This window comes from Streptomyces brevispora (assembly GCF_007829885.1).
In the GTDB taxonomy this organism is placed as follows: domain Bacteria; phylum Actinomycetota; class Actinomycetes; order Streptomycetales; family Streptomycetaceae; genus Streptomyces; species Streptomyces brevispora.
Map to the genome: position 1 here is coordinate 2853634 of NZ_VIWW01000001.1, position 112782 is coordinate 2966415.

The 112782-nt window shown below is 71.2% G+C and carries 108 protein-coding genes and 8 pseudogenes (1 of these 116 only partly in view); 65 read left to right on the plus strand and 51 right to left on the minus strand.

The genetic code is table 11. The features are described from left to right. Window positions 1-527: 527 nt before the first annotated feature. Window positions 528-1085 carry a flavoprotein gene (locus tag FHX80_RS13140; RefSeq protein WP_145764363.1) on the minus strand — a complete coding sequence of 186 codons (558 nt, stop codon included), beginning with the start codon at window positions 1083-1085 and terminating at the stop codon, window positions 528-530. Beyond that, window positions 1082-1381, minus strand: coding sequence for a hypothetical protein (locus FHX80_RS13145; RefSeq protein ID WP_208764646.1), 300 nt, complete (start codon window positions 1379-1381; stop codon window positions 1082-1084). Before FHX80_RS13145 ends, FHX80_RS13140 begins: the two co-directional genes overlap by 4 nt. A 274-nt stretch (window positions 1382-1655) precedes the next feature. Between FHX80_RS13145 and FHX80_RS13150 the strand changes: the two genes are divergently transcribed. Next, complete coding sequence (locus FHX80_RS13150; RefSeq protein WP_145764364.1) at window positions 1656-1880, plus strand: cold-shock protein; 225 nt, start codon at window positions 1656-1658, stop codon at window positions 1878-1880. A 146-nt stretch (window positions 1881-2026) separates the two neighbouring features. Here FHX80_RS13150 and FHX80_RS13155 read toward each other — a convergent pair whose 3' ends face one another. Further along, window positions 2027-2794 (minus strand): carbonic anhydrase, encoded by a 768-nt coding sequence (locus FHX80_RS13155; protein ID WP_244318245.1) that lies wholly within the window; start codon window positions 2792-2794, stop codon window positions 2027-2029. Window positions 2795-3272: 478 nt separating this feature from the next. Between FHX80_RS13155 and FHX80_RS13160 the strand changes: the two genes are divergently transcribed. Beyond that, window positions 3273-3590 carry a hypothetical protein gene (locus FHX80_RS13160; protein WP_145764365.1) on the plus strand — a complete coding sequence of 106 codons (318 nt, stop codon included), beginning with the start codon at window positions 3273-3275 and terminating at the stop codon, window positions 3588-3590. Between the two features lie 481 nt (window positions 3591-4071). Here the strand turns inward: FHX80_RS13160 and FHX80_RS13170 are convergent, their stop codons facing one another. The 3 genes from FHX80_RS13170 to FHX80_RS13180 form a co-directional block, all read right to left on the minus strand. Continuing rightward, window positions 4072-4671 (minus strand): hypothetical protein, encoded by a 600-nt coding sequence (locus tag FHX80_RS13170; RefSeq protein WP_145764366.1) that lies wholly within the window; start codon window positions 4669-4671, stop codon window positions 4072-4074. Window positions 4672-5203: 532 nt separating this feature from the next. Next, window positions 5204-5869, minus strand: a complete 666-nt coding sequence (locus FHX80_RS13175; RefSeq protein WP_244318246.1) for an ATP-binding protein — start codon at window positions 5867-5869, stop codon at window positions 5204-5206. Next, window positions 5866-6369, minus strand: a complete 504-nt coding sequence (locus FHX80_RS13180) for a hypothetical protein (protein ID WP_145764367.1) — start codon at window positions 6367-6369, stop codon at window positions 5866-5868. The genes FHX80_RS13175 and FHX80_RS13180 overlap by 4 nt, the downstream gene beginning before the upstream one ends. Window positions 6370-7138: 769 nt before the next feature. Between FHX80_RS13180 and FHX80_RS13185 the strand changes: the two genes are divergently transcribed. From FHX80_RS13185 to FHX80_RS13195, 3 genes are all read left to right on the plus strand, one after another. Continuing rightward, window positions 7139-8476: a metallophosphoesterase gene (locus FHX80_RS13185; protein ID WP_425281684.1), complete on the plus strand. Its 1338-nt coding sequence runs from the start codon at window positions 7139-7141 to the stop codon at window positions 8474-8476. Between the two features lie 8 nt (window positions 8477-8484). After that, on the plus strand, window positions 8485-8817 hold the full coding sequence (locus FHX80_RS13190; RefSeq protein ID WP_145764369.1) for a DUF234 domain-containing protein: 333 nt from the start codon (window positions 8485-8487) through the stop codon (window positions 8815-8817). 163 nt (window positions 8818-8980) lie between these two features. Next, on the plus strand, window positions 8981-9352 hold the full coding sequence (locus FHX80_RS13195) for a DUF4259 domain-containing protein (protein ID WP_145767269.1): 372 nt from the start codon (window positions 8981-8983) through the stop codon (window positions 9350-9352). A 243-nt stretch (window positions 9353-9595) separates the two neighbouring features. Here the strand turns inward: FHX80_RS13195 and FHX80_RS13200 are convergent, their stop codons facing one another. Next, the gene (locus tag FHX80_RS13200; RefSeq protein ID WP_208764647.1) at window positions 9596-10141 is read right to left on the minus strand and encodes a hypothetical protein; all 546 of its coding nucleotides are present in this window, start codon (window positions 10139-10141) and stop codon (window positions 9596-9598) included. Window positions 10142-10486: 345 nt separating this feature from the next. Between FHX80_RS13200 and FHX80_RS13205 the strand changes: the two genes are divergently transcribed. Beyond that, the gene (locus tag FHX80_RS13205) at window positions 10487-10993 is read left to right on the plus strand and encodes an SMI1/KNR4 family protein (protein ID WP_145764370.1); all 507 of its coding nucleotides are present in this window, start codon (window positions 10487-10489) and stop codon (window positions 10991-10993) included. Window positions 10994-11157: 164 nt separating this feature from the next. Here the strand turns inward: FHX80_RS13205 and FHX80_RS13210 are convergent, their stop codons facing one another. Continuing rightward, entirely contained in the window at window positions 11158-13569 is a 2412-nt protein-coding gene (locus FHX80_RS13210) for a PA14 domain-containing protein (protein ID WP_145764371.1), read from the minus strand. A gap of 391 nt (window positions 13570-13960) precedes the next feature. Here FHX80_RS13210 and FHX80_RS13215 point away from each other — a divergent pair, with 391 nt between their 5' ends. Beyond that, window positions 13961-15862, plus strand: coding sequence for an alkyl/aryl-sulfatase (locus FHX80_RS13215; protein ID WP_145764372.1), 1902 nt, complete (start codon window positions 13961-13963; stop codon window positions 15860-15862). 444 nt (window positions 15863-16306) lie between these two features. Here FHX80_RS13215 and FHX80_RS13220 read toward each other — a convergent pair whose 3' ends face one another. Further along, window positions 16307-16735, minus strand: a complete 429-nt coding sequence (locus FHX80_RS13220) for an arsenate reductase/protein-tyrosine-phosphatase family protein (protein WP_145767271.1) — start codon at window positions 16733-16735, stop codon at window positions 16307-16309. Window positions 16736-16942: 207 nt separating this feature from the next. Continuing rightward, a pseudogene (locus tag FHX80_RS13225) lies at window positions 16943-17365 on the minus strand (ArsR/SmtB family transcription factor); the annotation flags it as partial. Between the two features lie 80 nt (window positions 17366-17445). Between FHX80_RS13225 and FHX80_RS13230 the strand changes: the two are divergent. Next, window positions 17446-17928 (plus strand): ArsI/CadI family heavy metal resistance metalloenzyme, encoded by a 483-nt coding sequence (locus FHX80_RS13230; RefSeq protein WP_145764373.1) that lies wholly within the window; start codon window positions 17446-17448, stop codon window positions 17926-17928. 101 nt (window positions 17929-18029) lie between these two features. On the opposite strand, the gene FHX80_RS13235 is transcribed toward FHX80_RS13230, so the two are convergent. Both FHX80_RS13235 and FHX80_RS13240 read right to left on the minus strand, forming a co-directional pair. Continuing rightward, window positions 18030-18242 carry a DUF4287 domain-containing protein gene (locus FHX80_RS13235; protein ID WP_145764374.1) on the minus strand — a complete coding sequence of 71 codons (213 nt, stop codon included), beginning with the start codon at window positions 18240-18242 and terminating at the stop codon, window positions 18030-18032. Window positions 18243-18310: 68 nt separating this feature from the next. Further along, entirely contained in the window at window positions 18311-18949 is a 639-nt protein-coding gene (locus tag FHX80_RS13240) for a DUF998 domain-containing protein (RefSeq protein ID WP_425281703.1), read from the minus strand. A 300-nt stretch (window positions 18950-19249) separates the two neighbouring features. Here FHX80_RS13240 and FHX80_RS13245 point away from each other — a divergent pair. From FHX80_RS13245 to FHX80_RS13270, 6 genes and pseudogenes are all read left to right on the plus strand, one after another. Continuing rightward, window positions 19250-19519, plus strand: a pseudogene (locus tag FHX80_RS13245) (site-specific integrase); the annotation flags it as partial. Window positions 19520-19760: 241 nt separating this feature from the next. After that, window positions 19761-20888: an ABC transporter permease gene (locus FHX80_RS13250; RefSeq protein WP_145764376.1), complete on the plus strand. Its 1128-nt coding sequence runs from the start codon at window positions 19761-19763 to the stop codon at window positions 20886-20888. Beyond that, window positions 20885-21601, plus strand: a complete 717-nt coding sequence (locus tag FHX80_RS13255) for an ABC transporter ATP-binding protein (protein ID WP_145764377.1) — start codon at window positions 20885-20887, stop codon at window positions 21599-21601. Before FHX80_RS13250 ends, FHX80_RS13255 begins: the two co-directional genes overlap by 4 nt. A 52-nt stretch (window positions 21602-21653) precedes the next feature. Further along, on the plus strand, window positions 21654-22265 hold the full coding sequence (locus FHX80_RS13260; protein ID WP_145764378.1) for a TetR/AcrR family transcriptional regulator: 612 nt from the start codon (window positions 21654-21656) through the stop codon (window positions 22263-22265). 223 nt (window positions 22266-22488) lie between these two features. Beyond that, window positions 22489-23625: an NADH:flavin oxidoreductase gene (locus FHX80_RS13265; protein ID WP_244318247.1), complete on the plus strand. Its 1137-nt coding sequence runs from the start codon at window positions 22489-22491 to the stop codon at window positions 23623-23625. A gap of 144 nt (window positions 23626-23769) precedes the next feature. Next, complete coding sequence (locus FHX80_RS13270; protein WP_145764379.1) at window positions 23770-25323, plus strand: hypothetical protein; 1554 nt, start codon at window positions 23770-23772, stop codon at window positions 25321-25323. A gap of 15 nt (window positions 25324-25338) precedes the next feature. Here FHX80_RS13270 and FHX80_RS13275 read toward each other — a convergent pair whose 3' ends face one another. From FHX80_RS13275 to FHX80_RS13285, 3 genes are all read right to left on the minus strand, one after another. After that, window positions 25339-25452 carry a helix-turn-helix domain-containing protein gene (locus FHX80_RS13275; protein WP_145767273.1) on the minus strand — a complete coding sequence of 38 codons (114 nt, stop codon included), beginning with the start codon at window positions 25450-25452 and terminating at the stop codon, window positions 25339-25341. A gap of 108 nt (window positions 25453-25560) precedes the next feature. After that, the gene (locus FHX80_RS13280) at window positions 25561-26304 is read right to left on the minus strand and encodes a peptidoglycan recognition protein family protein (RefSeq protein ID WP_145764380.1); all 744 of its coding nucleotides are present in this window, start codon (window positions 26302-26304) and stop codon (window positions 25561-25563) included. Between the two features lie 67 nt (window positions 26305-26371). Next, window positions 26372-27109 (minus strand): polyprenol monophosphomannose synthase, encoded by a 738-nt coding sequence (locus tag FHX80_RS13285; RefSeq protein WP_244318248.1) that lies wholly within the window; start codon window positions 27107-27109, stop codon window positions 26372-26374. A gap of 313 nt (window positions 27110-27422) precedes the next feature. On the opposite strand from FHX80_RS13285, the gene crcB (FHX80_RS13290) reads away from it, so the two are divergent. From crcB (FHX80_RS13290) to crcB (FHX80_RS13300), 3 genes are read left to right on the plus strand one after another with little or no spacing between them, the layout of a single operon-like run. After that, a complete protein-coding gene (crcB, locus tag FHX80_RS13290) occupies window positions 27423-27839 on the plus strand; it encodes a fluoride efflux transporter CrcB (protein WP_145764382.1) in 417 nt (138 codons plus the stop codon). Then, complete coding sequence (locus tag FHX80_RS13295) at window positions 27836-28186, plus strand: DUF190 domain-containing protein (protein ID WP_145764383.1); 351 nt, start codon at window positions 27836-27838, stop codon at window positions 28184-28186. The genes crcB (FHX80_RS13290) and FHX80_RS13295 overlap by 4 nt, the downstream gene beginning before the upstream one ends. After that, the gene (gene crcB / locus FHX80_RS13300) at window positions 28183-28557 is read left to right on the plus strand and encodes a fluoride efflux transporter CrcB (RefSeq protein ID WP_145764384.1); all 375 of its coding nucleotides are present in this window, start codon (window positions 28183-28185) and stop codon (window positions 28555-28557) included. Before FHX80_RS13295 ends, crcB (FHX80_RS13300) begins: the two co-directional genes overlap by 4 nt. 78 nt (window positions 28558-28635) lie before the next feature. Here crcB (FHX80_RS13300) and FHX80_RS13305 read toward each other — a convergent pair whose 3' ends face one another. The 5 genes from FHX80_RS13305 to FHX80_RS13325 form a co-directional block, all read right to left on the minus strand. Further along, on the minus strand, window positions 28636-28947 hold the full coding sequence (locus FHX80_RS13305; RefSeq protein WP_145764385.1) for an SCO5918 family protein: 312 nt from the start codon (window positions 28945-28947) through the stop codon (window positions 28636-28638). 53 nt (window positions 28948-29000) lie between these two features. Beyond that, window positions 29001-30608 (minus strand): DEAD/DEAH box helicase, encoded by a 1608-nt coding sequence (locus tag FHX80_RS13310; protein WP_145764386.1) that lies wholly within the window; start codon window positions 30606-30608, stop codon window positions 29001-29003. 431 nt (window positions 30609-31039) lie between these two features. Then, window positions 31040-31243: a cold-shock protein gene (locus FHX80_RS13315; protein WP_015609674.1), complete on the minus strand. Its 204-nt coding sequence runs from the start codon at window positions 31241-31243 to the stop codon at window positions 31040-31042. Window positions 31244-31683: 440 nt separating this feature from the next. After that, window positions 31684-32937: a glycoside hydrolase 5 family protein gene (locus FHX80_RS13320; RefSeq protein WP_145764387.1), complete on the minus strand. Its 1254-nt coding sequence runs from the start codon at window positions 32935-32937 to the stop codon at window positions 31684-31686. A gap of 108 nt (window positions 32938-33045) precedes the next feature. Then, window positions 33046-33387 (minus strand): MerR family transcriptional regulator, encoded by a 342-nt coding sequence (locus FHX80_RS13325; protein WP_145764388.1) that lies wholly within the window; start codon window positions 33385-33387, stop codon window positions 33046-33048. A 634-nt stretch (window positions 33388-34021) separates the two neighbouring features. Between FHX80_RS13325 and FHX80_RS13330 the strand changes: the two genes are divergently transcribed. From FHX80_RS13330 to FHX80_RS13350, 5 genes are all read left to right on the plus strand, one after another. Further along, on the plus strand, window positions 34022-34468 hold the full coding sequence (locus tag FHX80_RS13330) for a hypothetical protein (protein WP_145767274.1): 447 nt from the start codon (window positions 34022-34024) through the stop codon (window positions 34466-34468). Between the two features lie 7 nt (window positions 34469-34475). Further along, window positions 34476-35036 (plus strand): intracellular growth attenuator family protein, encoded by a 561-nt coding sequence (locus tag FHX80_RS13335; protein WP_145764389.1) that lies wholly within the window; start codon window positions 34476-34478, stop codon window positions 35034-35036. Window positions 35037-35092: 56 nt separating this feature from the next. Then, window positions 35093-36352: an MAB_1171c family putative transporter gene (locus tag FHX80_RS13340; RefSeq protein WP_145764390.1), complete on the plus strand. Its 1260-nt coding sequence runs from the start codon at window positions 35093-35095 to the stop codon at window positions 36350-36352. Then, a complete protein-coding gene (locus FHX80_RS13345) occupies window positions 36349-36963 on the plus strand; it encodes a phosphatase PAP2 family protein (RefSeq protein ID WP_145764391.1) in 615 nt (204 codons plus the stop codon). The genes FHX80_RS13340 and FHX80_RS13345 overlap by 4 nt, the downstream gene beginning before the upstream one ends. Window positions 36964-37056: 93 nt before the next feature. Beyond that, on the plus strand, window positions 37057-38148 hold the full coding sequence (locus FHX80_RS13350; protein WP_145764392.1) for an NAD-dependent epimerase/dehydratase family protein: 1092 nt from the start codon (window positions 37057-37059) through the stop codon (window positions 38146-38148). 3 nt (window positions 38149-38151) lie between these two features. Here FHX80_RS13350 and FHX80_RS13355 read toward each other — a convergent pair whose 3' ends face one another. Both FHX80_RS13355 and FHX80_RS13360 read right to left on the minus strand, forming a co-directional pair. Next, entirely contained in the window at window positions 38152-39258 is a 1107-nt protein-coding gene (locus tag FHX80_RS13355; RefSeq protein ID WP_145764393.1) for a sensor histidine kinase, read from the minus strand. Window positions 39259-39515: 257 nt separating this feature from the next. Beyond that, window positions 39516-40253 (minus strand): annotated as a pseudogene (locus FHX80_RS13360) (response regulator transcription factor); the annotation flags it as partial. A gap of 267 nt (window positions 40254-40520) precedes the next feature. On the opposite strand from FHX80_RS13360, the gene FHX80_RS13365 reads away from it, so the two are divergent. From FHX80_RS13365 to FHX80_RS13385, 5 genes are all read left to right on the plus strand, one after another. Beyond that, entirely contained in the window at window positions 40521-41255 is a 735-nt protein-coding gene (locus tag FHX80_RS13365) for a glycosyltransferase family 2 protein (RefSeq protein ID WP_145764395.1), read from the plus strand. Between the two features lie 32 nt (window positions 41256-41287). Continuing rightward, window positions 41288-41917, plus strand: a complete 630-nt coding sequence (locus FHX80_RS13370) for a TIGR04282 family arsenosugar biosynthesis glycosyltransferase (RefSeq protein WP_145764396.1) — start codon at window positions 41288-41290, stop codon at window positions 41915-41917. After that, window positions 41914-42723 carry a class I SAM-dependent methyltransferase gene (locus tag FHX80_RS13375; RefSeq protein WP_145764397.1) on the plus strand — a complete coding sequence of 270 codons (810 nt, stop codon included), beginning with the start codon at window positions 41914-41916 and terminating at the stop codon, window positions 42721-42723. Before FHX80_RS13370 ends, FHX80_RS13375 begins: the two co-directional genes overlap by 4 nt. A gap of 217 nt (window positions 42724-42940) precedes the next feature. Beyond that, complete coding sequence (locus tag FHX80_RS13380; protein ID WP_145764398.1) at window positions 42941-44347, plus strand: hypothetical protein; 1407 nt, start codon at window positions 42941-42943, stop codon at window positions 44345-44347. 50 nt (window positions 44348-44397) lie between these two features. Beyond that, a complete protein-coding gene (locus FHX80_RS13385) occupies window positions 44398-45246 on the plus strand; it encodes a GNAT family N-acetyltransferase (protein WP_145764399.1) in 849 nt (282 codons plus the stop codon). Between the two features lie 4 nt (window positions 45247-45250). Here the strand turns inward: FHX80_RS13385 and FHX80_RS13390 are convergent, their stop codons facing one another. The 3 genes and pseudogenes from FHX80_RS13390 to FHX80_RS13400 all read right to left on the minus strand — a co-directional run bounded on the left by FHX80_RS13390 (window position 45251) and on the right by FHX80_RS13400 (window position 47303). Then, complete coding sequence (locus FHX80_RS13390; RefSeq protein ID WP_145764400.1) at window positions 45251-45637, minus strand: YunG family protein; 387 nt, start codon at window positions 45635-45637, stop codon at window positions 45251-45253. 262 nt (window positions 45638-45899) lie between these two features. Then, a pseudogene (locus tag FHX80_RS36570) lies at window positions 45900-46439 on the minus strand (GAF domain-containing protein); the annotation flags it as partial. 114 nt (window positions 46440-46553) lie between these two features. After that, window positions 46554-47303 (minus strand): alpha/beta hydrolase, encoded by a 750-nt coding sequence (locus FHX80_RS13400; protein ID WP_145764401.1) that lies wholly within the window; start codon window positions 47301-47303, stop codon window positions 46554-46556. A gap of 97 nt (window positions 47304-47400) precedes the next feature. Between FHX80_RS13400 and FHX80_RS13405 the strand changes: the two genes are divergently transcribed. The 4 genes and pseudogenes from FHX80_RS13405 to FHX80_RS13420 form a co-directional block, all read left to right on the plus strand. Beyond that, window positions 47401-47886: a peroxiredoxin gene (locus FHX80_RS13405; RefSeq protein ID WP_145764402.1), complete on the plus strand. Its 486-nt coding sequence runs from the start codon at window positions 47401-47403 to the stop codon at window positions 47884-47886. 105 nt (window positions 47887-47991) lie between these two features. Next, window positions 47992-48501, plus strand: a complete 510-nt coding sequence (locus FHX80_RS13410) for a hypothetical protein (RefSeq protein ID WP_145764403.1) — start codon at window positions 47992-47994, stop codon at window positions 48499-48501. Between the two features lie 76 nt (window positions 48502-48577). Further along, the gene (locus FHX80_RS13415) at window positions 48578-50023 is read left to right on the plus strand and encodes a flotillin family protein (protein WP_145764404.1); all 1446 of its coding nucleotides are present in this window, start codon (window positions 48578-48580) and stop codon (window positions 50021-50023) included. A gap of 212 nt (window positions 50024-50235) precedes the next feature. After that, a pseudogene (locus tag FHX80_RS13420) lies at window positions 50236-50361 on the plus strand (SEC-C domain-containing protein); the annotation flags it as partial. Between the two features lie 277 nt (window positions 50362-50638). Here FHX80_RS13420 and FHX80_RS13425 read toward each other — a convergent pair. Beyond that, the gene (locus tag FHX80_RS13425; RefSeq protein ID WP_244318250.1) at window positions 50639-51400 is read right to left on the minus strand and encodes an IclR family transcriptional regulator; all 762 of its coding nucleotides are present in this window, start codon (window positions 51398-51400) and stop codon (window positions 50639-50641) included. A gap of 247 nt (window positions 51401-51647) precedes the next feature. Here FHX80_RS13425 and FHX80_RS13430 point away from each other — a divergent pair, with 247 nt between their 5' ends. The 5 genes from FHX80_RS13430 (at window position 51648) to FHX80_RS13445 (ending at window position 56133) form a co-directional block, all read left to right on the plus strand. Continuing rightward, window positions 51648-52991, plus strand: a complete 1344-nt coding sequence (locus tag FHX80_RS13430) for an MFS transporter (RefSeq protein WP_145764406.1) — start codon at window positions 51648-51650, stop codon at window positions 52989-52991. 76 nt (window positions 52992-53067) lie between these two features. Next, window positions 53068-53646: a nuclear transport factor 2 family protein gene (locus FHX80_RS13435; protein ID WP_145764407.1), complete on the plus strand. Its 579-nt coding sequence runs from the start codon at window positions 53068-53070 to the stop codon at window positions 53644-53646. Window positions 53647-53725: 79 nt separating this feature from the next. Further along, window positions 53726-53881: a hypothetical protein gene (locus tag FHX80_RS34690; RefSeq protein WP_167523527.1), complete on the plus strand. Its 156-nt coding sequence runs from the start codon at window positions 53726-53728 to the stop codon at window positions 53879-53881. 504 nt (window positions 53882-54385) lie between these two features. Continuing rightward, window positions 54386-54856 (plus strand): cation:proton antiporter regulatory subunit, encoded by a 471-nt coding sequence (locus FHX80_RS13440; protein WP_145764408.1) that lies wholly within the window; start codon window positions 54386-54388, stop codon window positions 54854-54856. 2 nt (window positions 54857-54858) lie between these two features. Further along, complete coding sequence (locus FHX80_RS13445) at window positions 54859-56133, plus strand: cation:proton antiporter (RefSeq protein ID WP_145764409.1); 1275 nt, start codon at window positions 54859-54861, stop codon at window positions 56131-56133. A 4-nt stretch (window positions 56134-56137) separates the two neighbouring features. Here FHX80_RS13445 and FHX80_RS13450 read toward each other — a convergent pair whose 3' ends face one another. Then, window positions 56138-56689 (minus strand): MarR family winged helix-turn-helix transcriptional regulator, encoded by a 552-nt coding sequence (locus FHX80_RS13450; RefSeq protein ID WP_145764410.1) that lies wholly within the window; start codon window positions 56687-56689, stop codon window positions 56138-56140. Window positions 56690-56934: 245 nt separating this feature from the next. Between FHX80_RS13450 and FHX80_RS13455 the strand changes: the two genes are divergently transcribed. Further along, the gene (locus tag FHX80_RS13455; RefSeq protein WP_244318251.1) at window positions 56935-57543 is read left to right on the plus strand and encodes a nitroreductase family deazaflavin-dependent oxidoreductase; all 609 of its coding nucleotides are present in this window, start codon (window positions 56935-56937) and stop codon (window positions 57541-57543) included. Between the two features lie 9 nt (window positions 57544-57552). On the opposite strand, the gene FHX80_RS13460 is transcribed toward FHX80_RS13455, so the two are convergent. Then, window positions 57553-59052, minus strand: a complete 1500-nt coding sequence (locus FHX80_RS13460) for an MFS transporter (RefSeq protein ID WP_145764411.1) — start codon at window positions 59050-59052, stop codon at window positions 57553-57555. Between the two features lie 127 nt (window positions 59053-59179). Continuing rightward, window positions 59180-60265, minus strand: coding sequence for a PucR family transcriptional regulator (locus FHX80_RS13465; protein ID WP_244318252.1), 1086 nt, complete (start codon window positions 60263-60265; stop codon window positions 59180-59182). A 306-nt stretch (window positions 60266-60571) separates the two neighbouring features. Between FHX80_RS13465 and FHX80_RS13470 the strand changes: the two genes are divergently transcribed. The 4 genes from FHX80_RS13470 to FHX80_RS13485 all read left to right on the plus strand — a co-directional run bounded on the left by FHX80_RS13470 (window position 60572) and on the right by FHX80_RS13485 (window position 70638). Then, complete coding sequence (locus tag FHX80_RS13470; RefSeq protein ID WP_145764413.1) at window positions 60572-61231, plus strand: YbdD/YjiX family protein; 660 nt, start codon at window positions 60572-60574, stop codon at window positions 61229-61231. 151 nt (window positions 61232-61382) lie between these two features. Continuing rightward, the gene (locus FHX80_RS13475; protein WP_145764414.1) at window positions 61383-63497 is read left to right on the plus strand and encodes a flotillin family protein; all 2115 of its coding nucleotides are present in this window, start codon (window positions 61383-61385) and stop codon (window positions 63495-63497) included. A 167-nt stretch (window positions 63498-63664) separates the two neighbouring features. After that, window positions 63665-68620, plus strand: a complete 4956-nt coding sequence (locus FHX80_RS13480) for a DNA repair ATPase (protein WP_145764415.1) — start codon at window positions 63665-63667, stop codon at window positions 68618-68620. Window positions 68621-68649: 29 nt separating this feature from the next. Next, a complete protein-coding gene (locus FHX80_RS13485) occupies window positions 68650-70638 on the plus strand; it encodes an NAD-binding protein (RefSeq protein WP_145764416.1) in 1989 nt (662 codons plus the stop codon). A 3-nt stretch (window positions 70639-70641) separates the two neighbouring features. Here the strand turns inward: FHX80_RS13485 and trpS are convergent, their stop codons facing one another. Beyond that, window positions 70642-71700, minus strand: a complete 1059-nt coding sequence (trpS, locus tag FHX80_RS13490; RefSeq protein WP_425281685.1) for a tryptophan--tRNA ligase — start codon at window positions 71698-71700, stop codon at window positions 70642-70644. A 295-nt stretch (window positions 71701-71995) separates the two neighbouring features. After that, window positions 71996-72115 (minus strand): annotated as a pseudogene (locus tag FHX80_RS36575) (DUF6126 family protein); the annotation flags it as partial. A 406-nt stretch (window positions 72116-72521) separates the two neighbouring features. Between FHX80_RS36575 and FHX80_RS13500 the strand changes: the two are divergent. The 4 genes from FHX80_RS13500 to FHX80_RS13515 all read left to right on the plus strand — a co-directional run bounded on the left by FHX80_RS13500 (window position 72522) and on the right by FHX80_RS13515 (window position 76106). Further along, window positions 72522-73607 (plus strand): saccharopine dehydrogenase family protein, encoded by a 1086-nt coding sequence (locus FHX80_RS13500; RefSeq protein ID WP_145764418.1) that lies wholly within the window; start codon window positions 72522-72524, stop codon window positions 73605-73607. A 167-nt stretch (window positions 73608-73774) separates the two neighbouring features. Continuing rightward, complete coding sequence (locus FHX80_RS13505) at window positions 73775-74893, plus strand: LLM class flavin-dependent oxidoreductase (protein WP_145764419.1); 1119 nt, start codon at window positions 73775-73777, stop codon at window positions 74891-74893. Between the two features lie 4 nt (window positions 74894-74897). Beyond that, entirely contained in the window at window positions 74898-75551 is a 654-nt protein-coding gene (locus tag FHX80_RS13510; protein WP_145764420.1) for an FMN reductase, read from the plus strand. 132 nt (window positions 75552-75683) lie between these two features. Then, complete coding sequence (locus FHX80_RS13515) at window positions 75684-76106, plus strand: universal stress protein (RefSeq protein WP_145764421.1); 423 nt, start codon at window positions 75684-75686, stop codon at window positions 76104-76106. A 179-nt stretch (window positions 76107-76285) separates the two neighbouring features. Here the strand turns inward: FHX80_RS13515 and FHX80_RS13520 are convergent, their stop codons facing one another. Then, window positions 76286-76684 (minus strand): hypothetical protein, encoded by a 399-nt coding sequence (locus FHX80_RS13520; protein ID WP_145764422.1) that lies wholly within the window; start codon window positions 76682-76684, stop codon window positions 76286-76288. A gap of 120 nt (window positions 76685-76804) precedes the next feature. Here FHX80_RS13520 and FHX80_RS13525 point away from each other — a divergent pair, with 120 nt between their 5' ends. The 3 genes from FHX80_RS13525 (at window position 76805) to FHX80_RS34695 (ending at window position 79084) form a co-directional block, all read left to right on the plus strand. After that, a complete protein-coding gene (locus FHX80_RS13525) occupies window positions 76805-77698 on the plus strand; it encodes a hypothetical protein (RefSeq protein ID WP_145764423.1) in 894 nt (297 codons plus the stop codon). A 144-nt stretch (window positions 77699-77842) separates the two neighbouring features. After that, entirely contained in the window at window positions 77843-78802 is a 960-nt protein-coding gene (locus tag FHX80_RS13530; RefSeq protein ID WP_145764424.1) for an NADP-dependent oxidoreductase, read from the plus strand. Between the two features lie 117 nt (window positions 78803-78919). After that, window positions 78920-79084: a hypothetical protein gene (locus tag FHX80_RS34695; protein ID WP_167523529.1), complete on the plus strand. Its 165-nt coding sequence runs from the start codon at window positions 78920-78922 to the stop codon at window positions 79082-79084. A gap of 54 nt (window positions 79085-79138) precedes the next feature. Here the strand turns inward: FHX80_RS34695 and FHX80_RS13535 are convergent, their stop codons facing one another. Then, window positions 79139-79543: an RNA-binding S4 domain-containing protein gene (locus tag FHX80_RS13535; RefSeq protein WP_145764425.1), complete on the minus strand. Its 405-nt coding sequence runs from the start codon at window positions 79541-79543 to the stop codon at window positions 79139-79141. Between the two features lie 281 nt (window positions 79544-79824). Between FHX80_RS13535 and FHX80_RS13540 the strand changes: the two genes are divergently transcribed. Further along, on the plus strand, window positions 79825-81399 hold the full coding sequence (locus tag FHX80_RS13540; protein WP_208764648.1) for a VWA domain-containing protein: 1575 nt from the start codon (window positions 79825-79827) through the stop codon (window positions 81397-81399). On the opposite strand, the gene FHX80_RS13545 is transcribed toward FHX80_RS13540, so the two are convergent. Continuing rightward, a complete protein-coding gene (locus FHX80_RS13545) occupies window positions 81348-82559 on the minus strand; it encodes a sensor histidine kinase (RefSeq protein ID WP_145764426.1) in 1212 nt (403 codons plus the stop codon). The genes FHX80_RS13540 and FHX80_RS13545 overlap by 52 nt on opposite strands. Then, on the minus strand, window positions 82556-83209 hold the full coding sequence (locus FHX80_RS13550) for a response regulator transcription factor (protein ID WP_167523722.1): 654 nt from the start codon (window positions 83207-83209) through the stop codon (window positions 82556-82558). Before FHX80_RS13550 ends, FHX80_RS13545 begins: the two co-directional genes overlap by 4 nt. A gap of 232 nt (window positions 83210-83441) precedes the next feature. On the opposite strand from FHX80_RS13550, the gene metG reads away from it, so the two are divergent. Further along, window positions 83442-85055: a methionine--tRNA ligase gene (gene metG / locus FHX80_RS13555; RefSeq protein ID WP_145764428.1), complete on the plus strand. Its 1614-nt coding sequence runs from the start codon at window positions 83442-83444 to the stop codon at window positions 85053-85055. A 185-nt stretch (window positions 85056-85240) separates the two neighbouring features. Here metG and FHX80_RS13560 read toward each other — a convergent pair whose 3' ends face one another. From FHX80_RS13560 to FHX80_RS13580, 5 genes are all read right to left on the minus strand, one after another. After that, the gene (locus FHX80_RS13560; RefSeq protein WP_145764429.1) at window positions 85241-86086 is read right to left on the minus strand and encodes a L,D-transpeptidase family protein; all 846 of its coding nucleotides are present in this window, start codon (window positions 86084-86086) and stop codon (window positions 85241-85243) included. 337 nt (window positions 86087-86423) lie between these two features. Then, window positions 86424-88208 carry an aspartate--tRNA ligase gene (aspS, locus tag FHX80_RS13565; protein WP_145764430.1) on the minus strand — a complete coding sequence of 595 codons (1785 nt, stop codon included), beginning with the start codon at window positions 88206-88208 and terminating at the stop codon, window positions 86424-86426. A gap of 198 nt (window positions 88209-88406) precedes the next feature. Next, window positions 88407-89540: an AI-2E family transporter gene (locus tag FHX80_RS13570; protein ID WP_145764431.1), complete on the minus strand. Its 1134-nt coding sequence runs from the start codon at window positions 89538-89540 to the stop codon at window positions 88407-88409. Window positions 89541-89625: 85 nt separating this feature from the next. Next, on the minus strand, window positions 89626-90582 hold the full coding sequence (locus FHX80_RS13575) for a pirin family protein (protein WP_145764432.1): 957 nt from the start codon (window positions 90580-90582) through the stop codon (window positions 89626-89628). Window positions 90583-90745: 163 nt separating this feature from the next. Beyond that, a complete protein-coding gene (locus FHX80_RS13580; RefSeq protein WP_018522179.1) occupies window positions 90746-91186 on the minus strand; it encodes an SseB family protein in 441 nt (146 codons plus the stop codon). Between the two features lie 206 nt (window positions 91187-91392). Here FHX80_RS13580 and FHX80_RS13585 point away from each other — a divergent pair, with 206 nt between their 5' ends. The 3 genes from FHX80_RS13585 (at window position 91393) to FHX80_RS13595 (ending at window position 95156) form a co-directional block, all read left to right on the plus strand. After that, entirely contained in the window at window positions 91393-93219 is a 1827-nt protein-coding gene (locus FHX80_RS13585) for an acyl-CoA dehydrogenase (RefSeq protein WP_145764433.1), read from the plus strand. 323 nt (window positions 93220-93542) lie between these two features. Beyond that, entirely contained in the window at window positions 93543-94841 is a 1299-nt protein-coding gene (locus FHX80_RS13590; protein WP_145764434.1) for a M18 family aminopeptidase, read from the plus strand. 99 nt (window positions 94842-94940) lie between these two features. Beyond that, complete coding sequence (locus FHX80_RS13595; protein WP_145764435.1) at window positions 94941-95156, plus strand: DUF6458 family protein; 216 nt, start codon at window positions 94941-94943, stop codon at window positions 95154-95156. A gap of 350 nt (window positions 95157-95506) precedes the next feature. Here FHX80_RS13595 and FHX80_RS13600 read toward each other — a convergent pair whose 3' ends face one another. Next, complete coding sequence (locus tag FHX80_RS13600) at window positions 95507-97318, minus strand: NHL domain-containing thioredoxin family protein (protein WP_145764436.1); 1812 nt, start codon at window positions 97316-97318, stop codon at window positions 95507-95509. Window positions 97319-97382: 64 nt separating this feature from the next. Between FHX80_RS13600 and FHX80_RS13605 the strand changes: the two genes are divergently transcribed. Beyond that, window positions 97383-97874: an LURP-one-related/scramblase family protein gene (locus tag FHX80_RS13605; RefSeq protein WP_145764437.1), complete on the plus strand. Its 492-nt coding sequence runs from the start codon at window positions 97383-97385 to the stop codon at window positions 97872-97874. Between the two features lie 56 nt (window positions 97875-97930). Here FHX80_RS13605 and FHX80_RS13610 read toward each other — a convergent pair whose 3' ends face one another. Beyond that, the gene (locus FHX80_RS13610; protein WP_145764438.1) at window positions 97931-98731 is read right to left on the minus strand and encodes a carbon-nitrogen family hydrolase; all 801 of its coding nucleotides are present in this window, start codon (window positions 98729-98731) and stop codon (window positions 97931-97933) included. A gap of 178 nt (window positions 98732-98909) precedes the next feature. Here FHX80_RS13610 and FHX80_RS13615 point away from each other — a divergent pair, with 178 nt between their 5' ends. Further along, window positions 98910-99734 carry a maleylpyruvate isomerase family mycothiol-dependent enzyme gene (locus FHX80_RS13615; protein ID WP_145764439.1) on the plus strand — a complete coding sequence of 275 codons (825 nt, stop codon included), beginning with the start codon at window positions 98910-98912 and terminating at the stop codon, window positions 99732-99734. Window positions 99735-99841: 107 nt separating this feature from the next. Here the strand turns inward: FHX80_RS13615 and FHX80_RS13620 are convergent, their stop codons facing one another. Next, window positions 99842-101152 carry an MFS transporter gene (locus FHX80_RS13620; protein WP_145764440.1) on the minus strand — a complete coding sequence of 437 codons (1311 nt, stop codon included), beginning with the start codon at window positions 101150-101152 and terminating at the stop codon, window positions 99842-99844. Next, a complete protein-coding gene (locus FHX80_RS13625) occupies window positions 101149-101823 on the minus strand; it encodes a GntR family transcriptional regulator (RefSeq protein ID WP_145764441.1) in 675 nt (224 codons plus the stop codon). The genes FHX80_RS13620 and FHX80_RS13625 overlap by 4 nt, the downstream gene beginning before the upstream one ends. Before the next feature lie 243 nt (window positions 101824-102066). Here FHX80_RS13625 and FHX80_RS13630 point away from each other — a divergent pair, with 243 nt between their 5' ends. Both FHX80_RS13630 and FHX80_RS13635 read left to right on the plus strand, forming a co-directional pair. Further along, complete coding sequence (locus FHX80_RS13630) at window positions 102067-102966, plus strand: D-alanyl-D-alanine carboxypeptidase family protein (protein ID WP_145764442.1); 900 nt, start codon at window positions 102067-102069, stop codon at window positions 102964-102966. 160 nt (window positions 102967-103126) lie between these two features. Continuing rightward, window positions 103127-103561, plus strand: coding sequence for a VOC family protein (locus FHX80_RS13635; RefSeq protein ID WP_145764443.1), 435 nt, complete (start codon window positions 103127-103129; stop codon window positions 103559-103561). A gap of 74 nt (window positions 103562-103635) precedes the next feature. Here FHX80_RS13635 and FHX80_RS13640 read toward each other — a convergent pair whose 3' ends face one another. Continuing rightward, the gene (locus FHX80_RS13640) at window positions 103636-104502 is read right to left on the minus strand and encodes an AraC family transcriptional regulator (RefSeq protein ID WP_145764444.1); all 867 of its coding nucleotides are present in this window, start codon (window positions 104500-104502) and stop codon (window positions 103636-103638) included. A gap of 346 nt (window positions 104503-104848) precedes the next feature. Here FHX80_RS13640 and FHX80_RS13645 point away from each other — a divergent pair. Next, a pseudogene (locus tag FHX80_RS13645) lies at window positions 104849-105649 on the plus strand (S1 family peptidase); the annotation flags it as partial. Further along, a complete protein-coding gene (locus tag FHX80_RS36380) occupies window positions 105647-105814 on the plus strand; it encodes an LAETG motif-containing sortase-dependent surface protein (protein WP_280118779.1) in 168 nt (55 codons plus the stop codon). The pseudogene FHX80_RS13645 and the gene FHX80_RS36380, both read left to right, overlap by 3 nt. Before the next feature lie 129 nt (window positions 105815-105943). Here the strand turns inward: FHX80_RS36380 and FHX80_RS13650 are convergent, their stop codons facing one another. Beyond that, window positions 105944-106420, minus strand: coding sequence for a nuclear transport factor 2 family protein (locus FHX80_RS13650; protein ID WP_145764446.1), 477 nt, complete (start codon window positions 106418-106420; stop codon window positions 105944-105946). A gap of 325 nt (window positions 106421-106745) precedes the next feature. On the opposite strand from FHX80_RS13650, the gene FHX80_RS13655 reads away from it, so the two are divergent. Next, entirely contained in the window at window positions 106746-107303 is a 558-nt protein-coding gene (locus tag FHX80_RS13655) for a DUF1062 domain-containing protein (RefSeq protein ID WP_145764447.1), read from the plus strand. Between the two features lie 180 nt (window positions 107304-107483). Here FHX80_RS13655 and FHX80_RS13660 read toward each other — a convergent pair whose 3' ends face one another. After that, a complete protein-coding gene (locus tag FHX80_RS13660) occupies window positions 107484-108248 on the minus strand; it encodes an alpha/beta hydrolase (RefSeq protein ID WP_145764448.1) in 765 nt (254 codons plus the stop codon). A 192-nt stretch (window positions 108249-108440) separates the two neighbouring features. Between FHX80_RS13660 and FHX80_RS34700 the strand changes: the two genes are divergently transcribed. Beyond that, window positions 108441-108584 carry a hypothetical protein gene (locus FHX80_RS34700; protein ID WP_167523531.1) on the plus strand — a complete coding sequence of 48 codons (144 nt, stop codon included), beginning with the start codon at window positions 108441-108443 and terminating at the stop codon, window positions 108582-108584. A gap of 158 nt (window positions 108585-108742) precedes the next feature. On the opposite strand, the gene FHX80_RS13665 is transcribed toward FHX80_RS34700, so the two are convergent. The 3 genes from FHX80_RS13665 to FHX80_RS13675 all read right to left on the minus strand — a co-directional run bounded on the left by FHX80_RS13665 (window position 108743) and on the right by FHX80_RS13675 (window position 110047). Further along, window positions 108743-108958 carry a DUF6243 family protein gene (locus FHX80_RS13665; RefSeq protein ID WP_145764449.1) on the minus strand — a complete coding sequence of 72 codons (216 nt, stop codon included), beginning with the start codon at window positions 108956-108958 and terminating at the stop codon, window positions 108743-108745. A gap of 307 nt (window positions 108959-109265) precedes the next feature. Then, on the minus strand, window positions 109266-109448 hold the full coding sequence (locus FHX80_RS13670) for a DUF397 domain-containing protein (RefSeq protein WP_145764450.1): 183 nt from the start codon (window positions 109446-109448) through the stop codon (window positions 109266-109268). Then, window positions 109445-110047 (minus strand): DUF5753 domain-containing protein, encoded by a 603-nt coding sequence (locus FHX80_RS13675; RefSeq protein WP_341874020.1) that lies wholly within the window; start codon window positions 110045-110047, stop codon window positions 109445-109447. Before FHX80_RS13675 ends, FHX80_RS13670 begins: the two co-directional genes overlap by 4 nt. Between FHX80_RS13675 and FHX80_RS13680 the strand changes: the two genes are divergently transcribed. After that, window positions 109937-111117 (plus strand): IS3 family transposase gene (locus tag FHX80_RS13680; RefSeq protein WP_145764452.1). Its coding sequence is split into 2 segments (ribosomal slippage): window positions 109937-110204 and window positions 110204-111117, totalling 1182 coding nucleotides; the frame shifts between segments, so codons are not numbered across the junction. The two genes, FHX80_RS13675 and FHX80_RS13680, sit on opposite strands and share 111 nt — an antisense overlap. A gap of 23 nt (window positions 111118-111140) precedes the next feature. On the opposite strand, the gene FHX80_RS13685 is transcribed toward FHX80_RS13680, so the two are convergent. Beyond that, window positions 111141-111617, minus strand: a complete 477-nt coding sequence (locus FHX80_RS13685; RefSeq protein WP_145764453.1) for a Scr1 family TA system antitoxin-like transcriptional regulator — start codon at window positions 111615-111617, stop codon at window positions 111141-111143. 223 nt (window positions 111618-111840) lie between these two features. Between FHX80_RS13685 and FHX80_RS13690 the strand changes: the two genes are divergently transcribed. The 3 genes and pseudogenes from FHX80_RS13690 to FHX80_RS36580 all read left to right on the plus strand — a co-directional run. Then, window positions 111841-112350: an ATP-binding protein gene (locus tag FHX80_RS13690; RefSeq protein WP_145764454.1), complete on the plus strand. Its 510-nt coding sequence runs from the start codon at window positions 111841-111843 to the stop codon at window positions 112348-112350. A gap of 59 nt (window positions 112351-112409) precedes the next feature. Then, the gene (locus tag FHX80_RS36385; protein WP_280118750.1) at window positions 112410-112589 is read left to right on the plus strand and encodes a histidine phosphatase family protein; all 180 of its coding nucleotides are present in this window, start codon (window positions 112410-112412) and stop codon (window positions 112587-112589) included. Window positions 112590-112668: 79 nt separating this feature from the next. After that, window positions 112669-112782, plus strand: a pseudogene (locus FHX80_RS36580) (transposase) (its annotated part continues 153 nt past the right edge of the window); the annotation flags it as partial.

The window sequence follows — 112782 nt, forward strand, 5'->3', positions numbered from 1 at the left end:
GGGCCTTGCTCGCCGTCTGGACCTCTCGGCGGCTGCGGTGGCCACCTCGTGCCCCACCTCGCACGAAGGCCCCGTCCAGAAGGAGCCGCGGGGCGATGCCCGCCCCGAGCCCGACGAGCACGACCCCGGGGGTGTCTCAGGCCGCACCCGTGACATCAGGCCACGGTGGCCACGGAGCGCATCCCCCACCTCCTCGGCCGGCCGGACGACCGAGCCGACCAAGTCCTCCCCGGCCCCGCTGCCGATGCGCTCACCACTGCCATGACCGACGCGGAAGCGGCCGGCCACGACCCCGGCACCTGTTGCAACTCGCCGTGGACGAACACGCCCTGGACGACGCCCGTTCCCCAGCACGCACCCTGGCCTGGCGCGTAAAGCGGCTCTCGCAGCGGCCCGCACCGAGCCGGCGGGCTCTCACGGCACAGGCACGCAGCACCGTTCCACGCCCTGCGGCTCCCCCACTGCCTGCGGCATCGGCCACGCCCACCGCCACGCCTCGGCCTCGGCCTCGGCCTCGGCGGAGATGATCACGCCTGGGCTGCCACCCTGAGGGTGAGCAGATCGAGCGCTTCCTCCCAGTGGAAGCGTTCCGCGCCACCGTCGGCCTTGGGGTGGTGGGGTTCGTAGGAGCCGATCAGGATGCCCATCGCGTGCAGCTTCCGCAGGCTCTCGGCGTACGCGGGGTGGGCGGCCTGGGCGGAGTTCACGTACGGCAGGGCGGCGGTGGGAGTGCCGAGGCCGTACGACTCGCAGAGGATGCCCAGGGCCAGGGTGTCCGAGATACCGGCCGCCCACTTGTTGATCGTGTTGAACGTGGCCGGGGCGACGGCGATCGCGTCCGGAGCCGGAAGCGGACGAGGGTCGCCAGGAGAACGCCAGGCCGAACGGATCGGGTACCCGGTCTGGGCTTCGACGGCTTCCGCGTCGATGAACCGCAGGCCCTGAGGCGTGGCGACGACGCCCACGTTCCATCCGGTGTCCTGCGCCACCGCGACCAGCCGGCCGACATCTCCGGCGATGCCCGACCCACACACGACGACGTACAGAAACGGCTTCTTGGTCTGCTGGTCGGACTGCTCACTCACGCGGGAACTCCCAGTTGACGTCTGAACAGGTGCAGTTGAGGCAGCGTACGACGACGATCGCGAGCGGCCATGTCCGCGATCAGCCCCTGGATGGCCGGGCGCCGGATGTCCGGTGCCGCGCAGCTCTCGGCGACGCGGAGGTCCCGGTATCCGTCGACGGGCCGGCTCTGCCGGCTGTCCGCACGGGCCGTCTCGACCCAGAGGGCCGCGCGCCGCTCGGGAGCGGGGGTTGTGCCGTCGCACGAGGGGCCGCGCGGCGCGGCCTCCCAGGCGATCCCGCCGTCCCCCAAGAACACTGCCGCGCCGGCCCCCGTGCAGGCCGACGTTCGTGGGGCTGCAGTTAGAGCGCCCACCCGAGTTGTTTCGGGACGAAGAGTTCGTGCCAGAGCCGCACCGGATCGTGCAGGGGCCTCACGGGGAACAGCGGGGGACCGACCATGTGTGCGGCCCCGGCCGTCGACGCCGCTCAGTCGCAGGTCAGTACAACAAAAACCGGGGCCAAAGTAGTCAACCTTCCCAGGCCGAGGCACCAAGTAGGCCGACGCGGATGAAGCCCGTAGGGTGCCGCCCATGGTGACTGCGACGGTCCGTGAGTGGAACGACGAGGAAGGGTGGGGCGTGCTCGACTGCCCCGAGACTCCCGGCGGCTGTTTCGGCCACTACTCCGACATCCAAGCGAGGGGCTTCCACACGCTGTCGCCGGGACAACCAGTGGACCTCACGTGGGAAGCCCCCGGCTACAAACAGGACGGGTACGACTACCGCGCGGTGAACATCGTGCCTCGGTCCGTCTGACATCCACGCCTGACGTCAACGCCTGACGTCAACGCCTGACGTCAACGCCTGACGTCAACGCCTGACGTCAACGGCGGCAGAGGACCACGGGGCGGGTTCCACCGTCCTCAGTGACCGGGATCGCACCGAGGGCCCTCCTGCCCCGGTCATCCGACCGGGGCAGGAGGCCTGCCCGTCAGGACTTCCACCTGTCCGGTGTCGAGCGAGTAGTAGGCGCCGACCACGGCAAGGGCACCCTTCTTCACGAGAGGGGCGAGGTCCTGGTTGGAGCGGAGGTCGGCCGCGGTCAGCTTGACCTGGGCGCGGGCCATGGTCTCGACCGGGTCGGCACCGCCTTCCCTGACTGCCTGCTCGTACGCGGGCCGCAGGGCCTTGGCGATCGCCTCCAGGTTGCCGGGCAGCGGTTCGCCGTCACGGATGGACTCGTACGCCGCTTTGACGGCACCGCAACGCTGATGCCCAAGCACCACGATCAGCGGGGTGCCGCTCGTCATGGGCCCGTACTCCACGGAGCCAACGACCACCGGGCCGACAACCTGCCCGCCCGTGCGCATGACGTAGAGGTCACCCAGCCCGGTATCGAAGAGGAGTTCGGGCGGCACACGGGAGTCGATGCACGAGAGGACCACCCCGAAAGGCTCCTGCTTCTGGGCTACGAGCTGGCGCCGGTTCGGATCCCGGTCGGGATGCCGGAGGTCTCCGCTCACCCAACGCTTGTTGCCGTCCACCAGCCTCCGGAAGGCCGCCCCCGGCGTCGTCGGCGGCACTTCCGTCGTCGTCGGGGCTGCCGTGGTGGGGGCGGCCGTCGGCCCCAGGGAGGCGCTCGCCGACGAGCACGCCGTCAGCGCGCCTGCGGCAACCACGAGACCGCCGGCAAGCAATGTCCTCCGATGCGGCTGTCCTGCACTGTCCATAGGTCGTTCCTCTCGGTGCCGCTGAGCCGCGCCCGTACGCCTTGACCCTGATGACTATTCAGCGTGGTGCGGGTGATCCAGCGGCAGGCACAAGCGGCTGCGGGCTCCCGTACCCACGGACGGCCCACAGAAGTGGCTGCCGTACGCACCCCCGTCGACCCCTGCCCCGGCCGTGCCCTTCGGAGCGGTGAACAGCGGTGACCAGCGGTCAACACCGGTGCGCCAGGGGCCGCGCAGCAGGCTCCCGACCAAGCCATAGCAGCAGGTCAGGAACTGCACGCCCAGGAAGCGGGCGCGGTGTCAGCAAGCGGGGATGCGACTGTGCGTCGCTGATGGTGGTGCCGGGCCCGCACCGAGGTGCCCTCCGGGAGGATCTGAGACCGCGGGATCAAGCCGTTCGGGCATGACTCCGCGCCTTGGGGACGAAGCCGGCTCGTTCGCACCGAGCATCGACTCGAAACCTGACAGGGTGAGGATCATGCAGTACTGCGAACGCCATGAAATGCACCATTGCGCGGACTGCTCTCCGCGCGCACCTCGCGGCAGTGCGTCCACCGGCGAATGGGACGAGTGGCCGGCGACTGCGATCATCATCCACGCCAGCGGCAAGGCTCACCTTCCCGGCTGTACGCACATCGTCCCGGCCGACATCCGGCCGCCCCTTTACGGCTGGGTGCTCACCCCATCGTCGGGAGCATGGCGCCGGCTCACCCCCTCCTACCCGCTCTGTGCCACGCAGGGCAACACCGAGCGGGCGGCCGCGAGCCGCTGCAAGGACTGCGACGCCACGCAGTAGGGGCAACCGAGAGAACTGCTACGTATGACCAGCCGAGGCCGGCCCACCGGCGCGGGTGGGACGAGGGCTACAAGTCGGAACGCGAAAGCAGCGCAAGCTTCTCGGACTCCCGCATCGAATAGCCGCAGCAGCATGTCAGGGCGTTCGAAGGGAAGTTGGACCGTACATGGCGCGTGTACGACATCAACGGCAGAGCGCGAGTTCGATTCTCGTCACCCGCTCCATGAAGAAGCCCCGGGCCAACGGCCGGGGCTTCTTTGCCGCCTGGAGTCCTGCGGTCAGCCACGACCACCTGGACGCTGTCGCTGCGGAATCCAACTCCCGCCCACGCAGAACGCTCGGCTGGAGGCAACCAGCCGAGCGTCTGACCGAACTGCTGACAACAGCCGCTTGACCAACGGGCTGCTACGCCTTTCCCCATCCGTCACCGGGAGCGGGAGCGGGCTTGTGCCTCCGGTGTGGCCTCCAGGCTGCCCTCAGGTCAGATCGTCGGCGTGTCGTCGACGATCTCCTTGTGCAGTTCGGCAACGAACTTCCAGCCCTCGCTGGGCTCCAGGAACCGCACCCGGGTCGGGTAGATGTCCAGGGCGCGGCGGTCGCGGTTCTGCCCGTTCGTGTTCTTCCGCGCCCGGGCCGGCTCCTCGTAGAGGTCGACCTTGACGTCCGGTACCGCGACGACTTCCTCGCTCCAGCGCTGAACGACCCCCGCGCCGAACGCGTCCCGCGCGGCGGCGTAGAGCGAATCCAGGGATTCCTTGTTCCCGCTGGGCACGAAGAGAGCGAGGTTCAGGAGGACACCGGCACTCTGGAGAACCTCGATTTCCTCTCCCGCCTTGTCAGCGATCCAGATCCCACCCTCTTCGGCATTGTCCGGGAGGACGTGAATCTCCTCACCGAAAACTGTCCTCGCAGCGAAGGATCCTCCCTCGAAATTCTTGCCCGGTTCCGTAAGGAAAGCCGGGGCGTAGCAGTCGAGAGGAAGGACGCCCATCCCTGCCGAGACGAAGATAGCGTCCTGGAGGCCCAAGCCTGAAACCTCTTCGGCCGTAAGACGTCGAGCCGTAACCTTCTCGGTATTCACGCCATTCCCCTTTTAATCGCGGCGTCCTGTGAATTCATTAAGACTCTACCACGAAAATGATCAACCACTTCCCATTACGCAACCTCTCGCACCCACGGCGACACCGGCCAACCCTGCGAGTAATTCACCTTGGATGGGCAGCGGCCAACTCCCCCCGTATCACTCAAGAAGCACCGCACCCGTAGAGAAATGTGGCGACGCCCAGGAGGTGCCGTCACATTTCTGAACCGTTTTCAGTGACGACGTCAGTCACCGAGATACAGTCGGTCGAATTTCCCACGCAAGGACCGCGCGAGCCAGGGACAAGGCAAGCAACTTCCGCATTCAAGTGCCCTGCGTTCACACAAAGGACAAAACACCGAACTGGGCCCACAGAGTGATAACTTCTAGCGAAGTGGAAATCGGGTGGCTTTCCGATCTAAGCGACATATCGGCGGCCTCGATTTGCCATGCGGAGTTCTGCGATCACGGAGGCCGACAGCAGTCTCTGCCAGTTTCGAGAGAGAAGCCGGTGGGAGAGATCCCATGCCGCTCACAGTGCTCTGCTCAAGGAGCACTGATGACCGGCCGCATCACCGGCTGTTTCCTGATGAGTTCGATTCTCGTCACCCGCCCCATGAGAATGACCCGACCCAGCGGCAGGGCAGCTCAACGCGGGCAGAACGTGAATCGCCGGGCGGCTTCCGCAGGTGTGCCCCTTGCCCCCGCCCCGGGACGTCGCACACGAGGGCAGCGCCTTCCACGCGCAGCCGGGCACGGTTCGCTCCCGCCTCATGATGGCGGCGTAAGCACTGACGTCCGCAGCGGAGACGTCGTTCCTCTCCCGTTCCTCGTTCTGTCGGAGAAGGTCCGCCTCGTCCTGGGGGAAGCGCAGCACGGTGACCGGTGCACCGAATCGTTCAGCGATGGCCACCAGGCGTGTGCGTGCCTGGGGCGTGACGTTCGTCGATTCGGCGACCGCGATGCGGCCCGCAGCGAGTCTGGCGGTGATCCGACGGTCACGCTCGTCGAAAACTCGCGCATCAACCGTGTCGGAGGCGGCGTCCACCGCCTCGCCCTCGTGGAACTCCGCACGGATTTCGTCACTGGAGACAACGGCTTCCGGGTCGAGACTCCCCTGGGCGACCAGTTCACGGAGGAAGGCGGTCTTGCCCGAGGCCGGCGGTCCGACGAGTACGACGAGCCCTGTGGGGATCACCGTCGGCTCGGAGCTCGTGGCGTCTGACCTGACGGGGCGGACAGGCTTGCGCGGGCTGCGCTCATGAAGGCGGCCTTGTGCTCCTCCAAGTGTTCGTTGACCTCGGTGTCGCCGATCTCGCGCCACACCGCTTGGTTGAGCGCGCGACCATACGCGTGGACAGAGGCGTGCAGGTTCGGACGACAGAGCAGCACGAGGTGCCGTTCAGCGACCCAGAGTGTGGTCATGGCGGCGCCGGCCGATGCCCTCCAGTCGTCGTCATCGCCCCATGAATCAGGGCGGCCGTAAGCCGCTCGTTCGGCCTCCTGGGCGCATGCGATGAATTCCTTGATCGCCTGCAACTGTTCGGCCCGGCGCGCCTCGCCGGTGGCCGCCCTCAGGCGACGTTCCTCGGCCCGCTCCGCGGACCGCTGCGTGACACGCTGGGAGAGGGCCGTCAGCCCGCCACCGAGCGCGACACCCGTAAGCGAGAGGACCGAACTCCACACCTCCAAGGCCACGTTGTCCCCCTAAGACAAGTCCTTGCGCATCAGCGCGCACATGGTCTCGTACCTGCGCGGCGAACCCTCCGGCGCCTCCACGTACCGCGTCGGGCCGGCTGCCGTAGGCCACGTACCCCAGGCGTCGTACAGGACCCGTCGGTCAGCCGTAGTCCCCCCTCGGCCCACGGCCTCGTGCTGTCCCTCGAGGATGTCGTCAGCACCGAGGTCCGCGACGCCCTGGCCCACCGCGGACTCGCCGGAGGCCTGATCGACTTGCGGGACCTGTCCTCCGGAGCGGACAGCAACGGTCACGTACGGTCCCAGAGTTCTCGCCAACCCCGCCCGTTCCAGGCAGACATGCGGGCCAAGACCATGGCGACAGGTAAAGCACCCCCGATTCCCCATCCCGGAGGGCGAGTTCGGTTCTCGTCGCCCGCTCCGCAGCGAAGGCCCCTGTAGGCGACCAGGGCCCTCCTCGCTATCCAGACCTCTCCCCGACCGCGAACCGCTGCTGCTGAGGTACTAACCCTTGGGCACCGGGGCGCCTGGTGCGGCGACCGAGCCCGTGAATCCGCTCTGTGTCGTGAGGTAGAGGACGCCGCCCAGGCAGAGCGGCTCGGCAAGCGTACTGAGGTCCAGCCGACGCACAGCGGTTCCCGGTGGACATGGGTGACCACGGCGACTGTTCCCTGGTCATGGGAATCGTGCGTCATGGGACACCGGGTACCGGATGATGGGGGCCGGCGGTGGGACAGTGAATGCAGCGAGTGTGGTGAGGGGCGGCGCAGTGACAGACAGCGAATCCATCCGGTCGGAGTCGGACCTCCGGTCCCCCGGCAGGGAGTCGGAGAGCGTCGAGGCCGTCGCCCGGCCCGAGGGCGCGAGCACGAGCCCTCGCCGGTCCCTGCGTCGGCGCCTGGGCGGGGCCGTAGTCCTCCTCGTGCTCGTGATGCTGTTCTTCCTGCCCTGGTGGACGCTGTTCGCCTCCGGCGTCGACTGGCCGTTCCCGGCCTTCCTGGCCGGCACGGTCGTCTTCGCCTGCTGGCTGGTCTCGTTCCCCTTCCTGATGGCCGCGGGCCACGGGCACCGGCGGGCCGACCGGGCGGCCCGTGTCGCGGACAGCACCCTCGGGGTGATCTGGGTGCTGTTCACCTGGTCGGCGCTGGGCGGCCTGGTGCACCTCGTCCTGATCGGGCTCGACGTCGGCGGCGCCGACCGGGCCAGGATCATCGCTGTGGCCGTCGCCGTGGTCTCGGCCGGCCTGCTGGCCTGGGGGCACCACGAGGCCATGCGCGTGCCGGGGGTGAAGCGGCTGGACGTCCACGTCCCGCGGCTCGGCGGCGGTCTGGACGGGACCCGTGTCGTCGTGCTGGCCGACACCCACTTCGGGCCGATCGACCGGGCCGACTGGTCGGCCCGGGTCACCGAGGCGGTCAACGCGCTCGACGCGGACATCGTGATCCACGCCGGCGACATCGCCGACGGCACACCCGCCCAGCGCCGGGAGCAGTCCGCGCCGCTCGGGACGATCCGTTCACGGCTGGCGAAGGTCTACGTCACGGGGAACCACGAGTACTTCGGGGAAGCCCAGGGCTGGCTGGACCGCATGGCGGAACTGGGCTGGGAGCCGCTGCACAACCGCAATGTCGTGGTGGAGCGCGGTGGGGACCTCCTCGTCCTCGCGGGCGTGGACGACGTGACCGCGGAGTCCTCCGGACTGGCCGGGCACCGCGCGAACCTGCTCGGCGCGCTGGCGGGAGCGGATCCGGACCGACCGGTCCTGCTCGTCGCCCACCAGCCCAAGTACGTCCGAGAGGCCGCTGCGGCAGGCATCGACCTGCAGGTTTCCGGGCACACCCACGGCGGCCAGATATGGCCCTTCAACTTCCTCGTCCGGCTCGACCAGCCGGTGGTGCACGGCCTGAGCCGACACGGCGAGCGGACGCAGCTCTACACCAGCCGGGGCGCCGGCTTCTGGGGGCCGCCCTTCCGGGTCTTCGCGCCGAGCGAGATCACGCTGCTCACCCTGCGCTCGGTCGGCGGGCCCTCCGCCGCGGACCGCTCCGGAGACACGACCGCGGACGGCACGGACTTCACGGCGAGCACGGGCGACGACGACAGCTGACCGGGCCGGTGCTCCTCGCGGCGAGCCAGGACGGCGAAGGACATCTGCCCGCGGGCACCCACGCGATCGGCGGCTACTGGACCCGCACCAACAACCCGGAGATCGACATCATCGGCGCCGACCGCGCGCCGATCGCCAAGAAGATCACCCTCGTGGGTTCGGTCAAGTGGCTGGAGAAGAAGCCGTTCGACAACCGCGACCTCGCCCGCCTCATCACCCACCGCTCCCAGCTTCCAGGCGCCGACGACACCACCCCCTTGCTCGCCGTCACCCGCAGCGGCTGCACCGCCGACGGCGTCCCCACCCTCACGCCCGAGGACCTCCATGGCGCCTGGTCCTGAAATCCTGAATCCGTGACCGGCTGCGCCCTTACGTGCCGACCGACGCGGTGGACAGCGGTCAGCAGCGGCCCCGCAAGGACCCCGGCCCGCCCGGCCCCCGCTGTCAGTGCCCTCTGCTGTGATGACGGAGGGAAACAACGACGCACAACGCGGAGGCGGAACAGTGGGCACGTGGGGCGCGGGCAACTTCGACAGCGACACGGCGGCGGATCATCTCGCGGCAATGACCGACCGGCTGGTGACCGAAGTGACGGAGGCGATGGCCGGCGATCCGGTGGAGCTCGAACCGGACGAGTACTGGGGTGTGACCGTCCCCTGCAACCTGGAGCTGCTGCTCATGCTGGACCGGCAGGGATGGGTGGGCGTGACCCTGCCGTCGCCCGAGGTGATCCGGACCTGGCATCGGACGTTCCTGGCGGTGTGGGAGCGGACGATCGACGGCCTGGGGCCGAAACCCGCGTACAAGGAAGAACGCCGGGCGGTACTCAACGAGACGTTCGAGCGCCTGGCCGAGGCGTCGGCGGCAGCGCAGTAGGGGCTGCCGTTCCCGGCGGACGGACCTTTATCGCGGAGTACGCGACCGATCGCGGAGTGTGCGACTGGCATCGCGGAGTGTGCGACCGGCAAGGGGCGACAACTCCCCTCGGCGGACCTACGGCCTTCCAGGGCATCCCGGAACAGAATTCCGAGGGCGTGCGCGCGAAGGACGACCGAGCGTGCGGAAACCGCCCGCGAAAACGCGAAAGCCTCAAGCCCTGAACCCGGGAACAGCCCGCACTCAGCCGACCACGTGAATGAACGTCCCCTTTGTGGCGAAATCCCACAAGGCTTTTCCGTCCGCGACACTCTCACGAATGGCGCCGGTCATCACCGTGCTGTCCGGTGCGGGAGAGGCCCCGTCGACCGCGTGGGAGAAGGCCGATTTCGCCCCGAAATAGACCGCGTGCTCAATCCGTACGCCGTCACTTCCCGTGCCCTCCGCGCGGCGGAAGGCCACCGGGTACTTCCCCACCGCCGGGGGCACGTTGCCCGGCCACACCGTGAACGTACGGGCGGTGGACTCACTCTCGGAGATCAGCCAGACCCTTTTCAGGGAGAGCGAGTACACGACCCGCCGACCGGTCCCGGAGTCATCGGGAACCTTGTACACCTTGGGCTTGGTGGTGGAAGGGCGAGGCTTCGGACTCGGCTTGGAATCGGCACTCGCGGCAATCTTCGCGGGCTTGTTCCGGGAAGCCTGTACCGACAGAAAGGAAATCGCGGCGAGGGCGGCAACCAGCAGAACGACAAGCCAGACACCGGAGGATATCCTGCGGGTCGACACCAGACTGCTCCCTCTATGTCACGCTCTGCCCTTTACGGGTCAGCGTTCTCGGTGATCAGCCTATCGGAGCCCCAGGGCTTCGGCGTAGTCGCGTGCCGCCCGGTTCGTGGTGGCCTGCCAGGTCAGCCATGGGGCCCGGAAGGGGTGACAGGCGCGGCTCCCGGGGTCATGGAGTTCTCTGCGCCCCGTCACGAGGATCGCGGCCGATGTCGCCTGCCTGTCGGCAGGGGTTTCAGCCGGGCCTGCATCAGTGCTGATCGCCAAGCCGAGAGCTCGGCCTTCGTCACACGTCGGCCGTCGGCGTCGGCCGTCGACAAACCGTGGACAGCCATCGAGGATCTGCGGGTGACTGATGACGAGCTCATAGCGGCTGCCCGCACCCACGCGAGGGACGAGGAACTTCCCCGCCCGGCCGTGCCGGAGGATGTGGCCGCAGTCGAGCGGACCGTGGGGCACCCGATGCCCCGGCTGCTGAAGAGGGTCTACCTCGAAGCCTCCAACGGCGGCTTCGGTCCGTGGGGGGCCGTGTCCCTGACGGACACGGGTGACTGGTTCAGTGACTGCGAGGACCTCGCGATGGCCTACCGCGATTTCACCGATCCCGAGCGCGGTCTCCCGCCGGGGCTCGTGCCGTTGATGGACCGCGGCTGTGCCATGTGGGCGCTGATCGACTTCAAGACGGCGGACGGGCAGATGTGGGACTGGGATCCCCACCTCTGCTGCACGGAGCACGCCCTGGCGCCCCTTGGGCAGTCACTGCCCGAGTGGCTGGCCGGTTGGTTGAACGGCACCATGCCCGACGGGTCCTATCCGCATCGTGAGCGGGCCTCCCGGGACTGCCCCGCTGGATGAACACCTTCTCTCGTCCGTGCTGTCCCTTGCTGCACAGCGGGGACAGGGACAAGCACATGAGGAGGGGACCGAAGAATCCTCCGGTCCCCTCCTCATGCCTCACGTCTCACGCATCACGTCTCACGCATCACGTCTCATGCATCACGTCTCATGCATCACGTCGGTCAGAGCCAGGAGTCCCAGATGCCGTACGCCGTCGATCGGGTCACGGCCTCGGCGCCCGAGGCGTCCAGGCGTACGACGCGGTAGTAGTGCAGGCCGAGCAGGTCCTCGTACACCGTGGTGTCCATGAAGAACCCGGGGCCACCCGTCGCGCCCTCGGCCAGGGTGACGTACGCGGCCGTGGCCGGGTCCCAACGCTCCACGCGGTAGCTCGCGAACCGGGAGCAGTCCCCGAGGCCGGAGCTCTCGGAGCAGCCGACGTACAGCTCCGGGTACTGGCCCTCGTGGACCTCGGTCCCCGTCCAGCCCGGCGGCCGGGTGTCGGGCAGGGCGACCGAGACCTCGGCGGGGTGGAGGACGTCGAGCGGATCTTCGTCGTGCAGGAGCCGGTCGTCCGTGGCGGCCACCCTGTAGACGTGGGTGGCGCCGTCGGGGACCGTCGGGCAGAGCATCTCGGTCCTGGTCAGGGAACTGCCGAACCAGCAGTTCTCCTTCCACACCGTCTCGCCGCTGTCCGGGTCGGTGACGCCCTGCCACACGTGGTAGCCCCTGACGTCGGCATCGGCGGGCGGCGTCCAGGCCAGCCGGACTCCGAGCGGGACGCGTTCCGCGGTCAGGTTCTGCACCGGGGCGGGCCGTTCGGTGTCCGGGGTGGTGGCCGTGGCGGCCGGGCCGGGCTGCGAGACGTGCCCGTACCGGTCGGTCGTCACGACCCGGTACTCGTACGTCGTCTCCGACTTGCCCTGGACGTCCCAGCAGGTGCCGTTGACCTGTGTGCGAGCGGACAAGGGGGCATTGCTGTCCGCCCAGGTCCAGTACGTGGACGGGTCCGCCAGCGGCTCGTGCCACGGGGTGAACGGCTTGCACTTGTCCACGACGGCGGTCTCACCGGTCACCGTGTCGGTGCGGACGATCTTGTATGTGGGAAGGGGGCTTTCGTCGACGGTCCACGGGTCGACGCTGCTCCAGCTGACCATCACACCCTCGTCGAACCTGCCGGCGGTGGTCTTGAACGCGGAGATCGCTTCCGGCCGTTCGGCCATCTTCAGCGTGAGCTCCAGCGGCGCGGCGGCGTTGCCCTTGGCATCCACCGAGCGGACCGCGTACCGGTAGCTGTCGGCGACGGCGGCCAGTTGGCGCGGCACCACGTCGGTCTGCGTGGTGGTGCTCTTCGCGGGCAGGGCGTTGTCGTAGCGGCCGGTCGCCGGGTCGTACTGGAGGACCTGGTACGAGGCGGCCCCGGTGACGGGCGACCACAGCAGATGCGGAACGCCCGACCGGTACTCGACGCGGAGCCGCGCGACGGGGGCCGGCGGGGTCAGGTCGGGGGTGGTGAACGTGCGGGCGGCCGAGTACGCCGACCAGTTCCCGGCGGCGTCCCGGGCCCGGCCCCGGTAGGTGACCTTGCTGCCGTCGGCGGGATAGCCGGTGTCGCAGACAGCGCCCTTGACGCCGGAGTAGATGGTGCTCCAGCGGTTCGTGCCGGCGTCGAGCCGCTGCATCTCGTACCGGACGATGTCGGCGGCGTTCTTCACCGTGGTGACCAGCTCCGGGGCCGCGTAGGGCTGGCCGGACGGGCACGCGTCCCACTCGAGGAACGGCGCGGCGGGCGGCGTCTTGTCGACGGTGGTGACGAGCCGGTCGGTGCTGCCGCCGGAGACGTTGCCCGCCTTGTCGACGGCCCGCGCCTCGTAGTAGTAGGCCGCGCCGGTCTTCGGCAGGGTGCTGTCGGTGTACGACGTGGCGGTGGTCGTCGCGAGCGGCTTGCTGCCGTACGACGAGCCCTTCAGCCGCCGGTAGACCCGGTAGTTCGCGAGGTCCATCTCTTTGTTCCTGGACCAGGTGAGCTTGGCCGCGCCGGTGGCGGTGCTGTAGGTGAGGGCCGCGCCGGTCGGGGGGAGCGGCTTGACCTTGTCGACGCCGACGGAGGTGCGCGGCGCATAGGTGAACTTGACGTTCGCGGTTCCCGTCCAGTTGACGAAGTCGATGCGGAGCGCGTGCTTGCCGCTGGGGATCGTCAGGTTGACCGTCTTCTTGGCGGTGGTGGAGACGTTCTTCCACAGGTCGATCTTGCGGACGCCGTCGAGGTGGACCCGTATGCCGTCCTGGGCGGACGCCGTGAACGTGAAGGGGCCGCCGGAGCCGAAGTCCCGCGTCACCGACCAGCGCACGCCGAAGTTGTCGGACCGTACGCCGGCGACGGGTGCGCCCTTGCCCCAGTTCTGGTTGATCGCGGAGTCGCAGTCCGTCTTCTTCGGTGTACCGGAGAACGTCGTGTTCGCGAAGAACTGCCGTTTGAAGACGGGGGAGGCGCAACTCACCGCCGCGGAGGCGGGTGCGGCGGTGGCGCAGAGCAGTCCGCCTGCCGTGGCCAGGACCAAGGCGGTGGCGGTGGTGCGTCCGGCTGGTTTCATCAAGTTCTTCAGTCCTGTTCGGCGACGGATGTCGATCAGACGTCGCTGAAGAGGACCGACAAGATCGCCGAAGGGTTGTACGAGCCCCGGTCGCTACCTGCGGCGGCTGACGGTCCGGCCGTCCGGGGCCGTCCGGGGCCCGCAGGGCAGTGTCTCCGCTCCGGCCGCCATCTCGCCGGTCACCCAGTAGCCCGAGGCGGTTTGGTCGCGTCGTTCCGGAAGCCCTCGTCGCCGGGGCACGCGTGATTCAGCCGGTGGGTCCGCTCACCGCGTCACCCGAACGGCCCACACGGGTGGTCCACGCCCGGCCTTGCTCGAAGCATGGCAGTGGCCACCCGCATCCGGACGGCCTGTACGAGGAGCCGCACGAGCCACCGTCAGGGAGATCGTCATGACAGAGACCACCGAACCCAAGCGGGCCGAACCGGGCATCGTCGTCGGCAACGCCGAGGTGCGCAAACGTTTCCCCTTCGACGACATCCAGGACTTCGACGACGCCGGGCGGGGTTTCATCGGCACGGCCGAGGACACGGTGGTGCGCGACAGCGACGGCGCAGTCGTGTGGGAGCTCGACGCGTACGGATTCCTCGACGAGGAGTGCCCCGGGACCGCCAACCCCAGTCTGTGGCGGCAGAGCCGGCTGGCCGCCCAGCACGGTCTGTACGAGGTGGTCGAGGGCGTCTACCAGGTGCGCGGCTTCGACCTGTCGAACATGACCCTGGTGGAGGGCGACCACGGGGTGCTGGTGATCGACACCCTGCTGTCCGCCGAAACCGCCGCGGCCGCGATGGCCCTGTACCGGCGCCATCGCGGCGACCGTCCCGTGACCGGCGTCGTCTACACCCACAGCCACGTCGACCACTTCGGCGGTGTCCGGGGGATCGTGACCGACGAGGACGTCGCGAACGGTGTGCCCGTCTTCGCCCCCGAGGGCCTGCTGGAACACGCGGTGAGCGAGAACGTGTACGCCGGGACGGCGATGAACCGTCGTGCCGCCTACATGTACGGGGCGGCGCTGCCCAAGGGGGAGCACGGGCAGATCGGCGCCGGCCTCGGCCAGACCCTCTCGACCGGGGCCGTCGGGCTGATCGCGCCCACGGTGGACATCACCACCACCGGGCAGACGGAGACCGTCGACGGCATCAGGCTGGTCTTCCAGCTCACCCCGGGCACCGAGGCGCCGTCCGAGCTCAATGTCCACCTACCGGACCACAACGCGCTGTGCGTGGCGGAGAACGCCACCCACAACCTCCACAACCTGCTCACCCTGCGCGGCGCCCAGGTCCGCAACCCGCATGTGTGGGCCCGCTACCTGACCGAGACCATCGCGCTCTTCGGGGACTCGGCCGACGTGGCGTTCGCCTCGCACCACTGGCCGGTCTGGGGCCGCGAACGCGTCCTGACGTTCCTGTCGGAGCAGCGGGACCTCTACGCCTACCTGCACGACCAGACGCTGCGGATGCTCAACCAGGGCATGACCCCGCTGGAGATCGCCGAGGAGATGACGGTGCCGCCGGCGCTGGAGCGCGCCTGGAACACCCACGGCTACTACGGCTCGGTCAGCCACAACGTCAAGGCCGTCTACCAGCACTATCTGGGCTGGTTCGACGGCAACCCCGCCCATCTGTGGGAGCACCCGCCGACCGAGGCCGCGAAGCGGTACGTCGACTTCATGGGCGGTGCCGACGCCGTCCTGCGACGCGCCCGCGAGTCCTTCGCCGGCGGCGACTTCCGCTGGGTCGCCCAGGTCGTCAACCACGTCCTGTTCGCCGACCCCGGCAACCCGGACGCCCGCACCCTGCAGGCCGACGCCCTCGAACAGCTCGGCTACGGCAGCGAGAACGGCACCTGGCGCAACTTCTACCTCACCGGTGCCCTCGAACTACGCGTGGGATCCGTCGGCACCCCCACCTCCACCTTGGCCCCGGATCTGCTGGCGGCCCTGACCCTGGACCAGCTCTTCGACTCCCTCGCGATCCGGGTCGACGGCCCCCGCTGCTGGGACGCCGACCTCACCATCCGTTTCAACCGCCGCGACGCGGACCCGGTCACCGTGCGCCTGCGCAACGGCGTCCTCGTGCACACCACCGGAACAACACCCGCGGCAGCCGCCCCCGGCCTGGACATCAGCCTCGAAGAGGCCGACCTGAGGGCCCTCCTCCTCGGCACCGAACAACTCGGTGCACTCGTCGACCGGGGTCGCGCGGAGATCACCGGCGACATGGCCGAACTGACCGAACTCCTCGGCTATCTCGGTACCCCGGACCCCAACTTCGCCATCGTCACCCCCTGACCCGCACAGCCCCGCCGCGGAGGGAGTGACCGATGCGCGACGACAACGCCTCCTCCGCCGCGAAGCCCCCACCGGGCGGACCGACCCCACCCGGTGAAGACCGGGGGGTGGCAGCAGGACGACGGGCCCGTCCTTCGCACGACACCGGCCAACGAACGCACCCTGCCGGCGGGTCACGAACCGGACTGGCCCCGCCGACCGCCTCGTTCGCCGTCGTCGGGCTCACCGACATCACCGACGGGCCGGGACCGGACCTCACCGATGCGGCATTCGGCCGGAGGCCCAGCCCGGAAACCCAACCCGGAAACCCAACCCGGAAACCCAACCCGGAGATCCAACCCGGAGATCCAACCCGGAGAGGCCGTTCTCGGTCCGATCACGTCTCGTACGGGCGCCGCCCGCTCTGTGCCGCCGTACCGTTCCCCGCTGCCGCCCGGCCGGCTGTCATGCCGTCTCCACGCCGAGTTCGGCGAGCAGGCCGCGGATGCGCCGCTCGATCTCGTCCCGGATCGGGCGGACCGCGTCGATGCCCTGTCCGGCGGGGTCGTCGAGCTTCCAGTCGAGGTAGGTCTTGCCGGGGAAGACGGGGCAGGTGTCGCCGCAGCCCATGGTGATCACCGCGTCCGACGCCTGCACGGCCTCGACGGTCAGAACCTTCGGCGTCTCGGCCGACATGTCGATGCCGGCCTCCGCCATCGCGGCGACCGCGGCCGGGTTCACGGCGGCGGCCGGAACGGACCCGGCGGAGCGGGCCTCGACCCGGCCCCGCGACAGGTGGGTGAGGAAGGCGGCCGCCATCTGGGAGCGGCCGGCGTTGTGGACGCAGACGAACAGCACGGACGGATAGCGGACCTTCGCCAGGACCGGGTACATCATCACGAGCAGGCCCAGCGCGATCGGCAGCGACACCCCGGTGACGGTCACCTTCGCGAGCGCGTCGCCCAGCCCCGGGACCAGGCGTCCCAGACCGAGGCCGGCAGCCATCGCGACGAGGATCCACACGGCGAGGAAGCGGTCCAGGAACGACAGCCGCCCGGCAACCGGCCCCGTGGGCGACGGCGTGCCGGTGCTCACGGGGCCGGCCCCGGCAAATTCGGCCGGGGGCGCCGCGGCGGGACGGGTGAGGACGGCGGCCAGGCGGTCGGTCATCTCGGGCAGCAGCCGGTAGTACACCCACGTCCCGCGCCGCTCGGAGTCGATGAGCCCGGCCTGCTTCAGCAACTTGAGGTGGTGGGAGATCGTCGGCTGGGACAGCTCGAAGGCGGGAGTGAGGTCACAGACACAGACCTCCCCGCCGGCGCGGGAGGCGATCATCGACAACAGCCGCAGCCGGACCGGGTCCCCCAGGGCCTTGAACACCTTCGCCAGGTCGGTGGCCTGATCCTCGTCCAGCGGGGCGGTCAGCAGACCCGGGGAGCATCCACCCCCGAGCTCTCGGCTCCGCTCAGGCGGGGAAGCCCCCGCTGCGCCGTCCTGGCCGAGCACCAGCTCTTGTTTCGACATGCTTCTATGTTGACGTTCTTCGATTCAAGGCGCAAGCTCGCATCGAAGAACGTCAATGCAACTCGATCCGGGAGACCGCCATGTCCCGCGCCCAGCTCGCACTCAACGTCGCCGACCTCGAGGCGTCGGTGGCCTTCTACTCCAAGCTCTTCGGCGTCGAACCTGCCAAGCGGCGGCCCGGCTACGCCAACTTCGCGATCACCGCCCCGCCGCTCAAGCTCGTCCTCATCGAGGGCGAGCCCGGCCAGGAGACCCGTCTGGACCACCTCGGCGTCGAGGTCGACACCACGGACGAGGTCACCGCCGCCACCACCCGCCTCAAGGACGCCGGGCTCGCCACCTTCGAGGAGAACGACACCTCCTGCTGCTACGCCCTCCAGGACAAGGTGTGGGTCCATGGCCCCGGCAAGGAGCCGTGGGAGGTCTACGTCGTCAAGGCCGACGCCGACCGGCTGGGCAAGAGCCCCGTCCTGGACGGCGGAGCCTGCTGCTCCGGGCAGAGCGGGAGCGCCGGGCCCGAGGCATCCGCGCCGGCCACTGACGCCTGCGCCTGCGGCAGCTGAGCGGCGCCGCGACCTCTCGTTCGACTCGCGCTCCTGCGCGGCGCCCGGATGGCGCAGGAGCCGCGGCCACCACAGCCACTGCCGCTCGCCGCATGGTGCGGCTACCGGCCGCTGTCCTCGGCGAGGGTGTGGGCGACCAGGGCGTTCGCGTGACCGTGGCCCAGCCCGTGCTCGGTCTTGAGCCAGGTGACCAGTTCCATGTGCTTGGTCAGCGGGGAGGAGCGGATGAGCTCCTTCCACTCGGAGACCGGGCGGCCGTACTTCCTCTCGATCGAAGGGAAGTAGGCGGCAGGGCCCTTGGCTGCGTCGGTCATGGGATGTCCCGTCTGTTGTGTGAACCGGTGTTGTTGTCTGCGGGTGTTGTCGCTGGATCACCGCCTGGCTAGTGGCGCGGACCCCCGGTGAGCAGTCGGGCCGCGACGGCCGCCAGCCAGCACAGGCCGAGGCCGGCTCCGAGGGTGAACACCAGGACCGAAGCGGCGGAGGCCATGAATCCGGTGAGGACGACGACCGGGGCGACACGGGAGGTCAGGGCCCAGCCGCGGTGGCCCCGGGCCGCGAGCGGACGGGCCAGCACGAGGAACGCGGCGCACAGCGCGAGGTAGCCGATCCCCCCGCCGAACATGTGGCCGGCGCCGTGCGCGCTCATCGTGACCGACGTGGGCGAACCGACGGGGAAGCCGGCCCCGGCATCGGCCTCGAAGGCCGCGGCGACCAGGAACGAGGCGCCGAACACGCCGATCAGGATGGGCCCCCAGCTCCCGCCCGGCTCGTGTCTCAGCACTCGGCGAAGCCCGACCGCCCCGGCGAGCAGCAGGGCGCCGGTGAGGACGAAGTTCACGGTCTGGATCCAGCCCATGTCGCCGAGGGCGAGCTGGCTGATCGCGTTGCGGGTGAAGCCGAAGCCCTCCCGTGCGAGTCCCTGGACGACGCCTGCCCCGAGGAACAGCGGGCCGGCGACAACCGCCGCGGCCAGCAGCGACTTTGACGAGGAGGCGGACGTCGACGCGGACGCGGACATGGCGCCGGTAGTGGAGCGGCGGGCGTTGAGTGTCTGGGTCATGGCGGGCCTTCCTCGTCCGAGTGTTGTCGCAGATATGACCGGCGGCGAACGGTGAAGTCATCGGATCAGCCCGTGTGACCCAGGCCACACGGTCCGAGGAAGGTGGCACCTGCACACGGCGGCAGAGGCGGCGAGTGGGCAGACCATGACCAGGATCGGGATCGGGATACGGACGGACGCCCGGCTCAGGTCGGAGGAGGAGGCCTTCGACGAGGTTCGTGGCCGGTACCACTGCGCGCTGAGGGACGGCAACGGCAAAGCCGTCGTCGTCGTGGACGCCTATCTGGACGGGACTACGTGCTGGAGACCGTGTACTGGGACACCGGCACCGCCCGGCTCCTGCCCCGCCTGCTGAAGGGCCGCACCCGTGGGCCGGCGTTCGTCACCCACCGCCGCCCGGGGCCCGGCAAGGCGCTCAGTGCGCGTGGCGTCTGCCCGGACACCGGGTTCGCCCGGCTGTCGTACGGGCAGGCCCGGGCGCTGCTGGATGAGCACACCGCCGTGCGCGGGCTGGGCACTGGCCGGGACCAGCCCTCGTGAGCGGACCGGCCGGTCGGCGGACCCGGTGCAAACCTCAGGCGAAGCCAGGCCGCACCCGCGGGGCGGCAGTCCGGTCGGGAAGGTCCGGCCGGCGTACGCGGCGCAACGTACCGACGGACGTGTCGGTAACATTTGATAAGTTACCGACACTCGCGTCGTCAAGTTTAAGCAAAGAGGCGGCGTGTGCAGCCTGTCGTGCCCTCATCCCCTTCATCGCTCGGAGAGCTCCGTGTTCCTTGCCCTACGCGATCTGCGCTTCGCCCGCGGTCGCTTCGCCCTGATGGGCGCGGTGGTCGCGCTCATCGCCGTGCTTGGCGTCCTTCTGTCCGGGCTTGCCTCCGGTCTGGCGGATGCCGGTATATCCGGCCTGCGCGCGCTGCCCGTGACTCACATGGCCTTCGACGAGAAGGCGACCAGCGAGCAGTTCTCCCGCTCGACCGTGGAAGAGGAGGACTGGCAGGCGTGGTCCAAGGCCCCGGGCGTGGAGCGCGCGGAGCCGTTCGGGAACACCCTGGTCAACGCCCAGGTGACCCAGGGCACCAAGAAGGACGAGCAGGTCAATCTCGCCGTCTTCGGCATGACATCGGACTCCTCTCTGACCCCGAAGCCCAGTGAGGGCGAGAGCCTCGAAGAGGGCAGCGCGGGCATCGTGATCACCCGAGAGATCGCCGACCTGGGCGTGCAGGTCGGCGACGTCCTGACCGCGGACCGGAGCGGGGTGCGGCTGAAGGTCGTGGGACTGGTCGACGAGACCGTCTCCTACGGCCACATCGGCGTCGTCTACGCAGACCTCGACACGTGGCGACATCTGCACTACGGCCTGCCCGGCGACCTGCCCGAGGCCGCGAGCCAGCAGGCCACCGCCGTCGCCCTGACCCTGAAGCCGGGCGCCGACGTCGCCGCGGTGGAAAAGGCAACCGGGACCCTCGCAGAGACCAAGGAGGCCACGTTCGACGCGTCCCCCGGCTACGAGGCAGAGTCGAGCACCATGGCCCTGATCAAGGGATTCCTGTACGTCATCTCCGCCCTGGTCGTCGGCGCGTTCTTCACCGTCTGGACCGTGCAGCGCAAGCCCGAGATCGCCCTGATGAAGGCACTGGGCGCCCCCACCGGGTATATCCTGCGCGACGCGCTCGCCCAGGTCGTCGCCGTGCTCGTCGGAGCCACGGCCCTCGGCACCGCCGCCGGCCTGGCCCTGGGCAGCGCGATGATCGGTAAGGCCCCCTTCTCCCTCTCCGCCCCGGCCATCGCCACCTCCTCCGGCCTCCTCATCGGCCTCGGGACCGTGGGCGCCGTCGTTGCCGTCCGCCGCATCGCCGCCGTCGACCCCCTGACCGCTCTGGGAGCCACCCGATGACCACACCCGCCACCGACCACCAGGCCACCACGGACACCACGGGCTCCGGCGGGCTGCGTCTGGACGACGTCACCCTCACCCTTGGTGACGGCGATACCGCCGTCACCGCCCTCGACCACGTCGGCCTGACCGTCGCCCCCGGTGAGTTCGTCGCCGTCGTCGGCCCCTCCGGATCCGGCAAGTCCAGCCTCCTCGCCGTCGCCGGCGGCCTCCAGCGGCCCACCTCGGGCACCGTGCACATCGCCGGCACCGAGCTGACCGCTCTGTCGGACAAGGAACGCACCGCCGCCCGTCTTCGCCACATAGGCTTCGTCTTCCAGCAGTCGAACCTGCTGGCCTCCCTCACCGTGAAGGAACAGCTCCTGCTGCCCCTGCACATCGACGGCCGCCTCGACATCTCTGCCCGGGCCCGCGCAGACGAACTCATCGAAGCCGTCGGACTGACCCACCGCGCCGGCTCCCGTCCGCACCAGCTGTCGGGCGGCGAGCGCCAGCGCGCGGGCCTGGCCCGCGCCCTGATGACCTCCCCCGCCGTCCTGCTCGTGGACGAACCCACCTCGGCACTGGACCGGGTACGGTCCGCCGAGGCGGTACAGCTGATCGCCGAACAGACCCACGAGCGCGGAACGGCCACGGTCATGGTCACCCACGACACGGCGATAATGGACGCTGCCGACCGGGTCCACGAGATGGTCGACGGCCGCCTGTCCTGACGGGGGCCGCCAACCGCCCGGCCCTGTTCACCCCTCCAGGAGCCCGCCCCTCATGCCGAAGATCAACGCCTCCACCGTCGCCGAGCACCGTGCCCAGCAACGCGAGGCGCTGATCGGGGCGGCGATCGACATCCTGGTCAACGAGGGCGCCGCCGCCGTCACACCGGCGGCGGTCGGCGCCCGCGCGGGCCTGGCCCGCTCCAGCGTCTACCAGTACTTCGACTCCTCGGCAGCCCTCCTGGCCACCATCACGGAGGAAGCCTTCCGGCGCTCCAACGAGGCACTCACCCGCGCCATAGCCGCCGCGAACGGCCCACTGGAACGCGTCGAGGCGTTCTTCGGGGAAAGCCTCCGCCTGGGCGCCGAAGGCGCACACCGGCCCGCCGTCGCCCTCATGAACGCCGGCCTTCCTCCGGCCTGCCAGCAGCGGCTGATGGAACTCCACCTGGATCAGGTCGAACCGTTCCGCGCCGCCGTCCGGGAGCTCGGCGCTCCCGAGCCCGCGCTCACGGCCGACCTGATCGCCGGAATGCTGCACACCGCCTTGGCCGCCGTCGAGAACGGCACCCCCCTCGATACGGTCACCCAGCGCACCCTCGCACTCGTGCGCCGCTGCCTCACCCCGGCCGGCAGCACCGCCCGCGCACCGGAGGAAGAGGCCTGAAGCCCTCGTACCGCCGAAGCACCTCGTCCGACCGCGGCCCGGCACGCCTTTGCCGGTGCCTACTCGCTGTCGGCCGCGTTCTTGTCGCGTAGGGGCCGCAGGCCACCGTCGCCACACCCGTCGCGGGAGACCTTGACCACATCGGGCCCGGAACGGGGATGCCGCGGCCGTGCCCCGATGTTGGCGACGGGTGGACGCCCCGGACCCAGGAACAGGACACGACGTGACAGACGTGACAGCCAGGCCGAACGCGACCGCCGACCGTACGGCGGACACCCTCTCGCGCCCCTTCACGGTGCGCGGGCTCACCTCGCGCAACCGGATCGCCATGGCACCGATGACCCGGGAGTTCTCCCCGGGCGGCGTCCCCGGCCAGGACGTGGCGGACTACTACGCGCGTCGGACCGCGGGCGGTGTGGGACTGATCATCACCGAGGGCACCTACATCGACCACGACTCCGCGGGCACCAGCGGCCGGGTCCCCCGGTTCCACGGCGAGGACGCGCTCGCGGGCTGGGCGGATGTCGCGGACTCCGTGCACCGGGCGGGCGGCGCGATCATTCCGCAGCTGTGGCACGTGGGCGTCACCCGCGCCGAGGGTGCCCCGCCGGTGGTGGACGCGGAGCCGGTCGGGCCCTCGGGCCTCTCCCTGACGGGTGAGCCCAAGGGACGCGCCATGACGCAGCAGGACCTCGACGACGTCATCGCCGCGTTCGCCGACGCGGCGGCCGCGGCCGAGCGCCTCGGCTTCGACGGGGTCGAACTGCACGGCGCGCACGGCTACTTGATCGACCAGTTCCTGTGGTCCGGCAGTAACCGCCGTACCGATGCCTACGGTGGCGACATCGTCGCGCGGACCCGCTTCGCGGCGGAGATCGTGGCGGCCTGCCGCGCGGCCGTGTCCGACGCCTTCCCCCTCTTCTTCCGCATGTCCCAGTGGAAGTCGAACGCCTACGAGGCGAAGCTCGCGCGGACGCCGGAGGAACTGGGCACCCTGCTCACACCGCTGGCCGAGGCCGGTGTCGACGTCTTCCACGCGTCCACCCGCCGTTACTGGCTGCCCGAGTTCGAGGGCTCCGACCTGAACCTCGCCGGATGGGTGCGGAAGATCAGCGGCAGGCCGACCATGACCGTCGGCTCGGTCGGCCTGGACGGTGACTTCTTCGGCGCCTTCCAGGGCAACAACTCCGACGTCACCGGCATCGATCAGCTGCTGGACCGGATGGAGCGCGACGAGTTCGACATGGTCGCCGTCGGCCGTGCGCTGATCGCCGACCCCGAGTGGGCCGCGAAGACTCTCGCCGGACGCACCGGGGACATCACCCCGTTCGGGGCGGAGATGCTGAAGACCCTGCGCTGACCGGACCGCCCCCGGCCCGTGTCCTAGGGTTGCCGGGTGCGTGTCAGCGGGGAATTGCGAACGGGTGCCGGCGGCGGGGCGGCTCAACGGCAGGGCGGCCGGGACGGGGGTTCGGCCCGGCCGCCCCGGTGGCGGCGCCACCGCGTGCCGCTCGTCGCCGTCGGCGTCGTGGTTCCGCTGTACGCCGTGTGGGCGGCCGTCCTGGCCACCGGCGGCGGTGACCTGGCCGCGCAGCTCGCCTGGTCCGGGTTCACCGCGCGCCACCCGGGTTCGGCGTACAACCTCTCCTGGTACGGCGGGATCCACACCGCCGGTTACAGCGTCATCTCCTCCTACCTGATGGCCTTGTTCGGGGTCCGCACGGTCACCGTGGCTGCCGGGATCGCCGGCTCGTGGCTGATGGCCCTGCTGTTCGTGCGTACCGGGATGCGTCACCCGCTCGTCCCCGCGGTGCTCGCCTCGCTCGCGCTGTGGTGCAACGTCGCGTCGGGGCGTACGACGTTCGCCCTCGGCGTCGCGATCGGGCTCGTCGCCTGCCTGTACGTCCACCGCACCGTGGTCCCGCTCGTGGCCGGGGCGCTGGCGTCGATGGCCAGCCCCGTCGCGGGGCTGTTCCTCGTGGTGGCGGGAGCGGCGTACCTCCTCGACCGGCAGTGGCGGAAGGGCGTCGTACTGATCGTGCCGTTCGTCGTCGTCGTGGCAACGGTCACGTTGCTCTTCCCCGGCAGCGGCGAGCAGCCCATGCACGCCAACAGGCTGTGGATGCCGCTCCTCGTCTGCGCCGCGCTGGCCGTGGCGGCGCCACCGGGGCGCGAATGGCGCGTACCGCGTTACGGCGCGGTGGTGTACGCCGTCGGCGTGCTCCTCACCTTTCTCATCGCCTCACCGATCGGTACGAACGTCGAGCGGCTCCTCGGTCTCGTCGCCGTGCCGGTGCTGTTCGCGGCGCTCCTGGCGCTCGTCCGGGAGAGGGCGTGGGTGCGTACCGTCGTGATCGCCGTGGCGCTCGGGCTGTCCGCCCACTGGCTGGCCGACAAGACCCTGGACGATCTCTCGGTCTCCGACGGCGTGCCGTCCTGGGCCGCCCGCACGGACGGCGTCGTCGGCGAACTGCGCCGCCTGGACGCCGATCTCACCCGGGTGGAGGTCGTTCCGGCCCGCAACCACCGGGAGGCGACCGTCCTGGCCCGCCATGTGAACATGGCGCGTGGCTGGAACCGCCAACTCGACGTGGAGCGGGGGCGGCTGTTCTACGACGGGACGCTGTCCACGGCCACCTACCGTGCCTGGCTGGACCGTTGGGCGGTGGGGTATGTCGTGCTGCACCACGGGAAGCCCGACGGTCCCGCCGAGGCCGAGGCGGCCCTGGTGCGGAGCGGGCTGCCATGGCTGCGGCAGGTATGGCAGGACGACGGCTGGACCATCTACCGGGTGCGGGACGCGGTTCCGCTGGTGGCGGCGCCGGCCGCGGTCGTGAGCGGCGGCGAGGCCGAACTGGTGGTCCGGGTTCCCGAAGCGGGCTCGGTGACCGTACGGCTCGCGTACTCGCCATGGCTGCGGGCGCGCGAGGTCGGCGGTCACGGCACCGGTGGATGCCTGCGGCAGGACGGCGACTGGACGGAGCTCACCGTGCCGAAGGGCGGCACCTACCGGCTGGACTCGGCCTACTCGCTGTCGCGCGACGACAGCGGCTGCTGAGCCGGGGCTCCCGGCTCACTGCCCGGAGTCGCCCGCCGGGGAACCGGGTGCGGCGGGGCCGTGGGTGATCAGGTCCCCGGGCCGGCACCCGAGGATGTCGCAGATCCTCGGCAGGGTCGAGAAGCGGATGGCCTTGCACGCCCTGCCGTGCCGCCGCGAGCAGGGCCGTCAGCTTCTCCGCGGTGGAGCGCCCATCCGTTCACCGCCGGCCCCTCAGTTCACCGAGGGCCCCTCCGTTCACCGCCCCTTGCGCAGAGCCGCCGTCGCCGCCCGGATCGCGGGCAGCTCGGCGTACAGCGCCTCGCCCGGACAGGTGGTCTGATACGTGTCGCGGTGCCCCGATATGACGCGCAGCACGGCGGCCGTGCCCTTCGGGAACCTGCTCGCGTCGTTCGTCGACACCAGCCGCACCCTGCCGCGCGGATCGGAGCCCGGCATCAGCTTCCACGCGGCCAGCTCCGCGAGAGCCCGCACGAGGACCGGCGGCACCGTGGCCCCGCGTCCGTAGTCGCCCACCACCGCGATGCCCACGCTGTCGGCGTTGAAGCCCGTGGTGTGCGCGCCGCGGACCGAACGCCGGACGCCGCCCGCCCGGCCCTCGTAGACCGTCCCGCACCGGTCGACGAGGAAGTTGTAGCCGATGTCGTCCCAGCCCTTGTCCTTGATGTGGGACTCCTCCACCGCCCGCAGCATCCGCGGCACGTCCGCGCAGTCGTAGTCGTCGGCCTCCCCGGTGTGATGGATGAAGACCGCCCGCACCGGGCCCGTGTAGACCGCCGGCTCCCTGACCATGCGCTCGTCCGCACGCCAGGCGGCCCGGCTGACGATCGCCGGCTGCGGCACCCCGTGCGGCACCGGGCGCGGCCGCTCGTGGGCGGCGGCGGTCGGCACGGGCGGCGCGAAGTCCACCGGGGCGTCCCGCGGCACCAGCAGGGTCAGCGGGAGGACCGCGGCGCCCAGCACGACTCGACGGGGCCACATGGGACCACCCTGCGGCCTCACCGCCACGCCCGCAGATGCGGTGGCCGATCGGGTGAACGGCCGGGTGTCAGCCCCGGTTCCGGCCGATGAGCAGCTTCCACGGAGCGAGCGCCGACTCGATCTGCACCCGCAGACCGAGCTTCGACTCACCGCTGACCCGCTCCTCGAACCGGATCGGGACCTCGACGATCCGCAGCCCGCGCCGGACTGCGCGGTAGTTCATCTCCACCTGGAACGAGTACCCGTTGCTGCGCACCGAGGGGACGTCGATCGCGTTCAGCGCCGAGGCCCGCCACACCTTGAAACCGGCGGTGGCGTCCTTCACCCGCAGCCGCAGAATCGCGTTCACGTAGAAGTTCGCCCACGCGGACAGCGCCTTGCGGTGCCAGGGCCACTCCGTCGCGAGCGAACCGCCCGCGACATAGCGTGATCCGATCACCACCGCGGCGTCCTCGGCGAACAGCGCGTCGACCATGACCGGGACCCTGGACACCGGATGGGAGAGGTCCGCGTCCATCTGGACCACCACGTCCGCGCCCTCCGCGAGCGCACGCGAGATGCCCGCCACATAGGCCCGGCCCAGTCCGTCCTTCTCCGTCCGGTGCAGCACCCCCACGACGCCCCCGCTCCGGGCCGCGAGCCCGTCCGCCACCTCGCCCGTGCCGTCGGGCGAATTGTCATCGACCACGAGAACACGCAGGCCGGGCAGGCCCAGATCCATCAGCATGCCGACGAGGACCGGCAGGTTCGTCCGCTCGTCATAGGTGGGTACGACCACCACGATCCTCGGAGGCGTCTTCTCCACGGCCATTCCCTCGTGTCGGTCCCTCGTGAAACCGCGGTCGGCGCGGACGGCCGCGCGAGCCTAGCACCGGAGATCGGCCGCTCCCCGAAGCCACGTATCGCCCGCGTACCGGCCGCCCCGATGAGGGCCGCACCGGTCCGGACGGCCCCTGTACGGCCCAGGCGATAATCTGAAGGAAGCGGGGCCGGAAACGGCCGTCGCGCGGCGGTGGGGCCCGCCGTACCCGAACCGCGGCCGGAACACGCCGCCAACGGTCCCTACTTGCGCATGAGCGCGCCCGCGTCCGGCGGGCGCCCCGGCAGGTAGGAGACGTGTGCGCACGAAGCCCCCGAACCCACAGACCGCGGTCGTCGCGGTGATCGCGCTCGGCGGTGCGGCCGGCGCGTCCGCCCGCTACGGGGCATCGCTGCTGTGGCCCACGGCGACGGACGGGTTCCCGTGGACGACCCTCCTGGTCAACGTCATCGGCTGCGCGGTGATCGGTGTGTTCATGGTGGTGATCAGCGAGGTGTGGGCGGCCCACCGGCTGGTGCGGCCGTTCTTCGGTACGGGGGTGCTGGGCGGGTTCACCACCTTCTCCACCTACGCCGTGGACATCGAGCGCCTCATCGACGGGGGCCGGGCCCGCAGCGGTCTGGCGTATCTGGGACTGACACTGCTCGCGGCCCTCGCGGCGGTGTGGAGCGCGGTGTGGCTGACCCGCCGCGTACTGGCGTGGAGGCAGTCATGACGACATCGTGGACCGAGCGTGCCCTGCGGCTGACCGTCCTGGTCGGCGAGTCCGACAGCTGGCACCACAGGCCGGTCTACACCGAGATCGTGCACCGGGCGCACGCGGCGGGACTGGCGGGCGCCAGCGTGTTCCGCGGGATCGAGGGCTTCGGTGCCTCGTCGATGATCCACACCCAGCGGCTGCTCTCGCTGAGCGAGGACCTGCCGGTGGCGGTGGTGATCGTGGACACCGAGGAGAAGGTGCGCGCGTTCCTGCCGCTGATCATGGAGCTGACCGGCGACAGCCCCGTCGTCCTGGACGCGTGCGAGCTCGTCCGGCTGGGCGGGGCGGAGGAGCCCCGGTGAACTGGCTGCTGGTGATCGCGGGCGCGGCGGTCGGCGCCCCACTGCGGTATCTGACCGACCGCGCGGTGCAGTCCCGGCACGACACCGTCTTCCCCTGGGGAACGTTCGCGGTGAACGTCACGGGCTGCCTGGCGCTGGGGCTGCTGACCGGCGCGGTGACGGCCGGCGCCGCGACCTCGCACGTCCAGCTGCTGCTCGGTACCGGGCTCTGCGGGGCGCTCACCACGTACTCGACGTTCAGCTACGAGACGCTGCGGCTGGCCGAGGACGGCGCACGGCTCTACGCGGCGGCCAACGTGGTCGCGAGCGTGGTGGCGGGGCTGGGCGCGGTGTTCGCCGGTGTCACGCTCGCCGGGGCGCTCTGGAGCTGACCGCCGCGGGACGCCCGAAAACGCCGAGACCCGGCCCCCCTCGAAGGGGAGCCGGGTCTCGGTGTGTGGTGCGGTGGTTCAGGCGTCCTGTCCGGGCGTCCCCAGAGCGGCCGACGCGGCCTCCATGGGGCTGAGCACCACCGGAGCGGAGGGCGCCGGTACGGACCGGCAGGTGAAGCCGAGGCGCCCCAGCGCCCTGGTCACCTCACCGGCCGTGAAGTCGCGGCGGTCCTGCCGGGTGATCACTTCACCCACCTGCTTGACCGGGTAGACACGACGGCTGATGATCACCGAATCCCCGGTGACGGGTTCGGGCTTGATGCCCTTCATCGATTCCTCGACCTCGTGCTTGAACAGGTCGAACGGGAAGCGGGCGATGACGCAGCGCATAGTGCCTCAACGGGGTCGGGGAGAGCGGAACCGGACGGGAACGCGGGTAGTGGTCAAGCGGCACGGTTGCCGGAGGACCGGCGCTGCGCACCGCCGCCCCGCGGCTGGGAGGACGAGGAGGACGACGACGCGGACGACGCGGACGACGACAAGGTGCGTCGTGCCTGGGCCGGGCGGCTGCGCCGGCCGCGGGACGAGGATCCGCTCTTGGGGCGCTCCGACACCGGGGAGGTGATGGTGACGGGCACGCCCGAGGGGGCCTGCGCACCGGTGATCCGGCTCAGCTCGGCCTCGCCGGAGCGGACCTGGGCGATCTGCGGGGTGATCCCGGCGTCGGCCATCAGGCGCGTCATCTCGCGGCGCTGGTTGGGCAGCACCAGCGTGACGACGCTGCCGGACTCCCCGGCGCGGGCGGTGCGGCCGCCGCGGTGCAGGTAGTCCTTGTGGTCGCTCGGCGGGTCGACGTTGACGACCAGGTCGAGGTTGTCGACGTGGATGCCGCGGGCCGCGACGTTGGTGGCGACCAGCACCGTGACGTGCCCGGTCTTGAACCGGGTCAGGGTGCGGGTGCGCTGCGGCTGGGACTTCCCGCCGTGCAGTGCCGCTGCCCGGACACCGCTGTTGAGCAGGTGGTCGGTGAGCTTGTCCACGGCGTGCTTGGTGTCCAGGAACATGATCACGCGGCCGTCGCGGGCGGCGATCTCCGTCGTGGTGGCGTACTTGTCGGCGCCGTGGACGTAGAGCACGTGGTGCTCCATCGTCGTCACCGCACCGGCGGCCGGGTCGACCGAGTGGACGACCGGGTCGTGCAGGTAGCGCCGCACCAGCAGGTCGACGTTGCGGTCCAGGGTGGCCGAGAACAGCATCCGCTGGCCCTCCGGCTGCACCTGGTCGAGCAGCTCGGTGACCTGCGGCATGAAGCCCATGTCAGCCATCTGGTCGGCCTCGTCCAGGACGGTGATGGCGACCCGGTCCAGGGAGCAGTCGCCGCGCTCGATCAGGTCCTTCAGCCGGCCCGGAGTGGCGACGACGACCTCGGAGCCGCCGCGCAGCGCGGCCGACTGGCGGCCGATCGACATGCCGCCGACGACCGTGGCCATCCGCAGCTTGAGCGAGCGGGCGTACGGGGTGAGCGCGTCGGTGACCTGCTGGGCCAGTTCCCGGGTGGGGACGAGCACCAGGGCGAGCGGGCGTCGGGCGTCGGCGCGACGGCCTTCGATACGGGCCAGCAGGGCCAGACCGAAGGCGAGCGTCTTGCCCGATCCGGTACGGCCGCGGCCCAGTACGTCACGGCCGGCCAGCGAGTTCGGCAGCGTGGCCGCCTGGATCGGGAACGGCACGGTGACGCCCTCGTTGGCGAGCGCTGACAGCAGCGGGGACGGCATGTCCAGATCGGCGAAGGCCTCCACGGCGGGCAGCGCCGGGGTGATGGTCTTCGGGAGTGCGAACTCGCCCTGCTTGGCGGCGGGCCGGCGGCCGTAGCCACCGCTGCCACCGGAGCGCTGGGCCGGGGCGCCGAAGCGGCCCTGGCCGCCCTGGCGGCCCGGGGCCTGCGAGCGGAAGCCGCCGCCCGAACGGGAACCACCGGAAGCGGCGGAACCGCCACTGCGGGAGGTGCGGGAATAACGGTCATTCGAGCGAGCTGTACGGTCGCGGTTCATACGGAACCCTTCCTCGATATGGCGCGTATCGAGGAATTCATTGCGCGACGAGCGCCACAAGAATCGCAAGAACGGGCCGTTGGCATACGTGAACGAAGCCCGGCAGCCGGTCTTGAGCCGATACGGGCCCGGAGAACCGGGTCCGGCGCTTCGCAATGACGGAACGAGCAGGCCTGAGGAGCGGGCCCGCAGGTCACGTCACGGGGCCCCGGCGGACCGGTGTTCCGGTCCGGGAGCCATGGCGGATCGTCCGCCGCATGGTGAAGATCGTGGTTCTGGGCGCCTGCCCGGCAGCTCGTGAGCGGTGGTACACCGGCACGGCATCGCTCGGGGGTGGGCCCGGAAAAGCAACGAGCTGGGGCCCGCACCCCAAGGTGCGGGCCCCAGCTGCGCGAAAGCATCTCAGCGCATGAGCGCCGGAGCCATCAGATTCACGCGGGGGTGATGTTCTCCGCCTGCGGGCCCTTCTGGCCCTGCGTGACGTCGAAGTTCACCTTCTGGCCCTCCTGCAGCTCACGGAAGCCGCTGGCGGCGATGTTCGAGTAGTGGGCGAAGACGTCAGCGCCGCCACCATCCTGCTCGATGAAGCCGAAGCCCTTTTCCGCGTTGAACCACTTGACGGTGCCAGTAGCCATGTTTTTCTCCTTCTGGGGCAGAGCCCGGGGGCTGGCACTGTGCCAACCCCACGTCGCCGCGATGATTACCCCATCCGGACAATGAACCGGAAATACAAAAGTGCACCCATCAGCCCATTTAGCTGAGGAGAGCACTTGGAGTCTTTGGGAACCACAACTGCAACTGAGATCTACAGTAGCACAATGAATGCGGACGGGCGCGGCACGTAATTACACTCCGCCCGGCGTGTCATAAACCCTCATCGCGCATTGCGTAAAATTCTGTGCTTGTCGCTGTAGATATTCGCGCCCCACGGGGCAGTGCTTCGGCTTCCTGTCCGCAATCTCCCCCCTGAACAGGGACCAGGGGGAGATTGCGGACAGGCCCGACGGCGTCGCGACGACCGTCACGACGACCGCCGCCCCGGCCGCGCGCGAACGTCAGACGGAGCGGGGTGTGGTCACCGGACCTGGTCCGGGGTCAGGACCTCGGTGATGCCGCGGGCGTCGAGGTGCCGCTGGTCGTCCGCCCTGCTCGCGAGGACGGTCGTGGGGCGGACCCCGTCCGCGGTGAGCCGGGCGAAGGCCTCGAAGACCTCACCCCCGGGGGCGCAGGTGGAGCGGCGGGGTGCGGTCGCCTCGTCACCGGCGTCGACGACGAGGGCCGTGGTCCGGGTCGCGGGCCGGCGGGTCCGGCCGCGCTGCTCCTCGACGATTCCGGCGATGGCCCGCCCGGCCGGCTTGACCTGCCGGTCGTTGGTCAGCAGCCCGAGCCCGTACTCCAGTTCGGGGAAGTCGGCCAGTGAGCGGGACACATCGTGGGAGCACCACCAGGTGACGCCCCAGACGTCCTCGCAGTCCAGCGCGTTCTCGACGGTCGCCGCGGTGAACGCGGCGGCGTGCTCGGCGGGGATCAGCGGGGCGGGGGCGCCGACCTCCTGGAGCCACACCGGCCGGTGCGGATCGAGCGCCCAGGCCTTGGAGAGTTCGATCAGGTAGGCGGCGTGGTGCTCGGTGGCGGTACCGGTACGGCCGTGGCGCTGGGCGGTGCCGTTGAAGACCCAGGAGTGCACGGCGGTGACGGCCCCGATCCGGGCCGCGTGCGCCGGGGTGAAGGCGTGGTCGTCCTGGTACCAGGCGGCGTCGTACTCGGCGTGCAGGTGGAGCTTGCCGGGCGCCCCCTCCTCGCAGGCCGCCAGCATCCGGGTCAGCCAGCTGCCCGCCTGCTGGGGGGTGATGCGGTCCGGGTCGGGGTGCGGGTCCCCGGAGAACTGGTTGATCTCGTTGCCGAGGGTCATCCCGATGAAGTGCGGCCGGTCCGCGAGGGCGGCGGCCAGGGTGCGCAGGTACTCGGCCTGGCCGGAGAGCACGTCCGGGTCGGTGAAGATGTTGCGCCGGTGCCACGTCCCGGTCCAGGCGGGCAGGAAGTCGAAGCTCGACAGATGGCCCTGGAGCCCGTCCACGCTGACGTCGAGCCCGCGTTCCGCGGCGGCGTCGGCCAGCTGGACGAGCTGCTCGACGGCACGCGGACGGATCAGGGTGCGGTTGGGCTGGAAGAGCGGCCAGAGCGGGAAGACCCGGATGTGGTCGAGGCCGAGACCGGCGATCGAGTCCAGGTCGGCCCGTACGGCGTCGAGGTCGAAGTCCAGCCAGTGGTGGAACCAGCCCTGGCTGGGCGTGTAGTTGGCGCCGAAACGCAGCGGGGAGGAGTTCATACGGAACGGGGATCCTGGTTCTGTGATGCGGGTGGCGGCGGCGACCCGTGCGCGGGTCTCGCCCGTGCCGTCTGCGCGGGTCCCGCCCGTGCCGTCCTCCTCGATGCCCTAACCGTCGCCGTCGCGGGCCGGGGTGGGCCCGCGCAGCTCCTCGTTGAGCCGGAGCGCCTCTTCGAGCTGGTCCTCCAGGATCACGATGCGGCAGGCGGCCTCGATCGGTGTGCCCCCGTCGACGAGCTCCCGGGCGCGGGCGGCGATGCGGAGCTGGTAGCGGGAGTAGCGGCGGTGGCCGCCTTCGGACCGCAGGGGGGTGATCAGCCTGGCCTCGCCGATCGTACGGAGGAAGCCGGGCGTGGCGCCGATCATCTCCGCGGCGCGGCCCATCGTGTAGGCGGGGTAGTCGTCGTCATCGAGACGGTCGGTGGCATGCGGAGGGGTTTCGGGGGGCATGTGCACCTGCCGCGTGTCGCCGACTTCGTTGACCGTTGGAGAAACTCTCGTTGTGCGAGCCATCGTCTCTATCATAGCCGCGACAGATTTCCCTGGCCGGACGGGGGAAGTTATCTGACCGGGCCGCCCCCGGGGGCCCTGGATCCGGGCGCATACGCCCTCCCGCGACCGTACCGCCGGGGCCCCATGCCGCGCGCACCAAGAACACGGACCCGCAGGTCAGTTGATGACGGCCTGACCTCGGGCCATAATGCGGGTGTAGCCCTTCACGCATCCCCCGTCGTGAAGGGCTACGCCCATGTGCGCGGCCTGCCGCGTCACGGGCGGCCCGGTTCGCGTACACGTCGCGTCCGGGACTCACGGGCAGCCGTACGGAAATCACGGGCAAGGGACTCCCCTCGTGGTCCCCTGCCCATGTTTTTTCGAGTTAACAGTGACGTAGAGTATTTGCGCAACCCTGTTCCGGTGCACGGGACCAGGATGTTCCACTACGTCCCCCTTCGGTGTCCGCCTGCCGCTCCAGCACCGGGGGCGACGGGCCGGGGTTGGTTACAGTACGAGCCCGTTGACCGAATCGGACCACCGCGCGGAGCCGGACGGACACCGGGCGGAGGACGGATACGTGGGGGGCCGGATGGACAGCGGCGAAGAACGCGCGCCGGAGCTGAGGACGTTGCGGCAGAAGGTCGAGTACATGGTCGAGAAGACCTTCCCCGGCCGGAAGATCTCGGGGCGGGTCTTCGCGGACCTGGTCAAGGAGCGCGGCGGCTCGCTCTCGCACAGTTACTTCTCCAACATCCTGGCCGGCAAGGTCACCCAGCCCTCCGAGGACATCCTCAAGGCACTCGGCCTCGGTTTCGGCGTGGACTGGCGCTTCTTCAAGGAGGAGTCCGAGGTCGTCGACGACGTCGTCGACGGTCTCCAGTTCCTGGCCAAGCGGCGCAGCGGGGACATCAGCGGGCTGGCCGGACGGGGACTGGACGAGGACGGACTGCCGCCGGAGCTGCTGCGGTTCGCGCTCGCCCTGCTGGAGGACGCGAAGGACCGGCAGCGCCCGGCCGACGGCGGACCACGGGGTTAGGGCCTTCATGTCCCTGCGCGAACTGCGGAAAGAGTGCGAGGACAAGCTCGCCGGGCTCCCCCTGCCCGCCCCCTTCTCGGTCGCGGGGCTGGTGGCGAACATGGAGGCGGCCGGCGGCCGCACCATCGTGCTGCACGAGATGCCCGACCGGCTGGCGCGCGTCAACGGTGCCTGCGGGCTGCGGCTGAAGGCCGGCGGGACCAGCTTCGTGCTCTACCGCCGTCGCCCCACCGCCTACCAGACCCAGCACGTCATCCTGCACGAGCTGTGCCACGAGTGGTTCGACCACGGCACCTCGCTCGACGCCGAGCAACTCCAGCGGCTGCTGCCCGTCTTCGACACCTCACTCATCGCCCGCGTCGTCGGCACCGACGCGCTCCGGGCCCCGGACGCCGTACAGGCGCGTGCGCAGTACGACACCCACGACGAACGCATGGCCGAATTCGGTGCCTCGCTCATCCCTCGAATGGCCAGGGACGTGACGAGCGATGACATGGTGGGGCGGCTGGCCAACTCGCTCTCGCGCCCGGTCGCCCACCGCCGCCGCGGTCTGTTCCGCCGCACCTAGCGCCGGACCGTCGTCCGCGCAGCCGAACCCGTCCCCCCACCCCGAGGACTTCTGCCGTGACCCCCCTGGACCTCGCCGGCTACCTGATAGCCGGCCTGATGACAGCCGTCGCCCTGTGGCGCATGCCGGCCGCCCTCCGGGGCGACGAGGAGGACCGACGCCGCCGGGCCCTGTGGGGCTGTTACGCGGGGTTCGCCGCCGCGCTGTGGACCAAGACCCGGTTCGTGCGCGTCGGGCTCAACGACAGCTCCGTCACCGACCTCTCGGTGCTGATCAAGCACTACACGGCGACCGTCGCGATCCTGGCCATACTCAGCTACATCGTCGCCATCTACGGCCAGTACGCCGATGCCGGGGCGGTCCCGCGGCACGTGCGGTTCGCCCGGCTGATCCAGCATGTGGCCGCCAAGGCGTCGGTCGCCACGCTGGTGCTGCTGACCGTGCTGTTCTTCACGGTCGTCGACCGTTCCGTCCCCTCGGACCGCTTCGTCGCCGACCACGCCGGGCAGTGGGGCGCGACGCTCTACATGAGCGTGTTCTACCTCTACCTCGGCACCGCCTCCGCCGTCTGCGCCTACCAGTGGGCACTCGCCACCGCGAGCGCCCGGCTCCGCCGGCTGCGGGTCGGCCTCGGCATGATGACGTTCGCGATGTTCATCGGCGTCGGATACACCGTCAGCCGGACGCTGTTCCTCTGGGTCAGCGTGATCGACCGGCCGAGCGAGGCCTTCGCGCTGGACTTCGACGAGATCACCGAGGCCGCGCAGGTGGTGCTGTTCGCCTTCTTCGCGGTGGGCGCCTCCGTCCCCGCCCTGAGCAACGTCCGCCGCCGGGCGAAGCTCTGGCGGGCCCAGGTGCGACTGCACGCGCTCTGGTACGAGTTGATGGCGGCCTTCCCTGACCAGCCCTTCGACCCCCCGGCGTCGCTGGTCCGCGAACTGACCCGGTTCGGCACACCGGCGGACCTGCGGATCGACCGCTGGGCGGCGGACATCGCCGACGCGGTGGAGAAGCTGCGCCACTACGCCCCCGAGACCCTTCTCGCGGCCGCCGGGGCCGCCGCCCGGGCCGGCACCACCGACCGGGAGCGGACCGGACCGCTCACAGACGCGTACTGGATCAAGGCGGCCCTCGCGGCCCACGGCGACGGTGTGGCCCCGGGGAACGCGGCGGCCGTCGGCACCCAGCACGCGGCCGACCAGGACGACGAGGTCGCCTGGCTGGTCCGGGTCGCCGCCGCGTACCGGACGGTCACGGCGGAACAGGCCCGGCAGGTCCTGGAGTCCTCCGCAGCACTCAAGGAGCAGACAGCATGAGCACCGCCGACACCGCGGACGCCGCCGACACCGCGGGCCACTCCCGCACCTCCACCGCCCGTACCGTGACCGATGTCTTCCAGCCACGTAATCTCCTGCTCGCCGGCATGCTCGCGACCGGATACGCGGCGGCCGGCCAGTGGACGGGGCTGCTCTGGGGGCTGCTCGGCGCCCTGTGCGCGGGGATCGTCCCGGCCGGCTACATCGAGTGGGAGCGCGGACGCGGCACCTGGGGCGACCGCCATGTCGTGGACCGCACCAAACGGGCCCCGATCTTCCTCGTCATCCTCGGCTCCATCGGTACCGGTTCGGCGGTCATGGTGCTGGGCGGCGCCCCCTCCGGCATCCTGACCGCGATGCTCGCGCTCTGGGCGATGACGGTCGTCCTGCTGGCCGTCAACACGGTCTGGAAGATCTCGGTGGACGCCTCGGTCGCCTCGGCCGTCGTCGCCCTGCTCGCCGTGGTCCATTCGCCGTGGTGGCTGTTCGGGTACCTGATGACGGCCGCCGTGTGCTGGTCGCGGGTCGCGCTCGGCTACCACACGGTCGGCCAGGTGATGGCCGGGACCGCACTGGGCGCGGCCACGGCGGGCGCGTTCCTCCTCGGCTGAGCCGTCCCGCCGAACGGGTCCGGTTCTTACGGATACGTGACGTGCCGACCGCACAACCGGGCGCACCGGTCGCGGCGCCCTAGCGTGGCCGTCATGCGCGTACTGGTCACCGGCGGAGCCGGGTTCATCGGGTCGGAGATCGTCCGGACCCTCACATCGGCCGGGCACGAGGCGGTGGTGCTCGACGCCCTGCTCCCCTCGGCACACGGCGAGGGGACGGACCGGCCGGCCGACAGCCGGCTGATCGTGGCGGACATGCGCGACCGTGAGGCCGTGGACCGTGCGCTGCACGGCATCGACGCCGTGTGCCACCAGGCGGCGATGGTCGGCCTGGGCAAGGACTTCGCGGACGCTCCGCAGTACGTCGGGTGCAACGACCTCGGAACAGCCGTGCTGCTCGCCGCCGCGGCCGCCGCCGGGGTGCGGAGCCTGGTGCTCGCCGGGTCGATGGTGGTCTACGGGGAGGGCCGCTACGACTGCCGGCTCCACGGACCGGTCCGGCCGGGCCCGAGGGCGCAGACCGATCTGGCCGCGGGCCGGTTCGAGCCGCTCTGCCCGTCCTGCGGTACGGAGTTGGTCCCGGGGCTCGTCGGGGAGGACGCGCCCGTGGACCCGCGCAATGTGTACGCGACGACCAAGCTCGCCCAGGAACACCTCGCCTCCTCCTGGGCGCGCGCCACGGGCGGCCGGGCGCTGTCGCTGCGCTACCACAACGTGTACGGGCCGGGGATGCCGCGCGACACCCCGTACGCCGGGGTGGCCTCCTTCTTCCGCTCGTCCCTCGCCCGGGGCGAGTCGCCGCAGGTCTTCGAGGACGGCGCCCAGCGGCGGGACTTCGTCCATGTGCGGGACGTGGCCGCCGCGAACGCGGTCGCGCTGGAGGCCGTTGCCGGGCTCCGGCCGGGCAGCTTCGCCGCGTACAACACCGGGAGCGGGGAGCCGCACACCATCGGCGAGATGGCCGCGGCCCTGGCGTCGGCCCACGGCGGCCCGGCTCCGGTGGTCACCGGCGAGTACCGGCTCGGGGACGTACGCCATGTCACGGCGGACTCCCGGCGGCTCCGCGACGAACTGGGCTGGAAGCCCGCGGTGGGCTTCGCCGAGGGGATGGCGGAGTTCGCGGCGGCTCCGCTGCGGGGCATGGCCGCAACGACCTCACCCACGGCCGTGAGCCCGGCGCTCTGACGCTCACGCCACCGGCAGGGTGACCTCGAAGCAGCAGCCGCCGGTGACGTTGCGGACCTCGGCCCGGCCGGCGTGCGCCTCGACGATGCCGCGCACGATGGCGAGCCCGAGTCCCGCGCCGGCCGGGGGCGTACGGGCGTGGCTGCCGCGCCATCCGGTGTCGAAGACCCTGGCCAGGTCCTGCTCCGGGATGCCCCCGCAGCCGTCGGTCACCGACACGACCACACCGCCGCCCGTGCGTTGCGCGGCCACCGCGACGGTGCCGTCGGCGGGGGTGCGGCGGATCGCGTTGATCAGGAGGTTTCCCAGGACCCGGCTCATCTCCTTGCCGTCGACCTCCACCGGCACCGCCTCGATCCGGTCGCCGACCAGCCGTACGCCGTGCTCGCGGGCCAGCGGGTCGGCACCGGCGAGCGCGTCGCCCACCAGGTCGTACACGGAGATCCGGGTGGGGGTGAGGGTGAGCGAACCGGCGTGGATGCGGGAGAGCTCGAAGAGGTCGCCGACCATGTCGTTCATGCGCTCCACCTCGGTGCGGATCTGCCGCAGATAGCGCCCCGGGTCGACGGCCACGCCGTCCTCCAGCGCCTCCGACATGGCCCGCAGCCCGGCGAGCGGGGTGCGCAGATCGTGCGAGATCCAGGCGACGAGCTCACGCCGCGAGGTCTCCAGGGCGCGTTCGCGCTCACGTGAACTGTCGAGCTTGGCACTGGTGGCGGCCAGTTCGCGGGTGAGGGCGGCGAGTTCGGCGGTGGCCGGGGCCGTGGGGGCCGCGAAGGTCCCGCCGTCGCCGAACGAACGGGCGGCGAGGGTCAGCTCGCGGCTCCTCGCCGCCACCCAGCGGCCGAGCAGCATCGCGGTGGCGAGCGAGACGACGGCGGCCATCGCGACGACGGTCGTGACCACGGACAGGTCGTGCGGCGACAGGAACATCGCCCAGGCGACGGCCAGCGTCCCGGCGAGCATCGCGGTCACGGCGACCGCGGCGACCACGGTCAGCGAGACGACGAGCGAGCGGTGCCGGAAGAACCGCAGGACGAGCGCGCCGAGCAGTCCGGCCGCGGCGGCGCCCAGGAACGCGAACAGCGCGATGAGGAGTATGTCGGTCATGACGGTGCTCCGGGGGCGGCGGGGACGTCCGCCGGCGGACCGGAGGCGGTGAGGACATCCGCCGGGCCGGGAGCGGCAGGTGCGTCTGCCGGCGGACCGGAGGTGGTGGGTGCGTCCGCCGGGCCGGAGGCGGCAGAGGCGTCCGTCGCAGGGCCGGAGGCAGCAGAGACGTCCGTCGCAGGGCCGGAGGCGACAGGGGCGTCCGTCGCCCGGCCGGAGGCAGCAAGGGCGTCCGTCGCCCGGCCGGAGGCAGCAAGGGCGTCCGTCGCCGGGCCGGACGGCAGGTCGAGGCGGTAGCCCACGCCCCAGACCGTGCGGATCAGCTCCGGGCGGGCCGGGTCCGCCTCGGCCTTGCCGCGCAGCCGGCGCACATGGACCGTCACCGTCGACAGGTCGCCGAAGTCCCAGCCCCAGACCTCGCGCATCAGCTCCTCCCGGGTGAAGACCTGGCCGGGGTGGCGCAGCAGGAAGGCCAGCAGGTCGAACTCGCGCAGGGTGAGGGCCAGCACCCGGCCGTCCCGGGTCGCGCGCCTGGCCGCCGGGTCGAGGACGAGGCCCCCGCCCTCGATCAGCGCCGAGCGGCCCGCGGGAGCGGCGGCCGCACCCGCGCGGCGCAGCACGGAGCCGACGCGCAGGACCAGCTCGCGGGGGCTGAACGGCTTGGTGACGTAGTCGTCCGCCCCCGTCTCCAGGCCGAGGATGCGGTCGTCCTCGTCCCCGCGCGCGGTCAGCATGATGACGGGCACCCGGCCGTGTGCCCGCATCCGGCGGCAGACCTCGAAGCCGTCCATGCCGGGCAGCATCAGGTCCAGGACGACCAGGTCGGGGCGGCGGCGGGCGAAGCACTCCAGCGCGGCCGGGCCGTCGGCCGCGCGGTCCACGCTGTAGCCGGCGGCGGTCAGGTACCCGGCGACGACCTCGGAGACGGTCGGGTCGTCGTCCACGACGAGAACGTGGCCGGGGACGCGGGCGGGGACGGGAGCGGGGACGGGAGCGGGGACGGTGTCCTCACCCCCGGGTCCAGGGCCCTCGGGCCCCCGGCCCCCGGCTCCGTGACCCTCGGGTCCGCGGCCCCCGGGCCTCCGGCTCTCGGGCCCCCGGCTCTCGGGCTCCGGGCGGGCTGGAATGGCGGGCTGCATGGCCCCACCCTGGCACCCGCTCCCCGCGCACAGGGCGACCGGACACCGCCACACGGTCGATGTCCACGTTTCGTAAGAAACCATGGCCCGAATTGTCGGTTTCTGCTCCGTAGGGTGAGCCGCGTGACCAATCCCTCGGACAACTCCGGCCCCCGCGCCGACATCGTGCTGCCCTGTCTGGACGAAGCCGCCGCCCTGCCCGGGGTGCTCGGCGCGATCCCGCGCGGCTGGCGCGCCATCGTCGTCGACAACGGCTCCACCGACGGCTCGGCCGAACTGGCCCGTTCGCTCGGCGCGACGGTGGTGCACGAGCCGCGGCGCGGCTTCGGCTCCGCCTGCCACGCCGGGCTGCTCGCCGCCGAGGCGGAGTTCGTCTGCTTCTGCGACTGCGACGGGTCCCTGGACCCCGGGCTGCTCCCCGGCTTCGTCCGCCGGATCGCGGACGGCGAGAGCGATCTGCTGCTCGGCCGCCGGCGCCCCGACCGGCTCGGCGCCTGGCCCCTGCACGCCCGTGCGGGCAATCTGGCGCTGTCCCGGCTGCTCCGCAGACGTACCGGGCTGCGGCTGCACGACCTGGGGCCGATGCGCGCCGCGCGCCGGGCGGACCTGCTGGCGCTCGACCTCACCGACCGGCGCAGCGGCTACCCGCTGCAGATGGTGGTGCGGGCGGCGGATGCGGGCCTGCGGGTCGCCGAGACGGACGTCCCGTACCTCTCGCGCACCGGGAAGTCGAAGGTCACCGGCACCTGGCGGGGCACCTGGCACGCGGTGCGTGACATGCGCGCCGTGCTGAGCGAGGCACCGGTGCCGGTGTCGGAGCCGGTGTCGGAGCCGGTGGCTGTCGAGGTGTCCCGGTGAAGCCGGCCCCGGGTACCGGATCCTCCCCGGCCATGACCCTGCTGGTCATCGCCAAGGAGCCCCTGCCCGGCCGGGTCAAGACCCGGCTGACGCCGCCCTTCACCCCGCAGGAGGCCGCGCGGCTCGCCGAGGCCTCGCTCGCCGACACCCTGCGCACCGTCCTCGCGCTGCCCGCCGCACGGCGGGCGGTCGTCCTCGACGGGGCGCCCGGACCCTGGCTGCCGCCGGGCATCGAGGTGGTGCCGCAGGGCGCGGGCGGTCTCGACGAACGGCTCGCCGCCGCGTTCGGCGCCTGCACAGGGCCGACGCTCCTCATCGGCATGGACACCCCGCAGATCACCGCCGCCGACCTGGCGCCCGCGCTCTCCCCCGATGCGTGGGACGGCTGCGACGCCTGGTTCGGCCCGGCCGAGGACGGCGGCTTCTGGGCGCTGGGGCTGGCCGAGCCGGACCCCGGGCTGCTGCGCGGGGTGCCGATGTCCGTGCCGGAGACCGGCGCGGTGCAGCGCCGGAGGCTGGTCGACGCCGGGCTGACGGTGCGTGATCTGCCCCGGCTGCGGGACGTGGACACGGCGGCCGACGCCGTGGACGTCGCCGCCCTGGCGCCGGACGGCCGGTTCGCCGCCGTGCTCGCCGGGCTGACCCGGGCGGCGGTCCGATGAGCCGGACGGTTCCCCGCAGCGAGACGGTCCGCCCGTCGCACCAGGACACCACCTCGTGGAGCGCCGACCCGTACGCCGACGCCCTGCGCAACGGCCACGGCCCGCTCTTCCTGCGCCGCACGGACGGCTGGCTGCTGCCGCTGGACGTGGAGCGCTGGTGCGCGGGCGCGGACGCCGCGGACCTGTCGGCGCTGCACCGCTGCGAGGGGCCCGTCCTGGACATCGGGTGCGGTCCCGGACGGCTGGTCGCGGCGCTGGCGGCCCGCGGCCACCGCGCCCTCGGCATCGACGTCAGCGAGGCGGCGGTGGCCCGCACCCAGCGGCTCGGCGGCTCCGCACTGCACCGCTCGGTCTTCGAACCCCTGCCGGGCGAGGGCCGCTGGGGCACCGTCCTGCTCGTCGACGGCAACATCGGCATCGGCGGCGACCCGCGCCGGCTCCTGCACCGCACGGCGTCCGTACTGGCCCCCGGCGGGCTGCTCATCGCCGAGACCGCACCGCAGGACATCGACGAACGGGTCAGGGTCCAGCTGGACGACGGACGCGCCGCCGGCGCCCGGCCCGCGCCCGCCGCCCCCTTCCCCTGGGCCCGGCTCGGCACCCCGGCACTGCTGCGCCACGCCCGGCCGCTCGGCTGGCTGACGGCCGATCAGTGGGAGTCGGACGGCCGCCCGTTCGTCGCCCTGCGGCGCGGCCGGAGCGTCCTGACGGCCGGCCAGGGCGCCGACGGCACGAACGGCGCGCCCGTGATCAGCAGCCAGTTCCCCAGGAACACATCGGGGGACAGCTCGCTCACCGGCTCGTAGCGCGTCGCCTGCCGACGGGCGGCCAACGGCCGGCACATCAACAGGCACAGGCCGGACAGACAGGGGAGCGCACGACTCCTGGCGAGGCGCCGACGCCACCCGACCGCTGCCCACCGTGGCCCCGGTCGGGTAAGGAATCGGGCAAGGAATCTGACGGTTCGGTGACGCGCCCCGTCAGCACCCGCCGTCACCGCCCCGGCGTGCATAACGTGCCCGGGTGAAGACCAAGGACCGCACGGAGCAGCGCACCGAACCGGACAGGGCCCCCCGCACCGGCCACCGCACCGGCCACCGCCTCGACCTGGCCGCGGCCGGCGCGGGTGGGCTGCTGGTCGTCGTCGCCGCGCTCGTCGGATGGGCCGTCGAGAGCGCCGACCACACCCTGTACGTCCACTGGCCACCGCTGCTGGCGTCCTGGTACCCGCACGTCGGCCCCGGTACCGCGGCCGCGCCCGCCGTCGCCGTGCTCGTCGTCGCGTACGGTCCCGCCCTCGCCGAACGGCTGCGGTGGCGGACCCTGCTGCTGAGCTGCTGGGGCACCTCGCTCGCCTGGGTCTTCTCACTGGCGATGATCGACGGCTGGGGCCGCGGCATCGCCGAACGGCTCACCACCAAGCACGAGTACCTGCGTGTCATCGGCCGCTTCGACGACATCGGCGCCGCCCTGCGCGGCTTCAACGACCACATCCTGATCGGCCCGCCGGGCAACTGGCCCGCCCATGTCGCCGGACACCCGCCGGGCGCCACCCTCACCTTCGTCCTGCTGGACCACATCGGGCTGGGCGGCGGCGCCTGGGCCGGGGTCTGGTGCATCGTCACCGGCAGCACCGCCGCGGTGGCCGCACTGATCACCGTCCGCGTCCTGGCCGACGAACGCACCGCCCGCCGTGCCGCACCGTTCCTCGTCCTCGCACCGGTCGCGGTCTGGGCCGGCACCTCGGCGGACGGCTATTTCACCGCCGTCGCCGCCTGGTCCGTCGCCCTGCTGACCCTGTCCGCGACCGGAAAGGTCCGCAGCCCCGCGGCCGCCGCACTCGGCTCGGGGCTGCTGTACGGCCTGACCTGCTACCTCAGTTACGGCCTGACACTCATCGCGCTGCCGCTCCTGACCGTCCTCGTGCTCACCCGCACCGCCCGGCCGCTCCCGCTCTTCGTCCTGGGCGCCCTGGTCGTGCCGGCCGCCTTCACCCTGGCGGACTTCAACTGGTGGGAGGCGTACCACCTGCTGGTCGAGCGCTACTACCAGGCGGCGGGCGGAATCCGCCCGTACTGGTACTGGGTCTGGGCCAACCTCGCCTGCACCGCGATCGCCGTCGGACCGGCGACGATCGCGGGCCTGCGCCGGACCGCGGGGGCCGCGCCCGGGGCCGTGAGCGCGCTGCGGACGGGAACCACGGCCGCGCCGCAGCGGCTGGTCCTGGTCCTACTCGCGGCGTTCCTCGCGCTGCTGGCCGCCGACCTGTCCGGGATGAGCAAGGCGGAGACCGAACGGATCTGGCAGCCCTTCATGCTCTGGCTGCTGCCCGCCGCCGCGCTGCTGCCCGCACCCGGCCGCCGCGGCTGGCTGGCCGCCCAGGCCGTCGTCGCCCTCCTCGTCAACCACCTGCTCTGGACGGGGTGGTGAACGGGGCGGGTCGTCGCTGAACCGCCCGGCAGGCGGGTATGGGTTGTTCCGTGCCGACATTCGAGATCACCACAGCAAGCGCGGACGACATCAGGATGATGGCGGACTGGGCCCACGCCGAGGGCTGGAACCCGGGCCTGACCGACGGTCAGGCCTTCTTCGCCGCAGACCCCTGCGGCTTCCTGATCGGCAGGCTCGACGGTGCGCCCGTCTCCTGCGTCTCCGTGATCCGCTACGGCTCCGGCTTCGGCTTCCTGGGCTTCTACCTCACCCGCCCGGAACGGCGCGGCCAGGGCTACGGGAGCCGGCTCTGGGCCACCGGGACGGCCCGGCTGTCCGGGCGCAACACCGGCCTCGACGGGATGGTGGAGCAACAGGCCAACTACCGCAGATCCGGCTTCCGCCCGGCCTGGACGAACATGCGGTACGAGGGACTGGTGCCGGTGGACATCGCACCGCCGCCCGGGGTCACCCTGGTCGACGCCCGCACCCTGCCCTTCGGCCAGGTCACCGCGTACGACCGCCGGTTCTTCCCGGCGGAGCGCGACGGCTTCCTCGCGGCCTGGACCACCGCCCCCGGCCGCACCGCGCTGATCGCCCTGCGCGAGGGGGAGGTGCAGGGGCTCGCCGTGCTGCGCGCCTGCCGTACCTCCTCGCGCATCGGCCCGCTGTACGCGGCCACCCCGGAGACGGCCGCCGCCCTGGTGAGCGCGCTCGCGGCAACCGATCCGTCCGCCCCGGTCGCCGTGGACGTGCCCGACGTCAACCCGGCGGCGGTACGCCTCGCCGAACAGCTCGGGCTCACCCCGTCGTTCGAGACGGCCCGCATGTACACCGGCCCGACGCCGGACGTCGACCACACCGGGCTGTTCGGCATCACCAGCCTCGAACTGGGCTGATCCGCTACCCGTGGCCGTGCAGCAGCTCCAGGACCCGGCCCCGGAGCAGCTCGTACTCCTCGCGCAGCCGGACGATCTCCGGGGGCCGGGGTATCACCGTGCCGCCGGTGACGATCTCCTCGGGGGCGAACTGCTCGCGGGTCAGGTCGATCTCCGTCCCCGGGCCCAGCCGGTTCCACCAGTGGTAGTCCGTGCGCACCCCGTCGACCCGGACCTCACCGCGTACGAGGTCACCGCCCAGCAGGTCGTGCAGGACCAGGGCGGTGACCCCGCACTGGTCCCGGGCGGGGTTGCCGGGCGTCCAGCGCGGCCGGTACTCGGGCGTCGTGGTGTCGGCGCCCCAGCTGCTGCGGACCGCGGCCTCGATGTCGGCGAGAAGGAAGGGCTTCATGACACCGATCCTCGCAGCCGCCACTGACAGTGCCGCCGGAGCAGCACCCCACCCCCCTCGGACGGCGCCCGTCACGCAGCGGGATGACATCGAACCAGTCGCCGCCCACCAGCGCCTGCCGGTCGGCCGGCAGATAACGGGTGGCGACCTCGATGTGCGGATGCGGCGGACGCGGTTCGGAGAGCAGCGAGCGCTGCAGCTCCAGGGCGATGGTGTGCTCGTGGGTGAAGCGGCGCGCGTGGTCGAGATCGACGGCGGCCCGCGCGGCGAGCTCCCGGGCGACCACCACGTCCTCGGCCGTGAACGGCGGCGAGCCCCCGGCCCTGACCAGGCCGAGGACGCCGATCGGCCCGCTGCGAACGGAGACCGGCAGGATGACCGCCGAGTGCATCCCGAGAGCCCGGTAGACGGCGACCCGTTCGGGGCAGGGCGCGACACGGCCCAGCTGCTCGTCGTCCGTGAGGTTCTCGACGACGAGCTGGTTGGTGGCCAGACAACGCGGTACGGCCGAACCCGGCTGGTGGTCGATGTAGTCGCCCGCCACCCCGAACCGCGCGAACCGCTCAAGCAGCCCCGGCACCGCCGTCAGCGCCGCCCGCCGCATCCGGAACACCCCGGGCGGTGCGGGGCGCAGGATGCCGACCCCGGCCGTGGTGCCGCCGATCAGGGCCGCGAGGGCCGAGGGGTCGATCGGCGGCGGGATGTCGGCGTACGCATCGGCCTGCAAGACAACCTCCTGGGGCAGGGCGCCGGCCCCCGACTGCCCCGCTCCCATCGTCGGCCGCCCGCACGGGCCCCGCATCCGCAGACCGCCGCACCGGCCCCGTACCCCCGGGCGGCCCCCGCCGACCAGCGCGGGCCACCCTTCCGCCGATCAGCGGAAGGGGGACGCCTATGAGTGGGAGGGGGAGACGGATCAGCGGGAGCCGCCCGTGCCCGCCCTGTCCACCGCGCCCGCCGCACCCGCCGCACCGCCGGTGTGCAGCCGGTCCAGGTCCACCGTCCCGTCCTCGGCCGAGGCCTCCGGCGGCAGCCGCAGCGCCTCGGCGACGGGGCCGGGGAGCGGGGCCCGGCCCAGCAGCCCGCTGACCAGGCCGGCGGTCAGCCCGTGCCAGGTGGGGGCCCGGCGGAGCATCGCGTGATCGCCACCGTGCACGGTGACCAGGCACGTACGGGCCCCGGCCCGGCGGGCCCGCGCGGTGAGCGTGCGGGAGGCCACCGGGCTCGTGACACGGTCGCGGGTGCCGTGCACGAGGACGACGTCCCGCCCGGCTAGCTGCTCGACCGGATCACCGTCCGGGCACCACGGGGCGAGCCCGACCACACCCCGTACCAGCGGATGCCCGGCGGCGTAGAGCGCGGCACGGCCACCCATCGAGTGCCCCACCAGCACCACCGGAATCTCCCCCACCATCCGCCGCAACTCGTCCAGGGCGCGCACGGCATCGTGCAGCGGATCCGCCCGGGACCCGTTCCAGCCCCGGTGCCCGTACCGGACCGCACGCACCAGGACGTCACCCGGCAGCGCACGCCCCACAGCGCGCGCGAACGGACGCATCCGCACGGCGGGCAGATTGAACAGTCCGGGCAGCGGCGCCCCGATCCCGGTCTCCCGCCCGCCGTGCAGCAGGAGTACCGCCGCCTCCGGCGGTCGTCGTTGCGTCATGCGTACCTCCGGTGCGGATGGACGAAGCCGTAACGAGCATGCTGTACGAAGCAGGGGCCACACCATCACCGCAGCGCCGTACACCGAAGGACACGACATGGCATCGTCACCACAACTCGGCCGGACCGTCCCGGACTTCACCCTCGCGGGGGGCGCACTCGACGGTGACACATTCGAACGCCGCGACTACACGCTCTCCGCCGCCCGCGGCCGGGCCGTGGTCCTCGCCTTCTACCCCGGCGACAACACGGCCGTGTGCACCAAGCAGCTCTGCTCGTACTCCTCCGGCATGGAGACCTTCGAAGGGCTCGACGCGGAGGTCTGGGGAATCAGCCCCCAGGACGTGGACAGCCATGAGTCCTTCGCCCGCGCCCACAGCCTGCGGATGCCGCTTCTGGCGGACACCGGCCGTGAGATCGCACGGACGTACGGTGTCGCGGCGCCCGGCATCGGGGTGCGGCGGGCGGTGTTCCTCATCGACGCCGAGGGAGTGCTGCGCTGGAAGCACGTGGCGCTCCTCGGGGCCACGTTCCAGTCCCTGGACACCCTGGCCGGCCACCTCTCCGGCATCCAGAGCGCGTAGAAGACTGCCGGGACCCGGCAGTGTCGCCGCGCCGGTATGTATGGGACCATCCAGCCAGTTCGACGGAAATGGTCGGGGATTCTGCAGACCGGGAGGGGTGATCACGTGACCTTGTTTCTCGGTCTCGGAATTGCGGGAGTCGTACTGCTCGCACTGTCCCTGATCTTCGACGGAGTCCTCGAAGGCCTCTTCGGGGGTGTCCTGGACGGCCTCTTCGACGGGCTGCTCTCCCTTCCGGTGATCGCCGGCTTCGTCTCGATGCTCGGTTTCGGCGGCGCCATCGTGCTGGGCACGACCGGCGTCGGTACGTTCGCCGCCGTCGGGGCCGGTGTCCTGGCCGGTCTGGTCGCGGCCTGGCTGACCTGGAAGTTCAGCCAGGCCCTGATGCGGGACCAGACCAATGCCACACCGCGCGAGGAGGATCTCGTGGGCTCCTCCGGGTCCGTGGTCACGGCCATACCGGCCGACGGCTACGGCGAGGTACTGCTGCGGCTGGGCGGTCATGTCGTGAAGCTGTCGGCGAAGAGCCCTGCACCGGTCGAACGCGGCACCGAGATCTGGGTCGAGGCCACACTCTCGACCACCTCGGTCTCGGTCCGCCCCGTCGAACGCTGAGCCGGCACGCCGGCCGGTCCATCACCACTCGCAACAGAACTGCCGTCCCCGTCGGGAGGCAGAGGGGGACACCCTTATGAGTCCAGTACTGCTCGCCATAGTCGGAGTCGTCGTACTCCTCGTCCTGCTGGCCCTCGTGGTCATCACCCGCTACAAGGTCGCCGGGCCCAGCGAGGCGTTCATCATCACCGGCCGCCGCGGCAAGAAATCCGTCGACCCGGTGACCGGGCGGGCCAGCATCGACAACAGTGGCCAGAAGGTCGTCGTCGGCGGCGGCGTCTTCGTCGTCCCGTTCGTCCAGCAGAAGTTCACCCTGGACCTGTCCAGCCGGCACATCCCGATCGCCGTGCGCGGGGCCGTCACGCTGCGCGGAGTCAAGTCCAACCTCGAAGGCGTCGCGATCGTCAAGGTCGGCGGCAGCGAGGACGCCATCCGGGCCGCGGCCCAGCGCTTCCTCCAGCAGCAGAACGGCATCGTCGGCTTCACCCAGGAAGTGCTCTCCGGCGCACTGCGCGCCATCGTCGGCCGGATGTCGGTCGAGGACATCATCCGCGACCGGGCCGCGTTCGCCGGCCAGGTGGCGGAGGAGGCCGAGGCCAGCCTGTCCGGGCAGGGCCTGATCCTGGACGCCTTCCAGATCCAGGACATCACCACCGAGGGCTCCTACCTGGAGGACCTCGGCCGCCCCGAGGCCGCCCGCGCCAAGCAGGAGGCCGACATCGCCGAGGCGATCGCCCGCCGCGCCTCGGAGCAGGCCCGGCTGAAGGCCGCCGAGGAAATCGCCATCGCCGAGCGGACGTTCTACCTCAAGCAGGCCGAGATCAAGGCCGAGACGGAAGCCGCCACCGCGCGGGCGAACGCCGCCGGCCCGCTCGCCGAGGCCGCCCGCCAGCAGGAAGTCCTCCAGGAGCAGGAGAAGGTAGCCGAGCGCCAGGCGGCACTGACCGACCGCGAGCTCGACACCAAGGTCCGCAAGCCCGCCGACGCCGCCCGCTACCAGGCGGAGCAGGAGGCGGAGGCCCGCCGCATCGCCCAGGTCAAGGAGGCCGAGGCGGACGCCGAACGCTCCCGCCTGACCGGTGAGGGCGAGAAGCTGCACCGCTCCGCACTCGCCGACGCCGTACGCATCGAGGGCGAGGCCGAGGGCGCCGCCATCGCCGCACGGGGTTCGGCCGAGGCCGAGGCCATGCAGAAGAAGGCGGACGCCTTCGCGCAGTACGGCGACGCGGCCGTACTCCAGATGCTCGTCGAAGCACTCCCGCACATCGTCGCCAAGGCGTCCGAGCCGCTGAGCGCCATCGACAAGCTGACCGTGATCTCGACGGACGGCGCGAGCCAGCTGTCCCGCACCGTCACGGACAACGTCGCCCAGGGCATGGAACTCCTCAGCTCCACCACGGGCGTCGACCTCGCCGCCCTCCTGAAGAACCTCAAGGGCGCGACCCCGAAGCCGGAGGCCCCGGCCCAGCCGGACGCGACCGCCGCCACCGCCCAGAACGGCAAGATCGAGGTCACGGACTGATCCGCCCCCTCAGCAACCCCCGCGCGTGCCCGGCCGGTGACACACAACCGCCCGGGCACGCGCACGTCCACGCCCAGCCCGCTGGATCGCACGGTGCGGTCATCGGCTCTGCCGGCCGTCGAACGCGGTAGGGCGTGGGCATATCCCCGCATGCGCGGGGAGCAGTTCACGGCGGTGTTCACCGCGCCGCCGGAGGTGGGTTCATCCCCGACGACGCCGACCTCCTCCCCCAGTACGCCACCACCCTGGCAGCCCGGGGCCGCGCCCTCCCCTGGCCTCCGCAGCGGTCGGCCACCTGCTGGTGCGGCTCGGGCCGCACGTACGGGGAGTGCCACGGCGCGTGGGCGACGGCGGTCGGGGCGACGGCCCCGCCCCGACCGGCAAAGAACCCGGCGACCGTCGTGAGGGATCGGACCCGGGGCTGTCCCGTCATCCGCGGTGGACCGGCGCGCGGCGCGCGGCGCCGGATGCGGTGCATCGCCAGGCGCAGGAGCGTCCGCGTACGTCCGCGTACGTCCGCGTACGTCCGCGTACCGGGTGTACGCGGACGCTCCGACCGCGCGGCGATGTGCCGTGGCCGGCGTCGCGCGCCCGCCGGGGGTGACGGGGCAGCCCTCAGTGCTGGAGCTTCGAGGTGAGTTTCGCCTGCATCTTCTGTGTCGCCTGGCGCAGGGCTTGGGTGAGTGCCGTCTCCGACGGGGTGGAAGGGTCGTCGCGTGTGAAGCACAGTCGCGCTTGCGGCCCTGAGATGGTGATGGCGATGGGCGGGTACCCCTGCGGGGTGGGGAGCGTCTGCGCGAGTGCCGCGATGCCGGGTTGGGTCTCCTCGATGTTGCGCGCGTAGCCGCGCTGCCGGACGTGCTCCAGCTCCGTTTCGAGGGCCGTGCGGGTCGGGGTGATCGTCTTCGCCCCGTGCGGGAGTGGTTCGTTCGGGTAGATCCGGCGGAGCTGGTCGGTCGTGAGGGTGGCGAGGAGCGCTCGCCCGCAGGCCGCGATGTGCGCGGGAAGGATCGTTCCCGCTCTGGCTTCGATGCGCATGTGGTGCTGCGAGGCGATGCCGTAGATGTAGCGGACCGCCTGCCCTTCGAGAACCGCGAATTCCACTGTCTCGCCGGTTGCCGCCTGCAGTTCGAGCAGGTCGTCCTGGACGAGGTGGGTGAAGTCCGTGTCGGCGTGGGCGGGGCGGGCGCTGGTCATGGCCGGGCCGAGGCGGTAGCCGGGGCCGTCGAGGGAGCGGCGCATGAAGCCGTGGGCCTCGAGGGTGGCCAGGAGCCGATGGGCGACGGAGGTCCCCACACCCAGTTCACCGGCGGCACGGGCGAGGGTGACGACCGGCTCCCGCTGGGCCAGTGCCAGCAGCCGAAGTGCTCTGTCCACGGTCTGGAGAGTATTCACGAGCGAACCATCCCACATACAGGGAATGATTGACTAGCTAATCCCTCATAGTGAATGCTCTCGCCATTCGCAGATGAACGCACACCGAACGGGTGTCGTGCGTGGTGCGGACTACTGGGCGCGAGAACACCCCTCTACGCGCCCGTGGCGTAAGTGGCCGTAGAGGCGTGAACCGCCCGTGAGTTCGAGTGACGTGCCGCGCAGTGAACACACCAAGGAAGGTGGAGCGATGAGAGCCAGTGAACTCGACGAGCAGGTCGAAACAGGTCAGCCGGTTGCGGCATCGGGGGGTGCGGAGGACGGGAGCGGGACGCCCGCCGCCCGGCGGGCGGTCGTCAGCGGCGCGCTGGGTTCCGCGCTGGAGTGGTTCGACTTCTCCGTGTACGGCGCGTTGTCGGCCACGGTGTTCCCACAGCTGTTCTTCCCCGAGCTTGCGCCGGGTACCGCGCTGCTGGCCTCGTTCGCGACCTTCGGCGTCGGACTGGTGGCACGGCCCCTGGGCGGCCTCCTGTTCGGCAGGCTGGGCGACAGACTCGGTCGCCGGAACGTCCTCATGGTCACACTGCTGCTCATGGGCGTCGCATCGGTGCTGATCGGCCTGCTTCCGACCTACGCCAGTGTGGGCATCCTGGCTCCGGCCGCGCTGGTGACCCTGCGCTTCCTGCAGGGCTTCGCCCTGGGGGGCGAACTGACCGGGTCACAGCTCATGGTGATGGAGCACTCGCCGAACCGACGTCGCGGTATCGCGGGTGCCCTGATGTCGGTGGGATCACCGATCAGTCAGGTGCTCGCCACCCTCTCGCTGACCGGCCTCGCGGCGTGGCTCACCGAGGAGCAGTTCAACGGCTGGGGCTGGCGGGTGCCCTTCCTGATGAGTGTGGCGCTCATCGCCGTCGGCTACTACATCCGGCACCGCGTCGAGGAGACACCGGCCTTCCTCGCCAGCGAGGGCAAGAGCGAGCAGCCGGCCCGCGGACTGCTGAAGCAGCACCGGAAGACGGTCACGCTGCTGGTGCTCGCCTGGGCCGCGCCGGGGGCGCTCTACTACATCATGGTCACCTTCGCCACCAGCTACCTCACGGGCGAGCTCGGATTCGACAAGAGCTCCACGTTCGGGCTGATGGTCGTCGCGAACACGATCTCCATCGGGGCGAGCCTGCTCGGCGGCTGGAGCAGCGACCGGATCGGCCGCAAGCGCGTCCTGTTCACCGGCCTCGCCATCCTGCTGGCCTTCCTCATCCCCTTCTTCCTGATCCTGAACACGGGCAACTGGTGGATGGCCGCGCTCGCCATCACGGGCGCGCTGTGCGGCGTGCAGTTCATGACGGGCTGCCAGGGCGCCTTCTACGCCGAGGCACTGCCGACCCCGATCCGGTACACCGGCTCGGCCCTCGGCCTCACCTGCGGAAACATGATCTTCGCCGCGCCGGCCCCGTTCCTCGCGACCTGGCTGATGCAGAGCTCGGACAACGGAACGGCACTGGTCACCGGCTACGGGCTCCTCACGATCCTGGTGTCCGCCGTCGCCATCCGCCTGCTCCCGGACCGTACCGGCCGTCAGCTCGAGGCGTGACGGGGTCCGCACCCCGCCGCCGTACCCGCTCCGGCGTTCCCCTACGTGCCTGCCCCCCACCCGAGAGAGAGAAGCAATGACTGACGATGTGGCTCGCGCCGACAGCGTGGTGACCGAGGAGGACCTTCGCCTCCTGAGGGAACTGAAGGTCAAGGACCGGCTGCACGACCTCGAGGTCGCCTACTGCCGCGGGATCGACCGGCGTGACGCCCCGCTGCTGAAATCGATCTACTTCGAGGACGCCTTCGTCCGCCTGGGCGACATGAAGGAAGGCGGGGTGGACGAATGGGTGAACTGGATCATCGATGAGTTCAAGCCCCGGTTCGAGAACACCACCCACTACCTGCTGAACGAGTGGTACAAGGTGGACGGCAAGACCGCCGAGGGGGAGACCCACCGCCTCTCGTACCACCGGTTCGGTGACCCGTCACGCGAACTGATCGCCGCCAGCCGCACGTTCAACCGGTACGAGGAACGGGACGGCGTCTGGAAGATCACCTTCCGCGAGGTGATCCGGGACTGGATCCACGAACGCCCCGTGGACCGGGACCTGTTCACCGGTGGGTTCGCCATGGAGATGAGCGAGCCCGGCCCCGCGGACAAGAGCTACGAGGTGCTCTCGATGTTCGGCCGCGGCCCGCTGCGGTCCGAGTGACCCCCTGTCCCGTGCCCGGCCACGGACCCGCCGCCGGCCACGGGACGAGCTCCGCGCCCGCGGGGCGACCCGCAACGCCGTGAGCACCGATGACCTCGCCCATGCGGGCGAGGTCATCGGCTTTCCGGCCACCGGAACAGGAGACACGGCGCTGGTGCGGTTCGGCCCCAGCGCCTTTCCGACCCTCCCAGCAACGCTGGTCTACTCGGTGACCATCAATCGATCACTCGGGTAGGTACGCCCTCCGCGTTCCGCAAGGCACCCCTCCCGAGGCCGAACCACAGGTCCTGAGCATTGCTCGAGGACGGCGCGCTGTGCTCCATTCGGTAAGCAGCCAGGGGCTATTCGGTGTTGCAGTGCAGGCGTCGCCCGCCGCTTGGGGTTCATCCCCGCGTGTGCGGGGAGCAGGTTTCGACGCCGCGGCGGGCCTTCTTGACCCGGGGTTCATCCCCGCATGCACGGGGAGCAGACTGCCTGACCTCGGGTCCTTTCGAGGCATCCTGCCATTTTGAAGCAGCTTCGCGAAGTCCGGCATATACCGGCAAATCCCACACCATCGGCTTCAGCCCCTCGCCTGCCCCGGCCAGACCCAGCACACCTTCACCCCACCACCTCACCCCTCACCGAAGGGCGAAAGTTCCACACATACAAGACGGCGGGGGCCTCCGGATAGGGTAATGAGGAGCTAAAGAGATCATCAAGTGCATCACCGCACACCACCACTCCTCCGGAGGAAGCCATGGGAACCCACCGCACCACGCTGCCCGGAGTCGGAGTGCAGTACGACTACACGACCGAGTCGGGCCAGCACATCTCCGTCGTCGTGCACTACGACGGGCGCCGGTTCATCGGGTTCTACGACCAGGACGATCCTGATTCGTGCACGCTCTCCGTACCCCTGACTCCACAGGAAGCGACCGGGCTCGCCCACCTCATCGACGCCGCGCCGATCGACGCCGTACGGACCGAGGGCATTGATCTGGTCACCGAGCACATACCGCTCGGGACGCGTTCCCCGTACGGCGGCCGGCTGCTCGCGGACACCCGGGCTCGGACCCGGACCGGGGCGTCGATCGTGGCGGTTCTGCGTACGCACAGTGCGCATCCGTCACCTGGGCCGGACTTCCGGCTGGCCATCGGGGACACACTCGTCGCCGTCGGTACCCGCGAGGGCGTGGACGCGCTCTCCGAAATCATTGCGGAGGGCTGACCGTGCACGACACGACCGCACTGCTGGTGGAGCTCGGCTCCGTCATTCTGGGGCTGGGCATCATCGGGCGGTTCGCCGGGCGAATAGGGCTCTCGCCGATCCCCCTCTATCTGCTGGCCGGGCTCGCGTTCGGGGACGGCGGGCTGCTGCCGCTCGGGGCCAGCGAGGAGTTCACCGCCGTCGGCGCCGAGATCGGTGTCATCCTGCTGCTGCTCCTGCTGGGGCTGGAGTACAGCGCCAGTGAGCTTGTCACCAGTCTGAAGACGCAATACCCGTCCGGGGCCGTGGACTTCGTGCTCAACGCGACGCCGGGGGCCGTCGCCGCACTGCTGCTCGGGTGGGGCCCCGTGGGGGCCGTGGCGCTGGCCGGGGTCACCTGGATCTCGTCGTCCGGGGTGATCGCCAAGGTCATGGCCGACCTGGGGCGGCTCGGTAACCGGGAGACGCCCGTCATCCTCGGGGTCCTGGTCATCGAGGACCTTTCGATGGCCGTCTATCTGCCGCTGCTCACCGCGATGCTCGCGGGCGTGGGCTTCGCCGGAGGCAGCATCGCACTGCTCGTCGCGCTCGGCACCGTCGGGTTCGTGCTCTATCTCGCGCTGCGGCACGGGCGGCTGATCAGCCGGGCCGTGTCCTCCGACAATCCGGAGATGCTGCTGCTCGTCGTGCTCGGGCTGACCGTCCTGGTCGCCGGGGTGGCCCAGCAGTTGCAGGTCTCCGCGGCCGTCGGAGCGTTCCTCGTCGGCATCGCGCTCTCCGGAGAGGTCGCGGAGGGGGCGCGCAAGCTGCTGACGCCGTTGCGGGATCTCTTCGCCGCCGTCTTCTTCGTGTTCTTCGGGCTCTCCACCGATCCCACGCAGATCCCGCCGGTGCTGCTCCCGGCCGCGCTGCTGGCCGTCGTCACCGTCTTCACCAAGATCGCCACCGGCTGGTACGCGGCCCGGCGGGCCGGTATCGGATCGCGCGGGCGCTGGCGGGCCGGCGGCACGCTCGTCGCGCGCGGCGAGTTCTCCATCGTCATCGCCGGTCTGGCCGTGGCGACCGAGCCCCGCATCGGCCCCATCGCCACCGCGTACGTCCTGATCCTCGTCATCGTCGGCCCGCTCACCGCGCGCTGGACCCAGCCCGCCGTCGCGAAGATCCAGGAGTGGCGCGGCAAGGACGACCGGGCGGCCACCCGGACCGGTAACGGCAGCGGCAGCGACGGTGGCAGTGGCGCTGTTCCTGCCGCCCGGGTGCCCTCGTCGCAGGAGGAGTTGGCTCCGACCGCCGACTGAACCGTCAGCCGTCCTGGGGGGCGGCGGGGTCGGGTGCCCAGCCCAAGGGGTACGCGTCCGCGCCGCCCCCGGACACGTCCGGCTCACCGCCCGCCGCGGCGAACGCCGTCAGCGCCTCGATCAGGGCGGACCGTTGCTCCGGCGCGAGGCGTTCGACGATCGAGGCGACCTCCCGGCGGCGGCCGGCCGTGACGTCCTCGACCAGTTGGAGCCCCTCGGGGGTCACCCGCAGCGCCGTCTCCCGGCGGTTGGCCGGGTTGATCTGCCGTTCGGCCAGACCGGCGACGATCAGCCGGTCGAGCATGCGCATCGCGGTCGACGGATTGACGCCCAGCCGTTCGGCGAGCGAGACCAGCTTGGCGTCCCCGTGCGTGGCGAGGACCACGAGCAGCCGGAACTGCGGCAGCGTCACCCGGTCCTCGAACGCCGCCAATGACCGCGCGGAGACGGCCACCAGCAGCCTCGACGCCGTCAGCACCGCCCGTGTCACCGCATCGACGTCGTCCCTGCCCTGGGCAGACGGTCGTTCCTCAGATGCCTGTTCGTGCGCGGCCATGCCTCTTTGTACCGTGCCGGGGGGTGGTGCCCTCACCCGGGCCGGGCCGGGTCAGTCCGGGCCGGGCCGGGTCAGTCCGGGCCGGGCCGGGTCGGGCCGGAACACGAAGCGCCGAACCCGGCACCGGCCCCGCGGCGTGCGAACCTGCGGGTGTGCAGACCTGCGCACGCCCGCAGACCCGCGGGGGTGCAGGCCTGCGGCGTGCGACGGTGGCGTACATCTTTGGTTTGTGCAACGTTTGCACTGTGACGCATCCATCCGCAGCTTCGTCCGACCCCAGGCCCCCGGCCGCACCGGTCACCCAGGTCACCCCCGTCACCTCCGTCACCCCGACCGCGCCAGCAGCGGCGACCGCCCCGACCGCGCCAGCAGCGCCGTCCGGCTGGCGGCGTACCGTCGTCCGGCTGCCCGTCCATATGTTCCGGGCGGGGCTCGGGCCGCTGTTCCGGGGGCGCCTGCTGCTCCTCGTCCACACCGGGCGCGCCTCGGGGCAGCCGCGCCGGACCGTCGTCGAGGTCGTCGAGGCCGCGATGGTGGACGGCCGGCGGAGCTGGACGGTGGCGTCCGGGTTCGGGCCCGCCGCCGACTGGTACCGCAATCTGCAACGTACGCCGCAGGCCACCGTTCAGGTCGGCCGCCGGTTCCACGCGGTGACGGCGGCCGAGCTGCCGGCCGAGGAGGGCGGCGAGCTGATGGTGCGGTACGCACCCCGCCACCCCCGGGTCGCGCGGCGGCTCTGCGCGTACCTGGGGTTCGCGGTCGACGGCAGCGCGGAGGGCTACTGGACCGTGGGCGAGTCCCTTGCGTTCGTACGCCTGACGGAGGGCGCCCGGACCGCCGGGAACGATCGCTGAGCGCGGCGGTCAGGCCCGTACGGTGGCGGGTTCCTCCGCCGTCAGGCGGGGCTGTGGCACGCCCCTGCGGTAGAGGGTCCCCGTGACCAGCAGTCCGACGACGAAGAAGCCCGCGGACCACCAGTACGCGGTGGAGTAGCTCTCCAACTGGGCCTGGGCGACGGCGGCCGGGGTAGGCCGGCGGCCGGCCAGGTAGTCGGCGGCCGCGCTCGTGGCGAGGGTGTTCAGCAGCGCCGTACCGATGGAACCGCCCACCTGCTGGCTGGTGCTGACCATCGCCGAGGCCACTCCGGCGTCCCGGGCGGCGACCCCGGCGGTCGCCAGGTTCATCGCGGTGGCGAAGACCATGCCCAGCCCCAGCCCCAGGCAGATCAGCGGGGGCAGCACATGGGCGAAATAGGTGCTGTTCAGGTCCAGGGTGGTCAGCCACGCCATGGCGGCCGCCGCGAGGCCCATGCCGAACGGCACGATCGGTTTGGCGCCGATCCTCGGCACCAGCAGGTTGGTCGTCGTCATGGACGTCACGATCATGACGACGACCATCGGCAGGAACGCCAGACCGGTGCTGACCGGCGAGTAGAACAGGCTCTTCTGCAGGAAGTACGTGAGGAACAGGAACACCCCGAACATGCCGCCGCCGGAGATGAACATCCCGATGAACGACGCGGCGCGGTTCCGGTCGAGCACCACCCGCATCGGCAGCAGCGGATGCGCGGCCCTGGTCTGCCACCGGGCGAACGCCGACACGAGCACCGCACCGGCCACCAGGAATCCCCAGGTGTCGGGTGAGCTCCATGGATGTGTCTCGGCCCTGGAGAAGCCGAACACGATGCAGAACAGTCCGGCCGAGACGAGGACAGCCCCCGGGACGTCGAGCTTCGGGCGGTCGGCGGGCGCACCGGCAATGAGCAGGCGCCGGCCGCCGGTGAAGGCGACGAACGCGAACAGCAGGTTCACGTACAGGCACCAGCGCCAGTCCAGGTACTCGGTGAGCACCCCGCCGAGCAGCAGGCCCACCGCGCCGCCCGTGCCGGCGATGGCCCCGTAGATCCCGAAGGCCTTCGCCCGCTCCTTCGGGACGGTGAACGTCGTGGTGAGCAGGGAGAGCGCGGCCGGGGCCAGCAGTGCGGCGAACATGCCCTGGAGGGCGCGGGCCATGACCAGGATCTCGAAACCCGGGGCGGCGCCGCCGATTGCCGAGGCCACCGCGAAGCCGACCAGTCCGGTCAGGAACACCACCCGGCGGCCGACCAGGTCGGCGATCCGGCCGCCGAACAGCAGCAGCGAGCCGAAGGCCAGGGCGTACGCCGTCACGATCCACTGGCGGTTCCCGTCGCTGAAGCCGAGGTCCTGCTGGGCGGAGGGCAGCGCGATGTTCACGATGGTCGCGTCGAGTACCACCATCAGCTGGGCGAGCCCGATCACCCCCAGCACCCACCACCGGCGGGACGGGCCGCGTTCGTCCGCGGTCCTGGCCGTTTTCCGTGGCTGCCGCGCGTGTCGGGCCATGGTGCGGATCTCCCTCATTGCGCACGCCGCCGGAGTCCCCCGACTGGTCACGCTAGGCGGCCGTCGGCCTCCCCGCATGCGGGGCGTGGCACCGGGGCCGGCACAAGGAGGGCGCGATCCGCGCGGCTCACAGCTCCTTCGCGGGCCAGTCCATCAGCCGGGCCCCGATCACCGCCGTCTGCAGGGTGTAGCGGTGCATCGGGTCGGACGGGTCGGAGCCGGTCAGCTGGTGTATCCGCTCCAGCCGGTAGGTCAGGGCGCGCACGCTCAGCGCCAGCCGGCGGGCCGTCTCGGCCGCGACGCAGCCGGACTCGAAGTACACGGACAGCGTCTTGAGCAGCGGTTCCGCGCCGCCGCGCGCCTGCTGGAGCGGGCCGAGTTCGCTGCGCACCAGATCGGACATCGCCTGCCGGTCCCGGGTCAGCACCGGGTAGACCAGCAGATCGGCGGAGTACAGCACCGGATCGTCCAGGTCCATCCGGTCGGCCAGATCGATCGCGTCGAGCGCCTCGTCGTAGGACTGGACGACACCGCCGGGGCCCCGGTGGGCGCGGCCGACGGCGACCCGGCCGCCGTCCGTCGCCGCGTGTGCCTGCTTGGCGAAGTACCTCAGGACGTCGGGCTGGTGGCCCGGTGCGATGCAGATCAGCCGTCCGTCCTTCGTCGTGATGAGGATCTTGCGGCCGCTGAACCGGGCCATCAGCGCCGCCTCCACCTGCCGCGGCACGGCGTCCGTCTCGGTGTAGGCCTCGGGGCCCGCGGCCACCGCCACCGCGTGGGCGCGGGAGAGCCGCAGCCCGAAACGGGTGGCGCGCTCGGCGAGCCGGCCCAGGTCGCTGCGCCCGTACAGCAGATCGTCGATGAACTCCCGGCGGGCCGCCTCCTCCCGCCGCACGGTGAGCCGCTGCGCCCGCTCGAAGCCCTCGGCGAACGCGTCGACCGCCTGTTCCGCGGCGGACAGCACGCTCTCGGTCACGGCGGCCACGGCGGCCGGCGTGGCGCCGGGGGCGGCGGTCGGCCAGGCGGTGCGGGTCAGGGCCAGGTGCATGCGGACCAGGGCGCGCAGTTGGTGTCCGGCCTCGGCGGCCTGCCTGCCCAGGGCACGCCGGACCTCCAGCTCCTCCCGGGTAAGCCGGCGTCCGGTGACGGCGACCTCGCCCAGGATGCGGGCGTAGCCCTCCAGAAAGCTTTCGGAAATCTCCGGCTCAGGCACGTGCCCGCCTCCCGTTTCTGATTCGTTGCTGACTTTTACACAACGCATATGTCCCGGTGCCGGTGCCCGGCATCGAGGGCGGGGAAAGATTGCCGGATTCCGGCAGTGCGACAGCCCGGTCCGGAGTGACACGATCCTGTCAGCACCAACCGGGGGGCCACGGGGGAATCACGGGGGTGCACGGGGGGCGGGGGAAGACCCGGCTGCTGCGGTGCCGCTCACGGCGGTACGGCGGCAGCCAGGTCATCGCCGGTCCGCGCGCAGGCGCCGGCAGTGCTGTCGGCCGGACGGCAGGGGGTGGAACCGATGCAGGAGTTCCTGACGGCGACGTTGTCCTTCCCAGCCGTTCTGTTCGCCGCGGCGCTGGTCGTCGTGATCGCCTTCTGGCTGCTCGTCCTGGTCGGCGCGGCCGACCACCACTCCTTCGACACGGACCTCGACACCGACCTGGCCGGGGTCGGCGGTGTGCCGGTCTCCGTGTCTGTGTCCGTCATGGTGGCCATCGCCTGGTTCACCTCGCTGACCGGTTCGGTCCTGCTGCACCGCAGTACCACCACCGGCACCACCCGGGCCGCGCTCGCCTTCGGCATCCTCGCCGGCGCGCTGCTGATCGCCTGGGCCGTGGTGCGGGTACTGGTGCACCACTACCGCCGCTTCTTCCCGGACCAGCCGCCGCCATCCCGCCAGGACTTCCTGGGCCGGGTCTGCACGGTCCGTACCGGCACGGTCGGTTCGGACTTCGGCCAGGCCGAGGTCGCCGCGGCCGACGGGTCCACCGCGATCGTCCAGGTGCGGCAGTTGCGGCCGGACGACACGGAGCTCACCGCGGGGAGTTCGGGACTGCTGTACGCGTACGACGACGAGGGCGAGTTCTTCTGGGTGTCGCCGTACGACAGGGCGCTCGACCCGGGACCGCCGAAGCCGCCGCCCACGCAACGGCGTGCGGCTCCCGGCCACACCGCCTGAGCCCCGCGGCCCAGCCGCACCACAACCGCACCGCCGCGCGCGGCACCGGTCCGCACCGCCCCGCCCCGCCCGGCTACGGCGTGGCGCCCGGACGGGGCGCCGTGCCCCCTGAACCTCTCATTTTCCGTACCACCAGCCGCCAAGGACTGTCATGGAAGCCATCTCCTTGGGCCTCGGCCTGCTCATCGCCGTGGTCCTGCTCATCGCGATCGCCCTGCTTGTGATCGTCACCCGGCTCTTCCGCAAGGTGGAGCAGGGCAAGGCCCTGATCATCTCCAAGACCAAGAAGGTCGATGTGACCTTCACCGGTGCCGTCGTCCTGCCGGTGCTGCACAAGGCCGAGTCCATGGACATCTCGGTGAAGACCATCGAGATCCGGCGCACCGGGCGCGAGGGCCTGATCTGCCAGGACAACATCCGCGCCGACATCCACATCACGTTCTTCGTACGGGTCAACAAGACCGTCGAGGACGTCATCAAGGTCGCCCAGGCCATCGGGACGGAACGGGCCAGCGACAAGGTCGCGATCCAGGAGTTCTTCGCCGCGAAGTTCTCCGAGGCGCTGAAGACCGTCGGCAAGCAGCTGGACTTCGTCGATCTGTACACCAAGCGCGAGGAGTTCCGGGACCGGATCATCCGCGTCATCGGCACCGATCTGAACGGCTACCACCTCGACGACGCCGCGATCGACTTCCTCGAGCAGACGCCGATGGTGCAGCTGGACGGCGCCAACATCCTTGACGCACAGGGCATTCGGAAGATCACCGAGCTGACCGCGATCGAGCACGTGCGGACCAACGAGTTCCAGCGCACCGAGCAGAAGGAGATCACCCGGCAGGACGTCGACGCGCGGGAGACCATCCTGGAGCTGGAACGCCGCCAGGCCGAGGCCGAGATCAAGCAGCGCCGCGAGGTCGAGACGCTGCGGGCCCGTGAGGAGGCGGTGACCGCCCGGGTCCAGGAGGAGGAACGCCTCGGTGCGCAGAGCGCGTTCATCCGGACCGAGGAGCAGCTCGGCATCCAGCGGGAGAACCAGGCGCGGGAGATCGCCGTCGCGCAGAAGAACCGTGAGCGTGTCATCGCGGTGGAGAACGAGCGCATCGAGAAGGACCGGATGATCGAGGTCATCGGGCGCGAGCGGCAGACCGAGCTCAACCGGATCGCCGCGACGAAGGAGGTCGAGGCCGAGCGCCGCGAGGTCGCCGATGTGATCCGGGAGCGGATCGCGGTGGACCGTACGGTCGCCGAGCAGGAGGAGTCCATCAAGACGCTGCGGTCGGTCGAGGAGTCCGAGCGCACCCGCAAGTCGGTGATCATCGCCGCCGAGGCGGAGGCCCAGGAACTGTTGGTCAAGGACATCAAGGCCGCGGAGGCCGCCGAGGCCTCGGCAGTCCACCGGGCGGCCGAGCAGCTGACGCTCGCCGAGGCCCGGCTGAAGACCGCGGACCTGGACGCCCGCGCGAAGCTGCGGCTCGCCGAGGGCGTCCAGGCGGAGTCGGCCGCGGCCGGCCTCGCGGAGATACAGGTGCGGGACGCGGCGGCCGAGGTCATCGAGAAGACCGGCCTGGCCGAGGCCGAGGCCACGTCCGCCCGGCTCAGGGCCGAGGCGGAGGGCTCCAGGCTCAAGGCGCTGGCGGCGGCGGAGGGTACGCAGGCCCAGGCGACGGCCGACGCGGCGGTGATCGGCGAGATGCTGAAGGCCGAGGCGGCGGGGCTCACGGAGAAGGCGGCCGCGATGGCGGCGCTGGACGACGCCTCGCGCGGCCACGAGGAGTACCGGCTGCGGCTGGCGGCGGAGAAGGAGATCCGGCTCGCCGGGCTGGATGTGCAGCGGCAGGTCGCCGAGGCGCAGGCGACGATCGTGTCCGCGGGGCTGGAGAACGCCGACATCGACATCGTCGGCGGGGAGTCGGTCTTCTTCGACCGGCTGGTCTCGTCCATCTCCATGGGCAAGAGCCTCGACGGCTTCGTCGAGAGCTCGGACACGGCGAAGGCGCTCGCGGGGCCGTGGCTGAACGGCACGTCGTCGTTCACGGACGATCTGACGCGGGTGCTGGGGTCGCTGTCGTCGGGTGATGTGCAGAACCTGACGGTGTCGGCGCTGCTGACGCGGATGATGGGCACGCCGGGGATGGGCGGAGCGGGAGCGGACCAGGTCCGCAAGCTCCTGGACCACGCGCGTGCGCTGGGCCTCGCGGACCTGCGCCTGAACGAGGTCCCGGTCGCGTCGCCGGTCCCGGCCCGCAACGGTACGCCGGTGGCGTAGCCGGGTGCGTCGCCCGGGGCCCCTCCGGAGCGACGCCGTGTCCTCGAACGCCGGACGGGCCGGGGTGGTCGGCCAGGTCAAGCCCGTCCGGCGCTTGAGGACGGACGCCGGCCACCGCGCCCCACCCCACCCCCACAGATCCGCCCTCCCGTAAGGAGCCGCACCGCATGGACACCGGAACCCCGCCGCCCCCGGGCGGCCCCGTGGAGGCCGGGGCCTACGACGTGCTGCGCCGCCGGCTCGGTACCCAGGCCGCGGAGCTCACCCGCCGGGCCGAGGCGCTCAACTCCCGCCGCACCGAGGAGTTCGGCTCCACCGGCCTGCGGCTGCTCGGCAGCGAGCAGATCCGTACCGGGCAGCCCTCCGTCCCCCGCGACCTCGTCGCGATCGGCGGCCATCTGCTGTTCGGCTTCGAGCGGGGTCCGGGGCGGCGCGACGAGCCCGCCGTGGACGACGTACTCGCGCTGTACGGCGCCGATCTGGCCCCCGGCACCGACCCCCTCCTCACCGACGAGGCGTTCGTACGCGAGTTCGACGGGCTGCACCGCTACTACCGGGACGCCCGGCTGCTGCGGCTGCGCCGTACCGACGGGCGGCTCCTGGCCGTGTTCCGGACCGGTGAGAGCGCCGAGGACATCCGCGTCCTGCGCTGGGCCCTCGATGCCGACGGATCGCCCGGCGCGTTCCTCGACGCCCGCGGCGAACGCGATCACGTGTTCCCGCCGTCGCACGACTTCACCTGGACCGTCGCCGGACGCGAGGCCCACGTCCCCGGCCGGCACCCGCACATCGCCATCGGCGGGACAGGCGACGGAAGTGACGCGCGGCTGTTCGTCGACACCCTCGACGGCAGCCTCACCGTCAAGACCGTCAACGACACGGACACCCCGGACGGCATCTACCGGGAGCCGGTCACCGAACCCCTCCAGTCACTCGCCGACGCCGAGGTGGAGTACGCGGAGCTCGGCCCGCTGGTCCTGCTGCGCATCCGCCCGTACAAGGAGGAGTCGGCCCGCCACCTCGTCTTCAACTCGCTGCTGGGCACCGTGCTGCGGCTGGACGGCATCGGGCCCGCCTGCCACCGGCTCCCCGAGGACCAGGGGATCATCTTTCCCGGCGGCTTCTATCTGACCACCGGGACCGCCAAGACCTTCGACATCGCGCAGCCGCTCACCGACCCCGCCTTCGAGGGCGCCGTCCGCTCCCCCAACGGCGAGGACGTGCTCTACGCGTTCCGTTCCCGGGACGACGGCCGCAGCCTGCTGCTCCCCTACAACGTGATCCGCCAGGAGGTCGCCACCCCGCTCCAGGGCCGTGGCCACGCCCTGCTCGACGACGGCACGCTCGTACTCCTGCGGGACCCGGTGGAGGGCCCGGACGCCGGACCGGCCCGGGTGCACCCGTTGCAGCGCTGGCAGACGCCGTACGTCTGCGACACCTACGCCGCGTCCCACCCCGCCGGTACCGGACCGCTGGCCCGGATCGGCAACGCCGACCTGGTGCGCGGCATCTCCGACTGCCTCGCGCTCGCGCACAGCGCCGCCGAAACCACCCCGACCGGCGCCGTGTACGCGCGGCTGGTGGCGGACTGCGCCCGCGCCACCGACCGCTACCACTGGCTGGACGAAAGCGAACTCGGTTCTCTCGCCGAGCCGTTGACCGCTCTTCGGAACACCGCGCAACAGGTCCTCTCGGAGTTCGAGGGCGTCCAGGAACTGACCCGGCAGGCCGCCGACGCGCTCACCGAGAGCGCGGACCGGATCACCGCCCTGGTGCGCCGGGTCCGCGGCGAAGCCCCGCAGTCCGCCACCGACTGGGTCACTCGGCTCACCGAGCTCCGCAACGCGCACGGCCGTCTGGCCACGCTCGGCGAGATGCGGTACGCGGACACCGAGCGGATCGCCGAGCTCACCGCCGCCACCACCGAAGACCTCACCGCCGCAGGCCGGCGCGCGGTCGCGTTCCTGGCCAGGGACGACGCGTTCGCCGGCTACCACCGGGACATCGCCCGCCTGACCGAGGAGGCGTCCGCGCTCGCCACCGTCACCGACGCCGCCGCGCTCGGCGACCGGCTGGCGGGGATGACGGACGGGCTGAGCACGGTCACGGACGTCGTGACCGGGCTCGACATCGGCGACGGCGTGGTCCGTACGTCGATCCTGGAGCGGATCGCCGAGGTGCTCGGCGGGGTGAACCGGGCCCGTGCCGGCCTCGATGCCCGCCGCCGCGAACTCCTCGACCACGAGGGCCGGGCCGAGTTCGCCGCCGAGTTCGCCCTGCTGGGGCAGGCGGTGACGGGCGCGCTGGCCGCCGCCACCACCCCCGACGTCTGCGACGAGCAGCTGGCCCGGCTGCTGCTCCAACTGGAGAACCTGGAGGCGCGGTTCGCCGAGTTCGACGACTTCCTGACCGTGCTGGGCGAGCGGCGAACGGAGGTGTACGAGGCGTTCTCCGCCCGCAGGCAGACCCTTCAGGACGCCCTCGCCCGCCGGACCGAACGCCTCGCCCAGTCCGCCGCCCGGGTGCTGGACACGGTCTCCCGCCGCAGCGCCGCACTGCCCGACACGGACGCCGTCCACACCTACTTCGCCTCCGACCCGATGGTCGCCAAGATCCGCCGCACCGCGGACGAGCTGCGCGAACTCGGCGACACGGTACGGGCCGAGGAGCTGGACGGGCAGCTGCTCGCGGCCCGTCAGGAGGCCGGCCGGGCGCTGCGCGACCGCAGCGAGCTGTACGCGGACGGCGGGGCCACCATCCGGCTGGGCCGCCACCGGTTCGCGGTGAACACCCAGCCGTTCGATCTGACCCTGGTCCCGCAGGGGGACGGGCTCGCGTTCGCCGTCACCGGGACCGACTACCGGATGCCGGTCACCGACCCGGCGTTCGGTGAGACCCGCCCGTACTGGAACCAGCAACTGCCCTCCGAGTCCCTTGCCGTCTACCGCGGCGAGCACCTGGCCGCCCGGCTCCTCGCCGAGCGGGGAGCGGACCGGCTGGCCACCCTGGATCCTGCCGAACTCGCCTCCCTCGTACGGGAGTCCGCCGCCTCGGCGTACGACGAGGGGTATCAGCGCGGTGTCCACGACGAGGACGCCACCGCGATCCTGACCGTGCTGCTGCGGCTGCACGCCGGGGCCGGGCTGCTGCGCTGCCCGCCCGCCGTCCGGGCTGCCGCCCAGCTCTTCTGGGCGCACCGGACGGACGAGGCCCGCCGGACCTCCTGGACGCGCCGGGCCCGCTCGCTGGCCCGCGCCCGCGACACCTTCGGGCTCGCCCCGGCCGTCGCCGCCCTCCAGGAGGAGTGGGCCGAAGCCATCGCGGACGAGGACTCGGGCGAGAGCTCCCGGGCCGTCGCCTCGTACCTCTTCGAGGAGCTGACGAGCGGCCCCGAGGGGTTCGTCACCAGTGCGTCGGTCCGCACCTTCCTGGACAAGTTCCGCCGCACCACCGGCACTTCGGCGTACGACGAGGATCTCGCCGCCCTCCTCGACGACCTGCCGGCCCGCCGCCAGCTCGTCGAGGGGTGGCTCACCTCGTACTCCCGCGCGAGCGGATCGGACCTCGACGCGGGCGATCTCGCGGAGGCCGTCGCCGTGGAGCTCTGCCCGGAACCGGCCGTCTCCCGGTACGAGGGCGAGGCGCCGCTCACCGCGACCGTGGACGGTCTCCTCGGCGTCCACCCGCGCATCGACCGGGGCCGGCTGGTCCTGCGGATCGACGAACTCCTCTCCCGCACCGAGGAGTTCCGTGCCGTGACCGTGCCCGGTTTCCGCGCCTACCAGCGCCTGCGCACCGCGCTGGCCGCCGCCGAGCGCACCAGGCTGCGGCTGGACGACCACCGGCCGCGCGTGATGTCGGCGTTCGTCCGCAACCGGCTGCTCGACGAGGTGTACCTGCCGCTGATCGGCGACAGCCTCGCCAAGCAGCTCGGCACCGCCGACGCCGACCGGCGCACCGACTCGCAGGGCCTGCTGCTGCTCGTGTCGCCGCCCGGCTACGGCAAGACGACGCTCATGGAGTACGTCGCCGACCGGCTCGGCCTGGTTCTCGTCAAGATCAGCGGACCCAACCTCGGCCACGACGTGACCTCGCTGGACCCCGCGCAGGCCCGCAGCGCGACCGCGCGCCAGGAGGTCGAGAAGATCAACTTCGCGCTGGAGGCGGGCAACAACACCCTCCTCTACCTCGACGACATCCAGCACACCTCACCGGAACTGCTCCAGAAGTTCATCCCCCTCTGCGACGCCACCCGCCGCATCGAGGGGGTGCGGGACGGCGAGCCGCGCAGCTACGACCTGCGGGGCAAGCGGTTCGCGGTGTGCATGGCGGGCAACCCCTACACCGAGTCCGGGGAGCAGTTCCGGATTCCCGACATGCTCGCCAACCGGGCCGACGTCTGGAACCTCGGCGAGGTGCTGAGCGGCCGGGAGGACGTGTTCGCGCTGAGCTTCGTGGAGAACGCGCTGACCGCCAACCCGGTGCTGGCCCCGCTCGCCGGACGCTCCCGCGACGACCTCACGCTGCTGCTGCGGCTGGCCGCAGGCACCGAACCCGCGTCCGGTGCGAACCGGCTGGAGCACCCGTACACGCCCGCCGAGGTGGAACGCATCGTCGCGGTGCTGCGTCATCTGCTCACCGCCCGCGACACCGTTCTCGCGGTCAACGCCGCGTACATCGCCTCGGCGGCGCAGACGGACGCGACGCGCACCGAACCGCCGTTCCGACTGCAGGGCTCGTACCGCAACATGAACCGAATCGCCGAGCGGATCGTGCCTGTGATGAACGACGCCGAACTGTCCGACGTCATCGACGACCACTACGCGGGCGAGGCCCAGACGCTCACCACGGGCGCGGAGGCCGCCCTGCTGAAGCTCGCCGCGCTGCGCGGAACGCTCGACCCGGAGCGGGCCGCGCGCTGGTCAGCCGTCACCGCCGCCTACGTCCGCACCCAGGCACTCGGCGGACCGGACGGCGACCCCATGACCCGTGCGGTGGCCGCGCTCGGCCTCCTCGCGGACCGGATCGCGGCGGTCGAATCGGCGATCGGCCGGGCGGCGGACCCCCGCCGGCTCCTCGCCCGGCCCCCGTCCGGGACCCCGGGGGCACCGGAGGACCACTGACCGCGACGACCACCGGAACGGAGCAGGGCATGCTGGGTCATGTGTCCCCACTTCCACAGCAGCCCCAACGCTCCCCGTTCTCCGGCCACATGGTCGTCTGCGGCGACGACGCGCTCGCCCAGCGGCTCGCCGTCGAACTGCGCTACGTGTACGGGGAGCGGGTCACCCTCGTCCTGCCGCCGGGGCCCGACGCGGGACGGCCGGAACTGCCGCTGACCGGGCGCGGGCGGGCCGCCGCCCTGTTCGGCCGGATGTCGTCGGCGATGAGCCGCTACGGCGGCAGCGGGATCGGGCCCGGGGGCGGCGACACCAACGCCGGGGTGGAGGCGGTACGCATCCTCCAGGCGCCGGAACCCTCCGACGAGGCGCTGGAGGAGGCCGGTGTCGACACGGCCGCCGCGCTCGCCCTCGTCTACGACGACGACGAACGCAACATCCGCGCCGCGCTGACCGCCCGCCGGCTCAACCCCCGTGTCCGGCTGGTGATCCGGCTCTACAACCGCAAGCTCGGCCAGCATCTGGAGACCCTCCTCGACCAGGCGGCCGCCGTCGCCTCTCCCGGGCTCGACCAGACCGTGCTGGACGCCTCCACCACGGTCCTGTCCGACGCCGACACCGCGGCCCCCGCCCTCGCGGCGACCGCGCTCGCCGGATCCAGCAAGGTGATCCAGGCGGAGGGCCTGCTCCTGCGGGCCGCCGAACGCACCCCGCCCCGGGACGGCCGGCTCGCCGACCCCGGCCTGTGCACACTGGCCCTGCTCTCCTCCACCACCCATGACCCGGCGGGCACCGAGGGCTCCGACAGCAGCGGCGACGAGGGCCCCCGGCTGCTGCCCGACCAGGCCGAGGTGGCCGCGGCGACCGGGCGCGGAACGATCGTCCTGGAGGCCGTCAGCCAGAGCGGTCCGGCCTCCCCGACGCCCCGGATGGGCGGCCGGGGCGCACCGCTGAGCCAGATCTTCTCCCGCCGGCTGCGCTGGTCCGCGCTGGGCGTCGGCACCGCCGTCGTCGGGCTCGCGGTGGCGTCCACGTTCACCACCGGGGACAACGCGCCGCACGCCGCCTATCTGACCCTGCTCGACCTGTTCGCGATGGGCGACCCGGCCATCGGCGACCACACCGCCCGCCAGGTCATCCAACTCCTGTCCGGTGTGGCCGGGTTGCTGCTCCTGCCGCTGCTCGTCGCCGGGGTGCTGGAGGCCTTCGGCTCGCTGCGTACCGTCTCCTCGCTGCGCCGGCCGCCGCGCGGACTGTCCGGACACGTGGTGCTGCTGGGCCTCGGCAAGATCGGCACCCGCGTCCTGGTCCAGCTGCGCGAACTCGGCATCCCCGTGGTGTGCGTGGAGGACGACCCGGACGCGCGCGGCATCTCGGTGGCCCGGCGGCTGCGGGTGCCGGTGGTCATCGGGGACGTCACCCAGGAGGGCGTACTGGAGGCCGCGAAGATCCAGCGCTCCCGCGCCCTGCTCGCCCTGACCAGCATCGACACCACGAACCTGGAGGCCGCACTGTACGCCCGCTCGGTCAAACCGGATCTGCGGGTGACGCTGCGCCTGTTCGACGACGAGTTCGCCACCGCCGTCTACCGCACCCTGCGCACCGCACACCCGCAGGCCCTGACCCGCTCCCGCTCGGTCTCCCACCTGGCCGCGCCCTCGTTCGCGGTCGCCATGATGGGCCGGCAGATCCTGGGCGCGGTGCCGGTCGAGCGGAAGGTGATGCTGTTCGCCGTGATCGAGGTGGCCGGGCGTCCGCAGCTGGAGGGCCGGACGGTGGAGCAGGCGTTCCGGTCCGGTGCCTGGCGGGTCCTCGCCCTGGACGTCGCCCCGCCCGCGGGCCCCCGCCCGGACCCGGGCGCGCCGGGAGCGGGCCCCGCCGCCGAGAACCACCCCGGCGGCCTCGTGTGGAACCTGCACCCCGGCTACGTGCTCCAGCCCACCGACCGGGTGGTCATCGCCGCCACCCGGCGCGGCCTGGCCGAACTCCTGCGCAGACGGGACTCGTTGACGCGTCGCTGACCTTCAGGACGCGAGGCCCTGCCCCAGACCCCCCATCGCCTCACGCACGTCCCTCAGCGTCGCGTCGGCGATGGCGTTGGCGCGCTCGTTCCCGGCCCGCAGCACGGACCGTACGTACCCCATGTCCCGGGCGTACTCGGCCCGTCGGGCCCGCATCGGTGCCATCCGGGTGTTGACCGCGTCGGTCACGGTCCGCTTCAGGGCCGCCGCGCCCCCGCCGCCGATCTCCTCGGCCACGTCGTGCGGATCGCGGCCGAGACAGAGCGCGGCCAGCAGCAGGAGACCGGACACCCCGGGCCGCCCCTCGGGGTCGTACGTGATGTGCCGTTCCCCGTCCGTGCGCGCGCCCTTGACCAGGCGCGCCGTCTCGTCCGCGTCGGCGCCCAGCGCGATGGAGTTGGCGCGGCTCTTGCTCATCTTGGTCCCGTCGGTGCCGAGCAGCTGCGGCGCGACGGAGAGCAGCGCCTCGGGTTCCGGGAAGACCTGTCCGTAGCGCTCGTTGAAGCGCCGGGCGACGGTCCGGGTCACTTCGAGGTGGGGCAGCTGGTCCTGGCCGACCGGCACCAGATTGCCCTTGCAGAACAGGATGTCGGCGGCCTGATGGACCGGGTAGGTGAACATCAGGCCGCTGACGGAGGCCTGCCGGGAGTGCGCGATCTCGTCCTTGACCGTGGGGTTGCGGCCCAGCTCGGCGACGGAGACCAGGCTCAGGAACGGCAGCAGCAGCTGGTTGAGCGCGGGCACGGCGCTGTGGTTGAAGATCACCGAGCGTTCCGGGTCGATGCCGACGGCCAGGTAGTCCAGCAGCAGCCCCTCCATCGTCGCGTCGAGCCGCTCGGCGACGTCCCGGTCGGTCAGCACCTGGTAGTCGGCGATGATCACGAACACCTCCGCCCCGAGGTCCTGGAGCCGCACCCGGTTGTGGAGCGTGCCGAAGTAGTGCCCGAGGTGGAGTGCGCCGGTGGGCCGGTCACCGGACAGGACCCGGAAGCGGGCGGGGTCCCGGTGGATCCGCTCGTCGAGCGTGGCGGCGGTGCCGGTGTCGGTGCGGGTCATGGTCATGAGGGGTCTCTCCTCGCGTCGGTGAGTGCGTGGAGGACGGCCCGCCGGGATCGGAACCCGTACCGCGGAAGGGCAGAGAAAAAGGGCCGTCCATGTCGAACGGCCCTGGTCCCGCGCAGAAGAGGTGGCCGCTCCTAGGAGGAGCGCCACCAGTTCCGGCACGGTACGGAGGTCATGGCGCGAGCTTAGCCGAGGAGCGGGAGACGGGCGCGTTCTGACGCCGCTACGCGGTGGCTCGGACGCTCGCCTCCTGGCGCTCGCTTCCTGGCGCTCACCTCTTGCGCCTCTTGGCGGCTCACTTCTTGGCGTGCTCGCCCACGTAGAAGAGGATCCAGACGAAGCCCGCGAACAGGTGCGTGGCGAAGATGTAGATGAAGACGCGCAGGGCCACGCCGCGTTCCTTCCACGCCTCGCTGCCGCCGCCGACGTACTCGCGGTCGGACCCGCTCCCGGGGCGAGGCGCGTCCGTGTTCCCCGGTCCGGTCCCGCTCATGTCCGCCTCCGTCAGCCCGGGGCCCGGGCGGCCTCCGCACCCGTTCAGCGTACGCAGCACCGAAATCTCGGCCGGGGACACCGCTTGCGCTGTCCGGGTCCAGCGCATCCCGGAGCGACCCGGTGACCACGTCGAGGAAGGCCGTGAGGCCCTTCCGCCCGCGCGCGTCGACCCACGGGTCGAGGGCATCCTGAAGGCCGACCGTCGCAACCCGTGCCACCGGTTTCGGCCTTCCGGTTTCACGCCGCGCCGGTCCAGCACCTCGCCAGGGTCATCGCTTGTGGAGGCCGGTCGCGGACGGGCCGGATCTCGCCGGAGAGGAATTCGCATGACACAGCACGCACGCACCGGTGAGGTGTGGATCCTGGGAGCGACGGGCCGCATCGGCCGTGCCGTCGCCCAGCGCCTCGTGGCGCGGGGGCTCACACCCGTGCTGGTCGGGCGCGACGGCGAGCGCCTGCGCCGGGCCGGGGCGCGCCTGGGCCGGGGCGACGAGGTGAAGGTCGTGATCGCCGGCACGGCGGAGAGCATCGCCGGACACGTCACGCGGCAGCGCCCGGCCGTGGTCGTCAACACGATCGGCGCGTACGCGGAGACGGCCGTGCCCATCGCTCGCGCCTGCATGCCCGGAGGACACTACGTGGACCTGGCCGCCGACCTGACCGCCGTCTCCCGGCTGCTCGACCTCCACCAGGACGCGATCGCGGCCGGCAGCACCCTCGTGACCGGCGCCGGATTCGGCGTCCTGGCGACGGAGGCCGTGGTGGCGAAGCTGTGCGAGGACCGCCCACCCCCCAGCCGGGTGCGTGTCGACGCCCTGGCCTCGGTGGCGACCGAGGGCGGAGTCATGGGCCACGCGGTCGCCGCCACCGTCGTCGACGTGATCACCACCGGTGTCCGCCGCTACGCCAACGGCCACCCGGCCAGGACACGGATGGGCTCGGACCCGCTGAGTCTCGCCCTCCCCGACGGGCAGACGGTGAAATCCGCAGGCGTTCCGTCGGGCGAACTGCTCGCCGCGCAGCGGGCGAGCAGGGCCCCGTCCGTGACCGTCACCTCCGCCCTGGTCCCGACCGCTCCGGCCGCACGAGCGGCACTGCCCCTCCTGGGAGTGCTGCTGTCCGTCCCGGCCCTCCGGCGCATCGCCGTCCGCCGGATGGCCCGCACCCCGCTCAGGACCGCCCCCCGGCCCCGGCTGCACTCCTGGGGACACGCGGTCGTCACCTGGCCCGACGGCACCACCCACGAGGGCTGGCTGCGCGCGGACGACGGCATGGACTACACCGCCGACGTCGCCGCCGAAGCCACCGCCCGGCTCGCCCGCGGCGAAGGCAGACCCGGCGCCTACACACCGGCGGCCGCCTTCGGCCCCGACCTCGCCACCGCGGCCGGAGGCACCTTCATCCTCGGCTGAGAACGGAGCCCGCACGGACGGACACCCGCGCGGACGGACCCCAGCCGGACGGACGCCCGCGCGAACGGACACCCGCCGGACGGACCCCGCGGAATAGGGAGAAGGGGCGCCCCGTTGTAGGATGTGACCAGATAGTTCAACGTTCAACCACATTGGAGGCGGGTGCCATGCAGTTCGGGATCTTCACCGTCGGGGACGTCACCACCGACCCGACGACCGGCCGGACACCGAGCGAGCACGAGCGGATCAAGGCCACCGTCGCCATCGCGCGGAAGGCCGAGGAGGTCGGCCTCGACGTCTTCGCGACCGGCGAGCACCACAACCCGCCGTTCGTCCCGTCCTCCCCGACCACCACGCTCGGCTACATCGCCGCCCGCACCGAACGCATCATCCTGTCCACCTCGACCACCCTGATCACCACCAACGACCCGGTAAAGATCGCCGAGGACTACGCCACGCTCCAGCACCTCGCCGACGGCCGCGTCGACCTGATGATGGGCCGCGGCAACACCGGACCGGTCTACCCCTGGTTCGGCAAGGACATCCGCCAGGGCATGCCGCTCGCCGTCGAGAACTACGCCCTGCTGCACAAGCTGTGGCGCGAGGACGTCGTCGACTGGGAGGGGACGTTCCGCAGCCCGCTCCAGTCCTTCACCGCGACCCCGCGCCCGCTGGACGGCGTCCCGCCGTTCGTCTGGCACGGCTCCATCCGCTCCCCGGAGATCGCCGAGCAGGCCGCGTACTACGGCGACGGCTTCTTCCACAACAACATCTTCTGGCCCATCGAGCACACGAAGAAGATGGTGCGCCTCTACCGGCAGCGGTACGCGCACTACGGACACGGCACCGCCGAGCAGGCCATCGTCGGCCTGGGCGGCCAGGTGTTCATGGCCAAGAACTCGCAGGACGCGGTACGGGAGTTCCGCCCGTACTTCGACAACGCACCGGTCTACGGGCACGGCCCCTCGATGGAGGAGTTCACCCGGCAGACCCCGCTGACCGTGGGCTCCCCGCAGGAGGTCATCGAGCGGACGCTGTCCTTCCGGGACGCCGTCGGCGACTACCAGCGCCAGCTGTTCCTGATGGACCACGCGGGGCTGCCGCTGAAGACGGTCCTGGAGCAGCTCGACATCCTCGGCGAGGAGGTCGTACCGGTGCTGCGCAAGGAGTTCGCCGCCCTGCGCCCGGCCGGGGTGCCCGACTCCGCGCCCCTGCACCCGGCCGTCGCCACGGCCAACGCCACCGCAGCCGCACCCGCCACCGCCCCCGTCACGAAGGAGAGCTGACACCGTGTTCGTCACCGAACCGCTGAGGATCGTCGCCGTCTCGGCGGGGCTGAGCCGCCCCTCGTCGACCAGGATGCTGGCCGACCGGCTGGCCGGGGCCACCCGGGACCGGCTGGACGCCGAGCAGGACCGCCCGGTCGAGATCCGGGTGATCGAGCTGCGCGACCTGGCCGTCGACATCGCCCATCACCTGGTGACCGGATTCCCGTCGGCCGCGCTGGAGGAAGCGCTCGGCGCGGTGACGGAGGCGGACGGGCTGATCGCCGTCAGCCCGGTCTTCACCGCCTCGTACAGCGGTCTGTTCAAGTCGTTCTTCGACCTCGTCGAGAACACCGCGCTGACCGGGAAGCCCGTCGTCCTCGCGGCGACCGGCGGCACCGCCCGGCACTCGCTGGTGCTGGAGCACGCGATGCGTCCGCTCTTCGCCTATCTGCGGGCCGTCACGCTGCCGACGTCGGTGTTCGCGGCGTCGGAGGACTGGGGTTCGTCGGGCGACGAGTACGCCGACGGGCTGCCGGCCCGGATCCGGCGCGCGGGCGGCGAGCTGGCGAACGCGATCACGGGCGGCCGGGCCGTCTCCGGGGCGTCCAGGGCCCTCGGCCCGGACGACGAGGTGGTCCCGTTCGAACAGCAGTTGGCCGGGCTCCGACAGGCCTGACCGACGCAAGCACTGTGGTTTCATCCGATTTGATTAGAGTTGGCCAGGAAGGGCGTCGCCGGGAATCCGGAGGGCGCACCAGCGCACGCGCGCAACCGAGCCAAACCGAGCCAAACCGAGCTGGAGGCAGAGATGGGCAGGATCGTGGTGGGCGTTGACGGCTCCGAGTCGTCGATCAAGGCACTGCACTGGGCCGTACGCCAGGCGGAGCTGACCGGTGACACGGTCGAGGCCGTCAACAGCTGGGAGTACCCCGCGACCAGCTGGGCGTCCATGATGCCGGGCTTGCCGGAGGACTTCGACCCGCAGGCACTGGCCACCGTCTCGCTCACCGAGGCGCTGGAGGAGGCCCTCGGCGCCGCGGGAGCCGCCACGGTCAGTAAGGTCGTGGTGATCGGCAACCCGGCGCAGTCCCTGCTGGACCGGGCCGCGGGTGCGAATCTGCTGGTCGTGGGCGCGCGCGGATACAGCGGCCTCAAGGCCACCCTGCTCGGCTCGGTCAGCCTCCACGTCACCCAGCACGCGCCGTGCCCGGTGACGGTGGTGCGGGCCTGACGCGGACGAGTACGGGGGCGGGCCCGCGCATTCTTCGCGCGGGCCCGCCCCCGTCCCGTCACAGCGCCACGCCCTCACCGTCCCGTCAAAGCGTCACAACGTCACTACGTCACTACGTCACTACGTCACAGCGTCACGACATCCGCCGCCGCACAGGCCGGCCGGGACAGCCGGGGTGCTCAGTTCTCGTGGGTGTAGAAGACGTAGAACGCGGCCAGCAACATGCCCACCCCGGTCAGCAGGCCCAGCACCGAAGCCGCGAGCACGCTCTTGCCGGACAGGCTGTACAGGAAGCCGATCGAGCCGCCGAACAGCGCACCGTAGGCCGCTGCCCGCAGCTCGCGCGGCAGCCGCTTCTGCATCCGGCCCAGGCCGAAGCAGAGCACCGCGAGGACGGCGCCCGAGATCAGTCCGAGGGCGAGCTGCCCGCCGGTGAGCACACCGCCGTCCCGGACGATGGATGTCGCGTACCAGCCGAGGATCACACCGAGCGTGACGGGCAGCGCCCAGCTGAGGGTGGAGTGGTGCCGGGCACGCGCGCGCGTTCCGCGTGCCGTCACCGAAGCATGTGCGGCCATGGCGGGAAGCTCCTTCCGTCGCCCCCTCTTCCCTCCAGAGCACACCTGGTCGCGCCGCCCGGCAACTCGAATGGCTCACGGCCCGGAGCGCTCCCGGCCCATCCGGTATTCCCTGGTGAGGTGCGGACCTACATCTCGACGGCGCTCTCGGCGGTACTGCTGGTGCTGCTCGTCGTCCTGGTGCCGCTGAGCGCGCTCTCCGCCTGGGTCGATCTGGAGATCGACAACACGGACCGTTACGTCGCCGCCGTGGCGCCGCTCGCCTCCGACCCCGCTGTGCAGAACACCGTGGCCGACCTGATCACCGACGAGGCGATGAAGCAGATCGACGTCGGCCCGCTCGGGGAAACCGTCCGCGCCTTCCTGCACCAGGCCGTGCAGTCCTTCACCACCACCGATGCCTTCCAGGCCGCCTGGAACGCCGCCAACCGCACCGCCCACGAGGCCGTCACCGCCGCACTGGACGGCCGGAGCGGCGAGAGCGTCACCATCGACCTGGCTCCCGTGACGGAACAGGTGAAGCGGAACCTGCAGGACAACGGGGTGCCGTTCGCCGACAGCATCCCCATCGAGCACACCGACATCCAGATCGTCTCCGCCGACCGGGCCGACCAGCTGCGGCAGAGCTTCCGGTGGCTGCGGGCCGCGAGTATCTGGCCGGCCGTCGGCACGCTGGTGTTCGCCGTGCTGGCCGTGGGCGTGGCCTGGGTGCGCGGCGGGCCCGGCCGCCGGGGCTCCGCGCTCGCCGCGCTGTCCGCCACCGCCGTCGCCGGAACCGGCTTCGCGCTCGGCGCACTGCTGCTGCGCGGGGCGCTCGCCTTCGCCCGCAACCGGGTGCTGGCCGAGGTGCCGGGCAGCGAGACCGACGGGGCGGCCGCGGTCTACGACGCGCTGACGTCGTCCCTGCGCACGACGGTGTGGATCGTCTTCGGTACGGGGCTGGCCCTGGCGGTGTGCGCGGTGGCGGCCCGGATCTGGGCCCAGCGGGTGCTGCCCGCACCGTCCGCCGAATGACGGCCGCGACCGGGCACCGCTGAGCACCCGGCCCAGGGGCACCGGCCTGCGGGCACCGGCGTGCAGGCCCCGACATGCGGGCGCCGACGGGCCGGGGAAGAGTGGATTGAGTGCACTGCCGGGCGCGACTGGGAGGTCTTCCGTATGCGAGCCATCACCGTCGGCGCATTCCGGGCCGACCCCGCACTGGTCGAGATGCCCAAGCCGGAACCGGCGGCCGGCGAGGTACGGGTGAGGGTCGAGTACGCCTCCCTCAACCCGTACGACTGGCAGACGGCCGACGGCTCCCTGGAAGGGCTGGTCCCGCATGTGTTCCCGATGGTCATCGGCGTGGACTTCGCGGGCCGGGTGGACATGATCGGCAGCGGCAGCAACCGTTTCCGGGTCGGCGACAAGGTCTTCGGCCGGGCCGGGCCGCCGGTCGGCGCCGGTACGTACTGCGACTACGTCTGTGTATCGCAGGACGCCGCCATCACCGTCGTCCCGCCCGGCCTCGACGCCCGGACAGCCGCCGCGCTGCCGTCCGCCGGGATGACGGCCGCGCAGCTCCTGGAGACGGCGGCGCTCCGCGGCCACGAGAGCCTGCTGATCATCGGCGCGGCGGGCGGCGTCGGCAGCTGTCTGACCCAGCTCGCCAGGGCCCGGGACGTGCGCGTGGTCGCGGCGGTGCGCGGCGACGAGCGGGCCAGGATGGGGTCGTTGGGCGCCGCCGTCACGATCGACACCACCCGGGGCGTGACGGCCGGCTCGGTACGGGCGGTCTGCCCGGACGGCATCGACGCGCTGGCCGACCTGGTCTCCGACACCCCGGAGGCGTTCGCCGCCCACGCCGCGACGGTCCGGCCCGGCGGCATCGCGCTCAGCACCCGCGGCGTCGCGGCCGGGGCGGTGCTCCCCGAGGGCGTACGCGGCATCGACTTCCGGCTCGACCCGAGCCCCGTCCTGCTGGACGTCCTGGCCGCGGGCGCCGCGGAAGGGGTGCTGCGCGTACCCATCGACATCGAACTCCCGCTGGAGAAGGCCCCGCAGGCCCTGGACCGCAACCGGACCGGAGGGGCCCGCGGCAAGACCGTCATCGTGCTGCGGAACCAGCGACACCGCTGAACCCACCGCCCCCGCCCGCCCGTCCGCCGGTGTGCCCGCCCGTCCGCCCGCCCGTACCCGCGTGCAACCCGACGGGCACCTCGTGAGCAGGCGGCCCCGGAACCGGAAGCGGCAGAGGTGGCCGAGGTTCAGCAGCAACTCCGCGAACTGGCGGCGGGCATGAGGTCCAGCGAGGTCCTGACAGGGGTCAGTGCCGAACTCCCGGGCGACGAGGAGGGCGTACTGGCCCCCCTGCGCCAGGAGGTGGCGGCGGCCAGGGCCATCGCCTCCCCGCAGCCGTAACTCCTGCGAGCCCGCCCGCCGATCGAGGGCGTAACGGTCAACGGACGGCCCCGGTCACTCCGCGGGCGGCCCGTCCCCCCGCAACCGCTCCATCTCGCGCCGGTCGCGCTTCGTCGGCCGCCCCGTCCCCCGGTCCCGCACCGGCACCTGGATCGCGGCCTCGCGCGGCGGCGGAGGCGGACTGTTGTCGACGAAGCACTCCGCCGCCACCGGAGGTCCGACCCGCTTCTTCACGATCTTCGACACGACCACGACCCGGTCCCGGCCCGCGTGCCGGAGCCGTACCTCGTCGCCGACGTGCAACGCCTGGGCCGGCTTGGCGCGCTCACCGGCCACCTTCACATGACCCGCGCGACAGGCCGCGGCAGCCTGCGCACGCGTTTTCGTCAGCCGGACCGACCAGATCCAGACGTCGACCCGAACGCTGCCCGCCGCCTGCGGTGCCTCACCGGAAACCATGCCTCCGACTGTAGTGCGCCCCGATGCGCGAGGAACCGGGCCGCTCGCGTCAGCCTGGCAACTCAGCACTACAGGAATACATGTGAATGACGTACATCAGACCACCACGTCACGGTGACAGGACTCGGTCCGGAATCGATTTCGGCTCAGTTGTCCCTCAGGCGGGCCGCGCCACCGAACGGCCGGATCCGGCCGCTAACCTTACGTATCCGCCCTGGCCAGGGATCAATTCCCGCAGTACGGACATACATCGCACCCAACTCACGTGAAAGGCCTCGCCCATGGGCATTCGGAGCTTGCTGCGCAAGGTGTTCGGCCGTGACGTCACGGAGCAGGACGGCCCGACGACGGCCACGGTCCCGCCCCAGGGCGAGCGCACCCGGCCCACGGAGTCGGAGTCGGTGGCGGTGGACGAACCGGTTGCGCAGGCTGTGTCGGAGTCCGAACCCGCCCCGGCCACCAAGGCATCGGTGCCGGCCCCGGCCTCCTCCACGTCCCGGTCCGCCATCTCCGAGTCCGGCGCCTCCGGGTCCGCCAAGAACGACGGTGAACTGGCGGCGGACCTGGTGGCAGCCGCCTTCGACAAGGCCGCCGCCCCCACGCCCAAGGCGACCCCCCTGGTTCCGTCGCAGGGCTCCGGGTCCAGGACGAAGGCCGCGGAGGCGAAGCCGGAAACGAAGCCGGAGCCGAAGCCGAAGCCGGAACCGGAACCGGAGACGGAGACGAAGACGGAACCCACTCAGCTTGAGGAAGCAGCGGAGTCCGTGGCCCCGGAGCCCGTTGAGACTCCGGCCGCGGCCCCCGCCGAGCCGGTCGCCGAGTCGGTCGCCGCAGCCGAGACCGCGCCCGACCCGGTTGCCTCCGCCGAGACCGCGCCCGACCCGGTTGCCTCCGCCGAGACCGCGCCCGGGCCGATCACCATCGACATGAACCCGGACCCCGAACCGGAGCCGGTAGTCGAAGCAGAGCCGGTACTCGAAGCGGAACCGGTAGTCGAACGGGAACCGGCACCGGAGCCCGTACCCGTCACAGCGGAGTCCGCGCCCGAAGCACAACCGGAACCGGAACCGGCCGTCCCCGCGGCCGCCGCGCCCACCACGGAGACCTCCACGGCCCCAGAGGCCCCACAGTCCCCGGAGACCCCCGTGGCCTCCGAAACCCCCCAGGCCCCCGCCGACGGCAAGCCCGCGCTCTCCCTCGCCCGGGTCAAGTCCCGCGCGCCCGAGCTCGTCGCCCCGTACAAGGCCGCCCAGGCCGGGCTGACGGCGCACGGGCTGACCGGGCTGCGGGCCACCGTCTACCTGGTCCTGGACCGCTCCGGCTCCATGCGGCCGTTCTACAAGGACGGCAGCGCCCAGCACCTGGGCGACCGCACCCTCGCCCTCGCCGCGCACCTGGACGAGAGCGCCGCTGTCCAGGTCGTCTTCTTCTCGACGGACATCGACGGCACCGGCACGGTCGAGCTGGACGGCCACGAGGGCCGCATCGACGAACTGAACGCGGGCCTCGGCCGGCTCGGCCGGACGAACTACCACCGCGCCGTCGAGGAGGTCGTCGCGCACTACGAGAAGTCCGAGGCCACCGGCCCCGCGCTGGTGATCTTCCAGACGGACGGCCCGCCGGACGCCAAGCAGGCCGCCCGCCAGGCCCTGACGGACGCGGCACGACTGCCGCTGTTCTTCCAGTTCGTCGCGTTCGGCGACGAGGACGCGAAGGGCTTCGACTTCCTGCGGAAGCTGGACGCCCCGAACGCCGGCTTCTTCCACGCGGGCCCCGCCCCGCGCGAGGTCGCGGACGCCGCGTTCTACCGCGAGGTGCTCGCCGCGCTGCCCGCCTGGGTCGCCGCCGGCGCCTGATCGACCGGCAGGCGTACGGTCACGGCGAGCCCGCCCTCCGGGCCCGGCACCGCCGTGACCGTACCGCCATGCGCCACCGCTATAGAACGTACGATCGAAAGACCGAGCCCTGAGCCGGGCCCCATCCGGTCCTTGCCCTCACCCCGCCGGAACGGCTCGAACAGCCCGGGAATGTCCACCCCGTCCACCACCGGACCGGAGTTGGACACCCGGAGCACCCCGCTCCTCCCGCGCACGCCTCTGCCGCCGGTGACCAGGGACACCTCCACCGTCCCGCCGGCCACGTTGTACGTCACCGCGTTGGCCAGCAGATTGGCCACCAGCTGGGCCAGCAGCATCCGGTTCCCCAGCACCGAGCAGGGCACCGTCTCGACGCTCACCCCCGGATGCCGGCCCGCCTCCTCCGCCACCACCTGGGCCAGGTCCACGGCCTCCCGCTCGCCCTTCACGAGCCCGCGCTCACTGCGCGCCAGCACCAGCAGCCCCTCGATGAGCCGCTCGCTGCGCCGGTTGCTGTCCAGCAGCGTCTGCCGGGTCCGTACGAGGTCGTCCGGCGTCGGGTCGTCCAGGCCGACCTGGATCGCCGCCCGCTGGGTGGCCAGCGGGGTCCGCAGCTCGTGCGAGGCGTTGGCGATGAACCGCCGCTGGCTGTCGAAGGCCCTCTCCAGCCGGGCGAGCAGCGCGTCGAGCGTGTCGCCGAGCTCCTTGAGCTCGTCGTCGGGGCCGCTGGAGGCGATCCGCTCGTGCAGCGTGTGCTCGGAGAGCCGGCGCGCCTTGGCGGTCATGGCGTGCACGGGCCGCAGGACCCGCCCCGCGGTCCACCACCCGACGCCCACCGCGCAGGCCGTCATCACGAGCAGCGAGGCGGCGGACCAGATGAGCAGCTGATGACCGGCCGCGTCGCTGACGTGGTCGGTGAGGTCGTAGACGGTCGGCGGTCCGAGGCGCCGGCGGGTGACGAGGGGGCCGTTCACCGCGTAGCCGGGCTGGACGACCGCGGCCGTGCGGGCGATGGAGCGGGCCTGCGAGTCCGTACCGGCGCGGGAGGCCAGGTTGACGGTGACCAGCAGGGCCGTACCGAGGACCAGGAACACCCCGCCGTACACGAGCGCGATCCGGGTCCTGATCGTGGAGTGCGGCACCCGGGCCGGATGCCTCACAGTGCGTACCCGACACCCTGCACGGTACGGATCACGGCCGGTTCACCGAGCTTGCCGCGCAACTTGCTCATGCAGACGCGGACGGCCCCGGTGAAGGGGTCCGCGTTGGCGTCCCAGGCCCGCTCGAGCAGTTCCTCCGCGCTGACCGTCCCGCCGTCGGCCTCCAGCAGGAGTTGCAGCACGGTGAACTCCTTCGGCGAGAGGTCCAGTTCGTGCCCGTCCCGGGACGCGGTACGCCGTACGGTGTCGAGCCGGATGCCGTACCGCTCCAGCTGCGGCGGTACGGGCCGGGCGCTGCGCCGCCGCAGCGCGCGTACCCGCGACACCAGCTCGGGGAACTCGAACGGCTTGCCCAGGTAGTCGTCGGCGCCCAGGTCGAGCCCGGCCACCCGGTCCTCCATGGACCCGGCGGCGGTCAGCATCAGAATCCTGGTCCGGGAACCGGAGGCCACGAGCCCGCGGGCCACGTCGTCGCCGTGCACCCGGGGCAGATCGCGGTCCAGGACGACGACGTCGTAGTCGTGCAGCCCCAGATAGGCCTGGGCGGCATCACCGCTGTACACCGTGTCGACGGCGAACCCCGCCCGCCGCAGCCCGGTGGCGACGAGCTCCGCCAGGATCTCCTCGTCCTCGGCGACCAGTACCCGCATCGTGATGTCCCCTGCCTCGTGCACGCGTGTCCACTCCCTCCCAGGATGCGTCTTTGCTACGGGAAGCGATGTTTCGCAAAGCTCTCCGCGAAGCTCCCGGCGAAGCTCCCTCCGGGCCCCCTCGTGAAACTCTCCGGGAAAGTCTCCGCGAATCCCTCCATGAAAGTCTCCGTGCCCGGTGCCGGGTTTATCGGTGCGAGTGGATCTCCCACGGACCGTTAGGATTTCGCCCATGGCGGCCACTGGATCAGAGAAGCAGGGGGGCGAGGACGTGAAGAGTTTCTACGTCTCGACCCCCATTTACTACGTCAACGACGCTCCTCACCTGGGCCACGCCTACACGACCGTCGCAGGCGACGTGCTCACCCGCTGGCACCGCCAGCGCGGCGAGAAGGTGTGGTACCTCACCGGCACGGACGAGCACGGTCAGAAGATCATGCGCACGGCCGAGGCGAACGACGTCACTCCCCAGGAGTGGTGCGACAAGCTCGTCGAGGAGGCCTGGAAGCCCCTCTGGGAGCACCTCGGCATCGAGAACGACGACTTCATCCGTACGACGGAGAAGCGGCACACCGACCGTGTGCAGGAGTTCGTGCAGGACCTGTACGACAAGGACGAGATCTACAAGGGCGGGTACGAAGGCCCTTACTGCGTGGGCTGCGAGGAGTACAAGCTCCCCGGCGACCTCGTCGAGGACGAGAACGGCGTCAAGCTGTGCCCCGTCCACAAGAAGCCGGTGGAGATCCTCAAGGAGGAGAACTACTTCTTCAAGCTGAGCGAGTACGGCCCGAAGCTGCTGGAGTTCTACGCGGCCAACCCCGGCTTCATCCAGCCGGAGTCCGCGCGCAACGAGATCGTGAACTTCGTCAAGCAGGGGCTCCAGGACCTGTCGATCTCCCGCTCGACGTTCGACTGGGGCGTCCCGGTCCCGTGGGACGACAAGCACGTCATCTACGTGTGGGTAGACGCGCTGCTCAACTACGCGACGGCGGTCGGCTACGGCGCCAATCAGGAGAAGTTCGACGCTACGTTCCCGGCGAACGTGCACCTGATCGGCAAGGACATCCTGCGCTTCCACTCGGTGATCTGGCCCGCGATGCTGATGGCACAGGGCCTGCCGCTGCCCGGCAAGGTCGTCGCCAACGGCTGGCTGATGGTCGGCGGCGAGAAGATGTCCAAGTCGAACCTGACGGGCATCAAGCCGCAGGACCTGACCTCGCACTTCGGCGTGGACGCGTACCGCTGGTACTTCCTGCGGGCCATCGCGTACGGCAGCGACGGCTCGTTCTCCTGGGAGGACTTCACCGCCCGCTACACCTCCGAGCTCGCCAACGACTACGGCAACCTGGCCTCGCGCCTCGCGGCCATGGTCGGCAAGTACTACGGCGGCGTCCTCCCCGAGGCCACGGCCGCGGGCGAGGCCGAGCAGGCGGTGCGGGACGGGCTGGCGAAGGCCGTCACCACGGCCGACCTGAAGATCGGTGAGGAGCTTGACTTCCAGTCCGGCATCCTGGCGATCTTCGACTTCGTCAAGCAGGTCAACGGCTACATCACGGAGCAGGAGCCGTGGAAGGTCGCCAAGGACGAGTCGCCGGAGGGCCGGGCCCGCCTCGCGACGATCCTGTACACGGCCGCCGAGGCGCTGCGCGGTGTCGCGGTGCTGCTGAACCCGATCATGCCGGACACCTCGCAGAAGCTGTGGGAGTCCCTGGGCGCCGAGGAGTCCCTGGGCGCGCTGTCCGACCAGCGCGTGCAGGACGCCGCCACCTGGGGCCGGCTGGCGGCCGGTTCGACGGTGACGAAGGGCGCGGTGCTGTTCCCGCGCCTGGAGGAGAAGCCCGCGTAACGGCATGTACGTACGCGAGGAGGGCGGGACCGTGCTGACGGTCCCGCCCTTCTCGTGTGTCCGGTGCGCTTGCGTTCAGCGGGCCCCGTTCTTGGGCGGTTCGGTGTCCGGTTCGATGCCCACCGGGTCGGGCGGTCTCGAGGCCACGGTCCGCGGACCTGGCACGCAGCGACTTCAGCCGCTGTTCAGCCGCTCAGGTACGCGACGTCCCCCATCACGACGACGGGGTCCTTGGCCGGGTCGAGCAGGCCCAGCAGCTCTCTCATCCGGTCGTAGGTGATCGAGACACAGCCCTGGGTGGGGCCGCCGTGGTCGACGTGGATCCAGATGCCGCCGCCGCGTTCCGTGCCGAGGGGGCGGGTGTGGTCCAGCGGGGAGGTGCCGGGGAGGCGGTTGTAGTCGATGGCGATGACGTAGTCGAAGGAACCCTCCAACGGCTCCCCCTGGAAGCCCTCGCCCTCCACCTTGAAGTCCGGGTTCAGGTCGTACGGGAACACCGTGGCCGGGGGATCGAGCCGGCCGCCCGCCGATGTCAGCGTGAAGACGCCGACGGGGGTGCGGAGATCGCCCTCCCAGTGCTCGGCCGTCCAGCCGTTCAGGGCGTTGTGGGCGGGCCAGGGTGCCGCGGCCGCCCGCCAGTCCGCGGCGGGGCCGTCCCGGGTGTAGAGCACGGCGGTGGCCAGGCTGGAGTCCGGGGAATCGCCGGTGACGACGAACGCCTGGCGGGTGCCGACCGGGATCTCGGCCCTGGTCCGCGGGCCCAGCCCCGGAATCTCCCGCGGCGGGGTGGGCGACGGTCCGGGCGGTACGGCGGCGGGCCCGGCGGGCGACGACTCCGACGAGGGCTGCGCGGGGGACGGCGCACCGGACCCCGGTGGGCCGGGAACCTCGGGGGCGCCCGCGGCCTTCGTGCGCGCACCGCTCCCGCCCGTACCGAAGCCGCCCGTTCCGCATCCGGCCAGCAGCAGGACGAGGACGGCGCAGACGACATACGGGAGCCGCAGAGGAACGCTCGAACGGGGCACGGACACGGGGGGCTCCTCAGCAGTCGTCGGCGGAAGCCGTGGGGCTTTGCGGGCCCGCCCTGGGGTCCGCTGTGCCGATGTCGGCCCAGGCAGTCTTTGCCGCAGCCGGGTCCGGCCAATCCGGCGCCGGGGCCATCCGGCTGTACCCGTCCAGGTGATTCATGCACTTGTATGCGCGCGGCCCGCGCGTTCCCGGGTGACTCGCGTGCATCCAGACCGGGCGGGACGCACGCACGACGGGAACGCGGAACAGCCCCCGGCCGGTGGCCAGGGGCTGTTTCACGTGAAACCCGGTGCGGGTTGGTCGGGCTGCTTCTCCGGTCGGACTGCTTCTCCGGCCGGGCTACTTCTCCGCGGCGTCCTTCGCGGACGCGACCGGCTTGCGGAGCTGGATGTTCAGCTCGCGCAGCCGGGTCTCGTCCAGCACCGTCGGCGCGCCCATCATCAGGTCCTGGGCGTTGCCGTTCAGCGGGAAGGCGATCGTCTCGCGGATGTTGGGCTCGTCGGCCAGCAGCATCACGATGCGGTCGACACCCGGGGCGATGCCACCGTGCGGCGGGGCACCGAGGCGGAAGGCGCGGAGCATGCCCGCGAATTCCTGCTCGACGGTCTCGCGGTCGTAACCGGCGATCTCGAAGGCCTTGAGCATGAGCTCGGGCTCGTGGTTACGGATGGCGCCGGAGGACAGCTCGATGCCGTTGCAGACGATGTCGTACTGCCAGGCGAGGATGTCCAGCGGGTCCTTCTCCTCAAGGTCCTTCAGGCCGCCCTGGGGCATCGAGAAGGGGTTGTGCGAGAAGTCGATCTTCCCGGTGTCCTCGTCCTTCTCGTACATCGGGAAGTCGACGATCCAGCAGAACCGGAAGACGCCCTCCTCGAAGTGGCCGGCGCGCTTGGCGGCCTCGACGCGGACGACCGACATGATCTTGGAGACCTCGTCGAACTCGCCGGCGCCGAAGAACACGGCGTGGCCGGGGACGAGCGAGAGCCGCTCGGTGAGGGTCTTGACGTCCGTCTCGGTGAGGAACTTGGCGATGGGGCCCGCCAGCTTGCCGTCCTCGCCGACGCGGACCCAGGCGAGGCCCTTGGCGCCGTGCTCGACGGCGTAGTCACCGAGGCCGTCGAAGAACTTCCGGGACTGGCCCGCGGTGTCCGGCACCGGGAGGGCGCGGACGTGCTTGCCGGCGAAGGCCTTGAACTCCGAGTCCGCGAAGACGTCGGAGATGTCCACGAGCTCCAGCTTGGCGCGCAGGTCCGGCTTGTCGTTGCCGTACTTCAGCATCGACTCGCGGAACGGGATGCGCGGGAAGGGCGAGGTGACGTGGCGGCCGTTGCCGAACTCCTCGAAGAGCTCGGTCATGAGCTTCTCGATCGGGCGGAAGACGTCCTCCTGCTCGACGAAGGACATCTCGACGTCGAGCTGGTAGAACTCGCCGGGCGACCGGTCGGCGCGGGCGTCCTCGTCACGGAAGCACGGCGCGATCTGGAAGTAGCGGTCGAAGCCGGAGATCATCAGCAGCTGCTTGAACTGCTGAGGGGCCTGCGGCAGCGCGTAGAACTTGCCCGGGTTCAGCCGGGACGGGACGACGAAGTCACGGGCGCCCTCGGGAGAGGTCGCGGTGAGGATCGGCGTCGCCATCTCGTTGAAGCCGAGGGCGACCATCTTGGAGCGGATCGAGGCGATGACGGAGGAGCGCAGCATGATGTTGCGGTGCATGCGCTCGCGGCGCAGGTCGAGGAAGCGGTACTCCAGGCGCCGCTCCTCGTTGACCCCGTCCTCGGCGTTGATCGTGAAGGGCAGCGGGGCGGACTCGCCCAGCACCTCGACCTCGGTGACCTCGATCTCGATCTCGCCGGTCGGGAGCTCCGGGTTGACGTTGTCGGCGCCGCGGGCGGAGACCTTGCCGTCGATCCGTACGACGGTCTCCTTGGTGAGCTTCGCCAGGGCGTCGTTGCCGGGGGTGCCGGGGCGGGCGACGAGCTGCACCAGACCGTAGTGGTCGCGCAGATCGATGAAGAGGATGCCACCCAGGTCTCGGCGATTGTGCAGCCAGCCGCTCAGCCGGACGTCGGTGCCGACGTCAGAGGCGCGGAGCTCGCCGCAGGTGTGGGACCTGTACCGATGCATCGTCGTTCATCCAGTCTTCGCGGTTGGGGGCGGATACAGCCACCCCAGGCTACCGCCCGCGACCGGACCCTTTCATTGCCATTGTCTCCAGCGGGATCGCCGGTGGGCCCGAGCCGGGTCCGAGCCTGCCCGAGCCGGGTCCGCGGCGGGCCGCCTCGGGGGCGATCGGGCCGTGCGCGGTACGAGCGGGTTCCGCCCTCAGGCGCCTGACGGGCTGGGTGGTGCGCCGGGGGACGCGTCCGGGGTGGGGGGCACCGGGTCGGGGGTCGCCGGGTCCGGGGGGTCCGGTGGGGGCAGGTGGCCCTTGCGGAGTTCGCCGAGGATGCCGAAGGCCGCCGCGCACACCGGGACCGCGAGCAGCATCCCCAGCAGGCCCGCCACGCTCGCGCCCGCCGTCAGCGCGATCAGGATCGTGGCCGGGTGCATCTGGACCGTACGGCTCTGGATCAACGGCTGAAGGATGTGGCCCTCCAGCACCTGTACGGCGAGCACCACCCCGAGCGCCCAGAGCGCGATCACCAGCCCCCGGTCCGCGAGCGCCACCAGCACCGCGACGGTGCCCGAGATGAAGGCCCCCAGGTACGGGATGTAGGCGCCGACCAGGACCAGCGCGCCCAGCCCCACCGCACCGGGCACCTTCAGGATCAGCAGGCCGACCGTGATGCAGGCCGCGTCGATGAGCGCGATGAACGTCGTGCCGCGCATGAAGCCCTCGACGGCCTCGAACGCCCGCCGGCCCATCGCCTCGACCAGGTCGCCGGTGCCGCGCGGGGCGATGGAGTGCGCGAGTTTCACGCCCCGGTCGGAGTCGCGCAGGAAGAAGAAGGTCAGCAGGAGCGCGAGCACGCTCGTGGCGATGAGCGAACCGACCAGGCTGAGGCCGCTCAGGAGCCCGCCCGCGGCGCTCGCGCCGAACTTCCCGACGAGCTGCTTCGCATTGGCGGCCAGGTCGTCCACATTGGTGTTGCCCGCCACCCCGAAGTGGTCGACGACCCAATGACCGGCGTCCTTCAGCGACCGGACGATCTGGTCGCCGGTGTCGATGAGCGCGGAGACGACGATGTATCCGGCGCCGCCGACCACCGCGACGAGGAGGGCGCAGGTCAGCCCGGCCGCCAGCGAACGGTTCACCCCGTGCGCGGTCATCCACCGGTGGACCGGACCGAGCAGCGCCGTACCGAGCAGCGCGAGCATGACGGGGGTGACGGCGGTCTTGAGGGCGACGCACAGCCAGACGACCAGGGCGGCGACACCGGCGACCAGCAGGACAACACCGCACCAGGCGGCCAGGCGCCGTGCGCCAAGGGGCAGGAGGGGCTTCTGGGTCTGCACCCCCTCACCCGATCACGCGGCGGGTGCGCTGTCCCCGCCCGGGCCGCCGTACGAGTGACGAACCGTCATACGGCGGCGGCGAGGCTCACATTCCGTGGACGGCGGGCACGGTGCCGAGGCGGCCGGCCTGGAAGTCCTCGAAGGCCTGCTTCAGTTCGGCCTGGCTGTTCATCACGAACGGCCCGTAGTGAGCCATCGGCTCCCGGATGGGACGCCCGCCGAGGAGGACGACCTCCAGCTCCGGGGTGTTGCCGTCCTGCCGCTCGTCCGCGCGGACGGTCAGCGAGGAGCCGGCGCCGAAGACGGCGGTCTGGCCCATGTGGACGGGCCGGCGCTCCTCACCCACGGTGCCGCGGCCCGCGAGCACGTACGCGAGGCCGTTGAAGTCCTCGCGCCACGGCAGGGTCACCTCGGCGCCGGGGCGCACGGTGGCGTGGATCATCGTGATGGGGGTGTGGGTGACACCCGGGCCCTCGTGGCCGTCGAGCTCGCCCGCGATCACGCGGAGCAGCGCGCCGCCGTCCGGGGAGGCGAGGAGCTGGACCTGGCCGCCGCGGATGTCCTGGTAGCGCGGGGCCATCATCTTGTCGGCCTTGGGCAGGTTCACCCAGAGCTGGAGGCCGTGGAAGAGGCCGCCCGACATGACGAGCGACTCCGGCGGCGCCTCGATGTGGAGCAGCCCGGAACCGGCCGTCATCCACTGGGTGTCGCCGTTCTGGATGGTGCCGCCGCCACCGTTGGAGTCCTGGTGAACGAAGGTGCCGTCGATCAGGTAGGTGACGGTCTCGAAGCCGCGGTGCGGGTGCCAGGGGGTGCCCTTGGGCTCGCCGGCCGCGTACTCCACCTCGCCCATCTGGTCCATCATGATGAACGGGTCGAGGTGCTTGTAGTTGATCCCCGCGAATGCGCGGCGCACGGGGAATCCCTCGCCCTCGAACCCGCTGGGCGCCGTGGTCACGGCGAGCACGGGACGGGCCACGGCATCGCCCGAGGCGGCGACCTTGGGCAGGGTCAGCGGGTTTTCGACGGTTACTGCGGGCATGGAAGCCACCTCCGGGGATTGTCCTGAAACCAATTTAGTTGAATGGTGAACATCTAGCAAGGCGTCTTCCATTCCCGCACCGTCCACGACAGCGCGAAGGGGCCCGTACCGCCCGGCGTCGCTCGGCGGTACGGGCCCCTTCCCGAGGGGCGGGGGTCGACGGTCAGCCGTACATACGGCGCATCGCGAAGTCGACCATCTGCTCCACGGCCTTGGCGTCGAAGACCATGCGGTGCTCGCCCTCCATGTCCAGGACGAAGCCGTAGCCGGTGGGCAGCAGGTCGATCACCTCGGCCCCGGTGATCACGAAGTACTTGGACTCCTTGCCCGCGTAGAGCCGCAGCTCCTTGAGCGTGGTGAACATCGGGATCACCGGCTGCTGGGTGTTGTGCAGCGCGAGGAAGCCCGGATTGTCGCCGCGCGGGCAGTAGACCTTCGACGTCGCGAAGATCTGCTGGAAGTCCTCGGCGGCCAGCGAGCCGGTCGTGAAGGCCCGTACCGCGTCGCCCAGCGAGGGCGGCGAGGGTTCGGGGTACAGCGGCTGCTCGCCGTAGCCGCCACCCATCGGCTGCTGTGCGCCCTGATTCTGGTCGTAGCCGTACATGAGGCAAAGAGTAATCGGCCACATCTCCCCCTTGAGGGGTTGCGCCTTATTACTGACGGGTAGCATCATCGGAGAGGTCAGCTGATACGTCCGGGCCCCGCCAGATCCCCGGCCGCGCGGCAGACCGGTATCCGCGAGCCCGTCGCCCGATCCTCACCTCTCCACGGGGCGCTGCGCGCCACTGCTATTGATTACGGAGCCTTCCCATGGGGCACTACAAGTCGAATCTCCGCGACATCGAGTTCAACCTCTTCGAGGTCCTCGGGCGCGACAAGCTGTACGGCACCGGACCGTTCGCGGAGATGGACGTCGAGACCGCGAAGAGCATCCTCGACGAGGTCGCCCGCCTCGCGGAGAACGAGCTCGCCGACTCCTACGCCGACGCCGACCGCAACCCCCCGGTCTTCGACCCGGAGACCAACACCGCACCGGTACCGGACAGCTTCAAGAAGTCCTACCAGGCCTTCATGGACTCCGAGTACTGGCGCCTGGGCCTCCCCGAGGAGATCGGCGGCACGACCTCCCCACGCTCCCTGATCTGGGGTTACGCGGAGCTGCTGCTCGGCGCGAACCCGGCCGTGTGGATGTACTCCTCCGGCCCGGCCTTCGCCGGCATCCTCTTCGACGAGGGCAACGAGGCGCAGAAGAAGATCGCCGAGATCGCCGTCGAGAAGCAGTGGGGCTCGACGATGGTGCTGACCGAGCCGGACGCCGGTTCCGACGTCGGCGCGGGCCGCACGAAGGCCGTCGAGCAGGCGGACGGCTCCTGGCACATCGAGGGCGTGAAGCGCTTCATCACCTCGGGTGAGCACGACATGTCCGAGAACATCATTCACTACGTGCTGGCCCGCCCCGAGGGCGCGGGACCGGGCACCAAGGGCCTCTCGCTCTTCATGGTCCCGAAGTTCCACTTCGACTGGACCACCGGCGAACTGTCCGAGCGCAACGGCGTGTACGCGACGAACGTCGAGCACAAGATGGGCCTCAAGGCTTCCAACACCTGCGAGATGACGTTCGGCGACCAGCACCCCGCCAAGGGCTGGCTGATCGGCGACAAGCACGACGGCATCCGCCAGATGTTCCGCATCATCGAGTTCGCCCGCATGATGGTCGGCACGAAGGCCATCGCGGCGCTCTCGACGGGTTACCTGAACGCGCTGGAGTACGCCAAGGAGCGCGTCCAGGGAACCGACCTGTCGCAGTTCATGGACAAGACCGCCCCCAAGGTCACCATCACGCACCACCCCGACGTGCGCCGCTCGCTCATGACGCAGAAGGCGTACGCCGAGGGCATGCGCTCCCTCGTGCTGTACACCGCCTCCGTGCAGGACGCGATCCAGGAGAGCGAGGCCGCGGGCGAGGACGCGAAGGCGCTGCACGGCCTCAACGACCTGCTGCTCCCGATCGTGAAGGGCTACGGCTCGGAGAAGTCGTACGAGCAGCTGGCACAGTCGCTCCAGACGTTCGGCGGCTCCGGGTACCTCCAGGAGTACCCGATCGAGCAGTACATCCGTGACGCCAAGATCGACACGCTGTACGAGGGCACGACGGCCATCCAGGGCCAGGACTTCTTCTTCCGGAAGATCGTCCGCGACCAGGGCGCCTCGCTCAACACGCTCTCCGAGGAGATCAAGAAGTTCCTCGCGGGCGCCCAGGGCAACGAGGAGCTGTCCGGCGCGCTGGACTCGCTCGCCAAGGCCGCCGTGGACCTGGAGGCGATCGTCGGCACGATGATCACCGACCTCACCGCGACCGGCGAGGACGTGAAGAACATCTACAAGGTGGGCCTGAACACCACCCGCCTGCTGCTGGCCTCCGGCGATGTCGTCGTCGGCTACCTGCTGCTCAAGGGCGCGGCCGTGGCCGTCGAGAAGCTGCCGACCGCTGCCGCGAAGGACGTCGCCTTCTACCGGGGCAAGATCGCCGCCGCGAAGTTCTTCGCCGCGAACGTCCTGCCGGGCGTCGGGGCCGAGCGCGCGCTCGCCGAGTCCGTCGACAACTCCCTGATGGAGCTGGACGAGGCCGCGTTCTAGGCTTCCGCGACCGAGATCGTCGACGGCACCGTCACCCGGACACGTTTCCGGGTGACGGTGCCGGCGTATCCGGCCGGGTACGCCGGCGGCAGGACCCGGAACCCCGTCCACGGGAGAAACCCTCGCGCTCCGGGGCACTGCCCGGCTCGCTGCGTCGACGGGCTGTGGCAGCGGTGTGACACGGCTATCGTCCGGGCGTCGCCGCGGACGGCATGCCGCCGCCCCGGGCGCCGGTGCGGCCCCGGGTTCCGTTCATGGGCAGGGCGCGGGCGACGGGGGACGACGGTGAATTCTCCGGGACGCGCCTGGTTAAAGTGAAGAACATGAGCTCTTCCCCCCGCTTCGACCGCGGGCACACCGACGATCTGATGGCCTTCCTGATGGCCTGCCCCTCCCCGTACCACGCCGTGGCGACCGCCGCGTCGAGGCTGGAGAAGGCCGGTTTCCGGCAGGTCGAGGAGACGGCGGCCTGGGACGGGTCCAGCGGCGGGAAGTACGTCCTGCGCGGCGGCGCGATCGTGGCCTGGTACGTGCCCGAGGGCGCCGGGGCCAGCACCCCGTTCCGGATCGTCGGGGCGCACACCGACTCGCCGAACCTGCGCGTGAAGCCGATGCCCGACACGGGCGCGCACGGCTGGCGGCAGATCGCCGTGGAGGTCTACGGCGGCACGCTCCTCAACACCTGGCTGGACCGCGACCTCGGCCTCGCCGGGCGGATCTCGCTGCGCGACGGGACGCACCGGCTGGTCAACATCGACCGGGCGCTGCTGCGCGTCCCCCAGCTGGCCGTGCACCTGGACCGGTCGGCCAACCCGGACGGCCTCAAGCTCGACCGCCAGAAGCACATGCAGCCGATCTGGGGCCTCGGGGACGTGGCGGAGGGCGACCTCATCCGCTTCGTCGCCGATGAGGCGGGCGTCGACGCCGAGGACATCACCGGCTGGGACCTGATGCCGCACCCCGTCGAGGCACCCTCCTACCTGGGCCGCGACCGCGAGCTGGTGGCCGGGCCCCGGATGGACAACCTGCTCTCGGTGCACGCGGCCGTCGCGGCGCTCGCCGCCGTCGCCGGACAGCCCGACGCGGAGATCCCGTACATCCCGGTGCTGGCCGCCTTCGACCACGAGGAGAACGGCTCGCAGTCCGACACCGGCGCGGACGGGCCGCTGCTCGGCACGGTCCTGGAGCGTTCGGTGTTCGCCCGCGGCGGTACGTACGAGGACCGCGCCCGTGCCTTCGCCGGCACCGTCTGCCTCTCCTCCGACACCGGCCACGCGATCCACCCCAACTACGCCGAGCGGCACGACCCGACGCACCACCCGGTCATCAACGGCGGACCGATCCTCAAGGTCAACGTCAACATGCGGTACGCGACCGACGGCAGCGGCCGGGCCGTGTTCGCGTCGGCGTGCGAGAAGGCGGGCGTGCCGTGGCAGCTGTTCGTCTCCAACAACTCGATGCCGTGCGGCACCACGATCGGCCCGATCACCGCCGCCCGGCACGGCATCCAGACCATCGACATCGGTGTGGCCATCCTGTCGATGCACAGCGCCCGTGAACTGTGCGGCTCCGACGATCCGCACCTGCTGGCGACCGCACTGGCCTCGTTCCTCGCGGGCTGACCCCGACGCCAACCGCCACCGCACGCATGGTCGTTGCCGGGCCGGGTACCCGCCCCGTACACGGCCCGGAGCTTCCGGGCCGTCGAGGAGGCGGAACTCATGGGACTCGGAGGATGCTTCATTCTCATCGGCGTGGGGGCGATACTCGCGTTCGCGACCGACTGGAAGATGGACAGCGTCAACGTCGACATGGTCGGCTGGATCATGATGATCGTCGGCGTCATCGGCGTCTTCGTCTACGCGAGCGTCATGCGGCGCCGCCGCATGGTTGTGCCCCCCACCACAGTGGTTTCCCCGGACGAACGCCAGCTGTGATCCGGCCGGGCGCGCCCGCCGGACCGGGCGCGCCCCCTCCCCGCCCGCCGGGGAGGCCGGATGTTCTGGGCCCTTGCCCGTGACCCGGCACCGGGCGCGTCACGCCCGGAAGGGGAGCCGCTCGTGGAGTTCTGGCTGCTCGGCACCGTCTGCGTCGACACGCTGACCGGGCCGCTTCTCCCCGGCCCCGCCAAACGCCGCAGCCTGCTCGCCGCCCTGCTGCTGCGCGCGAGCAGGCGGTGCAACGGCTCACCGACGACGGGTGAGTCCCGGCGGGGCGCACGATGCGGCCGTCGTCGTCGGCGCCGACGACGGCCGAGCCGCCTGCTCTTCCTCCCGCGAGGCCGCTGTCAGCCCTGTTCGTCCATCCCGGCGAGCACGAGCGGCAGCCGGGGCGTGCCCTGTGCACTGACGTGGACGGGGACGCCCCAGTCCTGTTGGTGGACATGGCAGGCCGGGTACTCGTTCGCGGGATCGTCGTCACAGGACGCGGCCATCGCCGAGACGTGCAGGACGCCCTCGGTCACCCCGTCCGCGAGGACCAGGTCGCGGAACAGGTCGGTGCCCGCTCCGTCGCCCCCGGCCAGCAGCTCCGGCGGGGTCGAGGAGACCAGCAGCCGGGTCGAGGGCCCGTACCGGGTGTCCAGCTTCTGCCCGGCGGGCGCCTGGAAGACGACGTCGAGCCGGAGCGTGCCGGGGGCGATCTCGGTGGCGACGCGCTGGGTGCGGTGCGACTGTTCCGCGACGCGTACCGCCTCCTCGGGCAGCCGCAGCCGGGTCAGCCGGTGCCCGGCGGACTCGACGACCACGAGATCGCCGTCGACCAGCACCGCGTCGCTGGGTTCGCGCAGATCCGTGGCGAGCGTGGTGACCTCACCGCTCGCCGGGTCGTAGCGGCGCAGGGCGTGGTTGTACGTGTCGCAGACGGCGACGGATCCGTCGGGCAGTGCGGTGACGCCCAGCGGGTGCTGGAGCAGTGCCTGAGCGGCGGCACCGTCGCGGTGGCCGAAGTCGAAGAGTCCGGTGCCGACGACGGTGTGGACGGCGCCCTCCCGGTCGACGTAGCGCAGCGCGGACGTCTCCGAGTCGGCGACCCAGAGCCGGTCCTCGGTCGCGGCGAGCCCGGACGGCTGGGCGAACCAGGCCTCCTCGCCCGGACCGTCGACCAGCCCCTCGTTCGTCGTGCCTGCCGCGACCCGCACGGTGCCGTTCGCGGGGTCGTACGTCCACAGCTGGTGCACGCCCGCCATGGCGATCCAGAGCCTGCCGTCGAACCAGGCGACGTCCCACGGCGAGGAGAGGTTCACCTCGCGGCCCGCGCCGCTGGTCGGCGCCCCCTGCCACCACTGGCTGCCGCTGCCGGCGAGGGTGGTCGTCGCACCGGTCGTGAGGTCGAGCGCGCGAAGGGCGTGGTTCACCGTGTCGGCGACGGCGATCCGCCCGTCGGGCAGCACCGCCAGCCCCTGCGGCTCGCTGAACCGGACCTCTTCGGGCCCGCCGTCCGCGAACCCGCGGTCGCCGGTGCCGAAGTGGCGGCGGACGGTCTCGCCGTCCGCTTCCAGCTCGACCAGCCGGTGGCGGGTGGTGTCGGAGACCAGGAAGCCGCCGTCGGCCAGCAGCAGCGCCTTCCCGGGGAACCGCAGGTGCGTCGCCACGGGCTCGGGCGCCACGTACGGCCCGTCGCCGCGTCGCAGGGTGCCCTTGGCCGTGTGCTCGGCCTCCAGCTCCTCGACGAGCTTCTCGATGGCGTGGGCGTGGCCCTCGCCGGCGTGCTGGGCGACGACATAGCCCTCGGGGTCGACGACGACGAGCGTCGGCCAGGCGCGTACGGCGTACTGCTTCCAGGTCGCGAGCTCGGGGTCGTCCAGCACCGGGTGGTGCACCTCGTACCGCTCGACGGCGTCGACGACGGCCTGGTGCTCCGCCTCATGGACGAACTTCGGCGAGTGCACGCCGATGATCACCACGGTGTCGCGGTGCTTCTCCTCCAGCTCGCGCAGCTCATCGAGGACATGCAGACAGTTCACGCAGCAGAACGTCCAAAAATCCAAGATCACGATACGTCCCCGCAGGTCAGCGAGGGTGTACTGCTGGTCGCCTGTATTGAGCCAGCCGCCCTTGCCGATCAGTTCGGGGGCCCTGACGCGCGCACGTGTTGCCATGTGAACAGTCAACATCACCGTGGCGTCCACGCATTCCACAGGTGCCTCGGGGAACCTGTGAGCCATGAGACTTCTTGTGCGTGAGCGGCTGTTCGGCATCGGCGACGACTACTGGATCGAGGATGCGGACGGGCGCAAGGTCTTCCTCGTCGACGGCAAGGCCATGCGGGTGCGTGAAACCTTCGAGCTGAAGGACGCGCAGGGCCGGATCCTCGTAGAGATCCGGCAGAAACTGATCAGCCTGCGCGACACGATGCTCATCGAGCGGGACGGCGAGCAGCTGGCCAAGATCAAGCGGAAGCGCCTTTCACTGCTGCGCAACCACTACCGGGTGACGCTGGTGGACGGCACCGAGCTCGACGTCAGCGGCAAGATCCTGGACCGCGAGTTCGCGGTGGAGTACGACGGGGAGCTGCTGGCCCAGATCTCGCGCCGCTGGCTGACCGTCCGGGACACGTACGGGATCGATGTCGTGCGGGAGGACGCCGACACGGCGCTGCTGATCGCGGTGGCGGTGTGCGTCATCGTGCTCGCGGAGAAGGAGCACGAGCACTGAGCGGCGGCGGTGCCTGTTTCACGTGAAACAGGCACCGCGCGGACGATGGTGCGCGGCTATCCGAGGACGGCCGGCGGCACGAGTCCCAGCCGGCGGTCCTTGAGGGCCGGGAACTGTTCCCGGGTGGTGGCGACCCGGCCCGGGTCGAACTCCACGCTCAGCACCTCCTCGTCCGCGCCCGCCTCGGCGAGCACCTCGCCCCAGGGGTCGACGACGATGCTGTGCCCGGCCTGCTGGATTCCGGCGTGGGTGCCCGCGGAGCCGACGGCCAGGACGTAGGCCTGGTTCTCGACGGCCCGCGCCTGCGCGAGCAGTGTCCAGTGGGCGCGGCGGCGCTCGGGCCAGCCCGCGGCGACGACCAGGGTCTCGGCGCCCGCGTCGACCAGCCCGCGGAACATCTCCGGGAAGCGCAGGTCGTAGCAGGTGGCGAGGCCGAGCGTGGTCTGCGGCAGGGCGAGCGTGACCAGTTCGTCGCCGGCGCCCATCATGACCGCCTCGCCCTTGTCGAAGCCGAAGCGGTGGATCTTGCGGTACACGGCGGCCCGCTCGCCCTCGGGGTTGAAGACGAGCGTGGTGTTGTAGAGCGCGCCGTCCTCGGCCCGTTCGACGAAGGAGCCGGCGTGCAGCCAGACCCCGGCGTCGGCGGCGGCCTTGGCCATCACCTCGTGCGTGGGGCCGCACAGCGGTTCGGCCTCGTCCTCGAACGCCGTGTAGGCGAAGGCTCCGACCGGCCAGAGCTCGGGCAGGACCACCAGATCCGCACCTCGCTGGGCCGCGACCAGCGAGGCCGCTCGCCCCCTGCGGGAATTGACGGATTCGTCCGGGTCTACTGCGATCTGGATGAGAGAGGCGCGCACACTACCACCGTCCTGGCATCTGAGCCGTCAACACGGGCCTACGATCGTCACACGAAAGCACTGCCGGGGTGCCTGCTCGCAGCGTAACTTGGACCGACCGAACCTCATTGCAGCTCGCAGCCCGCCATCCGCGCCCAGTTCTCCAGCCCATGCACCGCAGAACCGCACGAGGGGTCACGTGACCGTCCATCCCAGCCTCCAGACCTACACCGACGCCTGGACCCACTCCATCGAGTCGATAGCCGAGCTGGTGAACCCGCTCACCGAGGGCGAGTGGAACGGCCGTACTCCATGCCCCAACTGGTCGGTGCGCGACATCGTGTCGCACATCATCGGCATGGAGTGCGAACAGCTCGGCGACCCGCGCCCGATCCACACACTGCCGCGCGATCTCTACCACGTGCAGAACGACTTCGCCCGCTACATGGAGATGCAGGTCGACGTACGGCGTCACCACACCGCACCGGAGATGACCTCCGAGCTGGAGTACACGATCATCCGCAGGTCCCGTCAGCTGCGCAACGAGACGCGGGACCCGGAGACCATGACGCGCGCGCCGCTCGGCGCCGAGCAGACCCTGGAACTGGCGCTGCGGATGCGCGCCTTCGACGTCTGGGTGCACGAGCAGGATCTGCGTACGACGCTGGGCAAGCCCGGCAACCTGGACTCCCCTGGTGCCGCGATCGTCCGGGACACACTGCTGGCCGCGCTGCCGAAGGTGGTCGCGAAGGACGCGGGCGCACCGCCCAACTCGGCGGTCGTGCTGGATGTGCACGGGCCGGTGGAGTTCCTGCGCACCGTCCGGGTCGACGCGGAGGGCCGCGGTTCGGTGGACGGTTCGCCGTCCCTGGGTCCCGCGGTGACGCTGGCGATGGACTGGGAGACGTACGTCCGGCTGGCCTGCGGCCGGGTGCGGGCGAGCGCGGTCATGGACCGGATCAAGGCCGAGGGCGACCAGGACCTGGCGGCCGCCATCCTGCAGAACTTCGCCGTCACCCCGTAGTCACGGCAATCGGCGTGCCCGCCCCGCAGGGGGGACGGGCGCGCCGCCGTGTCCGGGCACAGGGACGGGGACAGCGGCAGGGACGGGAACGGGCACAGCGGCAGGGGCTACGCCGGTACGTGCACGGCCTCCACGCGGCTGATCACATGGTGCTCGCGCTCCCGGTGCGCGGCCCTGGCCCGCAGCCGCAGGATCTGTACGACCCCGAGCGTCTCCAGGACGAAGACCGAGGCGAACGCGACGCGGTAGTTGTCGCCGGTCGCGTCCAGCAGCACCCCGACGGCGAACAGCGTGCTCATCGACGCGACGAAGCCGCCCATGTTGACGATGCCCGACGCGGTGCCCTGGCGCTCCGGCGGGTTGGCCGGGCGGGCGAAGTCGAAGCCGATCATCGACGCGGGCCCGCAGGCGCCGAGCACCACGCACAGGGTGACCAGCAGCCACATCGGCGCATGGTCCCCGGGGTGCAGGATGGCCGACGCCCACAGCAGCGCCGTCATCGCGACCGTGCCCAGCACGAGCGGGATACGGGCCGCGTGGTGGCGGGCGATGATCTGCCCGTAGACGAGGCCGACGGCCATGTTGGACAGCACCACCAGGGTGAGCAGTTCTCCCGCGGTCCCCCGGCTCAGCCCCTGCGCCTCCACCAGGAACGGCATCCCCCACAGCAGCAGGAACACCATGGCCGGGAACTGCGTGGTGAAGTGCACCCACATGCCGAGCCGGGTGCCGGGTTCCCGCCAGGCGGTGGCGATCTGCTTGCGCACGTACGCCCCGCCGGCGTGCTCGACGGGCGGCGGCTCGTACCCCTCGGGGTGGTCCTTCAGGAAGAGCAGCAGCAGGACCAGCACCACGACCCCGGCCAGCGAGCTGCCGACGAAGGTGGTGGTCCAGCCGAGGCCGTGCAGGGACCGGGCGATCACCAGCGTCGAGACGAGGTTGCCCGCCATCCCGAAGAGCGCGGCGACCTGCCCGATCAGCGGGCCGCGCCGGGCCGGGAACCAGCGCGCCCCCAGCCGCAGCACGCTGATGAACGTCATCGCGTCGCCGCAGCCCAGCAGGGCGCGGGAGGCCAGTGCGGCACCGTAGGAGGGGGAGAGCGCGAAGCCGAGCTGTCCGAGGGTGAACAGGATGGCGCCGATGGTGAGGACCTTCTTGGTGCCCAGCCGGTCCACCATCAGGCCGACGGGTATCTGCATGCCCGCGTAGACGAGCAGCTGAAGGATGGAGAAGGTGGAGAGCGCCGAGGCGTTGACGTCGAACCGGTCGGCGGCGTCGAGTCCGGCGACGCCCAGGCTGGTGCGGAAGATGATGGCGACGAAGTAGACGGCGACACCGACGCCCCAGACCCGGGCGGCACGCCGGCCGCCGGGCGGATCGCCGGGCAGGGAAAGGGTGGGGGCGGCGGCCGAACTCACCGGTCCTCACCCCTGACCAGCACCTTGACCCGGCTCACATGACGGCGCACGACGTGTGCGGCGCCCTCCGCGTCACCGGCCCTGATCGCCTCCAGCAGCTCGCCGTGCTCGGTGATGTTGGCGGAGATCCTGCCGGGGTGGGCCTCCATGACGGCGACGCCCATCCGCAGCTGCCGGTCGCGCAGCTGGTCGTAGAGGCGGGACAGGATCTCGTTGCCGGCGTGCCGGACGATCTCGGCGTGGAAGCAGCGGTCCTTCACGGAAACGGCGGCCAGATCACCGGCCTCCGACATCTGCCGCTGCTCCTCCAGCAGCTCCTCCAGCCGGGCGATCAGCTTCGCCGAAGCGGGCACGGCCCGGCGCACGGCGAACTCCTCGACGAGCAGCCGGGTCTCCACGACGTCCGCGATCTCCTGCGCGGAGACGGCGAGCACCAGGGCGCCCTTCTTCGGGTAGAGCTTGATCAGCCCCTCCACCTCCAGCCGCAGCAGCGCCTCGCGCACGGGCGTGCGGGAGACCCCCACGGCGTCCGCGAGATCGCCCTCGGTGAGGAGCGTCCCGCCCTCGTACCGGCGGTCCAGGACCGCTTCCTTGATGTGGGTGTAGACGCGCTCGGCGGCGGGGGGCCGCTTCACGGGCGGACGGACGGGGGACGGGGCTGGAGCAGGCATGTGCACAGCTTAGATACAACATGCACGCATGACGGACCCGTTCCACGATGCGGACGCACACCTCCGGCGCACGCTCCCGCGCGCGCCCCTCGCGCGCACCGCACCCCACATCCGGAATCCGCGCCCCCGAATGTCGTGGAAAATCACCCCTCACGGGCCACAACCATTCACCGGCCTGATAAGTCTCATCAGCGCGCGGCACCCTCATGTGGCCGCATTCCAGGGGCATTTGGAGCGTTCAACTTGAATATCGGCATTAAGGGCATAAGGCGTGTATCGGCCACTGCCACGGTCGCTCTCACCGCAGGTGCCGTCATCGCGGGTGGCGCGTTCGCCTCCCAGGCCCAGGCCGCCGCGCCGAAGCCGCCCACGATCGTCGCCAAGGGCGGCTTCGTGATGAACGACGGTACCGGGAAGACCCTCTTCACCAAGGCCGCGGACACCCGCCGGTCCACCGGTTCCACCACCAAGATCATGACCGCCCGGGTGGTGCTGGCCGAGAAGGGCCTCAACCTGGATTCGAAGGTCACGATCCAGAAGGCGTACAGCGACTACATCGTCTCCAAGGGCGCGTCCTCGGCCCGCCTCATCGTGGGCGACAAGGTCACGGTCCGCCAGCTGATGTACGGCCTGATGCTGCCGTCCGGCTGCGACGCCGCGTACGCCCTGGCCGACAAGTTCGGCTCCGGCTCGACGCGCGCGGCCCGGGTGAAGTCGTTCATCGGCAAGATGAACAGCACCGCGAAGACCCTCGGCCTGAAGAACACCCACTTCGACTCGTTCGACGGCATAGGGAACGGGACCAACTACTCGACCCCGCGCGATCTGACGAAGCTCGCGAGCAGCGCGATGAAGTACTCCACCTTCCGCACCGTCGTGAAGACCCAGTCGACGAAGCAGAAGGTCACGACGAAGAGCGGTGGCTACCGCTACATGTCGTGGACCAACACCAACAAGCTGCTGGGCACCTACAGCGGCGCGATCGGTGTGAAGACCGGCTCCGGCCCGGCGGCCAAGTACTGCCTGGTCTTCGCCGCGACCCGCAACGGCAAGACGGTCATCGGTACCGTCCTGACGGCCACGTCCGAGACCACCCGGACCGCGGACGCGAAGAAGCTCATGGACTACGGCTTCAAGAGCTAGCCCGCACGGGCGACTCGAAGAAGCGGCACCGCTCACCGCGGTCAACGACGGGCCCGGCACACGTCACCACGTGCGCCGGGCCCGTCGACGTCCGGGCCGCCGGTCGCGGAGGCCGTTTCCGACCGGACGGCTGTCAGAGGCACGCACTACGGTTCCCCCCATGGCAGCCAGAATCGACCTGACGCTCGATTGCGCGGACGCACAGACCCTCGCCGTCTTCTGGAAGACGGCCCTCGGCTATGTCGACGAGCCGCCGCCGGCTCCCTTCACCACCCGCGAGGAGTGGTTCGCGTCCTTCGACCTGCCGGAGGACGACCACATCGACGACAGCGCGTGGCTCTGCGATCCCGACGGCGCCGGCCCCCGTCTGTCCATCCTCAAGGTCCCCGAGCCCAAGACGGCGAAGAACCGGCTCCACATGGACGTCCGAGTGCCGGGCCACGGCACTCCCGAGGAACGATGGGCGCGGATCAGGGCGGAGTCCGAACGCCTGGTGCGCGCGGGCGGCACCGCCCTGGAGGTGTTCGACGGGCACCACGTTCTGATGGCGGACCCGGAGGGCAACGAGTTCTGCGTCGCCGCCGGCCGTGCCTGACGGCCCCGCCGGGGCCTGACTCAGCCTGACTCCGCACATCCGCCCGGAGTAACCGACCACGGCCGGTCACCCGCTCACTCACGCACGCGCTCCACCGGAATCCACACCTCCGCCTCCGCGTGCGTGCCGTCCTCGGACACGCGTGTACGCGAGAGCGACGGACCGGGCCGGCCGCGGTACGGGTTCGACGGGAACCACTGCGTGTACACGTCCCGCCAGAGGTACTGGACCGCCGACGGGAACTCGCCCGAGGACTCGAACACCGCCCACGTACCCGGCTCGGCATCGAGGCTGTCCGAGGCCCCGGGCACCTCCGCGTCGCTCACCACCCCGTGGAAGTAGCCGATTTCGGTGCCCTCCGCGTCATCCGCGGAGTGGTCGCTGACGGCGGCGAGGACACCTTCGGGCTCTCCGTTCGCATACGCCTCCCAACTGTCCAGCGTCTCCCTGCCGATGCTTCTGACGAACTCCACGATGGCCGGGTTCATCCCCTCGTGGACCAGCGGGACCCGCGTCCCCCTGCCCACGAGCCTGAACCCGTCCTTCTCCACCACTCGGTAGCGCATGCCGCTCTTCCCTTCGACGATCAGCCGGAAGGACATCCGGGGCTGGGAGTGCAGCGCCGCACCCGTCCGCCGCGCCTCGCCGGGGCCGACCCCGTGCATGGCGCGGAAGGCACGCGCGAAGGCCTCGCCCGAGCCGTACCCGTACCGCACCGCGACATCGAGCAGCGTCCGCTCCCCGGCGAGCACCTCGGCCCCGGCGAGCGTCAGCCGTCGGCGGCGGACGTACTCGGAGAGCGGGATGCCCGCCAACGCGGAGAACATCCGCCGGAAGTGGTACTCCGACGTCATGGCGATACGGGCCGGCTCGGCCACGTCGATGGGCTCACCGAGGTGGTCCTCGATGTGGTCCATCGCCTGATTCAGCCGCTCCAGCACTCCTGGCCGTCCTTCCCTCAGTGGTCTCCACGCTAGGGAAGTCCCACCGCGCCGGACCCGACATCCTGTGCCCGCCGCGGTCGGGTCGGCCCGCCGCCCATGGGTACCTACGTCGTCCGGTCCGCAGACCGGCAGCCACGGCCGGCTCCTCTCGGGGCCGACATCGCCGGGGGCATTCGCCGCCTCGGCCGTTCCTCGTCGTGGCCGCGCTCCCGGCCCAGGGGTTTCCCCCGTACAGAGAGGGGGGCTGGCCACAGCATCGACCGGCCTGTTGCCCGGATGGTCCGCGGGGCGGCGAACAACGAGGCTGAATGCAGACAAATCCACCGAACAAAAAGGGCCTTCTGTGTTCAGCTTCAAGCCGCCGCGCCGCCACGCCGCCCGCACCGCTGCCGTCGGCGCTCTCGCCGCCGCGGCCTGCGCGACCTTCATGGCCGGCAACGCCGGGGCCATCGTCAACGGGTCGGACTCCACCGAGAGCTACCCGTTCATGGCGACCATTCCGGAGTCGGCCCCGACGCTGGGTCTGAAGGACGGGACCTGTGGGGCGTCGCTGATCGATGAGCAGTGGGTGCTGACGGCGGCCCACTGTGTGAAGGGCGAAGGCCTTGAGCTGGACGGCATCGTGCGCGTCGGCAGCGACCACCGCAAGTCCGGCGGCACCGTTCGGAAGATCGACCGGACCTTCGTCCACCCCGACTATGTGAACGGCGACGGCAAGGCCGCCAACAAGAACGACATGGCGCTGATACGCCTGGACCGCCCGGTCGCCGGGAAACCCATCAAGATCGCCGAGCAGGCCGGGCAGCCCGGCACGCCGACCCGGCTTCTGGGCTTCGGCACCACCGCCGACACCGAGCTCAAGTTCCCGGACCGGCTGCAGGAGCTGAACACCCGCAGGGGCGCCGAATCCGAGTGCGCGCCCGGCTACGCGGACCGGACCCGACTGTGCACGATCACCACGGTGCCCAAGGCCATGGCGTGCTTCGGGGACTCCGGCGGGCCGCAGGTCCACAAGGGCCGGGACGGCCGCTGGGAGCTGATCGGCGTCACCTCGGGGCCCGGCGCCCCCAAGGTGCCGTGCTCGCAGGGTCCTGGCCTCTACACCAGCGCGCCCGCCTACGCGGGCTGGATCGACAGGACCATGAAGGCCAACAGCGCCCCGCCGGCCGCGGCCAAGGGCTCCGGTCTCGCCGAGACCGGCACGAACGACAACACCGCGGCGATCGCCGGTGTGGCCGCCGCCCTGCTCGTCGCCGGTGGCGGCACCGCCGTCGCGGTGCGCCGCCGCAAGGCCCGCCGCACCGCCTGAGTCACAGGTCCTCCCTTTCCCCGTACGCGATCTGCGTCAGGGGTCCGTCGATCGCCGGCCTGCCCGCGGGGCGAAATCCGGCGGGCAGGTGCATCAGGAGGGGCATCCCCCTCCTGATCGCGGACGGCGTCATGCCCCCGACCGGGCGAGGTCCGCGCTCGGGCCTTCCGCCTCGAAGCCCCGAGCCACCGCCAGGCTGTCCTCGTAGACGTGGTGCCGGGTGACCAGTCCGTGTTCGACCGTGAGGTGCAGGGCGAACCGTGCGCGGTAGGCACGTCCGGTGGACCGGGCGGTCTGCCGGATCTCGCCGAGCACGACCGCGTCGTCGCCGTCCACGAGGACGCGCTCGATCTCGGTGGCCGCGGCCCCGGGCACGTGGTGCTCGGCGAGCTCGCGGTAGTGGGCGGCGGCCTCGGCGCGGGTGGAGCGGTGGCGGATCCACGGCGTGGCGGTGCGGCCGTGTTCGGCCTCCGGCCAGTCCAGCTTCCAGTCGACCCGCTCGGCGTACAGCTCGGCGATGCGCTCGGGGTCTCCTTCGCCGATCCGGCGCAGCAACTCCTGCACGGCGGCGCGGGTTGTCACGGGCGTGGGCGCGGTAACTTCCATGTCCAGTCCTCCAGTTCAGAACCCGCCCCTGCCGGTGCGGCGATCACCATTCTTGCCGCGGTCCGCAGCCCACGGCTATTACCTCCCGGGTAGGCGCGGCCCCACGGTGAGGCCCTGAAAACCACTGGAACCGGGCCCCCGCGCACGGTTACCGTGCTGCCGATCCATGTCAGCACCGCATCCGTGCTGCCGATCCACGTCGTCTACGCAAGGGCGTTCCGTTGTACACCGTTTGAGACCTCCCGAGTGCTGATCTGTCGCGCGTCGCACCTGTGTGCCGCGCTGCTTTTTGCTGCGGACTTCTCACTGAAACCGGTGTACCTCTGTGCTCAACAACTGGGTCGTCATGCCCACTTGCCTGCCACTCGTCCTCCGCCGTTGCCACACGTGCGCGTCCGAGAGCTTCCGGGCGAACGGCAAGTTCCGCGTCAACGCGAACCACAAGCTGCTCGACGCCTGGCTCCTCGCCCTCTGCACCGCTTGCGGGGAAACCACGAAGCTCACGGTCCTGGAGCGGACCCATGTGCGCTCCGTACGGCCTGAGTTGCTGGACCGGATGCACGACAACGACCCCGGCCTGGCGGCCGAGCTGCTCCAGGATCCGGTGCTGCGACGCCGTAATCGCATCGCTCTCGACTGGGACAACGCCTGGCGCCTCGACACCGGCGGACCGGATCACCCGGACCGCGAGGTGGTCGACGTCATCGACGTCTCGGTCCGCTTCGCGGCGCGGATTCCTGTCCGGCCGGCGCGACTGATCGCTGAGGGTTGCGGTCTTTCGCGGGCGGAGGTCGGGAGACTGATCGCGGAGGGGAAGCTCGTTTCGGCGAGCCGGCTGACCGGCAGGCTCTCCGGCGACTTCACCTTCCTGCTCAAACGCTGAGCCCTTCCCGGGACCAGGCGCCTGTCCGGCGGGATCCCGCCGGACAGGCGGCACCAGCGGACGCGGGCGGAGCGCTGCCCGGGCCTGTGGACGCGCGCCAGGGTTCCTGGATACGCGGCCTCGGCCCGGGCCGCGGTGGCGGCGCCCGATGGGCGGACCGGACGCCGCTACCGCTCACCTTCAGGCCGGCAAGGTGACCGCCCGGCCGAAGTGCCGGGCGAAGAAGTGGACCGCGCTGTCCGCCTCGAACCTGGGCAGCTCACCCTGCTTGCCCGCGTTGGCGTGCAACGTCTTCTCCTTCGAGGCGAAGGCGTCGAACAGTGCGAGACCGGCCTCGCGCGGGATGTGCTCGTCGTCCCACTGCATGGCGAACTCGATGGGGATGGTGATCTGCTTCGCCTTCTCGGCCAGGTCGTCGGGCCAGTGCAGTCCGAAGACCGCGGCAGTGATCCTGGGCTCGACCGCCACGAGCGGCACTCCGATCGCGGTGCCCATGCGGACGCCGAAGAAGCCGACCTGCCCGTCGGTGCCGATCTCCGGAAGTTCCTGGAGCGCGTCCAGAGTCGCCTGCCACTCGGGCACGACGAGTTCCGCCACATGTGCGTTGTGGCGCAGGACGATCGGGCCCACCGGTTCGCCCGCGGCCCTCGCCCCGGCCAGTGCGAGCTTCTCCCGCTCGTCACGCGCGGTGCGCGGCCGGTCGCCGTGACCGGGCGCGTCGATGACGGCGACATGGAAGCCGCAGCCGGTCACGAGACGGTGGGCGCGGCCCGTCATCGCCGGGTGCTTCTTGTGCTTGCCGCCGTCGTGGGCCAACAGGATCAGGGGCGCGCGGTCGGCGCCGGGGGCCGGCGACCAGAGAACGCCGGGGACCTCGCCCACGGCGAAGTCCCGCTGGACCATGCCGTTCGACGACGACTCAGCGGTGAAATGGAGAGAGTTCATGGCTGTTGCCTTTCGGGAGTGCCTTGTTGTCGAGGCGCTCCCGGCGACACCTACGTCAGTCGCCCGACCGTGACGGCAAGGGGGAGCACCCACATCGCTACTGCGTTCATGGGTCTCACCTCCTCGGGCGGTGTCGCGGTCAACTGGAAGCTACCAGCCCGACGCGATCCCGCCCACTTCTTTTCCTACCGTGTGATCACGGACTCAGTCGGCCCGCTACGCCTCGTGCTGCGCCGCCGTTGCTGGTGCTGGGAAGAGCTCAGCGCCCGCAACCGCGGCGAGTCCACGGCCCTGTGGGACGCGCTGATGCCCACGCCCAACAGCGCGGCCGAGTAACGACGATCAGCCCCGCACGGATGGCGCGGGGCGGCGGCCGCGAGCCGAGCGGGACCGGCCGCGCCCGGTACGACAGCAGGGCCCGGACCGCGCGCGTCGCGGTCCGGGCCCCGCCCCGTGCGGTGCCGCCCTGCGGCGGCGGTGGGTCAGCTGGTGGGTCAGCTCTGTGCGGTGTCGTCGTCCGTCTGCCCGGCGTCCTCGGCCGCGCCCGTCTTCTCGCGCATCTTGCGCACCAGCTCCGCCTTCTGGTCGGCGGCACCCTTGCGGTCGAGGTTGCGGTGCGGACCGTTGTTCTGCCGTTCGGCGCGGGACAGCCTCTTGCGCTGGCCGCCGCCCATGCCCACGGGGTTGTTGATGTTCTTGCTGACGGTCATGGGTTCTCCCGGAATGATGTGAAGTGATCTACGGATTCATCGGTGGGGGACGGGCGCGGCGACGTCCAGGGACATCAGCAGGGGCCCGTCACGCGCTCACTCGTAAATCGGCGTCTGGAAGAACATGCCCACGACGTTACCCGGTTCCGTCCGCCCCGCACACCAAGATTTTCGCCGCCTCGGCTTCGGCCGGGGCTTCGGAGAGCGCCCGGGGTCAGCCGTCACCGAGTCCGAGGAGTGCGCGCCGCCTGCGGCGCGGTGGGCGCGGGTGAGAGCCGCCCCCGAGGTGGCCGACTGCCGGCGGGTCCTACGGCTGCCGCCCCAGGGTCTCCTGGAAGGCGTCCCACGCGGTGGGGGCGAGAAGGAGGACTGGGCCGTCGGGCTGCTTGGAGTCGCGGACTGCGACGGTACGGGGGACGTTGAGGGCGACCTCGACACACTCACCGTTCGGCTCACTGTAACTGGACGTCCTGAAGCGAAACTCGGTCACTCGTTCATCCCTTTGGCAATGCTCTCTATGAGCCGCAACGAGTCGTACGGCGACAGACTCGTGGCACAGGTGCGTGCAAACAAATCAGTGTAGGCGGCGCTCTCCTCGGCCCCTTCGACCCAGTTGGTGGAGCGCAGCCCATCCATGTGGACGACGTCCAGCGCTCCTGATTCGGCGAACGACAGGATGTTGAAGGGCCCGCCACCGCACGAATGCACCCCCGCCCGAAACGGAAGCACCTGCACGTCAATATTCGGCTGATCCGCGAGTGCGCACAGATGCTCAAGCTGCTGTCGCATGACCCGTGGTCCACCGATCATCTGCCGCAGTGCCGCTTCCCAGATCACCGCGTGCACACGCAGTGGGTTGTCGCCACGCAGGCGTCGTTGGCGACGCAATCGCACATCGACCAGGCGCTCGGGGGTTAGCCCTTGATCGTGGACACCCTGATCATTGGATCGTGAGGATCCGAAGAACAGGAGTTCCCGTTGGGGACGTCGAAGTACTCGCCTGAGTTCCGGGCTGATGCCGTCGCGCTGTACCACGCCAGCCCGGGTGGGACGTACGCGTCGGTGGCCAAGGACCTGGGCGTCAACCACGAGACGCTCCGCACCTGGGTGCGGGATGCCGAGCAGGCCGCCCGGCCCGGCGCCGGCCAGGCCAGCGCGATGGAGAAGGAGAACCGGCAGCTGCGGGCGCGAGTGAAGGAACTCGAGCTCGAGCGGGAGATCCTGCGGAGGGCCGCGAAGTATTTTGCGGCGGAGACCAGCTGGTGAGCAGCCGCTTCCAGTTCGTTGACGATCATCGTGGCGCCTTCGGCGTCAAGCGGCTGTGCCGGATCCTGGCCGTCTCGCGGTCCGGGTTCTACCGTTGGATCGCCGGCGCGGACGCGCGGGCCGGGCGGGTCAGGGCGGATGCCGACCTCGCCGAGCGGATCACCGCCATCCACGCCGAGTCCGACGGGACTTACGGCGCCCCGCGGGTCACCGCCGAGCTTCGCGACGCCGGAGTACGCGTCAATCACAAACGCGTCGCACGGGTCATGCGTGCGCGAGGCATCGTCGGCTTCCACCTGCGCAAGAAGGTCCGCACCACCATCCCCGAGCCGTCGGCGACACCGGTTCCCGACCTGCTACGGCGCGACTTCACCGCGAAGACGCCGAACACGAAGTACGTGGGTGACGTAACGTATCTCCCCGTCGGGAACGGCCAATTCCTTTATCTGGCAACGGTGTTGGACCTGTGCTCGAAGCGCCTGGCGGGCTGGTCGATCGCCGACCACATGCGCACCGGGCTGGTCACCGACGCGCTCAAGGCTGCGGCGGCGGTCCGGGGCGCCGACGGCCTGCGCGGAGCGATCTTCCACAGCGACAACGGGGCGCAATACGCCTCGAAGGAGTTCGCCCAGGTCTGCACCGACCTCGGCGTAGTTAGATCGCGCGGCGCGGTGGGCACGAGCGCGGACAACGCCGCCGCCGAGTCGTTCAACGCGACCATGAAACGCGAGACGCTTCAGGGAAAGAAACGCTGGTCAGATGCCCGATCGGCCCGCCTCGCGGTCTTCCGATGGGCCACCCGCTACAACACCAGAAGGAGGCACTCCAGCATCGGCCAGATCAGCCCGAACGCCTTCGAACAACGATCAGTTACGCTGACCACCGCCGCATGACAACCGGTGTCCACGATCCCGGGTCAAGCCCCCTCGACCTCGTCGATCCGATCGGGCGACACGGCGGCAACCGCGAGGGCTCTCATGTACTCGGGTGTCTGAAACAGGCCCGGGATCAGGGCAAGTTGCCATGTTTGCAGCCTGAGCGCAACGTCCTCCATGGCGATGTACTCGCGCAGGCTTCCCTGCGTCAGCGAGGTAACCCACCAGCCCTTTGCCCGCCGACGCTCCCGATCCAACTTGGCCAGCTTGAGCAGACCATCCACCGTGTCCGGGCTGTCGACCCCGTAGGCCTGGCAGAGCGCGATGACGTCTGGGTCCCGAAACGGCACCCAGCCATGTTCCATCTTGGCGACCTTGGCAGCCTGAGCACTGAGGGTTGCCGCGGCCTGCGCCTGGTTCAGCCCGGCAGCCTCCCTGAAGCCCAGCAATTGACCGCCCAGCTGACGCGCAAGAACCGTAGATACCCGGTTGCCCGTATCCGCCCGCGACTTCGGCACAGCCCACCACCTCCTGTTGTCGGAGACAGTCTCCAACTGCGGGTCGTCCCGCCACAATCACTCAGTTGGGGATATTTATCTCCGAGAGATTGTGCAGCGTACGTCAACTCGCTACGTTCAGTCCTGAGCCGCTCACACAGCGGCACCGCCCGGCGGTAGTGCACCGCCCTGCCCTGCTCAGGGTCGGCATCGCCACCGCCCCCTCACCGAGAGGCACGCGCCCATGACCGCAGCCCAGGAGAAGGTCCCCGTACCCGAGCCCGTCCTCCAGGAGGACCGCGTCGACTACACCCCCACCGCACGCAGCGTCACCCTCTGCCGGCGTCGAGCCGTGCGGCTGGTCTCCGAGTGGGGCCATCCCAACCACGCCGCAGAAGTTGCCTTGCTGGTCAGCGAGTTGGCGACCAATGCCCTACTGCACGGCTGCATGAGGGGACGGCTCTTCCGCGTCCACCTCATCCTCACCGCCACCACCCTCCGCATCGAGGCCAGCGACCCGCGCGGCGAGCGGCTGCCCGCACCGCGCGAGGCGGAGGACGACGACTGCTACGGGCGCGGGCTGCTGATCGTCGCTCGGCTCGCCGATCGCTGGGGCGTCGAGCCACGCACCGTCGGCAAGACCGTCTTCGCCGAACTCGCCCTGCGCAGGCGGGCGGACCTGGCAGCGGGCCCGCGGGCTCTCCGCACGGGCCCACCTCACACACGTACCGCAGAAGCGACCACTACCGGGTGATCAGCCGATTCGGCTGAGTGGACTTCCGCGAAACATGTCGCCCGGCATGGTGCACGGCCATGGGCGAACTGATCCTGATCAGGCACGGTCAGACCGAATGGAGCCTGTCCGGCCGGCACGCCGGCCGCACCGACATTCCACTGACCGACGCGGAAGAAGCAACAGCCAAGGCGTTGGCCCAGAGGCCGGCCCGACGCCACCTGGCCGCCGTTCCGAGAGGGCGGTCTGTGAGTCTTTGAGTCGTTCCGCCGTCACCTGATGGTGCGGGTGGAGGGGGAATCTGCTGGTCCGTGGCCGTTGGTCTGCTGGCGCGGCGGGGTGAGTGAACACAAGCCGTACCCGAGCGACTTGTCGGACGAGCAGTGCTCGTTGATCGAGCCGGTGATCATGGCCTGGAAGGACCGGCACCGTTCGGTCAGCGGTCACCAGGAC

Excerpts from the sequence above, each read along its gene's own strand:
- trpS (WP_425281685.1), bottom strand. The coding sequence starts at position 71,700 with ATGACCATGACCCGCACCGACACCGGCACCGCCGCCACGCTCGACGAG.
- FHX80_RS13590 (WP_145764434.1), top strand. The coding sequence starts at position 93,543 with ATGAGCTCTTCCCCCCGCTTCGACCGCGGGCACACCGACGATCTGATG.
- FHX80_RS13260 (WP_145764378.1), top strand. The coding sequence starts at position 21,654 with ATGCCGAAGATCAACGCCTCCACCGTCGCCGAGCACCGTGCCCAGCAA.
- FHX80_RS13295 (WP_145764383.1), top strand. The coding sequence starts at position 27,836 with ATGACGACATCGTGGACCGAGCGTGCCCTGCGGCTGACCGTCCTGGTC.
- FHX80_RS13600 (WP_145764436.1), bottom strand. The coding sequence starts at position 97,318 with ATGGCAACACGTGCGCGCGTCAGGGCCCCCGAACTGATCGGCAAGGGC.
- FHX80_RS13370 (WP_145764396.1), top strand. The coding sequence starts at position 41,288 with ATGACCCTGCTGGTCATCGCCAAGGAGCCCCTGCCCGGCCGGGTCAAG.
- FHX80_RS13535 (WP_145764425.1), bottom strand. The coding sequence starts at position 79,543 with ATGGTTTCCGGTGAGGCACCGCAGGCGGCGGGCAGCGTTCGGGTCGAC.
- FHX80_RS13210 (WP_145764371.1), bottom strand. The coding sequence starts at position 13,569 with ATGAAACCAGCCGGACGCACCACCGCCACCGCCTTGGTCCTGGCCACG.
- FHX80_RS13155 (WP_244318245.1), bottom strand. The coding sequence starts at position 2,794 with ATGGACAGTGCAGGACAGCCGCATCGGAGGACATTGCTTGCCGGCGGT.
- FHX80_RS13450 (WP_145764410.1), bottom strand. The coding sequence starts at position 56,689 with ATGGCCGCGCACGAACAGGCATCTGAGGAACGACCGTCTGCCCAGGGC.
- FHX80_RS13550 (WP_167523722.1), bottom strand. The coding sequence starts at position 83,209 with ATGCGGGTACTGGTCGCCGAGGACGAGGAGATCCTGGCGGAGCTCGTC.
- aspS (WP_145764430.1), bottom strand. The coding sequence starts at position 88,208 with ATGCATCGGTACAGGTCCCACACCTGCGGCGAGCTCCGCGCCTCTGAC.
- FHX80_RS13160 (WP_145764365.1), top strand. The coding sequence starts at position 3,273 with ATGCAGTACTGCGAACGCCATGAAATGCACCATTGCGCGGACTGCTCT.
- FHX80_RS13335 (WP_145764389.1), top strand. The coding sequence starts at position 34,476 with ATGTCCCTGCGCGAACTGCGGAAAGAGTGCGAGGACAAGCTCGCCGGG.
- FHX80_RS13480 (WP_145764415.1), top strand. The coding sequence starts at position 63,665 with ATGGACACCGGAACCCCGCCGCCCCCGGGCGGCCCCGTGGAGGCCGGG.
- FHX80_RS13320 (WP_145764387.1), bottom strand. The coding sequence starts at position 32,937 with ATGAACTCCTCCCCGCTGCGTTTCGGCGCCAACTACACGCCCAGCCAG.
- FHX80_RS13355 (WP_145764393.1), bottom strand. The coding sequence starts at position 39,258 with ATGACCGACATACTCCTCATCGCGCTGTTCGCGTTCCTGGGCGCCGCC.
- FHX80_RS13650 (WP_145764446.1), bottom strand. The coding sequence starts at position 106,420 with ATGGAAGTTACCGCGCCCACGCCCGTGACAACCCGCGCCGCCGTGCAG.
- FHX80_RS13240 (WP_425281703.1), bottom strand. The coding sequence starts at position 18,949 with ATGTCCGCGTCCGCGTCGACGTCCGCCTCCTCGTCAAAGTCGCTGCTG.
- FHX80_RS13310 (WP_145764386.1), bottom strand. The coding sequence starts at position 30,608 with ATGAACCGCGACCGTACAGCTCGCTCGAATGACCGTTATTCCCGCACC.
- FHX80_RS13580 (WP_018522179.1), bottom strand. The coding sequence starts at position 91,186 with ATGTACGGCTACGACCAGAATCAGGGCGCACAGCAGCCGATGGGTGGC.
- metG (WP_145764428.1), top strand. The coding sequence starts at position 83,442 with ATGGCGGCCACTGGATCAGAGAAGCAGGGGGGCGAGGACGTGAAGAGT.
- FHX80_RS13215 (WP_145764372.1), top strand. The coding sequence starts at position 13,961 with ATGACAGAGACCACCGAACCCAAGCGGGCCGAACCGGGCATCGTCGTC.
- FHX80_RS13405 (WP_145764402.1), top strand. The coding sequence starts at position 47,401 with ATGGCATCGTCACCACAACTCGGCCGGACCGTCCCGGACTTCACCCTC.
- FHX80_RS13415 (WP_145764404.1), top strand. The coding sequence starts at position 48,578 with ATGAGTCCAGTACTGCTCGCCATAGTCGGAGTCGTCGTACTCCTCGTC.
- FHX80_RS13230 (WP_145764373.1), top strand. The coding sequence starts at position 17,446 with ATGTCCCGCGCCCAGCTCGCACTCAACGTCGCCGACCTCGAGGCGTCG.
- FHX80_RS13255 (WP_145764377.1), top strand. The coding sequence starts at position 20,885 with ATGACCACACCCGCCACCGACCACCAGGCCACCACGGACACCACGGGC.
- FHX80_RS13375 (WP_145764397.1), top strand. The coding sequence starts at position 41,914 with ATGAGCCGGACGGTTCCCCGCAGCGAGACGGTCCGCCCGTCGCACCAG.
- FHX80_RS13280 (WP_145764380.1), bottom strand. The coding sequence starts at position 26,304 with ATGTGGCCCCGTCGAGTCGTGCTGGGCGCCGCGGTCCTCCCGCTGACC.
- FHX80_RS13690 (WP_145764454.1), top strand. The coding sequence starts at position 111,841 with ATGACCGCAGCCCAGGAGAAGGTCCCCGTACCCGAGCCCGTCCTCCAG.
- FHX80_RS13150 (WP_145764364.1), top strand. The coding sequence starts at position 1,656 with ATGGTGACTGCGACGGTCCGTGAGTGGAACGACGAGGAAGGGTGGGGC.
- FHX80_RS13435 (WP_145764407.1), top strand. The coding sequence starts at position 53,068 with ATGACTGACGATGTGGCTCGCGCCGACAGCGTGGTGACCGAGGAGGAC.
- FHX80_RS36385 (WP_280118750.1), top strand. The coding sequence starts at position 112,410 with ATGGGCGAACTGATCCTGATCAGGCACGGTCAGACCGAATGGAGCCTG.
- FHX80_RS13220 (WP_145767271.1), bottom strand. The coding sequence starts at position 16,735 with ATGTACCCGGTCCTGGCGAAGGTCCGCTATCCGTCCGTGCTGTTCGTC.
- FHX80_RS13625 (WP_145764441.1), bottom strand. The coding sequence starts at position 101,823 with ATGCCTGCTCCAGCCCCGTCCCCCGTCCGTCCGCCCGTGAAGCGGCCC.
- FHX80_RS13470 (WP_145764413.1), top strand. The coding sequence starts at position 60,572 with ATGCAGGAGTTCCTGACGGCGACGTTGTCCTTCCCAGCCGTTCTGTTC.
- FHX80_RS13345 (WP_145764391.1), top strand. The coding sequence starts at position 36,349 with ATGAGCACCGCCGACACCGCGGACGCCGCCGACACCGCGGGCCACTCC.
- FHX80_RS13460 (WP_145764411.1), bottom strand. The coding sequence starts at position 59,052 with ATGGCCCGACACGCGCGGCAGCCACGGAAAACGGCCAGGACCGCGGAC.
- FHX80_RS13485 (WP_145764416.1), top strand. The coding sequence starts at position 68,650 with ATGCTGGGTCATGTGTCCCCACTTCCACAGCAGCCCCAACGCTCCCCG.
- FHX80_RS13520 (WP_145764422.1), bottom strand. The coding sequence starts at position 76,684 with ATGGCCGCACATGCTTCGGTGACGGCACGCGGAACGCGCGCGCGTGCC.
- FHX80_RS13665 (WP_145764449.1), bottom strand. The coding sequence starts at position 108,958 with ATGACCGTCAGCAAGAACATCAACAACCCCGTGGGCATGGGCGGCGGC.
- FHX80_RS13400 (WP_145764401.1), bottom strand. The coding sequence starts at position 47,303 with ATGACGCAACGACGACCGCCGGAGGCGGCGGTACTCCTGCTGCACGGC.
- FHX80_RS13390 (WP_145764400.1), bottom strand. The coding sequence starts at position 45,637 with ATGAAGCCCTTCCTTCTCGCCGACATCGAGGCCGCGGTCCGCAGCAGC.
- FHX80_RS13350 (WP_145764392.1), top strand. The coding sequence starts at position 37,057 with ATGCGCGTACTGGTCACCGGCGGAGCCGGGTTCATCGGGTCGGAGATC.
- FHX80_RS13235 (WP_145764374.1), bottom strand. The coding sequence starts at position 18,242 with ATGACCGACGCAGCCAAGGGCCCTGCCGCCTACTTCCCTTCGATCGAG.
- FHX80_RS13540 (WP_208764648.1), top strand. The coding sequence starts at position 79,825 with ATGGGCATTCGGAGCTTGCTGCGCAAGGTGTTCGGCCGTGACGTCACG.
- FHX80_RS13515 (WP_145764421.1), top strand. The coding sequence starts at position 75,684 with ATGGGCAGGATCGTGGTGGGCGTTGACGGCTCCGAGTCGTCGATCAAG.
- FHX80_RS13305 (WP_145764385.1), bottom strand. The coding sequence starts at position 28,947 with ATGCGCTGCGTCATCGCCCGCTTCCCGTTCGACCTGTTCAAGCACGAG.
- FHX80_RS13595 (WP_145764435.1), top strand. The coding sequence starts at position 94,941 with ATGGGACTCGGAGGATGCTTCATTCTCATCGGCGTGGGGGCGATACTC.
- FHX80_RS13660 (WP_145764448.1), bottom strand. The coding sequence starts at position 108,248 with ATGAACTCTCTCCATTTCACCGCTGAGTCGTCGTCGAACGGCATGGTC.
- FHX80_RS13430 (WP_145764406.1), top strand. The coding sequence starts at position 51,648 with ATGAGAGCCAGTGAACTCGACGAGCAGGTCGAAACAGGTCAGCCGGTT.
- FHX80_RS13475 (WP_145764414.1), top strand. The coding sequence starts at position 61,383 with ATGGAAGCCATCTCCTTGGGCCTCGGCCTGCTCATCGCCGTGGTCCTG.
- FHX80_RS13605 (WP_145764437.1), top strand. The coding sequence starts at position 97,383 with ATGAGACTTCTTGTGCGTGAGCGGCTGTTCGGCATCGGCGACGACTAC.
- FHX80_RS13585 (WP_145764433.1), top strand. The coding sequence starts at position 91,393 with ATGGGGCACTACAAGTCGAATCTCCGCGACATCGAGTTCAACCTCTTC.
- FHX80_RS36380 (WP_280118779.1), top strand. The coding sequence starts at position 105,647 with ATGAAGGCCAACAGCGCCCCGCCGGCCGCGGCCAAGGGCTCCGGTCTC.
- FHX80_RS13315 (WP_015609674.1), bottom strand. The coding sequence starts at position 31,243 with ATGGCTACTGGCACCGTCAAGTGGTTCAACGCGGAAAAGGGCTTCGGC.
- FHX80_RS13330 (WP_145767274.1), top strand. The coding sequence starts at position 34,022 with ATGGACAGCGGCGAAGAACGCGCGCCGGAGCTGAGGACGTTGCGGCAG.
- FHX80_RS13635 (WP_145764443.1), top strand. The coding sequence starts at position 103,127 with ATGGCAGCCAGAATCGACCTGACGCTCGATTGCGCGGACGCACAGACC.
- FHX80_RS13325 (WP_145764388.1), bottom strand. The coding sequence starts at position 33,387 with ATGCCCCCCGAAACCCCTCCGCATGCCACCGACCGTCTCGATGACGAC.
- FHX80_RS13500 (WP_145764418.1), top strand. The coding sequence starts at position 72,522 with ATGACACAGCACGCACGCACCGGTGAGGTGTGGATCCTGGGAGCGACG.
- FHX80_RS13505 (WP_145764419.1), top strand. The coding sequence starts at position 73,775 with ATGCAGTTCGGGATCTTCACCGTCGGGGACGTCACCACCGACCCGACG.
- FHX80_RS13440 (WP_145764408.1), top strand. The coding sequence starts at position 54,386 with ATGGGAACCCACCGCACCACGCTGCCCGGAGTCGGAGTGCAGTACGAC.
- FHX80_RS13530 (WP_145764424.1), top strand. The coding sequence starts at position 77,843 with ATGCGAGCCATCACCGTCGGCGCATTCCGGGCCGACCCCGCACTGGTC.
- FHX80_RS13575 (WP_145764432.1), bottom strand. The coding sequence starts at position 90,582 with ATGCCCGCAGTAACCGTCGAAAACCCGCTGACCCTGCCCAAGGTCGCC.